The 115,343-nt window shown below is 38.3% G+C and carries 106 protein-coding genes, 5 tRNA genes, 1 other RNA gene and 2 pseudogenes (2 of these 114 cut by a window edge); 70 read left to right on the forward strand and 44 right to left on the reverse strand.

Features of this window, described 5'->3' with window-relative positions; genetic code table 11:
* The 5 genes from CVS84_RS05715 to CVS84_RS09445 form a co-directional block, all read left to right on the forward strand.
* Window positions 1-567: the 3' portion of a DUF4198 domain-containing protein gene (locus tag CVS84_RS05715; RefSeq protein WP_107691531.1), read on the forward strand. It extends 180 nt beyond the left edge of the window; the window shows 567 of its 747 coding nt (coding positions 181-747); its start codon lies off the left edge, out of view; the stop codon is at window positions 565-567.
* A gap of 52 nt (window positions 568-619) precedes the next feature.
* Window positions 620-847 (forward strand): FeoA family protein, encoded by a 228-nt coding sequence (locus CVS84_RS05720; RefSeq protein WP_107691532.1) that lies wholly within the window; start codon window positions 620-622, stop codon window positions 845-847.
* On the forward strand, window positions 838-3,342 hold the full coding sequence (gene feoB / locus CVS84_RS05725; protein WP_107691533.1) for a ferrous iron transport protein B: 2,505 nt from the start codon (window positions 838-840) through the stop codon (window positions 3,340-3,342). Before CVS84_RS05720 ends, feoB begins: the two co-directional genes overlap by 10 nt.
* Before the next feature lie 25 nt (window positions 3,343-3,367).
* On the forward strand, window positions 3,368-3,676 hold the full coding sequence (locus CVS84_RS05730) for a hypothetical protein (protein ID WP_107691534.1): 309 nt from the start codon (window positions 3,368-3,370) through the stop codon (window positions 3,674-3,676).
* 63 nt (window positions 3,677-3,739) lie between these two features.
* Window positions 3,740-3,880, forward strand: coding sequence for a hypothetical protein (locus CVS84_RS09445; RefSeq protein WP_159070072.1), 141 nt, complete (start codon window positions 3,740-3,742; stop codon window positions 3,878-3,880).
* Window positions 3,881-3,963: 83 nt separating this feature from the next.
* On the opposite strand, the gene CVS84_RS05735 is transcribed toward CVS84_RS09445, so the two are convergent.
* Window positions 3,964-5,130 (reverse strand): Fic family protein, encoded by a 1,167-nt coding sequence (locus CVS84_RS05735; protein WP_107691535.1) that lies wholly within the window; start codon window positions 5,128-5,130, stop codon window positions 3,964-3,966.
* A gap of 169 nt (window positions 5,131-5,299) precedes the next feature.
* A pseudogene (locus tag CVS84_RS05740) lies at window positions 5,300-5,932 on the reverse strand (autotransporter outer membrane beta-barrel domain-containing protein); the annotation flags it as partial.
* A gap of 257 nt (window positions 5,933-6,189) precedes the next feature.
* Between CVS84_RS05740 and CVS84_RS05745 the strand changes: the two are divergent.
* Both CVS84_RS05745 and CVS84_RS05750 read left to right on the forward strand, forming a co-directional pair.
* The gene (locus CVS84_RS05745; protein WP_107691537.1) at window positions 6,190-7,452 is read left to right on the forward strand and encodes a DNA repair protein; all 1,263 of its coding nucleotides are present in this window, start codon (window positions 6,190-6,192) and stop codon (window positions 7,450-7,452) included.
* Window positions 7,442-7,750, forward strand: coding sequence for a YolD-like family protein (locus CVS84_RS05750; protein WP_234411908.1), 309 nt, complete (start codon window positions 7,442-7,444; stop codon window positions 7,748-7,750). Before CVS84_RS05745 ends, CVS84_RS05750 begins: the two co-directional genes overlap by 11 nt.
* A gap of 31 nt (window positions 7,751-7,781) precedes the next feature.
* Here CVS84_RS05750 and CVS84_RS05755 read toward each other — a convergent pair whose 3' ends face one another.
* From CVS84_RS05755 to typA, 6 genes are all read right to left on the reverse strand, one after another.
* A complete protein-coding gene (locus CVS84_RS05755; protein WP_107691538.1) occupies window positions 7,782-10,223 on the reverse strand; it encodes a molybdopterin-dependent oxidoreductase in 2,442 nt (813 codons plus the stop codon).
* Window positions 10,224-10,243: 20 nt separating this feature from the next.
* Window positions 10,244-10,813 (reverse strand): hypothetical protein, encoded by a 570-nt coding sequence (locus CVS84_RS05760; RefSeq protein ID WP_103576662.1) that lies wholly within the window; start codon window positions 10,811-10,813, stop codon window positions 10,244-10,246.
* A 427-nt stretch (window positions 10,814-11,240) separates the two neighbouring features.
* Entirely contained in the window at window positions 11,241-11,930 is a 690-nt protein-coding gene (locus CVS84_RS05765) for a tetratricopeptide repeat protein (protein WP_107691539.1), read from the reverse strand.
* Between the two features lie 19 nt (window positions 11,931-11,949).
* Window positions 11,950-12,849 (reverse strand): pyrroline-5-carboxylate reductase, encoded by a 900-nt coding sequence (gene proC, locus CVS84_RS05770; RefSeq protein WP_107691540.1) that lies wholly within the window; start codon window positions 12,847-12,849, stop codon window positions 11,950-11,952.
* Window positions 12,846-13,475, reverse strand: a complete 630-nt coding sequence (locus tag CVS84_RS05775; protein WP_107691541.1) for a hypothetical protein — start codon at window positions 13,473-13,475, stop codon at window positions 12,846-12,848. Before CVS84_RS05775 ends, proC begins: the two co-directional genes overlap by 4 nt.
* A 259-nt stretch (window positions 13,476-13,734) precedes the next feature.
* Window positions 13,735-15,537 carry a translational GTPase TypA gene (typA, locus tag CVS84_RS05780; RefSeq protein WP_072595308.1) on the reverse strand — a complete coding sequence of 601 codons (1,803 nt, stop codon included), beginning with the start codon at window positions 15,535-15,537 and terminating at the stop codon, window positions 13,735-13,737.
* A gap of 161 nt (window positions 15,538-15,698) precedes the next feature.
* Between typA and CVS84_RS05785 the strand changes: the two genes are divergently transcribed.
* Genes CVS84_RS05785 through CVS84_RS05795 form a run of 3 tightly spaced genes read left to right on the forward strand, consistent with a single transcriptional unit; the run spans window position 15,699 to window position 19,422 of the window.
* Window positions 15,699-17,099, forward strand: a complete 1,401-nt coding sequence (locus CVS84_RS05785; RefSeq protein ID WP_107691542.1) for a flagellar hook-length control protein FliK — start codon at window positions 15,699-15,701, stop codon at window positions 17,097-17,099.
* A gap of 8 nt (window positions 17,100-17,107) precedes the next feature.
* Window positions 17,108-17,815: a flagellar basal body rod modification protein gene (locus CVS84_RS05790; protein WP_021090228.1), complete on the forward strand. Its 708-nt coding sequence runs from the start codon at window positions 17,108-17,110 to the stop codon at window positions 17,813-17,815.
* Between the two features lie 5 nt (window positions 17,816-17,820).
* Complete coding sequence (locus tag CVS84_RS05795; protein ID WP_199906116.1) at window positions 17,821-19,422, forward strand: flagellar hook protein FlgE; 1,602 nt, start codon at window positions 17,821-17,823, stop codon at window positions 19,420-19,422.
* Between the two features lie 45 nt (window positions 19,423-19,467).
* Here CVS84_RS05795 and CVS84_RS05800 read toward each other — a convergent pair whose 3' ends face one another.
* A complete protein-coding gene (locus tag CVS84_RS05800) occupies window positions 19,468-19,893 on the reverse strand; it encodes a hypothetical protein (RefSeq protein ID WP_107691543.1) in 426 nt (141 codons plus the stop codon).
* 113 nt (window positions 19,894-20,006) lie between these two features.
* Here CVS84_RS05800 and ffs point away from each other — a divergent pair.
* Window positions 20,007-20,104, forward strand: an RNA gene (ffs, locus tag CVS84_RS05805) — signal recognition particle sRNA small type.
* Here the strand turns inward: ffs and CVS84_RS05810 are convergent.
* The 5 genes from CVS84_RS05810 to dnaA all read right to left on the reverse strand — a co-directional run bounded on the left by CVS84_RS05810 (window position 20,091) and on the right by dnaA (window position 26,895).
* Complete coding sequence (locus tag CVS84_RS05810) at window positions 20,091-21,326, reverse strand: HD domain-containing protein (RefSeq protein WP_107691544.1); 1,236 nt, start codon at window positions 21,324-21,326, stop codon at window positions 20,091-20,093. The genes ffs and CVS84_RS05810 overlap by 14 nt on opposite strands.
* Window positions 21,326-21,985 carry a preQ(1) synthase gene (gene queF / locus CVS84_RS05815; protein ID WP_234411909.1) on the reverse strand — a complete coding sequence of 220 codons (660 nt, stop codon included), beginning with the start codon at window positions 21,983-21,985 and terminating at the stop codon, window positions 21,326-21,328. The genes CVS84_RS05810 and queF overlap by 1 nt, the downstream gene beginning before the upstream one ends.
* Before the next feature lie 52 nt (window positions 21,986-22,037).
* A complete protein-coding gene (gene gyrB, locus CVS84_RS05820; protein WP_107691545.1) occupies window positions 22,038-24,347 on the reverse strand; it encodes a DNA topoisomerase (ATP-hydrolyzing) subunit B in 2,310 nt (769 codons plus the stop codon).
* Between the two features lie 15 nt (window positions 24,348-24,362).
* Window positions 24,363-25,430, reverse strand: coding sequence for a DNA polymerase III subunit beta (gene dnaN, locus CVS84_RS05825; protein ID WP_107691546.1), 1,068 nt, complete (start codon window positions 25,428-25,430; stop codon window positions 24,363-24,365).
* A 154-nt stretch (window positions 25,431-25,584) separates the two neighbouring features.
* Window positions 25,585-26,895 carry a chromosomal replication initiator protein DnaA gene (gene dnaA, locus CVS84_RS05830; protein WP_054195855.1) on the reverse strand — a complete coding sequence of 437 codons (1,311 nt, stop codon included), beginning with the start codon at window positions 26,893-26,895 and terminating at the stop codon, window positions 25,585-25,587.
* Between the two features lie 122 nt (window positions 26,896-27,017).
* Here dnaA and ruvC point away from each other — a divergent pair, with 122 nt between their 5' ends.
* The 4 genes from ruvC (at window position 27,018) to CVS84_RS05850 (ending at window position 29,961) form a co-directional block, all read left to right on the forward strand.
* The gene (ruvC, locus tag CVS84_RS05835) at window positions 27,018-27,497 is read left to right on the forward strand and encodes a crossover junction endodeoxyribonuclease RuvC (RefSeq protein ID WP_178140253.1); all 480 of its coding nucleotides are present in this window, start codon (window positions 27,018-27,020) and stop codon (window positions 27,495-27,497) included.
* 17 nt (window positions 27,498-27,514) lie between these two features.
* Window positions 27,515-28,204, forward strand: coding sequence for an MOSC domain-containing protein (locus CVS84_RS05840; RefSeq protein ID WP_107691547.1), 690 nt, complete (start codon window positions 27,515-27,517; stop codon window positions 28,202-28,204).
* 133 nt (window positions 28,205-28,337) lie between these two features.
* Window positions 28,338-28,853 carry an S-ribosylhomocysteine lyase gene (gene luxS / locus CVS84_RS05845; RefSeq protein ID WP_107691548.1) on the forward strand — a complete coding sequence of 172 codons (516 nt, stop codon included), beginning with the start codon at window positions 28,338-28,340 and terminating at the stop codon, window positions 28,851-28,853.
* Between the two features lies 1 nt (window position 28,854).
* The gene (locus CVS84_RS05850; protein WP_107691549.1) at window positions 28,855-29,961 is read left to right on the forward strand and encodes a DNA adenine methylase; all 1,107 of its coding nucleotides are present in this window, start codon (window positions 28,855-28,857) and stop codon (window positions 29,959-29,961) included.
* Window positions 29,962-30,012: 51 nt separating this feature from the next.
* Here the strand turns inward: CVS84_RS05850 and thyX are convergent, their stop codons facing one another.
* From thyX to CVS84_RS05865, 3 genes are all read right to left on the reverse strand, one after another.
* Window positions 30,013-30,642 carry an FAD-dependent thymidylate synthase gene (thyX, locus tag CVS84_RS05855; protein WP_107691550.1) on the reverse strand — a complete coding sequence of 210 codons (630 nt, stop codon included), beginning with the start codon at window positions 30,640-30,642 and terminating at the stop codon, window positions 30,013-30,015.
* A 118-nt stretch (window positions 30,643-30,760) separates the two neighbouring features.
* Window positions 30,761-33,205 carry a flagellar hook protein FlgE gene (flgE, locus tag CVS84_RS05860; protein WP_107691551.1) on the reverse strand — a complete coding sequence of 815 codons (2,445 nt, stop codon included), beginning with the start codon at window positions 33,203-33,205 and terminating at the stop codon, window positions 30,761-30,763.
* 120 nt (window positions 33,206-33,325) lie between these two features.
* A complete protein-coding gene (locus CVS84_RS05865) occupies window positions 33,326-34,693 on the reverse strand; it encodes a Na+/H+ antiporter NhaC family protein (protein WP_087578090.1) in 1,368 nt (455 codons plus the stop codon).
* Window positions 34,694-34,812: 119 nt separating this feature from the next.
* Here CVS84_RS05865 and pyrE point away from each other — a divergent pair, with 119 nt between their 5' ends.
* The 15 genes from pyrE to CVS84_RS05940 all read left to right on the forward strand — a co-directional run bounded on the left by pyrE (window position 34,813) and on the right by CVS84_RS05940 (window position 50,463).
* Window positions 34,813-35,421: an orotate phosphoribosyltransferase gene (pyrE, locus tag CVS84_RS05870; RefSeq protein WP_084041979.1), complete on the forward strand. Its 609-nt coding sequence runs from the start codon at window positions 34,813-34,815 to the stop codon at window positions 35,419-35,421.
* A gap of 244 nt (window positions 35,422-35,665) precedes the next feature.
* Complete coding sequence (locus tag CVS84_RS05875) at window positions 35,666-36,355, forward strand: response regulator transcription factor (protein ID WP_107691552.1); 690 nt, start codon at window positions 35,666-35,668, stop codon at window positions 36,353-36,355.
* Window positions 36,345-37,772 (forward strand): DUF3365 domain-containing protein, encoded by a 1,428-nt coding sequence (locus CVS84_RS05880; RefSeq protein ID WP_107691553.1) that lies wholly within the window; start codon window positions 36,345-36,347, stop codon window positions 37,770-37,772. Before CVS84_RS05875 ends, CVS84_RS05880 begins: the two co-directional genes overlap by 11 nt.
* Before the next feature lie 96 nt (window positions 37,773-37,868).
* A complete protein-coding gene (locus CVS84_RS05885; protein ID WP_021090404.1) occupies window positions 37,869-39,935 on the forward strand; it encodes a multiheme c-type cytochrome in 2,067 nt (688 codons plus the stop codon).
* 44 nt (window positions 39,936-39,979) lie between these two features.
* Window positions 39,980-40,738, forward strand: coding sequence for an FKBP-type peptidyl-prolyl cis-trans isomerase (locus CVS84_RS05890; RefSeq protein WP_072595292.1), 759 nt, complete (start codon window positions 39,980-39,982; stop codon window positions 40,736-40,738).
* Between the two features lie 21 nt (window positions 40,739-40,759).
* Window positions 40,760-41,431: a 4Fe-4S dicluster domain-containing protein gene (locus CVS84_RS05895; RefSeq protein ID WP_107691554.1), complete on the forward strand. Its 672-nt coding sequence runs from the start codon at window positions 40,760-40,762 to the stop codon at window positions 41,429-41,431.
* A gap of 1 nt (window position 41,432) precedes the next feature.
* Entirely contained in the window at window positions 41,433-42,398 is a 966-nt protein-coding gene (nrfD, locus tag CVS84_RS05900; RefSeq protein WP_087584878.1) for an NrfD/PsrC family molybdoenzyme membrane anchor subunit, read from the forward strand.
* Between the two features lie 14 nt (window positions 42,399-42,412).
* Complete coding sequence (ccsA, locus tag CVS84_RS05905; protein WP_107691555.1) at window positions 42,413-45,028, forward strand: cytochrome c biogenesis protein; 2,616 nt, start codon at window positions 42,413-42,415, stop codon at window positions 45,026-45,028.
* Between the two features lie 8 nt (window positions 45,029-45,036).
* Entirely contained in the window at window positions 45,037-45,861 is an 825-nt protein-coding gene (locus CVS84_RS05910; protein WP_107691556.1) for an SEL1-like repeat protein, read from the forward strand.
* A 73-nt stretch (window positions 45,862-45,934) separates the two neighbouring features.
* Complete coding sequence (locus CVS84_RS05915; RefSeq protein ID WP_107691557.1) at window positions 45,935-47,056, forward strand: nitrous oxide reductase accessory protein NosL; 1,122 nt, start codon at window positions 45,935-45,937, stop codon at window positions 47,054-47,056.
* A gap of 1 nt (window position 47,057) precedes the next feature.
* Window positions 47,058-47,243 carry a hypothetical protein gene (locus CVS84_RS05920; RefSeq protein WP_054197437.1) on the forward strand — a complete coding sequence of 62 codons (186 nt, stop codon included), beginning with the start codon at window positions 47,058-47,060 and terminating at the stop codon, window positions 47,241-47,243.
* Window positions 47,233-48,342: an ABC transporter permease gene (locus CVS84_RS05925; protein WP_107691558.1), complete on the forward strand. Its 1,110-nt coding sequence runs from the start codon at window positions 47,233-47,235 to the stop codon at window positions 48,340-48,342. Before CVS84_RS05920 ends, CVS84_RS05925 begins: the two co-directional genes overlap by 11 nt.
* The gene (locus CVS84_RS05930; RefSeq protein WP_107691559.1) at window positions 48,339-49,007 is read left to right on the forward strand and encodes an ABC transporter ATP-binding protein; all 669 of its coding nucleotides are present in this window, start codon (window positions 48,339-48,341) and stop codon (window positions 49,005-49,007) included. The genes CVS84_RS05925 and CVS84_RS05930 overlap by 4 nt, the downstream gene beginning before the upstream one ends.
* Complete coding sequence (locus CVS84_RS05935) at window positions 49,004-49,957, forward strand: hypothetical protein (protein ID WP_107691560.1); 954 nt, start codon at window positions 49,004-49,006, stop codon at window positions 49,955-49,957. Before CVS84_RS05930 ends, CVS84_RS05935 begins: the two co-directional genes overlap by 4 nt.
* Complete coding sequence (locus tag CVS84_RS05940; RefSeq protein ID WP_107691561.1) at window positions 49,954-50,463, forward strand: hypothetical protein; 510 nt, start codon at window positions 49,954-49,956, stop codon at window positions 50,461-50,463. The genes CVS84_RS05935 and CVS84_RS05940 overlap by 4 nt, the downstream gene beginning before the upstream one ends.
* 31 nt (window positions 50,464-50,494) lie before the next feature.
* Here CVS84_RS05940 and CVS84_RS05945 read toward each other — a convergent pair whose 3' ends face one another.
* The 5 genes from CVS84_RS05945 to rsmA form a co-directional block, all read right to left on the reverse strand.
* On the reverse strand, window positions 50,495-51,010 hold the full coding sequence (locus CVS84_RS05945) for a tetratricopeptide repeat protein (protein WP_107691562.1): 516 nt from the start codon (window positions 51,008-51,010) through the stop codon (window positions 50,495-50,497).
* Between the two features lie 194 nt (window positions 51,011-51,204).
* Window positions 51,205-51,978, reverse strand: a complete 774-nt coding sequence (locus CVS84_RS05950; RefSeq protein WP_107691563.1) for a pseudouridine synthase — start codon at window positions 51,976-51,978, stop codon at window positions 51,205-51,207.
* Window position 51,979: 1 nt separating this feature from the next.
* On the reverse strand, window positions 51,980-52,933 hold the full coding sequence (locus CVS84_RS05955; protein ID WP_107691564.1) for a KpsF/GutQ family sugar-phosphate isomerase: 954 nt from the start codon (window positions 52,931-52,933) through the stop codon (window positions 51,980-51,982).
* Window positions 52,934-52,942: 9 nt separating this feature from the next.
* Window positions 52,943-55,072 (reverse strand): ribonuclease J, encoded by a 2,130-nt coding sequence (locus CVS84_RS05960; RefSeq protein WP_199906117.1) that lies wholly within the window; start codon window positions 55,070-55,072, stop codon window positions 52,943-52,945.
* Complete coding sequence (gene rsmA / locus CVS84_RS05965; RefSeq protein ID WP_107691648.1) at window positions 55,038-55,880, reverse strand: 16S rRNA (adenine(1518)-N(6)/adenine(1519)-N(6))-dimethyltransferase RsmA; 843 nt, start codon at window positions 55,878-55,880, stop codon at window positions 55,038-55,040. The genes CVS84_RS05960 and rsmA overlap by 35 nt, the downstream gene beginning before the upstream one ends.
* Window positions 55,881-55,986: 106 nt before the next feature.
* On the opposite strand from rsmA, the gene CVS84_RS05970 reads away from it, so the two are divergent.
* The 4 genes from CVS84_RS05970 to rlmN are packed head-to-tail and all read left to right on the forward strand — an operon-like array spanning window position 55,987 to window position 61,836.
* Complete coding sequence (locus CVS84_RS05970) at window positions 55,987-59,265, forward strand: DEAD/DEAH box helicase (protein ID WP_107691565.1); 3,279 nt, start codon at window positions 55,987-55,989, stop codon at window positions 59,263-59,265.
* Window positions 59,266-59,267: 2 nt separating this feature from the next.
* Entirely contained in the window at window positions 59,268-60,023 is a 756-nt protein-coding gene (gene hisF, locus CVS84_RS05975; RefSeq protein ID WP_107691566.1) for an imidazole glycerol phosphate synthase subunit HisF, read from the forward strand.
* Window positions 60,023-60,703: a purine-nucleoside phosphorylase gene (locus tag CVS84_RS05980; protein ID WP_107691567.1), complete on the forward strand. Its 681-nt coding sequence runs from the start codon at window positions 60,023-60,025 to the stop codon at window positions 60,701-60,703. The genes hisF and CVS84_RS05980 overlap by 1 nt, the downstream gene beginning before the upstream one ends.
* Window positions 60,700-61,836: a 23S rRNA (adenine(2503)-C(2))-methyltransferase RlmN gene (gene rlmN, locus CVS84_RS05985; RefSeq protein WP_107691568.1), complete on the forward strand. Its 1,137-nt coding sequence runs from the start codon at window positions 60,700-60,702 to the stop codon at window positions 61,834-61,836. The genes CVS84_RS05980 and rlmN overlap by 4 nt, the downstream gene beginning before the upstream one ends.
* Window positions 61,837-62,097: 261 nt before the next feature.
* Here rlmN and CVS84_RS05990 read toward each other — a convergent pair whose 3' ends face one another.
* On the reverse strand, window positions 62,098-63,012 hold the full coding sequence (locus CVS84_RS05990; RefSeq protein ID WP_107691569.1) for a pseudouridine synthase family protein: 915 nt from the start codon (window positions 63,010-63,012) through the stop codon (window positions 62,098-62,100).
* Window positions 63,013-63,196: 184 nt separating this feature from the next.
* Between CVS84_RS05990 and purB the strand changes: the two genes are divergently transcribed.
* From purB to CVS84_RS06070, 17 genes and pseudogenes are all read left to right on the forward strand, one after another.
* Complete coding sequence (gene purB, locus CVS84_RS05995; RefSeq protein ID WP_107691570.1) at window positions 63,197-64,528, forward strand: adenylosuccinate lyase; 1,332 nt, start codon at window positions 63,197-63,199, stop codon at window positions 64,526-64,528.
* A gap of 219 nt (window positions 64,529-64,747) precedes the next feature.
* Window positions 64,748-67,123, forward strand: coding sequence for a ribonucleoside-diphosphate reductase subunit alpha (locus tag CVS84_RS06000; RefSeq protein WP_107691571.1), 2,376 nt, complete (start codon window positions 64,748-64,750; stop codon window positions 67,121-67,123).
* A 77-nt stretch (window positions 67,124-67,200) separates the two neighbouring features.
* A complete protein-coding gene (locus CVS84_RS06005) occupies window positions 67,201-68,040 on the forward strand; it encodes a hypothetical protein (protein WP_107691572.1) in 840 nt (279 codons plus the stop codon).
* A gap of 236 nt (window positions 68,041-68,276) precedes the next feature.
* Window positions 68,277-70,559 (forward strand): annotated as a pseudogene (locus CVS84_RS06010) (ribonucleoside triphosphate reductase).
* A gap of 84 nt (window positions 70,560-70,643) precedes the next feature.
* Window positions 70,644-71,318, forward strand: a complete 675-nt coding sequence (locus tag CVS84_RS06020) for an anaerobic ribonucleoside-triphosphate reductase activating protein (RefSeq protein ID WP_107691573.1) — start codon at window positions 70,644-70,646, stop codon at window positions 71,316-71,318.
* A 74-nt stretch (window positions 71,319-71,392) separates the two neighbouring features.
* Window positions 71,393-72,538, forward strand: a complete 1,146-nt coding sequence (locus CVS84_RS06025) for an iron-containing alcohol dehydrogenase (protein WP_107691574.1) — start codon at window positions 71,393-71,395, stop codon at window positions 72,536-72,538.
* Between the two features lie 29 nt (window positions 72,539-72,567).
* A complete protein-coding gene (locus CVS84_RS06030) occupies window positions 72,568-73,209 on the forward strand; it encodes an NAD(P)H-binding protein (protein ID WP_107691575.1) in 642 nt (213 codons plus the stop codon).
* The gene (locus CVS84_RS06035) at window positions 73,206-73,976 is read left to right on the forward strand and encodes an SDR family NAD(P)-dependent oxidoreductase (RefSeq protein ID WP_107691576.1); all 771 of its coding nucleotides are present in this window, start codon (window positions 73,206-73,208) and stop codon (window positions 73,974-73,976) included. The genes CVS84_RS06030 and CVS84_RS06035 overlap by 4 nt, the downstream gene beginning before the upstream one ends.
* 70 nt (window positions 73,977-74,046) lie before the next feature.
* Window positions 74,047-75,483, forward strand: coding sequence for a subtype B tannase (locus CVS84_RS06040; protein ID WP_107691577.1), 1,437 nt, complete (start codon window positions 74,047-74,049; stop codon window positions 75,481-75,483).
* 15 nt (window positions 75,484-75,498) lie between these two features.
* Entirely contained in the window at window positions 75,499-75,717 is a 219-nt protein-coding gene (locus tag CVS84_RS09640; RefSeq protein WP_234411910.1) for a hypothetical protein, read from the forward strand.
* On the forward strand, window positions 75,710-75,796 hold the full coding sequence (locus CVS84_RS09645; protein ID WP_234411913.1) for an antibiotic biosynthesis monooxygenase: 87 nt from the start codon (window positions 75,710-75,712) through the stop codon (window positions 75,794-75,796). Before CVS84_RS09640 ends, CVS84_RS09645 begins: the two co-directional genes overlap by 8 nt.
* A gap of 144 nt (window positions 75,797-75,940) precedes the next feature.
* Window positions 75,941-76,180 (forward strand): putative quinol monooxygenase, encoded by a 240-nt coding sequence (locus CVS84_RS09650; RefSeq protein WP_234411914.1) that lies wholly within the window; start codon window positions 75,941-75,943, stop codon window positions 76,178-76,180.
* 8 nt (window positions 76,181-76,188) lie between these two features.
* Complete coding sequence (locus CVS84_RS06050; protein WP_107691578.1) at window positions 76,189-77,760, forward strand: tannase/feruloyl esterase family alpha/beta hydrolase; 1,572 nt, start codon at window positions 76,189-76,191, stop codon at window positions 77,758-77,760.
* 15 nt (window positions 77,761-77,775) lie between these two features.
* Window positions 77,776-78,336, forward strand: a complete 561-nt coding sequence (locus CVS84_RS06055; RefSeq protein WP_107691579.1) for an NAD(P)H-dependent oxidoreductase — start codon at window positions 77,776-77,778, stop codon at window positions 78,334-78,336.
* Window positions 78,333-78,557, forward strand: a complete 225-nt coding sequence (locus tag CVS84_RS06060) for a DUF2798 domain-containing protein (protein ID WP_107691580.1) — start codon at window positions 78,333-78,335, stop codon at window positions 78,555-78,557. Before CVS84_RS06055 ends, CVS84_RS06060 begins: the two co-directional genes overlap by 4 nt.
* Before the next feature lie 93 nt (window positions 78,558-78,650).
* Window positions 78,651-79,295, forward strand: coding sequence for a ferritin family protein (locus CVS84_RS06065; protein ID WP_021091887.1), 645 nt, complete (start codon window positions 78,651-78,653; stop codon window positions 79,293-79,295).
* A gap of 99 nt (window positions 79,296-79,394) precedes the next feature.
* A complete protein-coding gene (locus CVS84_RS06070) occupies window positions 79,395-79,685 on the forward strand; it encodes a DUF5339 domain-containing protein (RefSeq protein WP_107691581.1) in 291 nt (96 codons plus the stop codon).
* Window positions 79,686-79,715: 30 nt separating this feature from the next.
* On the opposite strand, the gene rmuC is transcribed toward CVS84_RS06070, so the two are convergent.
* Together rmuC and ilvD are read right to left on the reverse strand one after the other, a co-directional pair.
* A complete protein-coding gene (rmuC, locus tag CVS84_RS06075; protein WP_107691582.1) occupies window positions 79,716-81,284 on the reverse strand; it encodes a DNA recombination protein RmuC in 1,569 nt (522 codons plus the stop codon).
* A gap of 77 nt (window positions 81,285-81,361) precedes the next feature.
* Complete coding sequence (ilvD, locus tag CVS84_RS06080) at window positions 81,362-83,035, reverse strand: dihydroxy-acid dehydratase (RefSeq protein ID WP_107691583.1); 1,674 nt, start codon at window positions 83,033-83,035, stop codon at window positions 81,362-81,364.
* A 243-nt stretch (window positions 83,036-83,278) separates the two neighbouring features.
* On the opposite strand from ilvD, the gene CVS84_RS09450 reads away from it, so the two are divergent.
* On the forward strand, window positions 83,279-83,482 hold the full coding sequence (locus CVS84_RS09450; protein WP_159070073.1) for a hypothetical protein: 204 nt from the start codon (window positions 83,279-83,281) through the stop codon (window positions 83,480-83,482).
* 75 nt (window positions 83,483-83,557) lie between these two features.
* Window positions 83,558-83,908, forward strand: coding sequence for a hypothetical protein (locus CVS84_RS06085; RefSeq protein WP_107691584.1), 351 nt, complete (start codon window positions 83,558-83,560; stop codon window positions 83,906-83,908).
* A gap of 35 nt (window positions 83,909-83,943) precedes the next feature.
* Here CVS84_RS06085 and CVS84_RS06090 read toward each other — a convergent pair whose 3' ends face one another.
* From CVS84_RS06090 to CVS84_RS06105, 4 genes are all read right to left on the reverse strand, one after another.
* A complete protein-coding gene (locus CVS84_RS06090) occupies window positions 83,944-85,713 on the reverse strand; it encodes an aryl-sulfate sulfotransferase (RefSeq protein WP_107691585.1) in 1,770 nt (589 codons plus the stop codon).
* 265 nt (window positions 85,714-85,978) lie between these two features.
* Window positions 85,979-87,106, reverse strand: a complete 1,128-nt coding sequence (locus CVS84_RS06095) for a cytochrome d ubiquinol oxidase subunit II (RefSeq protein ID WP_234411915.1) — start codon at window positions 87,104-87,106, stop codon at window positions 85,979-85,981.
* Entirely contained in the window at window positions 87,096-88,631 is a 1,536-nt protein-coding gene (locus CVS84_RS06100; protein WP_107691587.1) for a cytochrome ubiquinol oxidase subunit I, read from the reverse strand. Before CVS84_RS06100 ends, CVS84_RS06095 begins: the two co-directional genes overlap by 11 nt.
* Before the next feature lies 1 nt (window position 88,632).
* On the reverse strand, window positions 88,633-88,848 hold the full coding sequence (locus CVS84_RS06105; protein WP_072595258.1) for a DUF4492 domain-containing protein: 216 nt from the start codon (window positions 88,846-88,848) through the stop codon (window positions 88,633-88,635).
* A 125-nt stretch (window positions 88,849-88,973) separates the two neighbouring features.
* Between CVS84_RS06105 and CVS84_RS06110 the strand changes: the two genes are divergently transcribed.
* The 6 genes from CVS84_RS06110 (at window position 88,974) to CVS84_RS06130 (ending at window position 96,254) form a co-directional block, all read left to right on the forward strand.
* A complete protein-coding gene (locus CVS84_RS06110; protein ID WP_087578046.1) occupies window positions 88,974-90,608 on the forward strand; it encodes a CTP synthase in 1,635 nt (544 codons plus the stop codon).
* Window positions 90,609-90,713: 105 nt separating this feature from the next.
* Entirely contained in the window at window positions 90,714-91,265 is a 552-nt protein-coding gene (locus CVS84_RS06115; protein WP_107691588.1) for an NAD(P)H-dependent oxidoreductase, read from the forward strand.
* A 240-nt stretch (window positions 91,266-91,505) separates the two neighbouring features.
* Window positions 91,506-91,628 (forward strand): hypothetical protein, encoded by a 123-nt coding sequence (locus tag CVS84_RS09725; RefSeq protein ID WP_257638069.1) that lies wholly within the window; start codon window positions 91,506-91,508, stop codon window positions 91,626-91,628.
* Entirely contained in the window at window positions 91,618-93,192 is a 1,575-nt protein-coding gene (recJ, locus tag CVS84_RS06120) for a single-stranded-DNA-specific exonuclease RecJ (RefSeq protein WP_103582183.1), read from the forward strand. The genes CVS84_RS09725 and recJ overlap by 11 nt, the downstream gene beginning before the upstream one ends.
* 226 nt (window positions 93,193-93,418) lie before the next feature.
* Window positions 93,419-95,416, forward strand: coding sequence for a TonB-dependent receptor domain-containing protein (locus CVS84_RS06125; RefSeq protein WP_107691589.1), 1,998 nt, complete (start codon window positions 93,419-93,421; stop codon window positions 95,414-95,416).
* Window positions 95,417-95,669: 253 nt separating this feature from the next.
* Window positions 95,670-96,254, forward strand: a complete 585-nt coding sequence (locus tag CVS84_RS06130) for a hypothetical protein (protein WP_107691590.1) — start codon at window positions 95,670-95,672, stop codon at window positions 96,252-96,254.
* Window positions 96,255-96,290: 36 nt separating this feature from the next.
* On the opposite strand, the gene CVS84_RS06135 is transcribed toward CVS84_RS06130, so the two are convergent.
* The 6 genes from CVS84_RS06135 to CVS84_RS06160 all read right to left on the reverse strand — a co-directional run bounded on the left by CVS84_RS06135 (window position 96,291) and on the right by CVS84_RS06160 (window position 100,740).
* A complete protein-coding gene (locus CVS84_RS06135; RefSeq protein WP_107691591.1) occupies window positions 96,291-96,923 on the reverse strand; it encodes a protein-L-isoaspartate(D-aspartate) O-methyltransferase in 633 nt (210 codons plus the stop codon).
* A 60-nt stretch (window positions 96,924-96,983) separates the two neighbouring features.
* Window positions 96,984-97,751, reverse strand: a complete 768-nt coding sequence (locus CVS84_RS06140) for a carbon-nitrogen hydrolase family protein (protein WP_107691592.1) — start codon at window positions 97,749-97,751, stop codon at window positions 96,984-96,986.
* On the reverse strand, window positions 97,752-98,240 hold the full coding sequence (locus CVS84_RS06145; RefSeq protein WP_107691593.1) for a hypothetical protein: 489 nt from the start codon (window positions 98,238-98,240) through the stop codon (window positions 97,752-97,754).
* Window positions 98,230-99,252, reverse strand: a complete 1,023-nt coding sequence (locus tag CVS84_RS06150; RefSeq protein ID WP_009494790.1) for a ribonucleotide-diphosphate reductase subunit beta — start codon at window positions 99,250-99,252, stop codon at window positions 98,230-98,232. The genes CVS84_RS06145 and CVS84_RS06150 overlap by 11 nt, the downstream gene beginning before the upstream one ends.
* A gap of 71 nt (window positions 99,253-99,323) precedes the next feature.
* On the reverse strand, window positions 99,324-100,448 hold the full coding sequence (locus CVS84_RS06155; protein ID WP_107691594.1) for a PepSY-associated TM helix domain-containing protein: 1,125 nt from the start codon (window positions 100,446-100,448) through the stop codon (window positions 99,324-99,326).
* A gap of 216 nt (window positions 100,449-100,664) precedes the next feature.
* Window positions 100,665-100,740 (reverse strand) — tRNA-Ala (locus CVS84_RS06160).
* A gap of 106 nt (window positions 100,741-100,846) precedes the next feature.
* Between CVS84_RS06160 and CVS84_RS06165 the strand changes: the two genes are divergently transcribed.
* The 5 genes from CVS84_RS06165 (at window position 100,847) to CVS84_RS06180 (ending at window position 101,434) form a co-directional block, all read left to right on the forward strand.
* Window positions 100,847-100,921, forward strand: a tRNA-Gly gene (locus tag CVS84_RS06165).
* An 8-nt stretch (window positions 100,922-100,929) separates the two neighbouring features.
* A tRNA-Leu gene (locus CVS84_RS06170) sits at window positions 100,930-101,016 on the forward strand.
* Between the two features lie 6 nt (window positions 101,017-101,022).
* A tRNA-Cys gene (locus CVS84_RS06175) sits at window positions 101,023-101,096 on the forward strand.
* Between the two features lie 33 nt (window positions 101,097-101,129).
* Window positions 101,130-101,285, forward strand: a complete 156-nt coding sequence (locus CVS84_RS09530) for a hypothetical protein (protein WP_021091097.1) — start codon at window positions 101,130-101,132, stop codon at window positions 101,283-101,285.
* A gap of 59 nt (window positions 101,286-101,344) precedes the next feature.
* Window positions 101,345-101,434, forward strand: a tRNA-Ser gene (locus CVS84_RS06180).
* A gap of 521 nt (window positions 101,435-101,955) precedes the next feature.
* Here CVS84_RS06180 and frr read toward each other — a convergent pair.
* From frr to CVS84_RS06205, 5 genes are all read right to left on the reverse strand, one after another.
* Window positions 101,956-102,513, reverse strand: a complete 558-nt coding sequence (frr, locus tag CVS84_RS06185; RefSeq protein WP_072595202.1) for a ribosome recycling factor — start codon at window positions 102,511-102,513, stop codon at window positions 101,956-101,958.
* Window positions 102,503-103,462: a polysaccharide deacetylase family protein gene (locus CVS84_RS06190; protein WP_107691595.1), complete on the reverse strand. Its 960-nt coding sequence runs from the start codon at window positions 103,460-103,462 to the stop codon at window positions 102,503-102,505. Before CVS84_RS06190 ends, frr begins: the two co-directional genes overlap by 11 nt.
* A 2-nt stretch (window positions 103,463-103,464) precedes the next feature.
* On the reverse strand, window positions 103,465-103,794 hold the full coding sequence (secG, locus tag CVS84_RS06195) for a preprotein translocase subunit SecG (protein ID WP_087586668.1): 330 nt from the start codon (window positions 103,792-103,794) through the stop codon (window positions 103,465-103,467).
* Window positions 103,795-103,860: 66 nt separating this feature from the next.
* Window positions 103,861-104,244 (reverse strand): thiamine-phosphate pyrophosphorylase, encoded by a 384-nt coding sequence (locus tag CVS84_RS06200; protein ID WP_107691596.1) that lies wholly within the window; start codon window positions 104,242-104,244, stop codon window positions 103,861-103,863.
* Window positions 104,237-104,935, reverse strand: a complete 699-nt coding sequence (locus tag CVS84_RS06205; protein ID WP_107691597.1) for a Bax inhibitor-1/YccA family protein — start codon at window positions 104,933-104,935, stop codon at window positions 104,237-104,239. The genes CVS84_RS06200 and CVS84_RS06205 overlap by 8 nt, the downstream gene beginning before the upstream one ends.
* 170 nt (window positions 104,936-105,105) lie before the next feature.
* Between CVS84_RS06205 and CVS84_RS06210 the strand changes: the two genes are divergently transcribed.
* From CVS84_RS06210 to CVS84_RS06225, 5 genes are read left to right on the forward strand one after another with little or no spacing between them, the layout of a single operon-like run.
* Window positions 105,106-105,750 (forward strand): carbonic anhydrase, encoded by a 645-nt coding sequence (locus CVS84_RS06210; protein ID WP_072595207.1) that lies wholly within the window; start codon window positions 105,106-105,108, stop codon window positions 105,748-105,750.
* Window positions 105,743-107,587: a mechanosensitive ion channel family protein gene (locus tag CVS84_RS06215; RefSeq protein ID WP_107691598.1), complete on the forward strand. Its 1,845-nt coding sequence runs from the start codon at window positions 105,743-105,745 to the stop codon at window positions 107,585-107,587. The genes CVS84_RS06210 and CVS84_RS06215 overlap by 8 nt, the downstream gene beginning before the upstream one ends.
* A gap of 10 nt (window positions 107,588-107,597) precedes the next feature.
* Window positions 107,598-107,756 (forward strand): hypothetical protein, encoded by a 159-nt coding sequence (locus CVS84_RS09535; RefSeq protein WP_021091126.1) that lies wholly within the window; start codon window positions 107,598-107,600, stop codon window positions 107,754-107,756.
* Window positions 107,757-107,802: 46 nt separating this feature from the next.
* Window positions 107,803-108,882, forward strand: a complete 1,080-nt coding sequence (locus CVS84_RS06220; protein WP_234411911.1) for a GGDEF domain-containing protein — start codon at window positions 107,803-107,805, stop codon at window positions 108,880-108,882.
* Window positions 108,875-109,927 carry a GGDEF domain-containing protein gene (locus tag CVS84_RS06225; protein WP_107691599.1) on the forward strand — a complete coding sequence of 351 codons (1,053 nt, stop codon included), beginning with the start codon at window positions 108,875-108,877 and terminating at the stop codon, window positions 109,925-109,927. Before CVS84_RS06220 ends, CVS84_RS06225 begins: the two co-directional genes overlap by 8 nt.
* A 25-nt stretch (window positions 109,928-109,952) precedes the next feature.
* Here the strand turns inward: CVS84_RS06225 and CVS84_RS06230 are convergent, their stop codons facing one another.
* The 3 genes from CVS84_RS06230 to CVS84_RS06240 are packed head-to-tail and all read right to left on the reverse strand — an operon-like array spanning window position 109,953 to window position 112,782.
* Window positions 109,953-111,236, reverse strand: coding sequence for a TRAP transporter large permease (locus CVS84_RS06230; protein ID WP_107691600.1), 1,284 nt, complete (start codon window positions 111,234-111,236; stop codon window positions 109,953-109,955).
* A gap of 11 nt (window positions 111,237-111,247) precedes the next feature.
* Entirely contained in the window at window positions 111,248-111,790 is a 543-nt protein-coding gene (locus CVS84_RS06235; RefSeq protein WP_107691601.1) for a TRAP transporter small permease, read from the reverse strand.
* Window positions 111,790-112,782, reverse strand: a complete 993-nt coding sequence (locus tag CVS84_RS06240) for a DctP family TRAP transporter solute-binding subunit (protein WP_107691602.1) — start codon at window positions 112,780-112,782, stop codon at window positions 111,790-111,792. The genes CVS84_RS06235 and CVS84_RS06240 overlap by 1 nt, the downstream gene beginning before the upstream one ends.
* Before the next feature lie 439 nt (window positions 112,783-113,221).
* Here CVS84_RS06240 and sodB point away from each other — a divergent pair, with 439 nt between their 5' ends.
* Entirely contained in the window at window positions 113,222-113,839 is a 618-nt protein-coding gene (gene sodB, locus CVS84_RS06245; RefSeq protein WP_107691603.1) for a superoxide dismutase [Fe], read from the forward strand.
* A 498-nt stretch (window positions 113,840-114,337) separates the two neighbouring features.
* Here sodB and CVS84_RS06250 read toward each other — a convergent pair whose 3' ends face one another.
* On the reverse strand, window positions 114,338-115,343 hold the 3' portion of the coding sequence (locus CVS84_RS06250) for a MalY/PatB family protein (protein ID WP_107691604.1). 161 nt of this gene lie beyond the right edge of the window; 1,006 of the gene's 1,167 nt are visible here — the last part of the coding sequence; its start codon lies beyond the right edge, outside the window; the stop codon is at window positions 114,338-114,340.

Genomic DNA, 115,343 nt, shown 5'->3' on the forward strand with positions numbered 1-115,343 from the left:
ATCCTTGGCAAAGAGGGCAAAATCGCACTAAAGCAAAGTGGAGAGAACTATCACTACGAGGGTGTGAAGCTAAAAGAGGGCACCTACGCGATTACCGGCGAATACAAGCCTACATTTTGGACGGAAGATACCGATGGCAAATGGCACATGGGCGGTACTAAAGAAACGATAAAAAATGCTAAATTTTGCCGCCGCGCTACCATGAGCGCAAAAAGCGTCATAAATGTCGGCGCAGAAGATGACTTTATAACCAAATCTACAGGACAACGCCTGGAAATCGTGCCTCTAGCAAATCCTGCAAAATTTAAAGTCGGTGAGCCGTTTAAAGTGAAAGTATTGTTTGAGGGTAAACCGTTAAAAATTGCGACTATTGACGGCACATTTGATGGATTTTTGAAAGACAAAAGCGCATTTCATGCAACTACCGATCTAAAAGGAGAAACCGAGGTTTTAGCGCTTAGACCAGGAAAATGGGTGCTAAAAGTAGTGCATAAATTCCCTTACGCAGACGCTAAAAAATGCGACGAAGAGACGGCAATCGCCTCTTTTACGTTTGAAGTAAAATAAATTACGATTTGACCGCTTGAATGCTCGGGCGGTCAAATTTTAAGGATTTTAGATGAATCTTAGCGATGCAAAGATCGGAAATTTATACGAGATAAAGGGGCTAAAAGCAGACGGTAAATTGCTTTTAAAGTTGCTTGATATGGGCTTTATAAACGGAGCCGTCGTCGAGGCGGTAAGACTCGCTCCGCTTCTTGATCCCATAGAGCTTAAAATCCAAGGCTGTCTTATTTCGCTCAGAAAAAGCGAAGCGGCGTTAGTGGAGGTTGAAATTTGCAAATAAAAGTAGCTCTTGCGGGGCAGCCAAACTGCGGCAAATCCACCGTATTTAATATGATAAGCGGCATACGTCAGCATATCGCAAACTACCCAGGCGTTACCGTTGATAAAAAATCGGGATTTTTTAGCATCGCAGACGTGGACGTCGAGATGGTCGATCTGCCGGGTACTTATTCGTTTAGTTCGTATTCGCTTGAAGAAAAAGTCGCGAAAGAATTTATCGTAAACGAAAAGCCAGACGTCATTTTAAACATCATCGACGCTTCAAATTTAAAGCGAAATTTATACCTAACCTTTCAGCTGCTTGAAATCGGCGTTCCCGTCGTCATCGTCTTAAATATGCTAGACGTAGCAAAAAGACGCGGCATAATTATAGACTCCGGCAAAATAGCTAAAATTTTAAAATGTCCCATAATCTGTGCTAGTGCGTCAAAGGGCGAGGGCAAGGCTGAAATTTTAGACGTTTTAAGAAACGCTAAAAATCTAAAACAAAACTATGAAGAATTTAAGGTAAATTACGAAGAGTTGGAGCCTTTTGTTTTAGAGCTACAAAATAGCGTATCTTTAGATAAAGGCATAAGTACAAGATGGCTTTGCGTAAAAGCCCTTGAAAACGACGCTGCAGCCTTAAATTTGCTAAAAAACTCTAACACCGAGATAGAAAATTTGACGGTGGAGCAAAGGGCTAAATTTAACGAAAAGACCAGCAAAAGTATTGAGGGATATTTGGCTGCACTTAGATACGAAAACGCTAGCATAGTCTTTAGCGAGTGCGTAAAAGAGACCAAGAAAAATCAAGCCACGCTAACAGACAAGATAGATAAAATAATCCTAAATCGCTGGCTTAGTTTTCCGATCCTTTTTGCCATTATTTTTGCGATTTACGAGAGTAGTATAGTTTTTGGTTATAAGCTCACGAACTACACTTGGCCACTGCTTGCGGCTATTAAAAACTTTGTGGTAGATATTACGCCTGCGGCAGATATTGCTAAAGTACCGCTCATAACGGACGCCGCTATATGGCTGGTAAATTCTGCCGTCGCGCTTTTAAACTACTTACCGATATTTTTTATACTTTTTGCAATGATCGCGATTCTAGAGGATGTAGGATATATGCCAAGGATGGCGTTTGTCTTAGATAAAATTTTTAAAAAATTCGGCCTACACGGACAAAGCACCTTGCCGCTGGTACTTGGCGGGGCATTTGTAGGAGGCTGTGCGGTGCCGGGCGTCATGTCTACCAAGGGTATCGCCGACGATAGGGCGAGAATGGCGACTATTCTCACTGTTCCTTTGATGAACTGCCTAGCCAAGGTGCCTTTTTACACGCTGCTTTTGGGTGCATTTTATACGACTACGATCGTGGCGGCAGACGGGAGCAAAAGCATAGATGCTTCGCAAATGAGCGTAATGATGTTTTATATCTCGACTGTTACGATCCTGGCTGCGCTTTTGATAGCTAAATTTTTAACCTCGACGATTTTAAAGACGAGAGAGACCGCACCCTTTGTGATGGAGCTACCGCCTTATCACCTGCCGACGTTTAAGGGCGTCGTGATAAGAGCCTGCGAGCGCGTGTGGCTGTATATTAAAAAAGTCTGCACCATCGTCATTGCAGTAGCCGTGATACTCTTTGCGCTTTTACAGTTTCCAGGACTTTCAAACGAAAAGCAGGAGCATTATGCAAACGAAGAGGCTAAGGCTCTAGCGAATTTTGAAGCGGCTGCAAGAAAATCAAGCTATTATGCGAGTGTAGACAGCAGAGAAAAGGTTGCGCAATTACTAAATTTCTACGACGGATACAAAGCTAAAAAGATGGGCGGAGGCAAAGGCGTAGACGAAAAATATGAGGCCGAGAACCCAGAGTTTTACAAATTTGTAATGCCAAAAACCGATCAAGACGCAAAAGCGATAAATTTAGCACTTAGAAAACTCTCGACACAAAGAAAAACGATTTTAAGAGAGCAAAAAAACGACAAGATAGAAAGCTCACTCCTTGGTATGGCTGGACGTGCGCTTGAGCCTATATCAAAATTTGCAGGGTTTGACTGGAGGATAAATGTAGCGTTTTTAAGCTCATTTGCCGCCAGGGAGTCCGCAGTTGCGACGCTTGGTAGTATATACGAAAGCGGTAGAGCCACCGAGGCAAGTAGCGGTGAAGAGATGAGGCCTGAGGAAGCAATGAGGCAAAGTAGCGGCTATACTCCGCTTCATGCGGCCTCAATCATCGTTTTCATGCTGCTTACGCCGCCATGTATCGCTACGATGATCGTAGTAAAAATGCAGACGAACAGCTACGCGTGGATGGCGTTTGGGATATTTTTCCCTTTTACTCTAGCGCTCGTAGTTTCGTCGCTATTCTTTACTCTTGCAAATAGCTTTGGCGTAGGCGGTCTAACGGCCATGGGGATATATTATTTTATACTTTTGTTTTTTGTAATCATTTTAGGATTTATGCCGCAAAAACGCCAAAACTGGAGCGGCGGCGTCAAAAAGTAAATTTAACTTTATCAAAGGAGAAAAAATGAAGAAAATTTTATTTTCATCTGTTTTAGCGGCTCTTGTGAGCTTGCCTGCGTTTGCGCATACGGCGCTTATGAGCTGCATAGATAACGGCGACGATACCGTTACTTGCGAGGCGGGATTTAGCGACGGTAGCAGTGCTAGTGGCGTGGAGTTTAAGGTTTTGCAAAATGGCAAGGTTATTATCGAGGGCAAATTTGACAAGGACAGTATGTATACGTTTAAAAAACCGCAAGGCGAATACAAGGCTAGGATGTTTGCGGGCGAAGGCCACGAGGTCATCGTAGAGTCAAAAGATATTTCAAAATAAATTAATAAACTCGCCGCGAAATGTTTAAATTTGACGCGGCGAAACGTCTTTAAAAGGAAAAATATGGCTTGGTATGAAGCTGCGATTTTGATTGTAATGGCAGTCGGTGCGGGATATTTCGTTTACGCAAAAGAGTTTAGGCAAAAAGACTGTGGTTGCGGTAGCGGTAAAAACTGTCACTCTGGTGGAAAAAAGTATAAGTAATATTCTTTAGAGATAATGCCTGATCTTAAGAAATACCTTTTTGGCTTTTTATAATAGCTATTTAGGTAGGACTCTAAAAGCCCTTAAATATTATTATTTAAAAAATCAGAGACAAAACCACTATCTTTTAATACATGCATAATGCTACGCAAAAGATAATTATTTACAAAATAGATAGTGTAAATTCTTCCACCATCAGTTATGGATCTAACCATTTTTTTATCTTTCAGTTTTGCCATAATGTTTGATTTTTCTTTTGATTTTCGTATACCAAATTTATCAAGTTCTTCGGCTTTCATACACATATCATCTTTTTTAACAATATACGTCAATATATCAAATTCTTGTTTTGTTATATGTTCTCTATCTAGTGCTATTTTAAGCATTGGTAGAAGTATAATTTTTTCTACATATTCTTTTTTTAAAAGATAGTCTATTTTTTCGATCTCATTTTTTAATCCTATTAAAAAATATTCACACCAAGCTAACAAATCTCTAGGCTCTAAAGTATCGGCACGTGATAACATATCGTAATACTGATCTCTATTTGCGTAAAAAACAGAAGACGGATTTATAAGTCTATCTTGCTTAACTTTAAATCCGAGCTTAATTAAAAAAGCATAATTTAAAAGTCTACCCATTCTACCATTTCCATTGTCAAATGGATGAATAAACTCAAACCTATGATGCGCAATAGCAACCATTAAAAGCTGGTACTGCTCCTTATGTTTTTCGTTGATAAATTCTATAAACTTATTAAAATAATCTGGCAATATAAAGTGCTTTGGTGGAATATGTCCTGATTTTTTTATACTTACGTCATGTCGCCTTAATTCTCCAGGATAGTTAGATCCTTCACCTTTTGGCGGCGGTGTTAAGCCTTTTGTAATAATTTTATGGATTTCTGAAATATAGGCACGATCAAATATGGTTTTTTCATCTGTATTATCTTCTATAAAAGCTATAGCATTTTCTAAGCTTTTTATCTCATCGTCGCTTTCATCTGTCAAATTTTTGTCTATAATCTTCTCAACATATTCAGATAATGTTGTATTATTTCCTTCGATTCTAGCTGATCCTAAAGTTTCTAAAATCTGAAAAATATTTTTAAGCTGAAAAAATATATACAGAGGTACATCACCGTCAAGCCTTTTGGTTCTTATCTTTTCCAAATCTAAAATAACATTAGTCAAATTACTTCCAAAAGATGGCTCTGGTATTATTATATTACTACTTACTTCTTCTTTCATTTTTTAATACTTCCTTTTTAGTATAATGAAAGTACGATTATAACGTATTCTTTTATAAAAGATATAATTATATTACTTCTGGTTATACTTATATACTACTTCCAAATAAATATGTAAATTTACAATCTATAAAATGAGTAAGATTTAGTGGCCTAAAAGCCACTAAATTTTAGAATCTATAAGCAAACTGAAGTTTTGCGCTGCTTTGATCTTTTTTACCAAAAGATTGTACTATGCCAAAATTTATGAGTGTTGCATAAGTTGGCGTATATCTTAGACCGACCTCAACCTCTGAGCTTGTGCCTTTTTGAGTTAGGCTGATCTCCTCGTCTTCTTGGATCACTGCTATTTTTGACTTGGTGTTAAATTTATACTCAGCGCTAATTTTTCCATAAGGATTAAATTTACCAGCATCATAGGCCATTTTTGAGTAAATTTTAGCTCTACTTGATGTAACGCTGCTAAATTTTAATGTGCTTTGTCCGATATCTGTCTCATCGCTACCGACATAAGAGAGTGCGTAGTTTAGCCCACCATCAAGTATAAAACTATCAAATTTTATCTTTTTGCCTACGCCAAAGCTAGCATTGTAATATGGCATTGAGATTTTATAATCAACATTTTTCGCATCAACCTTGGTTTGACTCTTACCAGCTTTTGCCATGAGATCGATATAAAAATCACGTGGTAAATTTAGTCTTGAAAAAATACCAAGTCCATAGTTTCTAACTCTGCCATCTATTTTGGCATCTTCATCGCTATTATCAAATATTGGCATAGCAAAAGCCCCAAGCATAGACTCGCCATTTTTATTTTTACTTTGCTAGAATTTACATCACCTCTATCTGTTAAACCAATATAAACACCTGATTGTCTACTTTTTTTCGATAGTAGAACCAATTATATTAACTTCGTTGTGCGTTGCATTTGCTCTGGCTCCACTAGTAAAATTTATCCATTTTACTTATTTTGTTTCTAAAAAATTTTTATTAGAAATTTTAGCCTTAAGATCGATTTTTCAAAAACGAACTTTTACTAATTTTCATCTATAATCACTCCATGAAAAACGAAGTGCAAAAATTTTATGCCGTCATTGATCTAAAGTCATTTTACGCCTCAGTTGAGTGTGTGGAGCGAGGACTTGATCCGTTTAAAGCCGATCTAGTCGTAGCTGACGATAGTCGCGGCAACGGAAGTGTTTGCCTAGCCGTTAGCCCAGCCCTTAGAGCCAAAGGTGTGAAAAATAGATGCAGGCTTTTTGAAATACCAAAGGCTATAAAATTTATCATCGCACCGCCTAGAATGCAGTTTTACATCGACTATGCGGCCAAAATTTATGAGATATACCTAAAATATGTTTCAAAAGATGATATCTATGTTTATTCTATCGATGAGGCCTTTATCGATCTTACTTCTTATGTTAAATTTTATAATACCGATGCAAAATCCATAGCCAAAAAGATAATGGATGAAATTTTAAAAACTACTGGCGTGACAGCCACTTGTGGCATGGGTACAAATTTATACCTCGCAAAAATCGCCCTTGATATCCTGGCTAAGCACAGTGATGATGGGATTGCATTTTTAGACGAGCAGCTTTATAAAGAACGTCTTTGGACACATCAACCGCTAGATGACTTTTGGCGTATCGGTAAGCAAACTAGGCTAAAGCTGGAAAAACATGGAATTTTTTGTATGAAAGATATAGCAAATGCTCCGCGAAGCCTACTTGAGAAATTTTTTGGAGTTGATGCCTATATAACGATAGATCACGCAAATGGCATAGAGCCAACGACAATAGCTGACATAAAAGCATATAAACCAAGCACAAAATCCTACTTTAGCTCTGAAATTTTACCAAGAGATTATGAGCGTTGCGAGGCGGTAGTCGTACTAAAAGAGATGGCTGATAGGCTAGCGCTTAGGATGATCAACAAAGAAGTAATGGCAAGTGGAATAACGATAAATATAAAATTTGCCGATAAGCTTGAGCCACTACAACGTGCAAGCGTTCGGTTTAAGACACCAACAAATGTCTCAAGTGTGCTGATGAGTTTGGTCGAAGAGCTACTTTTAAACAAGATAAAAAATGTTGGGCTGATTAGGCAAATTAGCATCAGTGCAAACGACGTAGTAAAAGAGAACCTAACTCACCAAAGTCTTTTTGAGGATGATACTAAAGAAAAGGCGGTTTTAAAGTCCCTAAATCTCATAAAAGAAAAATTTGGTAAAAACTCGGTTTTAAGAGCTATCGATCTACTACCAGAAGCCACTGGGCAAGACCGAAATAAAAAGATCGGAGGGCACAAAAGTGGCGAGTAAAGATAGAGCAAAAATTTTTAGCTCGTTTAATCCCCTATCAACCCTAGAGCGAGCCCTGCAACAAAAAGAGCGAGAAAAATGCGAAAAACTTGAACTTGATGAGAGCAAGGTTGATGAAATTTTAAAAAAGATAAGCGAGCTAAGGCTGGCTGATGAAGTATATGTGAGCTATCATGACGGCTACACCTATACAAGTGCTAGCGGACTAATCTCTGACGTAAATTTCAAAAATAAAACTCTTATGGTTGTAAAAACTAGGATCAAATTTGAAGATATAAATGACCTAAAAATAATTTAGCCCCCAAACGAGGGCTAAATTTATATAAATTCTACAAAGATTGTAAAATTTTTGGTTTAGAAAATGCGGTGATCGGCTTGATCTCGCCTTTATATTTTTCAAGATCAGCTAGTATCGTATGTCCGCAGTTACTTTGAGCGATGCTAGATGTGCCTTTGTCACGAGTAAGGACATTTATGCAACCGTGCTTGCAAAGGCTTCTTTCACCAAGCACTTCAGGGTCATACCATGCACCTTCGCAAATAGCGATAACATGCTCTGGGATGATGTCAGTGACAAGCGCTCCTACTAAAATTTCACCTCTATCGTTAAAAACTCTCACCACATCACCAGTTGCGATGCCTTTTTTCTTAGCGTCATTTATGTTTATTAACATTGGCTCTCTTGCGCTCACTTCAGCGTAGTTTCTGATTATTGAGTTATTTAGCTGAGAGTGCAAGCGGTATCTTGAGTGTGGGGTTGTGATGCTAAATGGATATTTCTTAGCTTTTTCACTGCCAAGCCACTCAAACGGCTCGATCCAAGCAAAGTGTGGAGCAAAGTCTTTGTAGCCAAATTTAGCAATAGTTGGAGAGTATATCTCTATCTTGCCTGATGGCGTGCCAAGGCGATTTTTGTGTGGATTTTCTCTAAATGCACTAAGCCTTGTGTAGTATTTTGTCTCTTCATTGTCTTTGTCAAATTTGACATAGCCCTCTTTCCAAAACTCATCAAAGCTTGGCATTTTAAGATCTAGTGCTTTGGCTTGTTCCACCGCATCTGCGTAAAATTCTTTTGCCCAGCCAAGCTCATCTTTACCCTCAGTAAAGACCTCTTCTCTACCCCAGCGTTTGCAAATTTGTGAGCATATCCAGTAGTCGCTTCTACTTTCGCCCATTGGCTCAACTACTGGTTTGTATGCCACGATGTATTCGCTTGATGGGACACTTTGGTTGATGTCATTTCTCTCGACTTCTAGTGCCACTGGTAAGACGATATCACTTAATTTAGCTGTACTTGTCCAAAATGGCTCAGCTGTGATAACAGTATCAAATTTACGCCATGCTTTTACGGCATTATTTACGTCCTGATGCCTTGTAAACATCGATCCAGACGCCATGTAAGCCACTCTCATGTGTGGAAGTTTGATCTTAGAGCCATCATAATCTATCTCTTTGCCAGGATTTTGCAAAGCTTCGATTGATCTTGAAGATGGGATGGTTACGTTTTTAAATTTCTTCCATGGAGCACCATCTACGTTTTCATATTTCTCGCTTATCCTAGTGCTGATACCTTTTAGAGCAGGTGCTATCTTATCAGTGCTGCCGTTTCCGTAGTAGAGGTTAAACTCAAATCCAAGACCCTCTTTACCGATGTGGCCAAGCATCGCACTAAGAGTTACGATACCCCAAAAGCCCATCTCGCCGTGATCTTGTCTTTGAAGAGATCTGCCAGCGATAATAGTGCTTGGCTCTTTTGCAAGCACTGTTGCAAATTTAGCGATATCTTCAGCTTTTACACCGCAAATTTTACTAGCCCAGTTGATATCTTTTACCACTTTGTCGGTTGTACCAAGCAGATAGTCTTTAAATTTATTAAAACCAACTGTGTATTTTTTTATAAATTCCTCATCATAAAGCTTGTTTTCATATAGGTAGTGGCACATGCCAAGCATCATTGCTACGTCAGTGTTTGGACGAACGATGATAGCTTCAGAGCCAAGGTATCTTGTGGTGTCGTTTTTAAAGACGCAAACGCTATAAGTTTTTATGCCTGCCTCTTTTATCTTTTTGATGCCAAGATAGCCATCGTGTGTTGGTGGCTGCCATGAAATTTGACCAGTTACAAGCGGATCAGTACCCCAAAATACAATGTTTTTAGCATTTTTAACCATAGCTTCCCATTTTGTAGGAGCGTCATAAACCGCACTATTTCCAAGAACATGAGGCATGATGACAAGGCCAGCTCCAGTTGAGTAGTCGCCGCTCTCTTCGACGTATCCGCCAAGCACTTTTAGCATCCTGTGACCAACAGTTCTGCCCCAGCTGATCTTACCACTACCGCCCCACCAGTAGCACTCGCCGTAGATGCTCTCAGGGCCATATTTGTCAAAATTTTCTTTTAAGGCTCTTGCAGCAAGGTCAAGTGCTGTATCCCAGCTAACACGTACAAATTCTTCTTTGCCACGAAGCTCACTTTTTGCTGCGCCTTTTGCCTTTAAGTAGCTTTTTCTTACGTACGGATAGAGTACGCGACTTTCATTTTGGATGAGATCTGGCAAGCTATTATTCATTGTATTTGGAAATTTATCGCCCTCAAATGGATCAACGGAGACGATTTGATTTGAGTTGGTATTTGCCCAAAATAGACCAAATCTATTTGCTCCAAAAGTTTTGTTTTGGTCAAAAATAGTTTTTGTCACGCCCTCTATCTTGTTTGCCTGCGCTGCAGTGGCTGCAAGTGCAGAAAATTTTATGAAATCTCGTCTTTTCATATTTTCTCCCTTATGAAAATTTATTTTACTTTTTTGGCATTGTGTTGTAAGTATTTGAGCACTAAATTTAGGTCAGTTTCATCTAGTGCTACAAATTTCGCATCGACCATTCCAGCTAAATTTGCTGGCCACTGAGCCGCTGTAAAGCTATTTGGCTCATGAAGTCTATGACACGCAGAGCAGGTCTCTTCATAAATTTGTTGTGCTTTTACGTAAAGCTTTTTTGTGTCGCCACCAAGTGCGTCATTTGGCACTTCGTAAACACCCTCTGCTTGGTACCAAACCTCGCCGTAGTCGTCTTCAAGGTCTTTTACTTTTTTGAAATTTGCCTCACTCTCGTCATTAAAAGCTACAAAAACTTCAGGATCTTCTACGCTTCTTTGAAGCTGGGCTAAGTAGTTTGCCGATACGACGCCACTAACCTTGATCTTACTCGTTTTATCACCTTTTTCGACGACTTCAACTGGTGTTAAAACCTCGATCTTTCCTATCATCTTGCCATCTAGCGTTATATTGGCATCTTTTGCGATGACATCGGCACTAAAAGCAAGACTACATGCTAAGACAGGGGCTAAAAATAGCATTTTCATGTTGCAATCCTTAAAAATAAAATTTAAAAAAATCTTATAACCTAATGGCTTAAAATTACATTGTTATATTTAGCTTTATTTAAGAAAGTTAATATTCATTTTTATTAAAAATAAGATTTGGCAGAAAATTTATCAATGAGTTTTATTGGATGGCTTAATTGCTGAAGGTATAAGTAAAATTTTTCTAGCTTACAAGCTCTGTAAAAATTTTAATTATGGATCTAGTGAAGTAAAAATTTAACCTTACTTCACTAGCTACTATAAAAAAGTATGGCAAAGCTTTTATAAACTTAAAAACATAAATTAGTAAACTTCTTACAGAATTCAAAAACATACTAAAAGTTACTACTCTACATTGCTAGCTATGTTAAGACTTTCTAGAGTTTTATCGTTTTAAAATTTTTTATCAAAACGCCTTATTATCAATTTAACAGCTTTGCTTATCGCCTAGCTCGCACGCCTTTTTTCGCATTTGCCTTGCCTTTTTCGCGTCTTTTTTTACTTGCTCGTATCTGTTTTCGTTGAAATTTCCCTCGTACAGCCACGCCGCTCGCGCACAGCCGCCTACGTAGCCTAGCTTACACGAGCGCTCGTAATACTCCATCATCTCGCCTATATCGCCTCCCGTTCGCTCTATCATCCAGCCCACGTTGTAGCATCCGGGAGCGTATTTTTTGTTACATAGGGTATTGTTTATCGCAAACGACTGCACCTCGTCGCCCAGCTCTTCTTGCATAAAATTTGCCAGCGCCAAGCAACCCGGCAAATACTCGTAAAGGACGCAGCTAGCCTTGTAATACGCGCTAATCTTGGTCTCGCGCTCGCTCTTGTCCGCAGCTTTTGCTAGATTATTTTTATAAAGTTCGCCAAGGTAAAAGCAGCCCTCGCCGTCTCCTTTGGCGCAAGCTAGGCTAAATAGCCCCTCCGCCGCGCCGTAGTCTTGCTTTAAGTTAGCCGCTACCATGCCTGCTTGCACGCACTCTTTGGTGGCGTTTAGGTCGGGATTTTTGCATTTTTTGAGCTTTTCTAGCGTATCTGCGGCTAGCAATGGCGAAAGACCAGGCTCGCTAGCGAATAAATTTATCGCCGCAAATAGCGCAAACAATAAATTTTTCATTTTTATCCTTTAAATTTACCTAACCCCGCGCTTTGGCGATGCAAGCGGCGACGGCATCCATCAAGGCGCCGCGAAATCCGCCCTTTTCAAGCGCGGCAAGTCCCTCGATTGTGGTTCCCGCGGGCGAGCAGACCTCGTCTTTTAGCGCGGCCGGGTGCTTGCCGCTTTGGATCAGACGCGCCGTCCCTTCTACGGCTGCCGCAACGGCGTCGTAGCAAAGCTGTCTAGGCAGTCCGCCCCGCACGCCGGCATCGGCCGCAGCCTCGATAAAGGCGCACGCATACGCGGGCAGGCTTCCCGCGACGCCCGTAAATGCGGCAAAACCGGTCTCGTCTATCTCGTAAATTTTACCGATTTTAGCGATTATCTCGCGCACGGTCTTGCGCGCTTCATCGCTAAAACCCGCATCAAAGCAAAGAGCCGTGGCCGACGCTCCGATGCTAGCTGCGACGTTTGGCATCGCGCGAGCGATATAAACGCCCTCGCCAGCGATTTGCCTAGCGCGCTTTATGTCAAAACCCGGCGCCAAAAGAAGCAAAATTTTGCCCGCAAGCTCGGGCGCGATCAGGCGCAAGATAGCCTCGTAGCTAGCGGGTTTAGTAGCCAGCACGACCGCATCCGCTTCGCGCGCTAGATCCGTTTCGTTCGCGGCTATTTTTATGCCAAATCTTTGCCGCAAGGCTTCGTTTTTGCTTCTAGCACAGGCTATGATTTCAAATTTCGCCTCTTTTTCATATTCGCGCTGACTCGCGTTTTTATCCGTTTGCGCTAAATTTTCCGCCCTTTGCATCTCGCTGCCGCCTAATTTTTGCTCGTCCTCGGCCGAGCTTGCCCCGTCGGGTTGCGCGCGCCAAAGCGCCTCTATCATCGCGCCGCCCATATTTCCGCCGCCGATGAAGCCTATTTTTACGTTTTTCATTTCGCCGTCTTTTTTAGAGTGCCGATTTTGACCGCCTTGCCGGCAAGCGCCTCGCGCATCGCCGCACTATCCGCCCAAATAGCGCCCGTAACCTGCCCGGGCATCAAGGTATAAACGCCGCCCGTCTGCACCTCGTCGCTAGCCTTAAAGTCGTTGCCCACGACCAGCTCATAGACGTCCTTCGTGTCGTTTTCAAATTTGATCGCCGCTTTTAGCGTCGGCGCTTCGCCCTGTTTTGCCGCGCCCGCATACTGCTCGAGCATGTTTTTGCTAAGCTTGCCGTAGACGCCACCGTCTGGGCTTAGATATATCCGCACGGCGCGCTTGTCCGAGTTTTTGCCGCCCTTTTCGCCCTTGCCGGCGCTAACGCTCATCTCGTAGGCGGTTTCTCCCGTCGGAAAATCCTTAAATTTAGCGTCCGGGACGAAAATGCGAACGTTGTCCGTTACCGTCTTCGTTTCGTGCGTCTGCGGCGTTATGCCAGTTAGCACGATCGTGGATTTCACGTCCGCGCTCTTGTCCAAAACAAGCGCCGAGATCGGCATGCGCGTGAGCAAGGTCGTCTCATAGCAACCGCTAAAAATAAACGCCGCGGCAAGAGCTAAGATAAATTTTAGTTTTTTCATCGGTTTCCTTTAAATTTTCGCCGATTCTAGCATAAACTAAGCATTTTTGTATTGATTATATTAAAAGTAAAAATAGAAAAGTAAGTATGGTATTTTAAAGCATAAATAGTTTTAAGATTGATAAATTTTAATCGTCTTAAACAAAGCCAACTTAAATAAATAATGCAAAAAAATATGAGAAATTTATAGAAATTTATTTGCTATTTTTAGAGTTCAATTATTAGCCCCTTTACAAAGGGGCTAAAATGATAAAATTTGATTAAAGTTTTGCTTTTCTTTTACGCTCTGTTGGGTCTAAATAGCGCTTGCGAACGCGGATATTTATAGGCGTAACCTCGACTAGCTCGTCATCTTCTATCCACTCTAGCGCGCGCTCAAGGCTTAGCTTTCTAGGTGGCACTAGCTTGATCGCATCGTCGCTACCGCTTGCACGCACGTTTGTTAGGTTTTTGCCCTTGATAGGATTTACGTCAAGGTCGTTTGGACGGCTGTGCTCGCCGATGATCATACCCACATAGACTTTTGCTTGCGGATCAAGGAAAAGCACACCACGATCTTGCAAGTTAAATAGCGAATAAGCAAGCGTTACGCCGTTTTCCATCGAAACTAAAGCACCATTTGTTCTATGCTCGACGGTACCGCTAAGTGGTCTAAACTCCAAAAAGCTGTGGTTCATAACGCCCTCGCCCTTTGTGTCAGTTAAAAACTGACTTCTAAAGCCGATAAGTCCGCGCGCTGGAATCTCAAACTCGATCCTTGTTTGGCCATCGCCTGTTGGGTTCATAGAGACCATTTCAGCCTTTCTTTTGCCTAGTTTTTCTATGACTGTGCCTGTCGTATCATCAGGTGCATCGATTACCAAAAGCTCATATGGCTCGCATTTTACGCCGTTTATCTCTTTTACGATGACCTCAGGTCTGCCAAGTAAAAACTCATAACCCTCTCGGCGCATATTTTCAGCCAAAATAGTAATCTGAAGCTCACCACGGCCACTTACTTTAAATTTGCCCTCGCCGATGTTTTCGTATTTCATCGCGATATTTGTCTTCATCTCGTTTGCAAGGCGCTCATCGATCTTGTTTGATGTGACGTGTTTGCCTTCAGTGCCTGCTAGTGGGCCGTCATTTACAGAAAATACAACGCTAAGTGTTGGTTCTTCGATGTGGAGAGGATCTAGTGGATGAGGGTTGTTTGGATCAACAACGCTATCACCAACGTCAAGCGCATCAAAGCCAGCGATCGCTACGATGTCGCCAGTACCAGCTTCGTTAATATCGGTTCTTTCAAGACCCATAAAACCAATTAACTTTGAAATTCTACCAGTTGTCTTTGTGCCATCAGCCTTTGCAAGCATGACATTTTGGTTTTTAGATATCTTGCCGTTAAAAATTCTCGCAATACCGATCTTACCGACGTAATTATCATAATCAAGCGTGAAAACTTGAAGCTGAAGTGGGTTTTCATCACTACCGCTTGGAGCTGGCACATGAGCCAAGATAGTCTCAAAAAGTGGCTGCATATCTTTGTTTTCATCGCTTAGTTTTAGCTTTGCGTAGCCATTTTTAGCAGCGGCATAAACGACTGGAAATTCTAGCTGCTCGTCATTTGCGTCAAGTGCGACAAAAAGGTCAAAAATTTCATTTATAACGCGGTCTGGATCACCTGCTGGTTTATCTATCTTATTTACAACGACGATTGGACGAAGCCCTAGTGAGAGTGCCTTTTTGACGACGAATTTAGTTTGTGGCATAACGCCCTCTTGCGCATCAACAAGTAGTAAAACGCCATCAACCATCTTAAGAACACGCTCAACCTCACCACCAAAGTCGGCGTGGCCTGGGGTGTCAATGATGTTGATCTTTGTATCTTTGTAACGAATGGCGGTGTTTTTAGAAAGAATCGTGATGCCACGCTCTCTTTCGATGTCGTTACTATCCATTACACGCTCGCCAAGGTTTTGATGCTCGTTAAATGTTCCTGACTGTTTCAAAAGCTCATCAACCATTGTTGTTTTACCGTGGTCGACGTGTGCGATAACGGCTATATTTCGTATCTTTTCCAAATTTTTCTCCGTTTATTAGTTTGCTATTTTTCGTTTGTCAGTTTTAAAATAGGGGCAGATTATAGCCAAATTTTTATAAATTTTAAGCTGATATCAAGAAATTAATTTTTGGAATAGATTTTGCATGTTTGGCATTAAGTTTAAAAATTTGAAAGGTTTAAATGCAAGCTTATACAGCGAAAAACAACGTAGATTTGCTGGCTCCTGCTGGGAATAAAAAACCGTCTGTTTCTAAAAAATCTCAAAACAACGGCGAATTTTTGTCGATGGTTTTAGATGCAGCTGCGAGCAAGGCAAATAGCGGCCAAAAAATCACTGAAAAAGATGTCAAAGAGATAGTAAAAACGGTTACCACTCAAAAAGAGACACTGCAAAAAGCACAAAGCGAAAGCGCGGCAAAAATTTCAACCGCACTTGAAGAAAATTTGGACGAAAACACAAAAAATGAGCTTTATGAAAATGCAAATTTCATGCAGCTTTTGCAAGTTTTAGAAATTCTAAACGGCAATGAAAAAGTAAGTAAATTTCCAAATTTCAGCGACAAAATAGCGAATTTTTTAAGTGTGCCTGAAAACGTTGAAGAGCTTAGCAATGTTAAAAGCGTTAGCGATCTTATCGACCTTGCTAAGAAATTTGACCTCGGCCTTGAAAATATAGAAATTTCAAACGAAGATGTGCCAAAACTAAATGAGATGTTTAAAAATTTAGGCAAGAAAGAATTTTTCACACCGATAAAGACCGAAGAGAAGCCTTTTTACCTAAAAGAGCTAAAAAATGAGGTCGAGCAAACCATCATTAAAAATGAGCCAAAAGAGGTCGTAAAGCTTGATACTTTGTTAAAAGAGGTAGTGGTAAATCCAACTAATGAAGTTAAAAATTTAGTAAAAGAAGAGCCTAAAAAGCTAGATAGCGAAGTAAAGCTTGATGATGAGATAGTGGATGTTGAGCCAGAGGAGCAGCCAAAAGAGCCAAAAGTAAAGGTAAATTTACAAGAGCAAAAGGCGCAAAAAACTCCAACTCTCGAGTCACTACTCTTCCCTGAAAGAGAACAACAAAAAAATGAGAATTTAGAGAGCAAAGAGACATTTAATAGCGATAATAAATCAGAACTAAATCAAATGGTAAAAGATATCGCTAGTAGTGCTAAACACCAGCTTCAAACAAAGGCTGAGATAAAAGAGACGCTTAGTAACTTCTCTTCTACGCTAAAAGAGCAGGTGCAAAATTACAAAGCTCCGATCACTCGTTTTAACATAACGCTTAATCCACTAAATTTAGGCGAGGTTGAGATCACGATGGTAAATCGTGGCAATAACTTACATGTAAATTTTAACTCAACCACGGCTACTATGAATTTATTTTTACAAAATCAAGCCGAGTTTAAAAATAGCCTTGTAAATATGGGATTTACCGAGCTTGAGATGAATTTCTCAGATCAAAATCAAAGACAAGATAAAAAAGAACAAGCAAAGAATAAATACAGTTCAAATCAAAGCGATGAGAGCGAAAACACTCAAGCGGAACAAAGCTTACTTGAGCTAGTAATACCAAGATATATTTAGGAGAGATCATGGCTTCAGTTTCAGATATAACTACACAAACAACACAACAAAAAAATGCCGAGAAAAAGGCAAAAGCAAAGCAAGATGCGGCAGCTGGTACAGGAACTAATCCAAATGCACAGCTAGATAAAGATGCATTTATGAAGTTACTTTTAACAGAGCTTCAGTATCAAGACCCAACAAGTCCTATGGATACTGAAAAGATGCTCACACAAACTAGCCAACTAGCATCACTAGAGATGCAACAAAATACAAACTCAGCTATGAAAGAGCTTGTAAATCAATTAAAATCAAATGCAAATGCCTACGCTATATCAGCTCTTGGCAAAATGGTCTCAACTGGTTCAAACTCAGTTTTACTAACAGATGAGCAAAAAACTGTAAATTTTGCACTTTATTTTAAATCAGATCTTGCAAATGGTAAGCTTGAAATTAAAAATGCAAATGGAGAGGTCGTTCGTTCAATCGATATAAAAGATCTAAAATCAGGAGTTCGCAGAATATCTTGGGATGGCAAAGATGATTCTGGAAAACAATTACCAAACGGCGCATATACAGTATCTGTTAATTACACTGGAAAAGATGGTAATTCATACAAGACTCAAGTAGGTAGCTATCCAGTCGAAGCAGTAAAATTTGTAGATGGCAAAGCCATGATAAAAATCGCAGGCGAATATGTCCCAATGGATAAAATATCTGAATTTTACGAAGGATAAAAGCCATGATGAGAGGTTTTTACAACGGAATTAGTGGCATTAAAACACAAAGCTTTGGCATGGATGTTTGGGCAAATAATATTTCAAATATCAACAACGTAGGTTTTAAAGCTTCAATCCCTGAGTTTAAAAATTTAATCAATCAACATATGGCTTCTGCTGGAAGTGGTCCAACTAACAATCAAGTAGGTCTTGGAGCTACAAAACAAACAACAGCTTTAAAGATGACAAATGGTAGTTTTCAAAATACCGATAATAACTTTGACCTAGCCATAGGCGGTAAAGGCTTTTTTGGTGTCGTTGATAAAAACGGCAAAAACTACTATACAAGAACAGGTAGCTTTGATATAGACGCGGCTGGAAATTTAGTAGACAATAAAGGTAACCTGCTTCTTGGTACATTAACAAGTTTTACTCCAGTCACCCCAAGTGCTAATGCTCTTAGAAAATATGGTCAAACAAAAGGTACCACGCAGGCATTTACTGCAAAAGAAGAGGATCTAAAACTAGGCGATACTGGCTCACAAAAAGGCATAAATTTACCTCATTTTTTATTTATGCCAGCCAAGCAAACAAAAAATATAGATTTTAAAGGCAATCTAAACTCAAGTCTAATAACAAATAGACAAACAACAGCCATTGATGCGGCAAATTTTAATTATACGCTTGATAATACAAATAAAACTATCTCGCTAAATGGACAAATCCCACTAAGCCAGACAAACTTTGGTGCAAAAGCAGGCGATAGCGTAGTGGTAAAAGTAAAAGACGGCGATGGTAAATTTAGTGAGTTTTCAACCACACTAGAGAGCGATGGCAGCTGGCATATAAACAATAAAAGCCTAAAATTTATGGATTTTGCTAATTTAGATGTAAAGGCTGAAATTACGTCACTAGTTGAAGTGGCCAACAAAGAAAAACTAAGTTCAGAGATATATAACAGTGATGGTACAAAGAGCTTAGTAACTATAAATTTTACAAAGCAAATCCCTCAAGGTGGCAACCAAACTACATGGAATGCTACAGCTACGATAACTGATGCTAATGGTGTTGTACAAAATACAGCTATGGGAACACTTACTTTTGATGGTAGCGGCAGGCTTGTTACAAATACATTAACAAGCGTTGGAAACGTGGCTTTAAATTTTCTTGGCGATGGGGATGCAAATGTCTATAATGGCATAACAAGCTCGGCTAATTCAAAAAAAGACTTTGTCATAAAAGCAGATGGCTACGCCGAAGGAAATCTCTCAAAATATAGCGTCGATGATCGTGGAAATATTATGGCAAATTTTGACAATTCTCGCTCATTTATAGTTGCAAAAATAGCTCTATATCACTTCCAAAATGAGCAAGGCGTATCAAAAGTGGGTGACAATCTCTATGAAGCAACTCCAAATTCAGGTGAAGCATTTTTTTATAAAAATAAAGCTGGTGAGACCATTTATGGCTCACAAATTCTTGCAAATAAACTTGAAATGAGTAATGTCGATCTTGGTCAAGCGCTAAGTGAGGTTATCGTTACGCAAAAGGCTTATGAGGCTAGTGCAAAAAGTATCACAACAAGCGACGAGATGATTCAGACTGCTATTCAGATGAAGAAATAATTTTTATGCTAGTTGATGATTAAAAATTTAAAATGAATGATAATTTTAAGAATAGAGTTTAACTTCGTTTATTAAAAACTCATAAACTCTTTGTTGCACTAAAATTTCTTCCTCACAGCCACTCATCAAGCGACGAAGATGAGAAAAATCTATTTTTTTGGCGTATCTTTTGTGATCTTTTAGGTCTTTATCAATGCTTAAAAGTAGTGCATCAAGTGTGATTCTATCGTTTCTTTTAACTCTTACTACATACTCTTTAACAGTTTGGATCAAAAAGTCTTTTCTTGTTTGGTCATTTTCATAAATTTCACTTACGATGTCGTTTAAAACGTAAAAATCATCTTCGTCTGGGTCAAATTTAGCTGAAATCATAGCAGCAAAAATTTTTGCACGAAACTCTAAAGACTTGTGGTGATAAATGAAAAAATCCCTAAAAGCCGATAAAAAACGAAGTTTGATTTTTCCTGGCATTGCCCTACTTTTCGTGAAATTTATGTGAGATTATATACTCTTAAAGCTAAATTTTTAAAAATGTAACTATAAAACAAAATTTAAGTATAGTTTCTGTATGATTGCGAAGCTCCTTCTTAGACCTGTGCAATGCTTTTTATGAGCACCGCTTCAGGGTGGGAACACAGCAGAGCACTTATATTAAGTGTGTGCCGCAGTTATCTGAGAGGGGGTCTTTCTAAACCAAAATGCTCATTAAAATCATCGCAAATTTCTAAAAAATCTACTCCGTCAATCTTAGGTTTTTCACTAAAAAATTTATACATATTATTAAAGCCATCAGTTAGCTCTTTTGACTTGACGCCGTAGCTTATAGAAATTCCGGCTTCTATGTAAGCTGAGAGCTTGTCGCAGTATTTTAGCGCTTTGCCGTCTATTGGGTTAAATTTATCCTCATTTACATTTTCCATTGTACCTTCATGGCAGATGATCTTGCACTCATATGTTCTATTTTCAAACTCATCTTTTATAAATTTCTCGCCATCTTTTCTGATGCCAAGGATGTAGCTAAACTCATCTTTGATCTTTTCAGGCACAAATGGCAAAATCCTCTCATCGATAAGCCTCATCTCATACTCGCTGATGATCTCATTTAGCCCCTTTACGCCGTACTTTACAGGGCTAATGATGTCGCGTGTGAGGCTCTCTGGTAGGTCGTGAAATAGTGCGCAAAAGAAGTTATTTTCTAGGCGTTTTTTGCAAGCTTTTGCTTTTAGCGAATAAAAATAGCTAAGTATCGCAACTACTAGCATATGTCCTAAGACCGCAGTTTCAGGGATGCGAGGCGTTTGCGCCCAGCGCTTTTGAAACCTTAGCCTACCGCTTAGATCAACTAAGCGGGCTAATTTTTGATTCATAGCGATCTTTCTAACACCAATTAGCTCATAATAATCCTCCATCTCCTCTTCAACCTTCGCCTTAAGCTCGTCGATATCGCTTAAAAATTGGCTCGTTTGATAGACGATAGAAAATTCCCACCTCGTGGCAAGATAGCTCGCTGCTTTTAGTATAAGGCGCTCTTTTTCGTGAGTTTTATCATTTTTAAAGTGGTTTTTAAATCTCTCTAAAAATTTGCCATCTTCGATTTCTGAAATCAGCCCCTCTAGGTTGCTTAAGACCCAGCTATTTATCTGTTCTTTTTTTGTCTTTTGTATGTGATGAAAGACATCTGGTCGTATGTCTGTGACTACAACCCTACTTAAAAACTCAAAAATTCCAGCCTCAATGATATAGTTCATATCGGCGTCTTGCTCTTGTTTTGCAATGAAATAAGCGATGATAAATTTATGAGCCTGCTTGTCAAGCTCAACTAAATTTGCCATCTTTGGATAGTCGTTCCAACGTGATATAGATGCTGCTTTAAAGATATGTTCTATAAGCTTAGCACTTATCATTATTTATCCTTTTTGACTACTTTTGGCTTCTTATCATCTGCGTAGCTTATCTTTCTAAAGCCCTCTTTGTTTGAGCTTCTTCTTGGTTTGTCATCTTTTTGAAATTTATCATCTCTGCCACCTCTGCTGCCACCAGCTCTACTGCTGCCCCTGCTACTGCCACGATCACTCGTACTACGTCTTTCACGTGGCTTATCACCAAAGCTACTTCTCTCTCTAGTTCTTGGAGTAAATTCTTTCTCCTCAACTGGCTTTTTCACCACTAGATCAGAGCTGATCTCGATAACTGTATGGACATTTCCACGTGGGTTAAAGTCACCAACTATCTTCATAAATTTAGGCTCAAGTTTTTTCTCTAAAACAGAGTAAATTTCATTTATACTATCTTCGTGGCTGATGTTGCGGTTCATAAAGCTATTTATATAAAGCTTTATCGCTTTTAGCTCAACAACAAGCTTGTTTGGTATATACTCAAGATATATCGTCGCAAAGTCAGGATAACCAGAGCGAGGGCAAAGGCAACAAAATTCAGGCAGAGTGATCTTTATGACATAGTCCCTTGTTTGCTTATTTTCCCAGACCTCAAGGTCACTCTCCACGTCAAATTCTTTCAAAATTTTCTCGCCGTATTTCATCTCTATCTCTAGCTCTTCGCTCATTCTTTATCCTTTATTTTTTGCTAATTAGGTCAAATTTAAATTTGATCACCTTTTATATATCTAAGTGTTTAACGTCTTTTGCGTGGTCTTGGATGTAATTTCTCCTTGGTTCGACCTCATCGCCCATGAAGAGATTAAACGTGTCAGAAGCACTTATAGCGTCGTTTATATCAATCTTTAAAAGTCTTCTATTTTCAGGGTTCATAGTTGTCTCCCAAAGCTGCTCAGGGTTCATCTCACCAAGACCTTTATAGCGCTGGATATATGCACCTTTTTTCGCATTTTTCTCTACTTCATCAAGCACATCTATAACGTCACTATGCAAGTCTAAGCCGCGCTCTTTTATCTTTTGGCTAATGTAAAGTGCCTCTTCATAAAGTGGGTTTGTGAATAAATTTTCATTTACCACAAGCTCTTCTAGGCCACTTTCAGTTTGCACATAAATTCTAATCTCATCTTCGCTAACATAGTGGTTTAGGATATTGTGACCCTCAGCTTTTAAGAAATTCTTTAAAATTTCAAAAATTTCATTGTAGCTTTTTGAGACGATGTCTGGATTTTCTATCATATAGCGGATCGCTGAAAGGACGTTAAAGCGTTTTTCAAGCTCTTTTAAGACGCTTCTATAAGCTGCAACGATCTTTAAAAAGTCAATCAAATCCGTACTACCGATACCCTCTATATCAACGCCTTCGATACCAGTTTCGATAAGAAATTCATTTAATGCCTTTTCATCTTTTAGATAAATTTCTTTCTTGCCTTTTTTATAGCGATAAAGTGGTGGCTGAGCTAGGTAGATGTGGCCGTTTTCTACAACTTTATTTAAAAATCTAAAGAAGAAAGTTAAAAGCAGTGTCTGGATGTGACTACCATCGACGTCGGCATCGGTCATGATGATGATCTTATGATATCTAAGCTTCTCAGCGTCAAATTCATCTCCGATACCGCAGCCTAGCGCTGTTATCATATTTTTTATCTCATCAGACTTTAAAATTTTATCTAGTCTTGCCTTTTCAACGTTTAGAATTTTACCCTTAAGCGGCAATATCGCTTGAAAAACCCTATCACGCCCCTGCTTTGCTGAACCGCCCGCAGAGTCGCCCTCCACTAGGTATAGCTCGCTAATTACTGGGTCTTTGCTCTGGCAGTCAGCTAGTTTGCCAGGGAGCGTACCTACACTCATACTCTCTTTTTTGCGAGTTAAATCCCTAGCTTTTTTAGCGGCTTCTCTACCACGAGCTGCCATTAGAGCTTTATCCATTATCGCTCTTGCTTCGATAGGGTTTTCTTCAAAATACTTTGTAAGCACGTCAAAAACCATCTTTTGAACGATAGGTTTTACGTAGCTTGAGCCTAGTTTACCCTTTGTTTGTCCCTCAAACTGAGGCTCTGGCACTTTTACGCTCACAACAGCAATAAGTCCCTCGCGGATATCTTCGCCAGTTATCTTTGTATCTTTTTCACGTGCAGCAGCGTTTGCTTGAACATAGTTTGTGATGACTCTTGTAAGGCCCGCTCTAAAGCCTGCCTCGTGCGTACCACCATCTGGAGTTTTGATGTTATTTACAAAGCTTAGTAAATTTTCACTATAAGTGTCGTTGTAAAGAAGGGCAAAATCAACCATAACATCATCTTCGCCGCCGCTAAATGATACTGCTTTACTAACAGCATTTGCCTTATTCATATCAGTTACAAAGCTCTCTAACCCGCCCTCAAAATGAAAGCTCTCGCTTCTGCCATTTCTTTGATCTTTAAAATTTATAGTTATCTTTGGGTTTAGATATGCTAGCTCGCGAAATCTCTTAACTAAAATTTCATCGTCAAATTCAGTCACTTCAAATATGCTATCATCTGGCCAAAACTCAACTTGCGTACCTGTGCGGTTTGTAGTTTTTATAACTTCAAGATCGCTTTGAGGAATACCTTTTGCAAATTCTTGTCTGTGAAGTTTTCCATCACGTTTGATATTTACGACTAGCTTTTTAGAAAGTGCATTTACGACAGATACACCAACGCCGTGAAGACCGCCTGAGACTTTATAAGTATCCTTGTCAAATTTACCACCAGCGTGAAGAACAGTTAAAACAACAGTCGCAGCTGAAATTTTCTCAGTTGGGTGCATATCTACTGGGATACCACGGCCATTATCGCTAATGATCGCTGAGCCCTCACGTGTAAGCTCAACATCTATCGTATCGCAGTATCCTGCCATCGCTTCGTCGATAGAGTTATCAACTACTTCATAGATCATGTGGTGAAGACCGCTTATGTTAGTATCACCTATATACATGCCTGGGCGTTTTCTAACTGCCTCAAGTCCTTTTAGTACTTTAATATTTTCTGCGCCGTAATTATTTTCCATAACCTAGACCTTATTTTATAAATTTATTGGCATTATCACTGTTGTTAGTTCCTTTGAACTTACAACAAATGCCAACGAGCTTTCATTAAATCCAAGCTCAAAATTTTCATCTTCGATACTAGTTAAGAAATCAAGCAAGTATCTATTTTTTATGCCTATAAAGAATTCATCTTCTAAGCCAGTTTGATAATCAATCATAGTTTTTGCTTCAGAGTTATCTTCTATAACACTTTCAAATGTTATATTGTCTTTTGAAAAAGTTATTTTCATTGTATCACTTAGCATTGAGATAGTTTTTATACCCTCTATCATCTTATCTCTACTTAGCTGAAGTCTTTTTCTTACCTCTTTTGGTATTACACGCTCGTAATCTGGGAATTTACCATTTATAAGTTTTGTGAAAAATTCAAAATTTTGACTTTGAGCGATTAAGATATTTTCATCATAGTAAATTTCTATCTTGTCAAAAAATAGTTTTTGTATTTCATTGATAGCTTTTTTAGGGATTATTAGTGAAAATTCTTTTTCAGTTGGTGTTTGAAATCTAAATACACTAAGCCTTCTTGTATCAGTACCAACGATATTTATAAAGTCTTTTTTAATATCAAGAAAAGCTCCGTTTAGTTCAAATTTTGGGTTATTACTATCAATACTTGGTAAAATTTTCTTTAAACTTCTTCCTAACATAACAGCATCAACATCAAATTTTGATTTGCCCTCAATCGTTGGAAATTCTGGAAAATCTTCAAATTTATACATTGGAAGTTTGTATTTTGAGTTTTTTTGTTTTATATAAAGATAGTTATTTACAGTTTCTAACATAACTTCTTCGTCTTTTAGACTTTTTATAATGTCAAGTAGTTTTTTACCATTTGCAGTTGCATAACCTTGATCAACGATTTTTACATTACTTAGCTTATATGCTAGTCCTATCTCATGATCAGTTGCTTTTATATTTAAAACTCCATCTTTTGCTGAGATATAAATATGAGAAGTTATAGCACTAAGATCTCTTTTTTCAAGATATGGATTTGTATTTGTTACTATGCTTTCAAGCATATTTTTGTTTATTAAAACTTTCATTAAAAACTTCCTTCTATTTTTAAATTTAATTTTTTTGTTTTAGTAGGTGATGTTAAAAAGTGAAAAGTACTTTTAAACATCGAAATACAGCTATTTAAAATGTGAAAGATTATATTTTCTTTTTCACATTTATTCACAAATTTCATATTGTATTTTATCCTTTTGTCAAAATTTTGTTTTTTAATTCAGTAACTTTTAGACTAAAAATTTCATTAGTTTGTATTAGCTCATTTATCTTTTTAATATTATGACTAACGGCACTGTGATCTTTCATACCAAAATAGTTTGCGATTTGTGGCATTGAGTTTGTTGTAAGCATCTTTGCAAGATATATGATGATTCGTCTTGCTTCTACGATATTTGTAACTCTTGATTTGCTTTTTATATCACTTTGTTTGATATTTAGTTCTTTGCTAACTATTTCAACGATAGTATCGAAATTTATATTTTCACGTTTTTCTTTGATCAAATCTTTTAATATACTTTTTGCAAGATCAAGTGTGATCTCTTCTTTCATAAGAGTTTTAAATACGTTTAAATTTATGATAGCTCCCTCGATCTCACGGATATTATCTCCCATGTTTGTAGCTATGTAGTTTATGACCTCTTTATTTAGATCGATTTTATCAAATTCACATTTTTTGATGATGATGGCTATTTTTGTATCAAGTTCAGGCGGCGTAATATCAGCCATAAAAGCCTTATCAAATCTTGAAATCATCCTATCTTCAAAGCCTTTTAGTGTCTTTGGAGGTCGATCTGAAGTCATAACTATTTGACCATTTTTTGCTAAAAGTTCATTATATGTGTTGAAAAATTCCTCTTGGATTTTATCAGTTTTACCAAGAAACTGCACATCGTCTATTAGTAAAACATCGCAGTTTCTATATTTTTCACGAAATTTTGGCATTGAGTGGTTATTTATGTGACTGGTAAAATCTATCATAAATTGTTCGCTAGTTACGCAAATAACGGTTTTTCCTTTATTTAGGCAGTGATTTCCGACTGACTGGAGTAAGTGAGTCTTGCCAAGTCCCGTCGTGCCATATATAAAAAGTGGATTATAAAGTACGCCAGGTTTTTCAGCGGCTGCTTTTGCGCTTAAAAATGCGTATTGATTTGACGCTCCACAGACAAAATTTTCAAATGTGTAGCTTGGATTTAAAATGCTGCTTTGTGTTTTTATCTGCTTAACATTTATTTGATTTTGTTTTGATACCTTGCTACTTTTAGTAGATGAAATTTCTATATTTGGTTTTATGCCTGTTCTAACTTCATATAGATGAGCGATTTTATCAGCATATCTTGTATTTATAAATTTAGCCATCAACTCATTTGGTGCAGTAAATACGATAATATGATCGTCTGAAGCCTTTTCGTTAAATTTTAATTGTTTGATATAACTTTGGTATTCTTCAGGTGAAATTTGTGTTGAAAGATTTTCTAAAATTTCGTCTGCTATCAAATTTTTATGCCTTAAATTTCGAGAATTTTTATAGTGATACTATCTTAATTTTAATAAAACCTTTGTTAAACTCTGACAAACTTTTTCACATCGTGAAAAAGTCGTGAAAAAGTATTGAAAAGATAGTGATGAAAATTTTAGGAATCGATCCAGGTACGAAGAATTGCGGTTACGCGATACTTGAAAAAAATAAATTTAAAACTACTCTTCTTGAAGCAGGACTCATAAAAATAAAACCAAACACACTTCAATATCAAATCACCGAGCTTTGCGAGGGGCTTGATCTCATCTTTAAAAATCATAAATTTGACGAGGTTGCGATCGAAGATATATTTTTTGCTTACAACCCAAAAACGGTTTTAAAGCTCGCTCAGTTTCGAGGAGCACTTAGCCTTAAAATTTTACAGCTTCATGGTGATTTTGCCGAGTATACGCCGCTTCAGGTAAAAAAAACTGTCACTGGCAAGGCCAAAGCTGATAAAGAGCAAGTGGCGTTTATGGTGAAGAAAATTTTAGGTATAAACAAAGAGATAAAACCACTTGATATCACCGATGCGATTGCGATCGCGCTAACTCATGCAAATAATTTAAGAATAAGCTAAATTTTGATAGGAAAAAGATGGCAATAGTAAAAGCATTATTAATCGGCGAGGTGAAAAATTATGGCTCGCAAAGTGCGACTGATAAGCTAAATTTACCTTGGAGCTCAGCTATATTTAAAGTATCTCAAAATGGTGAAATTTTTGCAAATGAACTTGGCTTTGTGGGCGATAGCGTCGCTGATACAAAGCACCATGGAGGCCCAGAAAAAGCTATATTTGCAAATTCGTTTACAAATTACGCTGATTGGGAAAGTTTTTTAGGATTAAAAAATATGGCTTATGGTGCGATGGGAGAGAATTTATGCATTGATGGACTTGATGAGAGCTGCGTATATGTGGGCGATATCCATAAGGTGGGCTCGCTTGTGCTTCAAGTCTCGCAGCCTAGAAAGCCATGCTTTAAGCTCTCAAGAAGATGGGGCAATGAAAATATGGCTACTCATATCTTTGAAACCGGCTTAACTGGCTGGTACTACCGCGTCATCACACCAGGATCGTGCAAGGCAGGCGACGTGATAGAAGTTATAGAAAAAGATCCAGTTCATATGAGCATTTTAGAAGTAAATAGACTTTTTTGCGCTCCAAATAAAAATTTAAATTTACTAGAGAAATTTAACTCTCTCACCACTCTTCCAAAAAGTTGGTATAGTGACATGGAAAGACGTATTCAAGGTATTTATAGTACGGAATATATGAGAAATTTATAATAGTAAGTAAAATTTTTATTATTTTAATACCCACAAATACTCAAATATTATTAGGCTCGTGTAAATTTACATGGGCCTTTAAAATTTTAAACATTTTTTTCGCTAGAATTACCAAAAATTTAAAGGAGAAGATATGCCATTACTTGATAGTTTTTGTGTAGATCATGTAAAAATGCAAGCCCCAGGAGTAAGACTAGCAAAAAGTATGAAAACGCCAAAGGGCGATGATATCAGCGTTTTTGACTTGAGATTTTGCAAGCCAAATGAGGAAATTTTGCCAGAAAAAGGCACTCACACTTTAGAGCACCTATTTGCTGGTTTTATGAGAAACCACATAAATGGCAACGGCGTGGAGATCATAGATATTTCACCGATGGGTTGCAGGACTGGCTTTTATATGAGTGTGATCGGCACACCTAGCGAAGAAGCTGTAAAAAAGGCATGGCTAGCTTCGATGAAAGATATCTTAGAAGTCAAAGATCAAGATAAGATCCCAGAGCTAAATAAATTTCAATGTGGCACCTACAAGATGCACTCACTTGAAGAGGCACACGCCATAGCAAACAAAATTTTAGCCCAAGGTTTAGTCATCATAAATAACGAAGAGATCAAGCTTAACGTTGATTCTATGGGACTAAAAAAGCACTAATTTGAAGCCAGTAAAACAAGAAAATCAAGCCTATCTAAAAGAGCAAATTTTAACCTATCTTGGTAACAAACGCTCTCTTTTAGGCTTTATAGATCTAGGCGTAAAATACGCAAAAGACGAGCTTAAAAAAGAAAAGCTTAGCTGCTGTGATCTCTTTAGTGGAAGTGGCGTGGTGGCTAGATTTTTAAAGCAAAATAGCGAATTTCTAGTCGCAAACGACTTGGAGCTTTACAGCTTCATCACAAACTCATGCTATTTGCAAAACGCCACAAACGAGCTAAAAAATGAGATAAATTTCTGGCAAAAAAAGCTTGAAAAAGAGATAAAAAATAACCTTTCTGAGGGCTTTATAACAAGGCTTTACGCCCCACAAGATGATAAAAATATTACCGAGGGTGAGAGGGTTTTTTATACTAGAAAAAATGCCATTTTTATTGACACAGCAAGAAGGCTCATAGATGAGTTAGTGCCAGCTGAAATGAAAAATTTCTTCATAGCTCCACTTCTTTATAATGCAAGCGTACATGCAAATACAAGTGGAATTTTTAAAGGGTTTCATAAAAATAAAGAGGGTATCGGTCAGTTTGGTGGACGAGGACAAAATGCCATCTCAAGGATCACTTCTGATATAAATTTGACTAAGCCTATCTTTTCAAATTTTAATGTACCATTTGAGGTCTATCAAAAGGACGCAAATTTGCTCGCAAAAGAGCTTGATGGGCTTGATCTAGTCTATCTTGATCCACCTTATAACCAGCACCCATACGGCTCAAACTATTTCATGCTAAATCTCATCGCAAGCAACACTGAGCCAAGTAAAATTTCAAAAATTTCTGGTATCGCAAAGGACTGGAACAGATCAGTTTTTAATAAAAAGTCATCAGCAAGCGAGTCATTTTTCGAGTTGATAAAAAATTTAAAGGCGAAATTTATTCTAATTTCGTTTAACTCAGAAGGCTTTATCAACCAAGATGAATTTGATAAAAATTTAAACAAAATGGGCAAGGTTCATCTTCTTCGTAAAAAATACAACGCATACCGTGGTAGCAGAAATTTAAAAGCTAGAAATATCTACGTAGACGAGCTACTTTACATTTTACAAAAGTAAATTTACTGACATTTCATCACTTCTAAATCACAAACCACGCTAACGTAAATGTTAGTTTTGCTCATCATCTGGCAAGCATTTTTCAAAGATAAATTTATGTTCTTCAGGTAAGACATCGTAGATGGCATTTGCTAAATTTCTTATCTCCCAAAGGGCTGATTTTGAGCTTCTTAGAGAGATGAAATTTTGCAAGCTTCTAGCATTTATGCTCCATGTAAGCTCAGTTTTATAGCACTCTGGCAAGCAGTATTTGACGATGTCAAGGCTTTTTGTGGTTGAGGCTAAAATTTCGCGCAAATTTTCAAGCGCTTTTATGCTTGCATTATCGACTAACTCGTCATTTGTTAGCACGATAAATTTAGCCGCACGCTCAAACTGCCCTACTTCAAATTTTTCCTCTTTTTTTAGCTCTTTTAGTGTGTAGCGAGTTGATTTGACGCTTAGACTTGCTATGCGGTGGCGGGCTAGCTCTTGAAGTAGTGCGCGAGAGATGCCTTGGATGTAGAAGTTATAATATAGGTGCTCTAGCGTTGAAGCGTGTTTAAATTTATTGCCTACTCTATCTATTAGCTCAACATCTTTTTCTCCACCGTTGTCGCCTTTTTCAAAGCTTTGCCAGCATGTGCGGATCGCGTGAGAGCAGATATTTAGTGGAGTGTGATTTAGTAGTGTTACTTGCATTTTTTCTCTTTTGTAAAATTTTTTAGCATTTTACAAAAAGAAGGCTGATTTTATTTGTAAATTTAAAGCATAAATTTCAAAGGGAGACAAACGCTCCCTTTTGTAAAAGTATTAGTTATTATTGTTTTAATTGAAGAAGTGTATTTAGCATCTCATCACTTGTTGTGATCGTTTTTGAGTTTGCTTGGAAACCTCTTTGAATAACGATAAGATCTGTTAGCGCACGGCTTAGATCGACGTTACTAGCTTCAAGTTTTGAAGCTGCGATCGTTCCCTTATCGCCTGTGCCAGCTGCACCGATAACTGCTTCACCTGAGTTTGCGGTTTGTGAAAATACGTTTCCGCCCTCACTTTGAAGACCTTCGTTATTTGTAAAGGTAGCAAGTGCTACTTTAGCTAGGCCAAAGCTTTGACCATTTGAAAATGAGCCTATTATCGTTCCGGTCTCATCTATTTTTATGCCGTTTAATGTGCCGCCTGTGTAGCCATCTTGTGAGATTGACTCAGTTGATGAGTCTTTATCAAAGCTTGTTAAGCCGTTAAAGTCAGTTCCAAGACCAAAATTTAGACTAATGTTTTGGCCACTTTGTGAGCCGTTGTTAGCTGAAAATGTTATCGTTGCTGGGTGAAAACTTGCAAGTGAGCCATTTGCGTTAAATCTAGCTGTTCCAGTTATAACGTTATCTGGACCTTCACCTGTGTAGTTTATCTTAGCTGGCTCTGGTACTTGTATAACCATGCTCCACTCAGTTCCGCCATCTGTTGTAGTACCTGTCTTTGTCCATTTGATACTAACTGTGTGTTTTGAGCCAAGTGAGTCAAAAATTTCTGCCGTTGAGCCGTGGCTTGACATCATCATCTTTCCACTTGCTCTTAGAGCTTGGCCTGGGCTTAGTGCGCCATCAAGTGCTTTCATAATAGTTGTAAGTCTAACATTTTCATTTATAGCTGAGTTGTTTGTACCTTGAGCCGGCTTTGTAAGACCAGTTGTTGTCATATAAAGTGCATGATCTGCTACTTCATTTGATGGGTTTTCTAGTTGAAATTGACCTAGTTTATTTACAGTGATCTTTACGCCATCGTTTGTGTCATCGCCTGCAAGTGCTTGAAGTGCTGCGATACCAGCTGCGTGCTTTTGATCTGGAGTACCAGTAGCAGCGGCATATGCTGTATTATAAGCTGTTTGATATGCAGTGTTAGTTATGGCTGCTCCACCAGTTCCAGGTGCTATTCTATGTGCTGCGGTTGCTAGTTTTGCCGCATCAAGTGCATCTGAGTTCGCGTTTATTTGGCCATCGCCGTTGTAGTCAACGTGGTTTCTAGCATCTTCTTGCATAGCAGCACGAAGATCTTCTGTTGTTGTTACTTGTCTTGCGATTTTATCGTTATTTGGATGAACAGCTGTTGTTTGAGAACTCGTATAGACATATTGATAAGCTGTGATGATATCTTTATCAGCTAAACCAGTAACCGTATTTCCGCCATTTACTTTTAAATGGATATTTTTTGTCTCTTCAGTAGTGCCTGAGTTGTTTCTATTTATAAGTGTTAATTTATTGCCTTCTGAAATTTCAGCTCTAACGCCAGTTTTATTGTATTGAGCGTTGATCGCAGCTGCAACATCACTGATACTTGTTATTGTGTTAGCTTGAGATTTGATGTTTGTGCCATTGATTGTGATATCAAGTGTTGCTGCTGGGTTTATCTGTCCGATACTTTGTGGCAATCCACTTCCTACTGTAAATTTTTCGGTTTTAGCATTTGCATAGCTTACCCAGATACCTTGTCCATCTCTTAAAGCAAGGCCATTTCCAAGCTCATCAAATGTAACACCAAGATCGACACCACGCTCTGTTAAGCTTTGTTCTTTTCTTGAGTTCGTATAAAACTCATCGTTATTTGTATCATTTTCGTTGTGGACTTCATTTGCATTTAAAATTCCGTCATTGTTATAGTCACGTCCGCCAGCAACAGAGTCTAGTGAATAAATAGGAGTGCTTCTTTGTCCTATGGTGTTGCCTGAGTCAAGGTTGCCTTTTATCTTTACTTCTGTTGTGGCTCTTGCTGGAGTAGTAAGACCCTCTTTTATCACGATATTTTTTATAGGACCTGTTGAGTCAATAGTGCCAGTTTCTTCATCTCTTGTCCAGCCTTGAACGATATAACCACTATTGTTTACAAAATTTCCAGCTTTATCACGGACAAAGTCACCATTTCTTGTATAGTATCTTGTTGTTCCGCCATCTGGAGATACGACGAAGAAACCATTTCCTTGAAGTGCAAGGTCTGTTTGCTTATCAGTAGATGTTAGTGTACCTTGTGAGAAAATTCTTGTAGTTGAGTTTATAGTCGTTCCTAGACCTATTTGCATAGCATTTTGACCGCCTAGCTGACCTTGTGGAGCGGTAGCTACTCTTGGAGTTTGGCTTAGTATATCAGCAAAATTTGCACGGTTGTATTTATAACCATAAGTATTGACGTTTGCGATATTATTGCCTTCTACGTCCATGGCTATCTGGTGGGCTTGTAGGCCTGAAACACCAGACCAAAGTGATCTCATCATTGACTTATCCTTTTTGCATTTTAAATTTTTATATTTTCAAAAGCAAAAGATGTTCCAAAAATTTATATTGATAAAAAGGAGAAAAATAAAAAAGAAATTTGGCGTTAATTACGCCAAATTTTATCCAAGTATCATTGCACCTACGATACCACCGATGATAAGTGGGATATTGAAAAATACAAATGTAGGCACGCAAGTATCATATATGTGATTGTGTTCGCCATCAGCATTTAGACCGCTTGTCGGCCCAAGTGTGCTATCGCTTGCTGGGCTTCCAGCATCTCCTAGAGCTGCAGCTATGCCAACTAACAAGATGATGGCTGGTACGCCAAAACCAAGGCTAACGCATAGTGGCACATAGATAGAAGCTAAGATAGGGATCGTACCAAAGCTAGTGCCTATGCCCATCGTAACGAGAAGTCCGATAAGAAGCATCAAAAATGCTCCGCCTATCTTGCCGCCAGATACCAAGCTAGCGTATTTTACAAGCTCATCGATACCGCCACTCTCTCTTAAGATAGTGCCATAACCTGCAGCAACTAGCATGATAAATGCGATAAATCCCATCATAGCAAGGCCGTTATCCATGATCTTATCTACTTTTTTGTATTCGATACCGCCAAAAACGACCATAACCAAAAGTCCAAGTAGTGCGCCAAGAGGTAGCAGCTCAGTATAAATTTGCACACCAAAAGCCACAACTGCACCAGCTAAAACCGCCCACTCTTTTTTAGTCATCTCAAGGCTTTTTGCGCGCTCGATCTCATCAAGCTCTTCTTTTTCAAATTTTGAAGTTTTATAAGCTCTTTTTTTACCATAAAAAAGTATGGCAAGGATAAGTCCAATAAGCATCGAAGCACCACCTATCCACATAACAGAAGAGATATCAGAAATAGATGTAGTTATGCCGTTATTTGCTAGCTCTTTTTTTAAGATATTGTGAAAAAGCAGACCAAAGCCAACGCTAAGGCTTACATAAGGTGCTTGAAGACCAAATGTCAAAGCACAAGCCACCGCGCGTCTATCTATTCCCATTTTGTTCATAATAGCAAGAAGTGGCGGGATCAAAATAGGTATAAAAGCTATGTGAACTGGGATTAAATTTTGAGATAAGCACGCTATAAATGCGATAGTTAGTATAAAAATCACTTTATTTGAGCTAAGGAATTTACTCAAAGCATTTATCAAGATAGCAGTTAAATTTGTATTTGCGATGGCGGCTGCTAAAGCACCAAGTAAAATATAACTAAGCGATGTTTCAAGATTGCCTTGCATACCGCTTATGAGGCTTTGTGTAGTCTCTTTTAGGGCTGTAAATAGGCTATCGATTCCACCTGCAATGCCACTTTCAAATCCACTAAATCCATGCTTATACATTACTCCCGCAACAAGAGCAGAGATAAGGATAGAAAGCAAGATGTTAAAACGCAATAGACAAAGTATCGTCATTACCAAAATGCTAAAAACAACAGGGTTAAATATAAGCATGAGCGTCCTTTTTGTGAGTGTTGAGAGATTATACAAATGTGTGGCTTATTAAATTTTAAAAAGAGTGGCTTAAGTGGGCTTGTGTTAAGATTTTGAGTAAATTTTAAAAGGAAAAAACGATGGATTTAGAGAAAATTTATAAAGAGGCTGGGGCATATTTAGAGGGACATTTTTTACTAAGCAGTGGCAATCACTCGCAGTTTTATCTACAAAGTGCAAAGGTGCTTGAAGATCCAGCTTTGGCTGGAAAGCTAGCTGACGAGCTTGCCTGTGTGATAGAGAAATTTGGTATTAAATTTGATAGTGTTTGCTCGCCTGCGCTTGGAGGAATTTTAGCTGGTTATGAGCTCGCACGTGCGGCAAAGAAACGATTTATCTTTACAGAGCGAGTCGAAAAGGTAATGAGTCTTAGACGTGGTTTTGAGGTGAAAAAGGGTGAGAAATTTATCGTTTGTGAGGATATCATCACGACCGGCGGCTCAGCACTTGAAGCAGCGCACGTGATAGAGAGCCTTGGCGGCGAGGTAGTTGGCTTTGCAGCGCTTGCAAACCGTGGCTTTTGTAAGGTTACAAATTTAGACAATGAAGCTAAGCCAAATGCTAAACTACCAAGCGATAAGCCATTTTTTGCTTTAGGAAATTTTGAGTTTGAAATTTATGAGCCTGAGCATTGCCCACTTTGTAAAAATGGAAGCAAAGCGATCAAACCTGGAAGCAGAGGCAACTAAAATTTATACTATAAATATAGCTATCTTTCTTTTTTAAATTGATCGATAGCTAAAATTTTTAGAAAAATCCAAAAATAGTACTTATAGAAAAATTTTAATCAAGACTTCAAATCATTTCAACAAAAATTTATAGTTTAATTTTTAAAAGTAATCTGTCTTTTATATTGGTATGAATTATTTTTTAGATAATCTTATTTTTTAAGCTACCAAGTGATAATATCTGCTCAAAAAGCGAGATGAAGCTATGCAAGAATATGATATTTTAGACGTTTTATCAAATAAAAAGGTCCTTTGCCTTGAGGATGAAGAGGCGATTTTAAAAAACATTTGTACTTCGTTGGAGCTCTTTTTTGGAGAGGTAACAGGTGTGCAAGACGGCTGTGAAGCACTTGAGCTAGCTCTGAGTGATGCTTACGATGTTTTGGTACTTGATATAAGCGTGCCAAATATCGATGGCCTAGAGATCGCCAAAAAAGTAAGAGCGATCAATCAAAAAATTCCCATTGTGATTTTATCAAGCCACGTCGAGCAAGAGTATTTGTGGAGAGCAGTTGAGTTAAAGATCACAAGATATCTTGCAAAGCCATATGATAAAAAGTCATTTATAAAAGCCCTAGAAGACGTTGCTTTAGAGCTTGTTGGACGCAAGCCGACTCTTAGGCTAAATGATGAATTAGAATACGATTTTGGTAAAAAAGTACTTTATATAAATGGTGAAATTTCTCATCTAAGTAAGAGCGAAAGTAGGCTTTTAGAGTATTTTTTAAACAACAAAAATCAAACTATAACTTATGAACAAATTTTTGATTACATTTGGGAGTATGAGCAGCCAAGCAAAGAGGCGATAAAGACGATCGTAAAAGAGCTTAGAAGGAAGCTTGGCAAAGATGTGATTAAAAATTTATATGGTGTAGGTTATCTTTGTGAAATATAAATTTCAGCTAATCGTTAGTGTTTTTATCTTTGTTTATCTCTTAATATCCGCACTTGTTTTAAATTTTTATAATAATCTTGCAATGAAAGATGCCAAAAAAGAGGCGTATTATGTGCTTGAGAGTATAAATTCTGTAAGAGAGTACATTGCAGGCGTTCAGCGTCCGCTAATAGAGCAGCTAAAGCATGATGGCATTATAAAAGAGGATTTTTTTGACGAGAGATTGCTTTCATCTTCATATATAAGCCGTGAAATTTATAATATCCAAAAGAAAAAATACAATCTTGACTTTGACTACAAACTAGTAGCCATGGCACCTTTAAATAAAGCTCATGAGCCAAATGAATTTGAAGCGCAGGTGTTAAGAGGCTTTAAAGAGAATAAATTTAGTGAGTTTTCAAAGATTATAAAAGATGAAAATGGCTCACAATTTTTTGTAGGACTTCCTATAAAAAGTCAAAATACATCTTGCTTAGCCTGTCACAATAGCGAAAGTGCTCCAAAACAGATGTTGGATCGTTATGAAATTTCAAATGGAAAAATTTCTGAAGCAAGTGAGATGATGGCAATGCTATCTTTTAAAATCCCACTACGTGCCATTTTCTCTTACCATCTAAAAGAGGTTATCATCATAATGAGTGCGATAGCCTTTGTATTTGGGATATTTTTGCTACTTGTTTATAAGATGCATAGGCGTGGCGAAGAGAGTAAAAGGCAGACTGAGCAGCTAATGATACATCAAAGCCGCCTAGCCTCAATGGGCGAGATGATAGGCAATATCTCGCATCAGTGGAAGCAGCCTTTAGCTCAAATCAGCTCAGCTTTAATAAATTTAGAACTCTATCAGGAGCGAAAAAAGCTCGATGAAGCAAAAATTTATGAGTTTATAGAAGAGACTAGCAAGCAGATAAATTTCATGTCTGAAACGGTTGATGATTTTAAAAACTTTTTTAAGCCAAATACTTTAAAAAGGGAGTTTAGCGTAGAGGAAGTGATAAATCAGACTATAAAAATTCTAAACGCCTCACTTAAGAAATATCAAATAGAAATAGAGATCGATATAAGAGAAAATTTTACGATTTTTGCAAATTTTAATGAAATAATCCAAATTTTAATAAATATTATAAATAACGCAAAAGATGCATTTAAACAAAGCTATGTAAAGCCAAGAGTAATAAAAATTTATACTTTTGTAAAAGATAATCGTAAAAATTTATGCGTGCAAAATAATGCGGGAGCGATAAAGACTTCGTTTTTAAAGGTTATCTTTGAGCCACACTTTAGCACAAAAGAGTCTGGCAGTGGGCTTGGCCTATATATGAGCCGGCTAATCGCTAACAAAAATAACGCGCTAATCTTTGCTAGAAATGTAGATGAAAATAGTATTACATTTACAATTAGTTTCGAAAATTTATAATTTATTAAAATTCCCCCTTTTCTACCCTTTTTTGGTGTTAGTATTATCAGTATGAAATCATTTTGATTTTAGGATAAAAAATTTAAAGGAGGGCACATGAGAAATCTACAAAAAGCCTTAGCTGGTTTGCTCATGGGTGTTAGCATCTTCGCTTCACAAGCCTGTTGCGAAGAGCATAATATGCAGATGTCCGATAAAGCACGTGATGTTATCGCAAATCCTAAAGGCACACTGCAAAGTAGAGGTGTTATCTCCTTGCAAGACTACGTTGTAGAAGAGCAAGAGATGTATAACTGGTTATTTAAAAACCACCCTATTTTTACAAAATATGGTGGTAAAACCGTCGGTAAAATGGTTGTTCACGACCGTGGCTTAGAGTGGCTTGCCGAGGGACATGGCTTTGATATGTCAAAGCTTAGTAAAAGAGATGGCGGTAAGGGCTATAGCTCTATGATGTATAGAATTCCAGCCACTTCATCGCTTCAGTTTCCTAACAAATTTGTAGGACCAGAAAAGTGCGGTGAGTGTCACCCAGCTCAGTATGAAGTGTGGAGCAGATCTCGCCACGCAACTACTATGCGTTTCCCTGGCGAGCACCCAGAGGTTAATAACAACCTAACTGAGCCAGTATTTGACAAAGATACCGCTTCTATCCTTCCAAAAGGTATCACTCCAGATGTTATCTACGCAACTGTTGGTCACTTAAGAACCAAAATGGGCTATGTTGATGCATGGCTACTTCGTGGTACTTACTACGTTGAGGGCGGTTTGCTAAGAGATGGTACAGGTCAGATCGTAGCTGGTGGTAACCAATGGCAAAGAACATGGGCGTTAAATTTAGACGACGCTACTGTTAAAAAGATAAAAGAGCTTGTCCCAGAATTTCCTGGCACTCTTGAAGAGTACGGCGATAATGGCGGATATGTTAGAGGTCTAGCTTCATATGCCGCAAAACATAAAAAGTCGATGTTTTTCCAAGCAAACTCATCATATTGTGAAGTTTGTCACCCAGTTAAATTCGACTTTAAATCAAAAGCAGAATTTTACGCAGCACTTGGTAATGCTAAAGAGCTTCAAAAACACACTATCTCAAAAGGCGTAAGCTGTGAGGAGTGCCACGGAGCTGGCGGTCACCTTGATGGGGCTACAAATTTTAGAACATCAAACTGCGAACGCTGCCACCAAAGATTTAACTTTAGCCCAGATCTAGCTCGTGCTAATCCGCTTAATAACGGTAAGCTTGATCTCTCACTTAGCTCTAAATTTAAATCAATGGGACCAGGATGTGGTTCTGAAGGTTCACAATCATACTTTACAGCTCACTATGACAAAGGTATGAGATGTGTTACTTGCCACGATCCACACGACAATACAGGTCCAGTTGTAGGTGATAAGAGTGTAACAGGTATGAACTATAACTCAGAACAAGGTTATCTAAGCTCATTCTATACTAAACCAAAGATTAGAAAAGAGTGTAAAGATTGCCACGAAACTCAAGCATATATCGCATCTAAAGCAGATACTCACAAAGACAACACTTGTGCATCTTGCCACATGCCATTTATGATGAGTTGTGAGAATTTCTACGCTGTTCAGTTCCAAGACAACGCTGGCTTTGATACTCAAAGAAGATCTCACATCTGGAAGATCATGGTTGATCCAAAAGAGAAATCTCTAGTACCAGGCGATGCTGCTAAAGGTCCAAGAGATGCTAAAGATTGGCACTTTGAGAGAGATAAAAATGGCCATAACTACGTTGACTTGATGTGGGCGTGCGCTAGAACATCTTGGGCTGATAAAGATATGAAAGATACCAAAGGCTGCCACAGCCCAGTACTATCTGAGCTAAAACCAACACTTCACTTCAAAAACCAAAAACAAGTTTATGATGAAGTTATGGGATGGCAAACTCCAGTTAAGAATGAATTCTCTGAAGTTAAGATTGGTATTGAAGGACTTTACTCACTACTTGAGACTAAAAAACTTGATGCAAGTGATAAAGTAAGAGTTTATGAGCTTATCCAAAATGCTCAAGAGATCATCGATATGGTTGAAAAAGATGGTTCGTGGGGTATGCACGGATTTAAATTTACTAAACAAAAACTCGATGCATCAAAAGAGTATATAAAAGAAGCTCAAAGAATTTTGAATAAAAATTTATAGCATTTAGGGGCTAGTCTTAGCCCCTTTAATCTTAAGGGTTTGATATGAAAAATAAGGTTTTAAAATTTACGCTACTTCTTAGCTTAAGTGCTTCTGGCTTGCTTGCAAATGTAGATTCAAATGAGTCTTACGCTATGGGAGCGACAAGTGGTGGATATGTTTTAAAAGGGTTACTTGAACAAAAACAAATAGGCATTAGCTACGATGCTGAGGCTGTTATCAAAGGTTTTAGTGATGCACTAAAAGGAGAGCTAAAACTAAGCGATGATGAGATAGCAAAGCTACTAAACAAAAGAGCTGAAAATTTAGACAAGATAGTAAAAGAAAAAGAAGCCGCCATACTTAAAGAGAATTTAAAGCAAGGTAAGGCTTTTATGGATAAAAATGCAAAAAATAAAAATGTAAAAACGACAAAATCAAAATTGCAATATGAAATTTTAAAATCAAGCAAAAAGGGAGCGACTCCAAAACAAGAGAGTATCATCATAGCAAACTACAAAGCTAGCTTTATCGATGGTAAGGTCTTTGATGAGACAAAAGAGGCTCCAGCTCATCTTTCTATGCTAAATTTGATCCCAGGTCTTGAAGAGGGCTTAATGCTCATGAAAGAGGGCGATAAGTTTAAATTTGTTATCCCGCCAGAACTTGCGTACGGCGATAGCGGCATGGAGGGCATACCTGGAGGCGAGACTATCGTTTTTGAGATAGAGCTTGTTAAGGTCTTAAAGCCAGGTGAGTTAGCCGAGGCTGCAAAGAAAATTCACGAAAAAGAACTAAATGAGGGCATTAAAAAGCCTCATTAAGATATAAAAATGGAGTTAAAAATGCAAAATCAAAAAAACAGAAGAGCCTTTTTAAAAAGCATGGTAGTTGCGGCTGCTGGTGCTGGTGCGGCAAGTAGTGGTTTTGCTTTTAAGAGTGAAGAAAGTGTAAAAAAACCACACTTTGGTATGATATTTGACCAAAATAAATGTGTTGGCTGTACGGACTGCGAGATAGCTTGCAGAAAGGTAAATTTAGTCCCAAAAGGACAGATGAGACTTTTTATAGAAGATAAGACTAATCCTAAAAATTTACTCGATAAAAGATTTGTAAGAGTATCTTGTCAGCAGTGCGTCGATGCGCCTTGTGTAGCTGTTTGTCCGACCAAGGCTTGTCATAAAGACAAAAAAACTGGCATACAAACTACAAATATAGATGATTGTATCGCCTGTAAATATTGCATCGTAGCCTGTCCATATGATGTGAGATATATCGATAAGGTTACGCACTCAGCTCAAAGCTGTAACTTTTGTGTAGATACAAATTTAAAGGACGAAAAAGAGCCAGCTTGTGTAGAAGCTTGTAGATATGAGGCGATCGTCTTTGGTGATCTTAACGATGAAAATTCGCACATCAGTAAGCTACTAGCCGTAAAAGATAGCATAAGGCTAAGAGCAGAGCTTGGCACAAAACCAAGCCTTAGATATATTCCTAAAGTAAAAATGGGGGTGTAAGATGGATGGTGCATTAAATTTTACTGCAACATTTTCGCATGGAGTAGAGTGGGGCTGGCCGATTGCTGTTTATCTTTTGCTAGCTGGTATGAGTGGTGGAGCGCTAATTGCTGCTATACTTTTAAAACACTATAAAAAGCAAGAGAGCTTTAGTCCATTTTTTAAGGCTGCTTCGCTTTTAGCATTCGTTAGCATCATGCTTGGTATGGTTTGCTTGATAGCTGATCTTGAAAAGCCGCTTTTATTTTGGAAAATTTTGATTAATTATAATTTCACATCAGTTATGTCTATCGGTGTTGCTGGACTTTGTGTATTTATACCGCTTAGCTTTTTGATGTGCCTTTATGCATTTAATGATGAGATTTCAAATTTCTTAGCCAAAAGCTTAAAATCCTTTAGCACTCTTTTTGCGCTAATAATGAAAATTTTAATACCGCTTTATCCATTTTTAAGTCGTATTTGTCTTATTTTTGCTGTAATAATTTGTGCTTATACTGGATTTTTGATCTCAGTTTTGATTAGATTTCCACTCTTAAACACAGCTGTGCTTCCAGCTTTATTTATAGCTTCAGGACTAAGTGCTGGCATAAGTGGCAGTAGCTTAGTCGCAGCAGCTTTATTTAAAGAAGATCCACATTCAAGCGACCTTCATTCGCTTCATAGCGTAGAATTTAGCGTTTTGGGAGCTGAAATTTTACTCATTTTAATGCTTTTTGTATCGCTTTTACTTGGTTCAAGTTATCAGCAAAATGCAGCTGTTGCTTTTTATAGTGGCGTTTGGGCAAATTTCTTTTGGCTTGGTGTTGTGCTAGTTGGCTTTATTGTGCCTTTTGTTTTAAATTTTGCATTTGGCAAAAAAGTAGCTAGCCTAAAATTTAGCTTTTATATCAGTTCATTAGCGGCTGTTATTGGTGTTTTACTGCTTAGGGTGTTTATACTTTATGCGGGACAAACTTATAGCATTTAAAGCAGAGGCGAGCGATGAGAATTTTAAATATCTACCGCTTGTCTTTGATATTATTATTTATTCTTGCTTTTGGTGCAGGACTCGCGACTTTTTTAGAAAATTTTTATGACACACAAACGGCCAAAGTGCTTGTTTATGAAGCGCTTTGGTACGAGTGCGTCATGGCTGCTTGTGCTATTTGCTTAGCTATTAGCATCGTAAAAACCAAGATGTATAAAAAATTTGGCGCATTTTTGATACATCTTGCTTTTATCGTTATCTTCATCGGAGCTGCGCTTACAAGGTATTTTGGCGAAGAGGGCGTTATGCATCTTAGAACCTTGCAAAGCTCAAATGTAATGCAAAGCGTTAAGCCTTATCTTAGAGTCGAAATGCTTGGAGAAAATTTTAGTTATCCATTAAAATTAAGCTTATTTGGTAAAAACGACTTTGAGTTTAAAAATTTTATAGATGGCAAGGAATTTATAATTAACTTGCTTGGGTATAAAAAAGATGAGAAAAATGCTCCGGCTACGCTTAGTTTAGAGATAAGTTTTAACGGCGAAAAAAAGAGTGTTAAACTAAAAGGCGGAGCCGGATATGAGCTAGAGCCTAGTGTGCTAAGTTTTGGTGGGCAAGAGGTGAAATTTTACTTTAGCTCAAAGGCTTTAAATTTACCATTTTCATTAAAGCTTGACGAGTTTATTTTAGAGCGATATGCGGGGCTAAATAGTCCATCATCTTATACAAGTAAAGTAAGTATCGCTGGCGGCAAGTACGACATCTCGCTAAATAATCCACTAACGATTGATGGCTATAAAATTTTTCAGTCTTCATACGATCCTGACGAGCTTGGAAGTGCTTTTGAGATCAGTCGTGATCCTGGCAAAATCCCAACTTACATAGGATATTTTTTGCTTTGCCTTGGCTTTGTGGCAAATTTATTTAGTAAAAAGAGTAGATTTTTTAGGCTGCTAAATTTTATAAAAGGTTCGCAAATCGTATTTTTGGCTATTTTACTTTTAAATGCTACTCCAAATTTTGCCAATGAAAATAATAAAAATTTAGAGGCACATGCGGGCAAATTTGCCAAAATTTTGACTCAAGCTGATAGTAGAATCGCTCCAACTGGCTCTTACTCAAGAGCTGTGATAAGTAAAATTTCAACCAAAACTACGCTATTTGGGCTTAGTAGCGAGGAGTTAATGCTATCTTTTGCTATCTCGCCAAAAGAGTGGATGGATAAAAGGATAGTAAAGATCACAAGCGAGCGTGTGGGCGAGCTTTTGGGAGTTAATGAGAAATTTGCTAGTTTTAACGATGTCTTTAACGAAAATGGCGAGTATAAGCTGGCTAAATTTGTAGAAGCTGCCAATGAAAAATCCGCCTCAACAAGAGATAAATTTGACAACGACGTTATCAAATTTGACGAGAGACTAAATGTCTTATATCTTGCATTAAAGGGAGAAATTTTAAAATTTATACCAGCTAAAAATGGCGATAAATTAACGTGGCTAGGTGTAAATGAAGCCTTTGGCTCAAGCGAAATTTCAAGCGAGCTTAAAAGCGTTTTAGGCGCTTATATAGAAAATTTAAGCCTTTGCGTAAAAAGTGGCGAGTGCAAAGAGGCTGATAGGAGTTTGGAGAAAATTTCAAGCTATCAAAGAAGCACTCTAGGCTCTCTTGCGCCAAGCGAGGCAAAGGTGGAGCTTGAGGTGCTTTATAACCAAATGGAAATTTTTAAATTTCTTATATATTTTTACATGATCCTTGGGCTAGTTTCGCTCGCTCTTGGCTTTTATAGGCTATTTTCTGGAAAGAAATTTAGATTTGAAAGTGCATTAAGCCTTGCATTTTATTTTGGCTTTGTGGTACATTTGTTAAATTTAGCTCTTCGTGCTTATATCTCAGGGCATGCACCTTGGAGTGATGCCTATGAGAGCTTAGTGTATATCTCGCTTGCAAGTGTACTAGCTGGAGTTTTATTTTTTAAACATCAAAGCTTTGCTCTTGGAGCTGCTTCACTTTTTGCAAGCGTGAGCTTGCTGGTCGCTCATCTAAATTTTATAAATCCACAAATAACAAATCTAGTCCCAGTTTTAAAGTCATTTTGGCTTAGCGTGCATGTAAGTGTTATCACGGCAAGCTACGGCTTTTTGGGCTTTAGCTTTGTGCTCGGGCTTCTTGGGCTTCTTTTAATGGCTATAAAAAATCAAAAAAATGAGCAAAAGCTTAGTGAACAGATAAGATACCTCGCTGTAACTGATGAGCTAAGCCTCATCATAGGACTTAGCTTGCTAACTATTGGAAATTTTCTTGGCGGCGTCTGGGCAAATGAGAGCTGGGGTAGATACTGGGGCTGGGACAGCAAAGAGAGCTGGTCGTACATTACGATAATTATTTATGCCATTGTGCTTCATTTAAGATTTATCCCAAGATTAAAAAATATTTTTACCTTTTTAGTAGCTAGTGTACTCTCTTTTGGTTCAGTTATTTTTACCTATTTTGGTGTAAATTTCTATCTAAGCGGACTTCACTCATACGCAAATGGCGATGGATTTAGCGTTTCAAATTTGCTTTATTTGCTTTTAATGCTCTTGGCTTTGCTAATCGCCTTTGCTTATAGAGGTAAGGATATAAAAGAGATTTAGGAGATATGATGAAAAAGAGTTTGATTTTATTGTTTGCTTGTTTGGGACTATTAAATGCTGGCTATATCAAAGAGGCTTTAAGCGCAAAAGACGATCACAATAAGCTAGCACAAATTTATGAAGATGCTTGTGATAAAGAGAAAAAGGCATCAGGCTGCTACAATCTAGCTGTGCTTTACAGCAGGGGCGACGGCAATGTCAAAAAGGACGAAGCAAAGGCAGCAATGCTTTATGAAAAGGCTTGTGATCAAAACTTCTCTATGGCTTGCAGCAACCTTGGCTACGTCTATGAAAAAGGCAAAGGCGTAGAAAAAGACCTAGCAAAAGCAGTTAAATTTTATGAAAAGGCTTGTAAGGATAATGAGGGTTGCACGGAGCTTGGCTTACTTTATGCAAATGGCACCGGCGTGACAAAGGATATTAAAAAGGCAAAAGAGCTTTACGAAAAGGCTTGCAAAGCAGGGGACGGCATAGGATGTAGTAACCTTGGCTATCTATATGCACAAGGCGAAGGTGTAGAGAAAGACTATGCAAAAGCCAAAGCAAACTACGAAATGGCTTGCGCAAACGAAGCTGGCATAGGGTGTGATAATCTTGGCTTTTTATATGTTTATGCACAAGGCGTTGATCAAAACCTCACAAAAGCCACAAAACTTTATGAGCAAGCGTGTATATATGGATATGAAAAGGGCTGCAATAATTACGCTATCATGCTAGCTGAAGGTAAAGGCGTAAAAGAAGACATGGAGAAAGCACATGAAATTTTTACTAGAAGCTGCAAAAATGGCTTAAAAGAAGCGTGCGAGAATTTAGAAATTTTAGGAAAGCATTGATGCTTGATAAAGTTAGCCCAGTGGCATTTAAAGCTTATAAATATAAAAATAAAAAATACTAAAGGAGATAATTATGATTTTACGTTCTATCTTGAGTTCAGCGCTACTAGCAACCATACTTTTTAGTGCTTCTACAAATGAACAAGCCGTCAAAATGAAACCGATGTTTCAAAGCGTGGATCCTAGCAAGGCTACACTAGTAGGAAGCGGCGAGGATAAAGAGTACTGTGCCGTTTGCGGCATGAATTTGGTTAAATTTTATAAAACTAATCACGTCTACAACGGCAAGCAAGTAGCATCACTTCACTGCTTATACGAGCTAACAGAAGGCAAGATCCCAAGTGACGCACAAGTTGTAGATACTAAAAATCTAAATTTAATCGATGTAAATAAAGCCTTTTATGTCGTTGGTAGTAGTGTCAAGGGCACAATGACTAGAAATAGCAAATACGCTTTCTCAACTGAGGCTGACGCAAAAGAATTTCAAGCAGAAAATGGCGGCGAGATAATGAACTTTGCCAAAGCTTACGAGATCGCTGGACAGGATTTCGAGGGTGATAATAAAATGATAAAAGCTAAACGTGAGGACGGCGTTTATGCACATGGTAAAGAATTTTATGAAGCAAACTGCGAAAAAACAGATCCAAAAAGCTTTAAAGCTATCTCTGAGCTAAAAGCTCATCTTAAACAAGTATGTGACTCAAAAGAGGCTAGCAAAGCTCCTGAATACGACAAACACCTACAAGCTGCCGCTTTGTATCTATGGGATGCTCCAGCAAATTTAGGTACTAGCAACCAAGCTTCAAAACCTAAACAAGAAATAAAAAAACCTGAGAGAATAGTCGTACCAAAAGGTGCGAGATGTGCGGTATGTGGCATGATCGTCAAAAATTCTCCATGGGCGACACTCATCAAAGTAGATGGCAAGGATTATTATTTCGATGGTGTAAAAGATATGGCACAATTTTATTTTGCGGATGGTAAAATGAAAGATGCTTATGTGAGCGATTATTACACGCTAGAAAAGCTTAATGCAAAAGATGCGTTTTATGTTCATGGTTCAAACGTTTATGGACCAATGGGCGATGAGTTTATCCCATTTAAAGACGAAGCAAAGGCAGAGAGCTTTTTAAAAGATCATGCTGGCAAAGGTGTCATAAGATTTGACGAGATAAAGAATTTTATCGGTAAATAGTGTGAAATTTCTAGTTTTTTTGGCGTTATTTTTTGGACTTTCTTATACACTTTTAGCGGCACACTATCTTAGCTTTGATCATAAAGCAAAGCAAGATGAGCTAAGAGAAATTTCTAAGATAACAAGAGCAAATGCTGCTTTTAGTTTTAACCAAAAGGGGCAAAAAGGCTTTGTCTATGATAGGTAAAAATTTTATAAACTATGCTGTGGTTCTGCTTTTTAAAGATAGAAAGGACCATCTTTTTAGCTTTTGCCTCTTTGCACTCATTATATTTGTGCTAAGCTCGGTACTTTTCATCTCTGGATCGATCCAACATGATCTTATAAATTTAGTAAAAGATAGATCAAGCATTGTAGTGAGCGCATTTCGTGCTGGCAAAGGCGATCTAATGCACCCTGGCTATATCTACGACATCTCAAAGATTGATGGCGTGGCAGACGTGAGAGGCGTAGTTGATGGAGAGTACTACTTCGTTCAAAAGCGTGTTTGGTTTCATCTATATGAAGATGATAGCTTAAAAGAGGATGAGATGATCGTCGGAGATGGTGTAAAAGCGGCTATGAATGAGCTTTACTACGATGAGAGCTTTAATTTTCTAACTGAAGAGCGCATGATACCAGTAAAGATATTAAAGACTATGCCGGCACAAAGTGGTTTAATCTCAAATAACGCTATATTTTTGCATCCAAATACACTAAGGGCTATCTTAAATTTAAAAGATGAAGAGTATACAAAGCTCTACGTTGAGGTGCCAAATACCGATGAGATCAGTGAAGTAGCTTTAAAGATAGAGAATTTATATCCAAATTCTTTCGCTCTTAGCATAGAAGATGAGGTGGCTAAGGTTAGGCACCTTTACTATTATAAGGGTGGAATTTTTATGAGCATTTATGTTAGCGTTATGCTTATATTCTTTGTCTTGCTTAAAAACCAAATTTCACTCGCCTATGGTAGTAAAAAGCGTGAAATAGCTATTTTAAGAAGTATTGGCTTTTGTATAAAAGACATAATCTTTTTAAAATTTATACAAAATTTCATTGTTAGTGTTAGTGCTTTTTTGCTCGGTGTTATGCTGGCTTATCTCTTTGTTTTTGTATTTAACGCTCCACTTCTAAAAGGGATATTTTTAGGTGATGAGCTTTTAAATTTTACAAATTTCACGCCTATTTTAGAGTTTGATAAGCTCTTTTTGATCTTTGTTTTTGGCGTGATACCATTTTTAGCGTTTGTACTCATACCTTCATGGAGAGTAGCAAGTAGTGACATAAATGAGGGGCTAAAATGATAAATATAAGAGGTGTTAGCCTGGTTTATAACCAAAACAAACAAAATGAGTTTTGTGCTTTAAAAAATATAAATTTAGATATTAATGACGGCGAGCTAGTGATACTAAAAGGCATTAGTGGAAGCGGTAAAAGCACCCTACTTTCTCTTATTGCCCTACTTCAAAAGCCAACTAGTGGAGAAATTTTGATAGATGGCACTAACATCGCAAAACTGCCTGATGTCTTTTGCTCTGAGCTTAGACACAAAAGGCTTGGATTAGTTTTTCAAAATTTTAACCTTATCGAGGGTCTAAGTGTATATGAAAATTTACTAGCTCCATTTGCTTTAACAAATTTCAAGGCAAATGTGCGAGATGAGATGATAAAAAAGGCTCTAAGCCTAGCAAATATCGCTCATAAAAAAGATGAGAATGTATCAAATTTAAGTGGTGGTGAGCGTCAAAGATGCGCGGTAGCTAGGGCTTTATCTATGGATGCTAACATCATCTTGGCTGATGAGCCAACGGCAAATTTAGACAGACAAAATGCACGTGCGTTTTTAGGCTTGCTAGAGTCTTTTAAAGCTCTAAAAAAGAGTGTTATTGTCGCTACTCACGATAGCATTTTTGATGAGCTAAGTGCAACAGATAGGGTTGTCAGCTTGCAAAATGGAGAGATAGTATGAGTGTCTTTTTATCAAACGCCGTTATTGCCTTTTTGTTAGCGGAGTTTGTACTTTTAGTTTTGATGAGTATTTCGCTCTTTTATGTCGTTAGGATCGTGAGGTCGTGGGACTATAACGCACTAACATCGCTTCAATACTCACTTGAAAAGCAAAACTATCTTGTAAATACGATTTTGCTTTTTTGCGTCTGTATCAAGATCGTATTGTTTATATTCTTTGCACTTTGCCTAAATGAACTCTCTGATATTGTACCCGGTGCTATGTGTTCAGCTGGCGTGATTGGCTCAAATAAATTTGGTGGTATATTGATGCTCACTAAAATTTTGCTGATCTTTGGGCTTGGCATTTGGCTAGTTATAAATAAGCTTGACTTGCAGGCTCTAAATTTCCCTTATCTAAAGAAAAAATATGCCATTTTTATCTGCATTTTTGTTATGATACTACTTGAGCTTGGTATAGAAATTTCGTTTTTTTACAATATCCCACTAAAAGTACCGGTCTTTTGCTGTTCCGTTACTTTTCAAGCTCCAAAGCTACCATTTGGCTATACAAATTTTGGTTTAGTGAGTGCATTTTATGTGCTCTTTTTTGTCATTTTGGTGCTAAATTTCTTAAAGCAAAGTATGGCGAGCTTTGTGGCAAATTTGTTGTTTTTGGTGCTTAGCTACTATGCCATCACCTACTTTTTTGGCCTTTATGTTTACGAGCAGCCAAACCATAAATGCCCATACTGCATGCTAAAAGGTGACTATTTTTATGTTGGTTACCTCATCTGGGGCAGTTTGTTTTTCGGTGTATTTTACGGCCTTATGCCATATCTTGTTGAGATTATCACAAAGACAAACTACTCACACAAGCTTAAATTTTCATCCATCTGGCTAAGTGTTTGCGTACTGATCTGTGCACTTTATGTCCTAAAATATTATTTGTTAAGAGGATTTTTATTTTGATAAAACAAATTTTTTCTTTGTGTTTGTTAGCTCTAGTCTTAGCCGTACTTGCCTATAACGCCGATATAAGCGATGATAAAATTTTGGTTTTAAATAATGGCAAATCAGAGCCGATCGAAGAGCTTACACCAAATAAATTTATATGTTATGAGAGCAGGACGCTTATCGCGGACAATAACGATACAGCCCAAGCCATCATGCCAAATGGCAATATCTACTTCTTTAACGATATTACAAATTCTTTTATCTGGTATATGGCAGAAAAAGAGAAAGAAAAGATAAAGCTATATGTATACACAAAGGATACAAACCGCTATATCCTAGCACAAGACGCTTGGTACTCAAGGGTCGACATCACACCGATGGGATATGGCATAGGGGCATATGAGTTTCACTTATATGGCATATGTGATAACTATTTTAAAGAGGTCTTGCTATACGCAGCACGTGGTGAGACGCTACTAAATCCATACATAAACATCTTGCTTTCAGAAAATAAGATATAAATTTATTAGAGCTACTGAGTTGTTTTTGGTATTAAAAACCTTTTTTGTTTAGTTCTTTGTAAAAATCACACCCTTTTTGATCTCCTAAATCACACGCTTTGCCAAAATATTCCTTTGCGGCGTGATAGTCTCGGCTTAATCCTAGCCCTTGTATATACAAACTTCCTAAAATACTACAACTTTGAACATTTTCTCCATTACAAGCTTCTTTGAATAGTTTGGTTGCCTCATGGTAGTCTTGTTTTACTCCTTGACCGTTTGCATATAATGCTCCTAAAACACCACAACTAAAAATTTTTCCTCCATCACAAGCTTTTTTAAGTAGTTTTGCTGCCTTATGGTAGTCTTGCTTTACCCCCAAGCCATCCATATATAAGTATCCTAAATTTAAACATCCATCAATAACTTCATTGTCGCAAGCCCTAGAAAATATCTTAGCCGCTTTATTGTAGTCACCTTTATCGTAAGCATCAAATCCAAGGTCTACAAGATCCTGAGAAAATCCAATAGTTAATAAAAACATAGATAAAAACACAATCTTTTTCATTTTTACTCCATTTTTACAAATTTCTTAAACGATATTTTGTCCTTTTAAAACTTAGATTATTGTTAATTATCTATTTATCTTTTAGTAGATACGCAAGGCAAATTTATACGTCGTTTAATAAATTTTTGTGATTTTGGTGTGTATTTGCAGAAATATGTTTGGCTTGTCTCTTTATTAGAGAAACAAGCCTAATGTTAGTATCTAACGTTATTAACCTTTAAAAAGTCTCTTAGGTCTTCGTATTCGCTGTTTTCAAAGTAGCGCCATTTGCCAGGCTTTAGCATATCAAGGCTAACACGTCCAAAGCTAACACGTTTTAGGTCCATCACTTCAAGGTCAAAGTATCCAAAGAATCGGCGAAGCTCTCTGTTTTGACCCTCATTGATGATGACTTTTAGTTTTGTATAACCGCCGCTTGAGCCAAAAACTTTATAGGCTAGAAAAGGCTTAAATTCCATTGATTTTATAGTGGTTTTTGCGTGCGCACCTTTGGTAGCGTCCTTGGCAAAAAAGCCATTTGTCATCGCCTCGATGACCTCTTTTGAAATTTCGCCCTTTACCTTTAGATAATATTCTCTTTCAATATCGCTATTCATTAGTGCTGTGGCGATAGCTGGGGCGTCGGTTAGTAAAAGTAGCCCCTCACTTGCATAGTCTAAGCGCCCCACACTAACAAATTTAGCAAATTTCTTATCTAACGTGTCATAGATCGTCTTTCTTCCGCGGTCATCTTTCTTGCTAACTAGCTCACCCTTTTGTTTGTGGTAAACGATAACAGTAAATTCCTTCTTTAGCTTTATCAAACGGCCGTTTATGCGCACTTTGTCATCTTCATCGACGCTCGTTGTAAGATCGCTAACCACACGTCCTGCTATGCTAACCTTGCCAGCTTTTATCAGCTCATCTGCCTCACGGCGTGAGTAGTTTGTGTTGTGTGAGATAAATTTATTAAGTCTTGTTTTTTCCATTTTATAGTCCTAAATTTGCAAGGTCATGAATATGTAAAACGCCCACAGGTACGCCATTTTCTACGACGGCTAGAAGCTGAATCTTATACTTTTCTATCAAAGCTAACGCATCTACAGCTAACATCTCTTTGTTATCTATCTCTTTTGGATGCAGTGTTGCAAATTTCATTGCCGGCTCTTCTAAGTCAAAGTCTTCCCTCATAAGCGCACGCCTAAGATCGCCGTCACTTAAAAGAGCGTCTAGCACACCGTCTTTATCAACTATGAGAACCGTGCCAAGCTTGCCATGCGTCATCGTGTCGATCGCACTTTTTAGGGGTGCATTCCAGCGAACTATCGGTAAATTTTCGCTTCTCATCACATCTTTGACCTTTAAAAATAGCCTCTTACCAAGGCTACCACCTGGGTGAAAATTTGCAAAGTCCTCTTTTTTAAAGCCTCTCTTTTGCATCAAACAAACAGCTAGCGCATCGCCAAGAGCTAACGTTAGCGTAGTTGATGCTGTTGGAGCAGCATTTAGCGGGCAGGCCTCTTTCTCTACGTTAATGCTAATAAATGCATCACTAAATTTACCAAGCGAGCTTGTCTTGCTCCTTGCCATGGCGACGATTTTTACGCCAAAGCGTTTTACGTGAGGCAAAATTTTGATAAGCTCATCGCTCTCGCCACTAAAACTAATGGCTAACAAAACATCATCCTTTTCTATCATGCCAAGGTCGCCGTGCATAGCCTCTGTTGGGTGTAAGAAAAAGCTTGGCGTGCCAGTGCTTGCAAGCGTGGCAGCGATCTTTGCACCTATGTGACCACTCTTGCCAACGCCTGTGACTATAACCTTGCCCTTTGCGTTAAATATCAAATTTACAGCATCTTCTATGGCTAAATTTTTAGCATGCCTTAAAAGCTCGTTTGCTTCTATCTCTAAAACTTCTGATGCGATTTGGTTAATTGTTTGCATAAATTTCCCTTACATTAGATAGATAATAGGCACGATAGTCGGGTATTTTTTGACTTTTCTAAAGATATGTTTTCGGATGACCTGACGCACCTGCCCCTCGAGCATCCTGCCGTCTTTCAAAAGCTCCTCTTTAACGTTGCTTAGGTATTGCTCCAGCACGCCCTCCATCTCTTTTCTAAACTCGCCATCTTGCTTATCGCCCACAAGACCGTAGCTAATGACGCGAGGCTTATTGATGAGTTTTGCGCCGTGACGTGAAATTTGAGCGATTATCATGACGACCCCGGCTTCTGCTAAGTTTTGTCTATCGATGACGACATCATCTGAAATTTGTTTATTTATTTGATTGTCAATAAATACCTTGCCTGTTTTTACTGTTTTTACACGCTTTAGATACTTTTGGCATATCTCCATCTGGTCACCGTCACTCATTAGATAAATATTTCTTTCATCTACACCGCAAGCTATGGCTGTTTCTTTGTGTTTTGCGATGTGATTATACTCGCCATGTACTGGCAAGAAAAATTTTGGTTTTATAAGACGTAGCATCAGCTTTTGCTCTTCTTGTGCCGCGTGACCGCTGACGTGGATCTCGCTAAAGTCTTGATAAGCGACGCTTGCACCTGATTTTATTAGGAAATTTAATACAGTCGAGATACTGCTTTCATTGCCTGGGATCGCTTTTGAGCTGATTATGATCTGATCGGTTGGCTTTATTTTGATGTATTTGTGTTCATCAGTAGCCATTCGGTACAGCGCGCTCATAGTCTCACCCTGAGAGCCTGTGGTAACGATCAGAACCTCGTTATCTTTAAATTTGCCAACCTCGTTTGCATCGATAAAAATTTTCTTATCAAGCTTGATATAGCCAAGCTCCATTGCAGTATACAAATTTCTCTCCATTGATCTACCGATGACACAGACTTTGCGGTTGTATTTTAGCCCCCACTCGATTGCTTGATAGACGCGGTGGATGTTTGAGCTAAAAGTGCTCATTATCACGCGACCCTTGGCCTTTGAGAAAATCGTGTCAAAGGTCTTACCCACGCTGCTTTCACTTTTAGTAAATCCTTCTCGGTAGCTATTCGTGCTATCGCTCATTAGACATAATACACCTCTTTCGCCGTAGTATGCAAGTCTGCCAAGGTCAGTTGGATAGCCGTCGATCGGAGTATGGTCGATCTTAAAGTCACCCGTATGGATGATGGTGCCCGCCTTTGTCGTGATAGCAAGTGCTGAAGCATCGATTATAGAGTGAGTTATATGTATCCACTCAACCTCAAAGTCGCCTATTAGATATGGCTTTCTTTTCTCGACCGAACGGAAAAGTGAGCGCTCTTGTTTTAGGCCATGCTCTTCAAATTTATTATTTATCATGCCAAGTGGTAAAGGTGTGGCATAAATCGGAAATTTAAACTCTTTGTAAAAATATGGTACTGCGCCGATGTGATCTTCGTGCGCGTGAGTGATGATGACGCCTTTTATCTTGTCTTTTATTTTTCTAACATAGTCAAAGTCAGGGATTAGTATATCCACGCCGTGCATGCTCTCGCTCGGAAAACTCATGCCGATATCAACGATGATGGCGCTAGTTTCGGTTTCAAAGATAGTCATGTTTCCGCCGATCTCGCCAAGACCACCAAGTGGAGTTATGCGAATTTTATGTTCACTTGAGTTTAGATATTTCATCGGCTCCAGACGAAGCTCGTGAACGACCTTGTTTGCTACCATTGCGCTTGCAATATCTTGCTGCCATTGCTCATTGCCGTTTAGCTTAGCTGGTAAATTTTTCTTTGGTTTTTTGGCTTTTTTTGGCTTTTCTTTTTGTTCTTGTGTTTTGGTTTTTGTTTCTTGTGATTCTTGTTTTTGCTCTTTTGGCTTATTGTTTTCGCCATTTTTGTTTTGATTTTTGTTATTTCTTGGCTTTTTTGGGCGAGAATTTTGGCTCTTTGGCTCGGCGTGCGTTTCAGTTTCAGCTTGCTCTGCTGCAAAGAAGTTATCTATTACGCTTTTGCTTGCTAGTGAAGTTTGCTCGGTAGTTTCGCCCTCTTGTTTTAGTTTATTTTTTGGTCTAAATCTTCGTCTTTTGTTGTTTTTACTTTGGTTAGTTACAACTTTCTCTTCGTTTTTGTCGTTCATTATCTTCCTTTAATCTTTCAAATACTTTTAGATAAGAATCGACATCTAGCTCGTGTGGACGTAAATTTTGAGCTAAGCCTAGGTCTTCAAAAATTTCTTCTAACGCCTTTTTGTCAAAATTTGTGGATAAATTTTTCAAAAGCGTCTTTCTTGGTGAAGCAAACGCAGCTCTTAAAAATGCTTTAAAAGCCTCGTATTGTTTTGCATCTTTGAAAATCCCGTCTTTGCCAAAAATCTTTTTTGTTTTTTGTAGTTTGATGACTGAGGATGTGACCTTTGGAGGTGGATTAAAAAGCTTTGCATCCACGTCAAACAAAAGCTCACACCTGCCTTGGAGTGAGGCGAGGATCGATAAAGCGCTAAATTCTTTATCCTTGCTCTTTGCACCAAATTTAAGAGCAACCTCTTTTTGTATCATCACGATAAGCCCAAGGCATTTTTCGTCATCTATCGCATTTAGTATCATCTTCGTAGCAACGTAATAGGGTAAATTTGCGACCAAAAAGTAGTTTTCGCTACTTAGTCCGCCCTCTTGTTGCCACTGCTCTAATGCATCTTTACAAAAAAGTTTTAATTGTCCATTTTGTATCTCATTTGCAAATTTAGCCTTTAAAATTTGAAACAGCTCACAATCTATTTCAAAACAGGTCGTCTTGTAAATTTGCAAAAGTCTAAATGTCAAATCACCTAAGCCAGGCCCAATCTCAACGACGTTTACTACGTCATTGGGTATCGCTTGGATGATCTTATCTAGTGTCGCTTTGTCCTGTAAAAAATTCTGTCCAAAGTGCTTTTTTGCCTTTATCATAGCCGCGATATTAGCCAAAAATTACTTATACAATGATTACAAGTTTAGTTTAATCATATATAAAATGGACTATAATCACTAAATAACAACAAAATAAGGCGCAAATTTGAGTAGGGCAAATACCTTAAAATACTTTTTATTATCACAATATTTAGAGCCAAAAACCTTAGACGAGCCAAAAAAGACAAATACTAAATTTAAAAAATCAATAGACCTTGAGATCACAAATTTTGATGAGAAATTTCTACAAATTTTAAGGGCATTTGATAGCTCGCTTTTAAAAAATGGTATAGAAATTTCTATTTATGGCGGTATTTTTGAGACTGACTTGCTTGCCATTTATATCTCAAAGCTAGCAAATTCAAAATTTGAAAAAGAGCAAATTTTGGATGAGCTGCGATCTGAGCAAACGAGCTTTGATAAGGCATTTTGCTATAAATTTAAGCTTACTGGTGATTTGGTATTTTGTAAAGATGATCAAAATTTTGCTTTAAAAGATATAAATTTAGATGATGATTTAACTCCGTTTTTTACACCAAACTCGTCTGATGATCTTTTCATCTCAACAGCTCCTTGGGCAATGGTTCGCCTAGATCATCTAAAAGAGATAAGTCAAAGTGACTTTAGCAAAGAGTGTGAGCGTATAAAAGACAAGCTATCTATCCATAAAGAAAAAATGGAATTTGGCAAATATATAAAGCTTATAAACGATGAGCTAAAAAGTGCACTTAAAACACCATTTTGTAATGATTTCTTAAGGCTTGAAATAAAGATCATAAATCCAAATTTTAAAGAAAATGATAGCCTTTTAAATAGCTTTTTTATAGATGATATAAATTTACTCATCAAATTTTATGAGTCAGGTAGGACGCACAAGCTAACGGATCAGTTGTTAGACGAGGGCAGTGAGAATAAATTTGAAAGACTTGATGTAAGAGATGAGCAAAATAAAAGGCTTGTTAGAGATTTTTTTAAAGCAGAAGAGTATCCAAGATCGGCCTTTGCTAGCGACTTTGCTTTAAATTTCTCACAGCAAATTGCTGTTAATAACATCATTAAAAAATTTAAAGAAAGAAGTGGTGGAATTTATAGCGTAAATGGCGCTCCAGGAACTGGTAAAACAACGCTTTTAAAAGACGTAATGGCTGAAGTCGTTACGCTTAGAGCGATGAAACTCGCGCAAATGAGCAGACATGATATCTTTGCACCAGTTCGAGATAGTAGTGATAAGGTGCTCTATTTTACTCTAAATAAAGAACTTCAGGGCTATGAGATGGTTGTTAGCTCTTGTAATAACGGTGCGGTTGAAATTTTAAGTAAAGAGCTTAGCCAACTAAAAAGCATCGGTAGTTACGCAGGCGAGATTGATTATTTTAAATTTATAGCCACAAGGCTTCTCTCGGCCGATGAAAAGATAAATTTTGGAGAAAAATCTTTTATCTCAAAACCTGCATGGGGACTTTTTTGCATACCTCTTGGCTCAAAGCAAAATAAGTCAAATTTTGTTTTTAACGCGATTAATGGCGTAAAGATCGAAAAAACGCATAGTCAGTTTGAAGATATTTCAAAAGAATTTAAAGAATTTATAGAACAAGATGGTTTTTTGATGGGGCTTGGTAAGTATTTGGCTACTGGCGAAGGAATTGATGATTACGACGAGGCAAAGGAGAAATTTAATCAAGCCCTACACGAAGTAAATCTACTTTTTAGTGAGATCAGGATCAAAGAAGAGGAGCTAAAAAGTATAAATAGCGAGCTTATAAATATCGATAAAAGACTTGATAACTATAATTCAGCAAAGCAAATAGACGAGCTTTTAAAGCCACTAATAGATGAGCTAGATTTGAGCAAAAATGAGCTAGAGCAAAAGGCTACGGAAGCTAACGAGCTAATAAAGCTTATTGGTCAAAATGAAATTTTACAAGAGTATCTCAGCGCGCCTATAAAGCCATCTTTTTTTATTTTCCAGCAAATTTTAAGGACGCAAGCTTTTGAAAAATATAACAATGAAGCGCAAAAAGTTAGTGAGATAAATCGCCAAATAGCTGAGCAAAATTTGAAAGCAAGTAAGCAAAATAGTGAAAATAAAGAGAAGAATGAAGCGAAATTAAACGAACTAAAAGCTCAAATAACTCAGCTTGAAGAGAAAATTTTAGAACTTAACACCAAGATAGACCATCTAAACAAGCTTAATGATGACTTTATTAGACGTCAAAAATTAATTGGCAGAAGTGAAGAGCTTGATAACTTTTTAAATGGTAGTTTTAATCAGAGTAATGAAGAAACACAAAAGAGTATGCCATTTATGATGGAACGTGATCTTGATGAGAAATCCCACAAGACGAAGCTTTTTAAGGCAAGAATCAAGCTTTTTAAAGAAGCGCTTAATCTGCATAAAGCCACTATCTTTGCTTGCAAAGAAGCTGTTAGAACAAATTTACGAGCTCTTAGCGTTATATTTAATGATGAAAAAATGGCTGAAAAAAACGGACTTGAAGCTAAAGATAGACGTGAAGTAATAAAAGGATTGTTTCTGCTAACGCCAGTTGTTAGTTCTACTTTCGCATCTTTTAATAATAGCTTTAAAGAGCTACTAAATGGCGATATAGGTTTGCTCTTAATAGATGAAGCAGGGCAGGCAAATTTAACTAACGCATTAGGCGCGCTACTTCGTTCAAACATGGCTGTTGTAGTTGGTGATCCACTTCAACTTGAGCCTGTTGTAACATTGCCACCGGCTTTAAATAACGCTATTTTACGCTACTGCGATGCAAAGGATGAGTTTAATCTACTAAAATCATCAGTTCAACTTCGAGCCGATAAAGTACAAAATATTGGTACATATATAAAAGGAAAGGGTAAGTCCATTTGGGTTGGTTCGCCACTTATCGTTCATAGAAGGTGCGCCAACCCTATGTTTAAAATTTCAAATGAAACAACATATGATGATATGATGATACTTGGCAGAAACAGTGAAAGTAAACTTAGTGATCCTAATATCAAAACAGAATGGATTGATGTTAGTAGTGATGAATGGATAGGTAATTATAATAAAGCTGAAGGCATGATCGTTAAAGAGCTTTTAGATGGTAAGTTAGCCAAGCTAAAAGATAGTGTTAAAATAATAACACCTTTTAAAGATGTTTGTAAAAATTTAAAAGGGGCTGGTACCATTCACACCATGCAAGGCAAAGAAGCTGATGTTGTTATCTTTGTTCTTGGTGGTGCCACAAAAGGTGCTAGAGCATGGGCTGCTAGTACACCAAATTTACTAAATGTAGCACTAACAAGAGCAAAAGAGGTTGTTTATATAGTTGGCAACCGAGAAAATTGGTCTAATCTGCCATATTTTGAGGTAGCTGCTAGAAAAATAGATAAAGGATAGATTTGAATCATTTTGCAAAACGTATAATCCCATGCCTTGACGTAAAAGATGGCAGAGTCGTAAAGGGTGTAAATTTCGTAGGGCTTGTTGATGCTGGAGATCCTGTCGAGATAGCTCAAAGATACAATGACGAGGGCGCTGATGAACTTTGCTTTTTGGATATCACTGCCTCTCATCTTGGGCGTGATACGATAGTTGATGTCGTAAAAAAGGTCGCAAGTAAGCTTTTTATCCCACTAACAGTTGGCGGAGGTATACGCACGATCGATGATATCTCTCGCCTTTTAAATGCTGGTTGCGATAAAGTAAGCTTAAATTCATCAGCTATACAAGATCCAAATTTGATTGATGAGGCAGCTAAGAAATTTGGCTCGCAATGTGTTGTAGTAGCGATCGATGCTAAAAAGATTGAAAATGGTTATAGCATTTTTATAAATGGTGGCAGGATCGATACCAAAAAAGATGCCTTTTCTTGGGCAAAAGAGGTCGAGTCGCGAGGAGCAGGTGAGATATTGTTAACCTCTATGGACAATGACGGTGTCAAACAAGGCTTTAATCTTGAGCTAACAAAGATATTTAGTACGCTTTCTATACCGACTATTGCAAGCGGCGGAGCTGGTAAGATGGAGCACTTTAAAGAGGCTTTTGAAGCTGGGGCTGATGCGTGTTTAGCTGCTTCGATATTTCACTTTGGCGAAATTGAGATAAAAAAGCTAAAAGAGTATCTCAAGGCAAATGGTATTGAGGTTAGGCTCTGATGTTAGTTATCTCTGCTGGAAAAAATGAAATTTTTGACTTTGCTTTGCCAATGGGTGTGGGGCTAGTTGATATGGCGATAAATTTGACAAAATTTTTGCAGAAACGAGCATGTATTGGAGCGGATGAAAAGGGTATAAAATTAAAAAATATCGATCCGCACTATCTTGCAAAAATTGAAGCTAAATTTGCAAACTCATCAAATTCAGAGCTACAAAATCTAAGCCAAAATTTGTCAAAAAATCCTGAACGAAATTTGTATCAGATGCCAGAAAAAATAGTTTTCGTTGGCTCGGCAGGTCTTTATAAAGATGGTGAAATTTTACAAATTTATGAAAGTTCGGTTGGGGCAAATATTGAAATTTCTAGCGTAGAAAATAGATCTTATTCACCGATTGAGTGTGAAATTTCTTCTATCGTTTCACGTGGAACTATCAAAACAAATTCATCAAATTTCATAACGACAGACAAAAATTTGGCTCATAAGATATTTGAAAAAGGCTATTTTTTAGAAAATATGGAGTTTTTTTCTGTTCTAAAAGTAGCTCAAATTTTTAAAATTCCAGCTTATGGAATTTTCGTAGCGACAAATTTTTGTAATAAAGATGCACATGCTGATTTTGTAAAAAATCACGCAGAGGCCAAGAAAATTCTAACAAAATATATAAAGGAAAATATGTGATAAATTTGCTTGATCTTAGTATTGATGAGCTAAAAGAGTTAGTTTCTCCACCATTTAGAGCAACACAAATCTACGAGTGGATATATAAGAAAAATGCAACCGATTTTAGCCAAATGCTAAATTTGCCTAAAGATATGCGTCAAGATCTGGCTGAAAAATTTTATATCGATCCTTTAAAATGTGTAAAATTTGAGCAAAGTAGCGACGGCTCTATCAAGTATCTTTTTGAGCTAAAAGATGGGCTAAAGATAGAGAGCGTTTTGCTACCGATGAAAGAGGAGATTAGTGATGAGAATGGAAAGGTTAGTCGCCATGCTCGTTATACGGTTTGTGTTAGTTCACAGGTTGGCTGTAAAATGGGATGTGCTTTTTGTCTAACAGCAAAAGGCGGGCTTGTCAGAAATTTGACTGCAGGCGAGATCGTAGGGCAAATTTTATGGATAAAAAGAGAGAATAACATACCATACGAGAGGCGTATAAATGTCGTTTATATGGGTATGGGTGAGCCACTTGATAATCTTACTAATGTTAGTAAAGCTATCAAAATTTTAGCTCTTAACGAGGGTCTAGCCATATCGCCACGTCGTCAAACCGTTTCAACTAGTGGCCTTGGCAGCCAGATAAAAAAGCTTGGTGAGATGGATCTTGGCGTGTTATTGGCCATATCGCTTCATGCTGTTACTAATGAGCTTAGAAGCCGTCTAATGCCGATAAATAAGGCGTATAATATCGAGGCTGTTATGGATGCTGTTAGGGGATTTCCTATCGATATGCGAAAGCGTGTAATGTTTGAATACCTTGTTATCAAGGATTTAAACGATAGCGTGAGAGATGCTAAAAAGCTGGTAAAACTGCTGCATGGTATCAAGGCAAAGGTAAATTTGATCTATTTTAATCCGCATGAAGGCAGTGAATTTGGACGGCCTGAGCTTGCTAACATGCTAAAATTTCAAGAATATCTAAGAGATCACGGCGTTACTTGCACGATCAGACAGAGCAAAGGACTTGATATAAGTGCAGCTTGTGGACAGTTAAAACAACGCAATGAAAATGCAAAATTTAAAGCTATTGCCAGTGATAAAAATTTAAAAACACAGTCGCTTGAAGATAATAGTAAAGCCAGTGTGAGTTAGAATGAGTGTACTTGATATAGCCGAAATAGTCTTTGTTGCTATTGTGGTTTTACTCGGATTAGGGCTTATTTTAAAAGTTTTAAAAGATGAAAAATATAGGCATAAATTCTAAGTCTTAACATCAATATAAAGCCTGACTCTCATAAAGAAATAAAATGGAGCATTAATTGCATAAACTACAAAATTATCATTGTGGTATTTAAAAGCGATGAACTTTGGCAAAACGTAGGTAAAGATTTATTAAAAAAAGAAAATTTTAGACTAAAGTAAACTCTCTTTTGCATACCTATAAAATTCGCTTTCAGCATCAAATTTACTTTTTATGTTATAAAAAATCTCATCAAATTTAAAAGAAATTTCATCTGAGTGGAGTAGGAGCCTTTTTGCTCCAGTTAAATTTATCCGTTCACGCTCGCTCATCTCTTTATCTAAAATTTTCTCGATCTGCGGACGTGATAAACCATAAAGTGGTTCGCCAAGTATCTTGTGTTTCACATGAAACAAATGTAATCGAATTTGATGCTGTCTACCAGTGAGAGGAATAGCTCGAACCAAAGTCGTATCGATATCATCAAAATATCTGATCGGCAAAATTTTAGTCACAGCACTCTTGCCATTTTCACAAATTTGCATCCGCATTTTTACATCGTCATAGTTGTTTGCTAGATCCATTTTTGCATCGATCGTAAATTCTCGCTCGATCTTGCCTTGCACCATCGCGACGTAGCTTTTAGAAACCTCTCTGTTTTCAAAAATTTTCTTTAGTTTAATAGTAGAATTTCTATCTTTTCCTACGACTATCACGCCACTCGTTTCAAAGTCCAGCCTATGTGCCACGCTCGCATCTCGCCCAAAAAGTGTGTAAATTTCATCGTTTAGCGAGTATTCGCAGTGTCTGCCATTTGGGTGGCTCAGTACCCCGCTTGGCTTGTCAAATACAGCAAAGCTCTCGCATTCAAAGATCGGCTTAAGTCCCTTTGGCTCCACCTCATAGTCGATCAAAAAGACCTCTCCACGCAATATGGTATTTTTCTCGCTCACGACATTGCCATCGCAGATCAGCCTGCCTTTATCTATGAGGCGCTGGGTTTGGCTCATGTTAAAACCACTTCGCAACAAAATTTCATACGCTTTTTGTTTGTTTGCAGTGGCAATAAATTTATTTACATATGGCAAGGTAATCCTTTTAAAAACGAGTGAGCTATCTTAAGCACAAATTTATAAGCGTATAACCGACATTTCAGCACGGATTTTATATAATCCAAACTTAAATTTTATAAAATTACACGATGTAAATTTTAGCTTTCAAGGCTAAAATTTACTTTTATGATAAAGAAAACTAATACAAAAAGGTTCAACAATGGTCGAAAGATACTCGCGCAAAGAGATGGCTGATAAGTGGAGCATGCAAGCAAAATACGACGCTTGGCTCAAGGTAGAAAAAGCTGCTATTAAAGCTTGGAATAAGCTTGGCTTCATAAGCGACAGCGACTGCGAGAAAATTTGCAAAAATGCTAAATTTGAAGTGGCTCGCATCGACGAGATAGAAAAGACGACAAAGCACGACGTCATCGCATTTTTAACAAGCGTCAGCGAGAGCCTTGGCGAGGAGAGCAGGTTTGTGCATTATGGCATGACCTCAAGCGACTGCATTGACACAGCCGTTGCGCTTCAGATGAAAGAGAGCCTAGAGCTCATCATCAGCGACGTAGAGGAGTTTATGCAGGCAGTCAAAAATAGAGCAAACGAGCACAAGCACACGCTCATGGTTGGTAGAAGCCACGGCATCCACGGTGAGCCGATAACTTTTGGCCTCGTGCTTGCCATCTGGTACGACGAGATCGCAAGGGCGCTAAAGCTCATCAAAGACGCAAAAGATACGATCAGCTACGGCAAACTCTCAGGTGCTATGGGAAATTTAGCCCACGCCCCGATGGAATTTGAAGAGCTAACATGCGAGGAGCTAGGCCTTAAGGCTGCTCCAGCCTCTAACCAAGTGATCCAGCGCGACCGCTACGCACATGTGGTAAGCGCCATCGCAGTTCTAGCCTCTACTTGCGAGAAGATCGCAGTCGCCATTAGACACTACCAAAGGACAGAAGTTTACGAGGCGGAGGAGTACTTTAGTCCAGGACAAAAAGGCTCAAGCGCTATGCCACACAAACGCAACCCAGTCCTTAGCGAAAACATCACCGGCCTTTGCAGAATGCTACGCTCATACATCACGCCAGCGCTTGAAAACGTCGCCCTTTGGCACGAGCGCGACATCAGCCACAGCTCGGTTGAGAGATTTATCCTGCCAGATATGTTTATCACGGCTGATTTTATGCTGGTTCGTATCAAAAATTTGATAGCAAATTTAGTCGTCTATCCAGAAAATATGATGAAAAATTTAAATTTAACAGGCGGACTAGTCTTTTCGCAACGCGTGCTTTTACAGCTGCCGCAGCGTGGAATTTCCAGAGAAGATGCCTACAAGATCGTTCAGCGCAACGCCATGAAAGTCTGGGCAGACTTGCAAGAGGGCAAAAAAGCGATCGACGAGCAAGGTCACAGCCTATTTTTACAAAATTTGCTAAACGACGAGGACTTAACTAAGAGCCTTAGCAAAGATGAGATCAAAGAGTGCTTTGACTACAACTACTACACCAAAAACGTAGATAGAATTTTTGCCAGAGTCTTTGGCAAGTAAATTTAAATGCAAGAGGCAAATTTATGCTTCTTGCTTCAAGACATCGCTTCAAAAATTTTTACAATCATTTTAAAATAAGATCAAATTTTTTAATTTTTTAAAAATAAAATATTATTTTTTGAGTCAAATTTTATATTTAAAAGCACTTTTTTAACAAAGAGAGTTTTTATCTCCTTTTGGATAAAATCCCAAATTAAAATTTAACACGGAGAGATATTTTTGAAAGTTATAAAACGTAATGGCAGAACAGAAGAGCTTGATATAAGTAAGATCAAAAAATACACAAACGAAGCCGTTTTTGGCCTTAGCAATGTAAGCCTTAGTGAACTTGAAGTAGACGCAAAAATCCAGTTTAGAGATATGATAACGACTGAGGAAATTCAGCAGACTCTTATAAAAACAGCAGTTGACAAGATCGACATTGACCGCCCAAACTGGACATTTGTTGCTGCGAGGCTATTTTTGTTTGACCTTTATCACAAAGTGACCGGCTTTAATGGCTACAACCACCTAAAAGACTATCTTGCAAAGGGCGAAAAGGTAGGCCGCATCATCCCTGGACTAAAAGAGAAGTACGATCTTGAGGATCTAAACGCCTACATCAAACCAGAGCGCGACCTTCAGTTTGCATACCTTGGTATCAAGACGCTTTATGATCGCTATCTTATAAAAGATAAGAATGGCATGCCAATCGAGCTGCCACAGCACATGTTTATGGCGATCGCGATGTTTCTTGCGCAAAACGAGCTAGATAGCCAAGGCTGGGCTAAAAAATTTTACGACCTCATCTCTAAATTTGAAGTGATGCTAGCCACACCAACGCTCTCAAACGCAAGGACTACACGCCACCAGCTAAGCAGCTGTTACGTAGGCAGCACGCCTGATAATATCGAGGGTATTTTTGATAGCTACAAAGAGATGGCGCTACTTTCAAAATTTGGCGGTGGTATCGGCTGGGACTGGAGCAAGGTGCGTGCGATGGGCGGCAGTATCGACGGACACAAAAACGCAGCTGGCGGTATCATACCATTTTTAAAAGTGACAAACGACATCGCAGTAGCGGTCGATCAGCTAGGCACTAGAAAGGGCGCGATCGCTGTTTATATCGAGCCTTGGCACATGGATGTGAGCGATTTTCTTGATCTTCGTAAAAACTCGGGCGAAGAGCGCCGCAGAGCGCACGAGCTATTCCCTGCGCTTTGGATAAACGACCTTTTTATGAAACGCGTCAAAGAAAACGCACGCTGGAGCCTATTTGACCCGGCAGAGGTCGCCGATCTGTGCGATCTATACGGCGATGAGTTCGAGGCACGCTACCTAGCATACGAAAACGACGAAAAGATCCAAAAAAACGTCGTCATGGCAAAGGAACTGTGGAAGAAAATTTTAACTAGCTATTTTGAATCAGGCATGCCGTTTTTGTGCTTTAAAGACAACGCAAACAAAGCCAATCCAAACGACCACGACGGCATAATCAGAAGCTCAAATTTATGCACCGAAATTTTCCAAAATACGCAACCAAACTACTACAAGATCAAGATCACGTTTGATAACGGCTCCGAGCGGTTATTTGACGAGGAAGAAGACGTCACCGTCGATAGCGGCATAACCAAAAAAGCCAAAAAACTAAGCGCTCTAGATAGTATCGGCGGTGAGCAAATTTTCATCGTCGAAAAAGAAAGCGTCGAGGGCAAAACCGCCGTATGTAACCTTGCGAGTATAAATTTAAGCAAAATCAACAAAAAAGAGGACATCGAGCGCGTCGTGCCGATAGCTATTAGGATGCTTGATAACGTTATAGACCTAAATTTCTACCCGCACAAAAAGGTCAAACACACCAACCTAGCCTCCCGCTCGATCGGCCTTGGCGTCATGGGCGAGGCACAGATGCTAGCCGAGCGCGGCGTGAAATGGGGCAGCTACGAGCACCTAGCGCTGATCGATAGCGTGATGGAAAACATAAGCTACAACGCCATCTATGCCAGCTCAAATTTGGCGGTAGAAAAGGGCGTTTATCCGCTCTTTGAAGGCTCAAAGTGGAGCAGGGGAGTGATGCCTATCGACACGGCAAACGCAAACGCCAAAGCGCTTCTAAACGATAGAGGCGGGCTATTTGACGAAAATGCCTGCGACTGGAGCAAACTACGCGAAAAGGTCAAAAAAGACGGCATGAGAAACGGCTATCTGATGGCGATCGCCCCAACTAGCTCGATCTCGATCCTTGTTGGCACTACTCAGACCATCGAGCCAGTCTATAAACGCAAGTGGTTTGAGCACAACCTAAGCGGTATGATCCCAAATGTCGTGCCAAATTTAAGCCCTGATACTTGGCAGTTTTACACGCCAGCATACGAGCTTGATCAGAGAATTCTCATAAAAGCAGGTGCTATCCGCCAAAAATGGATTGATCAAGGTCAAAGTCTAAATATCTTTATGAGCCTAGACAAAGCAAGCGGCGGATATCTAAGTGAAATTTATATGCTTGCATGGGAGCTTGGACTAAAATCAACTTATTATCTTCGCTCTGAGTCACCAGACAGTGAAAAACTAAACGACGTGGCCGACCGCTCTATCGAATGCGAGGGTTGTCAGTAAAATTTATTAGATACCTATGGCTATTTTTACCTTAGGTATCTTTTTATATCCATATTAAAAACAAAAAGGTAATTACTTTGTCTAGCTTAACAGATATTGAAAAAAGATATTTAGAAACGCTTTTTGAAATGGATAGTGGCTATGTCTTAGATTTTAGTAATCAAACTTTCTATGAATTTATAAAAAGTATCACCGGTATTGACATACATGATATAAAATATCAAATCTACGGAGGCTCTAAAGCCAAAAAGTTAAGAGTCTTTTGGCAAACTGAAAGTGACTCAGTAAATGGAAGAGTATTAAAAGGTTTATTAGAACGCTATAAATTTAATGTTGATAGCGGAAAAATTAAATTTAACGAAAAAATCTATAATGAATGCGTAAAAATTACAAACAGGCTTCTTGGCATTAAAAATACTATAGATTCAAGGGACGAATTATTAAAGATAAAATTTGACGATATCAATATTAAAGATTTATCTTTAGACCTTGGTTTGGAAAAGGTCTTGGAGCATAGAATGCTGGAGATAGATAAATGTTTGGACATTGGTGCATATATGTCGGCAATTATACTATGCGGAAGCGTCTTAGAATGTCTTTTATTGAGCTATATGCTAAAAAATCCAAAACAATTTAATACATATAACCAATCGCCAAAAGACAAAACTGACAAAGTAAAACCTTTTCAAGATTGGAAACTATCAGAAATGATAGATGTATCTGGCGGTATTGAGTTACTATCTCAAGATACTAAAAAATTTTCACATGAACTAAGAAATTTTAGAAACTATATTCACCCCATGGAGCAGTTGGCTAATAATTTTAAACCCGACGATCAAACAGCTAAAGTTGCTTTCCAAGTCTTAAAAATGGCTATTTTAGATTTAAAAAAACAAAGAGACACAAAACTACAATAGTAGTAGTTTTGTTTTATTATATTATAAAAAATAATTAATATTTTTAATTAATATAAAAAATAATAATATACATTATATATGCTAAATAACGTAAATTTATCCTTTAAGAAAAGTCTTTAAAATTTTATATTTTTTGATAAATATTATTAAACAAAAGAAAATAGTTATCTATCTTTTAAGCTTTCTTGTCCTATACTTTAAAACTCCATATTAAAAACAATCGGAAAGAGTGGGCGATGCGTGAAATTTTAAAACGAGACGGCACAAGACAAGAATTTGTAGCATATAAGATAGTAGATGCGATAAAAAAAGCATTTGCTAGCGAAAATTTAGCTTATGATGAGAAAGTTTTTACAAATGTTGTCCAAGATATCTTTCAAAAGTCAAGCGCAATAACAGTCGAAGACATCCAAGATGCGATCGAAAAAGAGCTATTTAATAGCGGATATTTTGATGTTTTAAAAAGCTTTATGCTCTACCGCCACACACACAAGCTTCAGCGTGAGCAAATTTTAGGCCTAAATGACGATACGACTTACATAAATTCAACTCAAACGATAAATGAGTATATAAACGGCACCGACTGGAGAATTTCTGCAAACTCAAATACAAGCTACTCAAATGCAGGACTTATCAACAACACCGCCGGTAAAGTCATCGCAAACTACTGGCTAGACGCTGTTTATAGCAAAGAAGAGGGCCTTGCTCATAGAAACGGCGACTATCACATACATGACCTTGACTGCCTTACAGGATATTGTGCTGGCTGGAGCTTGCGAGCTTTGTTAAACGAGGGCTTTAACGGCGTTCGTGGCAGAGTTGAGAGCAAAGCGCCAAAACACTTTAGAGAGGCACTTTATCAAATGGCAAATTTCTTAGGAATTTTGCAAAGCGAATGGGCTGGTGCTCAAGCTTTTTCTAGTTTTGATACCTACCTTGCGCCTTATGTTTTTAAAGATGATCTAAGTGACGCTGAGATCAAAAAGGCGATCACTAGCTTTATTTTTAACTTAAATGTGCCTGCACGCTGGGGACAAAGTCCATTTACAAACGTAACAATAGACATCACCTGCCCAAGCGACCTAAGAGATCAGATCCCAACGAGTGATGATATACACCTCTTTACAAATGTAAAAGATGAGAAAATTTTGAAAAAAGCAAACGAGCGTGGCAGAGAAAAACTAATCGATATGACTTATAAGGACTTCGAGCCTGAAATGGCACGCATAGATAAGGCATTTTACGAGGTTTTAACAGCTGGCGATAAGTGCTCACAGCCTTTTACATTTCCGATACCAACGGTAAATATTACAGAGGATTTTGACTGGGATAGTGAAGTGGCGGATGTACTCTTTGAAAATACCGCCAAAATGGGCTCAAGCTACTTTCAAAATTTTATCGGCTCACAATACACTTATGACGAGAATGGCAACAAGATAGAAAACGAAAAAGCCTACAAACCAGGACATGTTCGCTCTATGTGCTGCCGCTTGCAGCTTGATCTAAGAGAGCTTTTAAAACGAGGTGGCGGTCTTTTTGGTAGTGCTGAGATGACAGGCTCGATTGGCGTTGTCACTATAAATTTGGCTCGCCTAGGATACAACTTCAAAGGCGATAAAGTCGCACTTTATAACAGGCTAAGCTATCTTTTAGAGCTTGCTAAATCGACACTTGAAAAGAAGCGTAAATTTATCCAAGAGATGTATGACAGAGGGCTTTATCCTTATACGGCTAGATATCTAAAGCACTTTAACAACCACTTTAGCACGATCGGTATAAATGGCATGAACGAGCTTCTTAGAAATTTCACAAATGATAAGGAGAATATCTCAACAAAATTTGGACGTGATTTTGCTATTGAGATGGTCGAGTTTTTGCGCGACAAGATAAGGACATTTCAAGAAGAGACTGGAAATTTATATAACCTTGAGGCGACTCCAGCTGAGGGCACAACTTACCGCTTTGCTAAAGAGGATAAAAAGCGCTATCCAGACATCATCCAAGCAGGTGGCGGGGAGAATATTTACTACACAAACTCAACCCAGCTTCCAGCAAATTTTACAGACGATGCTTACGAGGCACTTGATTTGCAAGATGATCTTCAGACTTCATACACTGGTGGCACAGTATTTCACCTTTATATGAAAGAAAGGATCAGCTCACCTAAAGCTTGTAAGGAGCTTGTAAAGAGCATAATCTCAAATTATAAGCTTCCATATATCACGATAACGCCTGTGTTTAGTGTTTGTTCAAAACATGGTTACATTGCTGGAGAGCATGAATTTTGTCCGCTTTGTGATGCAGAATTAATAGAAAAAGAGAAAAACAATTCCAAATAAGGAGAGGAAATGACAGAAAAAGAAATTTTAGAAAAAGTACAAGATAAACGCACAAAATGCGTAGTCTATACTCGTGTTATGGGGTATCATCGCCCAGTTGAGAGCTTTAACCTTGGTAAAAAAGGCGAGCATAAAGAGCGTATTAAATTTGATGAATACGCAAGTTGCTGCAAAAGATAATCACCGCAGCCAATAAAAACACAAAAACTCAAATAAAAAAGGCACAATCTTCTGTGCCTTTTAAATCTCAAAAGGTCCATAAATTTGCATAAAGTCTTTAGTATAACGCCATTTACTACGCTTGATTATCCAGACAAAGTGGCTGCAGTAGTTTGGTTTGCAGGCTGTAATATGCGATGTGTGTATTGCTACAATATAGAAGTTGTAAATTCAAATGGCAATATAGAAATGGCTGAGGTTTGTAACTTTTTAGACCGCCGCATAGGTAAGCTAAATGGCATCGTCTTTAGCGGTGGCGAATGCACGGCAAATCCTTTGTTTTTAAAACTTGCAAGAGAGGTTAAGTCAAGAAATTTTTGCCTAAAGGTCGATACAAATGGCTCTCATATTGAGATTTTAAAAGAGGCGATAGGCGAAGGGCTGATTGACTATATCGCACTTGATTTTAAAGCACCAAAAGAGAAATTTGTGGGCGTAACTGGCTCAAATTTATATGAAAAATTTATTAGCGCACTAAAGTATCTGCTTGAGATAAATTTCGATTTTGAAGTAAGAACAACCGTGCATGCAGATTTTTTAGATGAAGCAGATATTTCTTTGATGTCTGAAATTCTTTATGACCTTGGATATAGAGGCAATTATTATTTGCAAAAATTCCTTAGCACAGGTGAAAATTTTGGAAATTTGGTTGATGCTAAAAGTAGCTTTGATCCGAAAAAAATCATCTCAAAACTTCCTATCAAACTAAGAAACTTTTAAATTTCTACTCATTATTTTTAACAAAAATTTTTGCTTTACAAAACTATAATCATTAAAACTAATAAGGAGAAACTATGCAAAATTTTAGCTTTTTAAACCCTACAAGAATAGAATTTGGCAAAGACAAAGAGCAAAATATCGGCAGATATATGAAAGAATTTGGCGTTAAAAAGACGCTTATCATCTATGGCAGCGATAGGATCATAAAAAATGGCCTTTTTGATGTGGCAGCAAAGAGCCTAAGTGCAAATGGCATTGAGTTTTGCAAGATCGGTGGTGTGAAGTCAAACCCAGTTCTAAGCAAGGTAAATGAGGCTATAAATTTAGCAAAAAAGCAAGGTGTCGATAGCGTGCTAGCCATAGGCGGTGGCTCTGTACTTGACACGGCAAAGGCCGTGGCTGCTGGAGTTAAATATAACGGCGACGTTTGGGACTTTTTTACCGGCAAAGATCCAAGTGAAGCGCTTATGATCTTTGACATCATAACGCTTGCAGCAACTGGCTCAGAGATGAACGGCGGCTCGGTCGTCACAAACGAAGCCACAAAACAGAAATTTGCTATGCACGGAGCATGTCTTTACCCAAAAGTATCGGTGATAAATCCACTTCTTCAAGCAAGTGTGAGCAAAGAGTATTTGGTCTATTCGGCTTCCGACATTATCGCTCATAGCATCGAGGGCTACTTTACAGCGAGTGTTCAGCCTGAGATCATAAATTTATACATCGAAGCAAACATCAAAACGGTCATGAAAACGACAGAAATTTTACTAAAAGAGTCATGTAATTACGATGCTAGAGGCGAGTTTGCCTGGGCTGCTACGATGGCACTAAATGGCTTAACTTACGTTGGCACAGCTGGCTACTCATATCCAAATCACATGATCGAGCATGCCATAGGTGCGGTAGTAGACTGTGCACACGGAGCTGGACTAAGTGTGGTTATGCCAGCTTGGATGAAGTGGTATAAGAGTAGAAATTTAGAGGCATTTAAGCGCTTTGGCAAAGAAATTTTTGGCGTGGATGACGCAGACGCAGGCATAGAGAAGCTAAAAGAGTGGTTTAGCAAGATTGGCACGCCAACGAGTCTTATTGAAATCGGCGTTGATGAGACAAATTTAGACGAGATCATGGCGTTAGTTTATGACTACGCCAAGGGCAGGGGACTAGAGCAAATTTATACAAAAGAGGCCATAAGTGAAATTTTTGCCTTAGCGAGATAGAATTTATCTAAATTTTACAAAGGAAAGATATGAAAAAGATCGCCCTTATAGCTGGAGCTAGCGGTGCTTTGGGAAGTGAGATTTTAAAAAATTTATGCGAGAGTGAGCATTATAGTAAGGTTATCGCCCTTGCTAGGCATGAACTAGAATTTACTCACGAAAAGCTTGAAGTAAAGATAGTAAATTTTGACGAGCTAAAAGATGAGGTGCCATTTATCGCTGATGATGTATTTTGCGCGCTTGGCACGACGATGAAGGTGGCAAAGCACAAGGAGCAGTTTTACAAAGTCGATGTGACCTATCCGCTAAATTTTGCCAAATTTGGCTTGGAGTGCGGCGCAAAACGCTTTGTTTTACTCTCAGCTGCAGGTGCTAGCAGAAAGTCAGGCTCATTTTACCTAAAGGCAAAAGGCCAAGCAGAAGCAAAGATAAAAGAGCTTGGATATAGCTCATTTCACGTCGTTAGGCTGCCACTTATCGAGGCTGAGAGAAAGGACTTTAGACTTGGCGAGTATCTGGCGATAAAGGCGTTTAAATTTATCCCAAAAGGCTTTTTTGACGAGTATCGTCCAATGAGGGCGGCTGATATCGCTAAAGTGATCGTGCAAGTAGCGCAAGATGACCACAGCGAAGGTGTCAAAATTTATAGCCCGATGGAGTACGCGAAGTGAAAAGATACATCGCCATCACTGGAGCAAGCTCAGGTATAGGAGCGGCCGCGGCAAAGGTATTTGCAAGGCGCGGGGAGAATTTGATCCTTATTGCAAGACGTGGTGAGCTTTTAGAACAGCTAAAAAGCGAGATAGCTAAATTTTCGGATGTTGATGTTGTCATAGAGATTTGTGATCTATCAAAACAAGAAAATGCCCTCTCTCTTTGGCAAAATTTAGAAAAATATGAGCTAAAAGCGCTTATAAACAATGCTGGCTTTGGTGACTATAACAAGGTCGGCGAGCAAAATTTAGAAAAAATCACGCAGATGATAAATTTAAACATCATCTCACTTGTCACGCTCTCAACGCTCTTTACTAAAAAATACAAAGACAAAGATACACAGCTCATCAATATCTCTTCAATAGGTGGCTACAAGATCGTACCAAATGCCGTCACATACTGCGCTAGCAAATTTTTCGTAAGCGCCTTTAGCGAGGGGCTTTACCACGAGCTAGCACAGGACAAGCAGGCAAAAATGCAGGCTAAAGTGCTAGCTCCAGCTGCCACAAAGACAGAATTTGGCATGGTGGCAACTAGCAAAAAGAGCTACGACTACGACAAAGCGTTTAAAAAGTATCACACGAGCGAGCAGATGGCGGAGTTTTTGCTTCGCCTTTATGATAGCCATTACTGCGTTGGCGCGGTCGATAGAGATAGCTTTGAGTTTAGTTTAAGCAAGCCAAAATTTGACTACGCGATCAAATACGAGCCAAAAGATAACTAGGCGCTAAAGCCCTGGCAGCCTACGCCAAGGCTGGTAAAGCAAAAAGTAGGACAAAATAAAAAGGCAGATCATGAAAGGCGTTAGAGTTGCTATTTTAGGGGTTTGTTTAGTAGGTGCGTGCTTTGGAAATGAACTTAAATTTGATGAAAAGAAATTTGAGCTAAAAAGCGTGCAAGTTGGCGAGAAGACGCTTAAATTTAGAGCTTATGAGGGCATAGTCTATGTGGCAAAGCCAGTTAGTGACTATCAGGTCTTAAATTTTTATGTGCCAGAGGATAAATTTAGCGACCAAAAGAGCGCTATCCTTATGCCAAACGCGATCGGCGGCTATATGAGCGCAATGCCTTCAAAGCCAGAAATCCAAAACGAAAAACCAAATGCCACCCTCGAAGCGCTTCTTAGAGGCTATGTCGTGGCGAGCGTTGGCGCTAGGGGTAGGACACTAAAAGATGGCGAGAAATTTATCGGTAAAGCACCAGCTGCGATAGTCGATCTAAAAGCGGCCGTTAGATATCTTAAATTTAACGACAAATTTATGCCAGGCGACGCAAATAAGATCATCTCAAACGGCACTAGTGCAGGAGGCGCGATGTCTGCACTTCTTGGCATTAGTGCAGGGGCAAAAGAGTATGAGCCATATCTTAAAGAGCTAGGCGCTGCAAAGGCGGATGATCAAATTTACGCCGCTTCAGCCTACTGCCCTGTGACAAATTTAGAGCATGAGGACGAGGCATATGAGTGGATGTTTGGGGATTTGGATAAATTTGAAAGGATTGATTTTACAAGTCTTGACGCGGCTAGCTTTAACGACAGGAGCAAAAAGCCAAAGATGATCACAGGTGAGCTAAACGCCACGCAAAAAGAGCTCTCACGTGAGCTAAAGAGTAAATTTCCAGCCTATCTAAACTCGCTAAATTTAAAAGACGCCAAAGGCCACGCGCTAAGCCTTGATGAAAACGGCGAGGGCAGTTTCAAAGAGTATATAAACGCCCTTATCTCAAGAGCATTTACCGCTACAAAAAGTAGCGACAAAAGCACACTAACGCCTAAATTTATCACGCTTGACACGCAGGGCTGCTCGCTTGGATATACATTTAAGCTTGAAGACTTCATCGCCTCGCTAAAACGCGCCAAAGCACCAGTCGCATTTGACGGTCTTGCACTAGAAAATCCTGAAAACGATCTCTTTGGCGATAGCAAAACGCCTGCAAAGCACTTTACTAAATTTGCAAAAGAGCGAAGTGGTGGCCAGATGGCAGAGGCTAGCGTCATAAAAATGATGAATGCGATGAACTACGCTAAAAACAAAAATGCAGCGAAATTTTACCGCATAAGGCAGGGCACAAACGACACCGACTTAGCGCTTGCCATACCTGCTATGCTTGCACTTTCGCTTAAAAATGCTGGCAAAGAGGTTGATTTTGAAGCGGTCTGGAGACAAGGACATGGCGGCGACTACGACCTTGATGAGCTTTTTGCTTGGATGAAAAGAGTAGAGAATAGATAAATTTAAGGAGTTTTGATGATAAAAAAGCTATTTTTACTAGCGGTTTTGGCGGCTTTTGCCTTTGGGGCGGAGGCAAAAGTGAGCTTATATGAGCTGCTTTCAACGCCAAATAACAAGACTTTGCTAAAGCAGCTTGGCAGAGAAAAAATACTAAGCTCAAAGAGCGAGCCAGGCACACAGGCGATCTTTTTTGTAAACGCAAAGAGCAAGGCCAGAGCTATTTTACGTGCTTGAGTTTTATAAGGATGAGGAGGCTTATAAAAAGCATATTAGCTCGGCGCATTTTAAGAAATTTGTAAGCGCAAGCGCTTAAATTTTAGCTAGCAAAAAGGCTATTGGTGTAAAAAAGAGGGCTGCGTTTTCTAAAAATTTAACGCCGGAGAGGCTAAAAGATGCCTACTTTCACATCACAAACTTAAGCCTAAAGGCAAAAAGCGATGCGAAATTTGAAAAGATCATCAAACAATATATGCAAAAAAGTGTAGATGAGGGCGCTTATGCGCAGTTTGCCTTTAGTAAAAAGGATGCGCCAAACAAGTGGGTGCTGGTTGAAATTTACAAAGACGAAGCTAGCTTTGAGAGCTACTGCCACAGCGAAAACTACAAGGCTTACGCAAAAGAGCGAGCTGGGCTAATAGACGAATTTGACGGCTTTGGTCTCAAAAACGAGACCTCATTTAGCAAGGTAAAATTTTAGGAGATGTTATGAATAAAATTTCACTTTTTTGCGCACCGGCACTCATTGGCAGTACGGCTTTTGCCATTGATAAGGTAGGATGTGAGAGTTTAAAAGATGTGAAAATTTTAAACAACGAGATGATAGATGTGGTGTGGAATGAGAGCGGCGAAGTCTCGGCTGATAGGATGTCTGCACTAACTGGCGGTAGTAAAAATATGATCAAAGCAAAGCCTCACTGCGTGGTGCATGGCAAGCTATATAGGCGCGTAGGCTCGGACGGCAAAGAGTACGCCATAGACTACGAGCTAAGGCTGCCAGAGCAGTGGAATGAGAAGTTTTTATTTCAAGGTGGTGGCGGTATGGACGGCTTTGTAGCGCCTGCTATTGGTGCGGTGCCGATACGAACAAGCACAGCCACGCCAGTGCTTCTTAGAGACTATGCGGTCGTTACTACAAACTCAGGTTACCCAAAGTCAACGGCTGAGTTTGGGCTGGATCAACAAGCAAGGCTAGACTACGCCTATCAAGCGATCGGCAAGGTCATAGACGCAGCTAAGCAAATTTTAGTTGCCGCATACGCCAAAGCCCCAAAACACAGCTATTTTATGGGCTGCTCAAATAGCGGCAGGGCAGCACTCATCGCAGCACAGCGCTATCCGCTAGAATTTGATGGCGTCATCGCTGCAAACCCTGGCTTTAGGCTATCTCGCGCGGCGATCGCTCAGCAGTGGGACAACCAAGCCCTTATGAAGATAGCTCCGAAAAATGAAAAAGGCGAGAAAATATTTGCAAATGCCCTAACGCAGGATGACCTTGATAAGCTAAGCCAAGCCGTGCTTGAAAAATGTGACGGCTTAGACGGGCTAAAAGATGGGATCATCAATGCTTGGGAAACGTGCAAATTTGACCCAAAAAGCTTAAATTTGCCAAAGCAAAAGATAGCAGCGATAGAGAAAATCTTTAACGGAGCTAAAAACAGCAAGGGCGAGCAAATTTATAGTGGCTGGTTTTACGACTCAGGCGTGAGCGCTGAGGGCTGGAGGCAATGGAAACTAGGCGACTCACAAAGCGCCAAGCCAAACGCTAGAAACATCACGCTTTCAAGTGGCTCGGTGAATTACTACTTTTTAACGCCCGCGCAGCCAAATTTTGACACGATAAATTTTGACTTTGACAAAGACACGCCAAAGACTTTCGAGACCGCAGCGAGAAATGACGCCATCTCAACAAGCCTTAGCACATTTAGCGCAAATGGCGGCAAGATAATCATCGTAACTGGCGTCTCAGACCCAGTTTTTTCGGCAAAAGATCAAAGGGATTGGTTTAAAAAGCTAGAGGCTGATAATGAAAATAGCCAAAATTTCGCGGCATTTTTTGCGCTACCTGGGATGAACCACTGCGGTGGCGGAAACGGCATAGATGACGTCGATCCTCTTAGTGCGCTTGAAGCGTGGCACGAAAAGGGCGAAGCGCCAAAGAGCATGCTAGCAAAAAGTAGGACCTACGCTGGCAAGGAATTTTTAGTGTGTGCCTATCCAAAGGTAGCTACATACGTGGGTGGCGATACCAGCAAGGCAAGTAGCTTTGTTTGCAAGTAAATTTAAGGAGAGAAAATGAGTGAAATTTTAGTTGTATCAGGTCACACTGACCTTGAAAATTCCTTTGCAAATAAAATCATCTTGGGCGAGCTAAAAAAGCACGTGCCAGAGGCTAAATTTGACATACTAAGCGAGCTTTATAAAAACTATGTGATCGATGTAAAAGCCGAGCAAGAGAAGCTTGTAAAGGCTGATGTGATTGTGCTTGTTTATCCATTTTTTTGGTACGGCGTGCCATCGCTTTTACAAAAATGGTTTGAGGATGTGCTAGTTCATGGCTTCTCTCATGGCAGCAGCGGAGATAAGCTACGTGGCAAGAAGCTAGTGCTTTCATTTACCTCTGGCGCGCCTGAAGAGCTTTATAAAAAAGAGGCGCTTCAGCGATACGAGATAGAAGAATTTTTGCCACCACTTAAGGCACTAGCGAATACTTGCGGAATGGAGTTTGCAGGATATGTTTATAGCGGAGGGCTATCATATCAGAGCAGACACGATGAGGCAAAGCTTGCTTTGATAAGGCAAAAGGCGCTCGATCATTCAAAAAGACTAGGCGAGCTGATAGGCAAAATTTCATGATGCCAGCAAAATTTTATAAATATATTTTTGCGTTTATAATGTCAGCATTTATGACGTTTTTTATGTCATTTGTGCTGACATATCTAAACCTTGGCTTTGTTGATGGCTTTGTAAAAATTTGGCTAACTGCTTACGTAAAAGCTTTTGTAGTAGCGTATCCTGTGCTTTTGCTAGTCTCTCAATTTGTAACGAAACTCACACAAATTTTATGCAAAAAATAAAATAATAATATACGTTATCAATAAAAATTATTATTTACTTATTTTAATTATTTGGTTATAATCCAATCAAAATTTATCAAAATAGGAGTCAAAATGAGACAGTACGAAACATACAAATGCGAGAAATGCGGCAACGAGATCGAGGTTCAAAAAGTTGGCGGCGGTACACTAACCTGTTGCGGCGAAGAGATGAAATGCGTGACTGAAAATTTAACAGCTGTAAATTTGATGAAGGCATTTGCTGGCGAGTCACAAGCTAGAAATAAATATGAGCTTTACGGCGACCTAGCTAAAGAAGCAGGCTATCACGCGATAGCTAGACACTTTTATGAGGCAGCTGAGAATGAGAAATGGCATGCAAGAGCTGAGTTTAAAAAATATCACGAGCTAATGAACGATCCGATCGATAAGATGGATAAAAATTTACTTGACGCTGCAGCTGGCGAAAACTACGAGCATACGACGATGTATCCAGACTTTGCAAAGATCGCAAAAGAAGAAGAGCTAAGAGATGTTGAGAGGTTATTTAACGCGATCGGCAAGGTCGAGGTTGAGCATGAAAGAGAATATCTAGAGCTTAAAAAGATGCTTGATGAAGAGGGCTTTTTTGAGAGCGATGAAGAAGATATCTGGGTTTGCGAGGTGTGCGGACACGTTCATAGAGGCAAAAAAGCTCCAGGCGCTTGCCCGCTTTGCAAAGCTCCAAAAGAGTATTTTAAGCGCGAATTTCTAGGCTAAAAGCCAAAATAGTCAAGGTGTTTGCCTTGGCTATTAATTTAAGTCATAAAATATTATAAAAATGATACAATCCTTTCAAATTTTCACAAGGAGAAAGAGATGAAAAAATCACTTTTAGTTTTAGCTACTCTTGGCTTTGCACTAAGCCTAAACGCTGCAGATCTTACAGATACTTGCAAATCATACTTCTCAGACATCGATAAGATGGTTGAAGCTTACAAAAAAGCTGGACAAGAGCAACAAGTAAAAATTTATGAAGATCAAAAGAAACAATCAATGGACCAACTAGCTTCTTTACCAAAAGAGCAACAAGATGCTACTTGCAAACAAGCTAAAGAGATGTTTGCTCAAGTAATGGAACAAATGAAAAAACAAGGTCTTTTAAAATAAATTTTTATGGCTAGTTTTTCTAGCCATATCCTAATCCTCTTTTTCTAATTCGTTATTTACGCCGATCTCTTTTACTTCTATATCTTTTTGATCGTCTGGAGACAAGCGTTTAAAATTTTCAAGTCTACTAACAAGACCATCTCTGCCACTAAAACTTGATGCAAGGGCGTTAAAATGTTTGTTTGCAGTATTTAGTGTATTGCTAAGTCTATTCATATGCTCGGCCACATTGCGGACTTTATCATAAATTTTAATCGCACTCTTTACGATATTTTTGGCCTCTTCATTGCCACGTTCTATGCGCCATAAATTTGCCACTGTGCGAAGAATAGGCATAAGTGTAGTGTGAGATACTAGTATTACGCGCTTTTGAAATGCATAGTCAAAAAGAGAACTATCAAATTTCATAGCCTCGATATATGCTGGCTCAATTGGTATAAACATCAATACAAAATCAGGACTATCAGGTACGATCTCTCCGTAATTTTTACTATTTAAGCCATCTATGTGGTTTTTCATAGAAGCAATATGCTCTTTCAATGCTAAATTTAGCTCCTCTTCGTTGCTAGCTGTGATAGCCTTTTCGTAAGCTACAAGTGAGACTTTAGAATCAACTATTAGGTGCTTACCATCTGGTATCTTTACTATAAAATCAGGAATAAGACGTTTGCCTTCTTCGTTCTTGAAATTTTGTTGTGTCAAGTAGTGCTCATCTTTTACAAGTCCAGAAGCCTCAAATGTGCGTTCAAGCTGTATTTCACCCCAGTTTCCAAGTGTTTTATTGCTACCTTTTAGTGCAGTGGCTAGTGAGTTTGCCTCTTTTGACATTGAGATACCAACCTCACTTATGTGCTTAATCTGCGTTCCTAGCGCGCTCATGCCTTTAACTGATTCGTCGTGGACTGCATTTACGCGCTCTTGAAAGGTTGAAATTTGCTCCTTTAGAGGCTTTAGTAAAAGATCTAAAGAATTTTGGCTATTTTGTGTGAAATTTGCACTTTTTTCTTCAAATATTTTATTTGCAAGATTAGAAAATTCCAAATTTAACTCATTTTTTACTTTTAATAAATTTGCCTCTTGCTCTTTTAGGCTATTTTCTTTTGCTTCTATTTCATTTCTAAGCACAGCCATATCACGTTTTAATCTATTTTCTCTCTCACTTGCTTCAGCTAAAGCACTTTTATTTTGATTTAGCTCGGCTAGAGTTGCAGTGAAATTTGCCTCGTTATTCTTGGCCCTTTCATTTGCTGTACCGATACTCTCTTTAAGCTCGTTTATCACGCGCTCCATTGCATCTTCGGCTTCGTCTTTTTGTGCTATTTTGGTTTTTAGCGCATCGATCTCACTGATGAGCTCGTCTATTCGCTCGTGATTTGACATAAGCCTTGCTTTTTGCTCGCTAATTAGCTGTAGATTTTCACTATTTTTAGATACTAAATTTGTTAGATTTGATGAAATTTCAAAATTTTCTTGCTCTTTTTGTGCCAAATTTCTCTTTAGCTCGAGTTTGTCTCTATTAAATGAATAGATGACAAATATCGCAATCAAAAATAGTACTCCTAAAAATATAGCAGCATAAAAATAGAAATCTTGTTGCATTTAGTATCCTTAAAAAATGAAGAAATTTTTATATTTTTACAAAAGCAAAGAGATTACTCCTTGCTTTATAGTAAATTTTATGCTTCTAGAACTGCTCCGTTGCTTGCGTTTGTGACTAGTTTGCGGTATTGCCTTAGCCAGCGAGAGGTTAGCGCTTTATCAACTGGCTTAAATTCCGCTCTTCTCTTTGCGATCTCGGCTTCGCTTAGGCGAACGTTTATCTCGTATTTATCGACGTCTATATCGATTATATCGCCATCTTTTAGCAGGCCTATCATGCCACCTTCAGCCGCTTCTGGGCTTACGTGGCCGATGCTTAGACCCCTTGTCGCCCCGCTAAAGCGACCATCTGTGATGAGTGCTACGTCTGCACCAAGGCCTCGTCCCATGATGAGTGAGGTAGGGCTTAGCATCTCTTGCATGCCAGGGCCTCCGCGTGGGCCTTCGTAGCGGATGACGACGACATCGCCTTTATCTACTTTACCGCTTGAGATACCAGCTATGGCTTCATCTTGTGAGTTAAAGCAGACCGCTTTGCCGCTAAATTTACGCTCGCCAACGATGCCAGCTGTCTTGATTACACAGCCTTGCTCGGCTAAATTTCCAAATAAAATGGCAAGTCCGCCAACTTGTGAATAGGCGTTTTCTACTTTGTGAATGATGCTTTCATCTTTGATGTCACTTACCTTGACACGCTCTCCTAGAGTTTCGCCACTAACTGTGAGATTGTCCAAATTTAGCATGCCATTATCTCTGCGTGAAATTTCTTTTATCACCGCATTCATACCGCCAGCTCTACCGATATCCTCCATATGCACGTTTGGCAAGCTTGGGCTGATCTTAGCGATGTGAGCGATATTTTGGCTGATCTTATTTAGCTCTTTGATATCTAAATTTACGCCAGCCTCTCTTGAGATGGCTAGCATGTGAAGGACGGTGTTACTACTGCCGCCCATCGCCATATCAACGACAAGTGCGTTGCGGATCGCCTTTTCATTTAGTATGTTTCTTATCTTAAATTTCTCATCAAGGGCGATCTGGCAAATTCTACGAGCAGCTTGCCTGATGAGCTCCTCACGCTCTGGAGTTAGCGCCAGGATGGTGCCGTTGCCAGGGAGCGCTATACCCATCGCTTCACAAAGCGTGTTCATAGAATTTGCTGTAAACATACCGCTACAGCTGCCACCGCTTGGACATGCATTGCACTCGATATCTTTTAGCTCGGCCTCATCTATCTCTTTGGTCTCAAATTTACCAACCGCCTCAAACGCAGTCGCAAGATCGATTGGCTTGCCATCTTTTGTGTAGCCCTTTTTCATTGGGCCACCGCTTACAAACACGGTTGGGACATTGACCCTTAAAGCACCCATAACCATGCCAGGGACGATCTTGTCGCAGTTTGGCATACAAACAAGTGCGTCAAGTGCATGAGCGTTCATCACGGTCTCTATCGAGTTTGCGATGATCTCACGGCTAGGCAAGCTATATAGCATGCCACCATGCCCCATCGCGATGCCATCATCCACGCCGATACAGTTAAACTCAAATGGAATACAGCCATTTTTGCGAATCTCATCTTTTAAAATTTGCGCATATTTATTTAAGAAAAAGTGGCCTGGAATGATCTCTATAAAGCTGTTTGCAACGCCGATAAATGGTTTATTAAAGTCATCATCTTTTAACCCAGTCGCACGTAAAAGTGAGCGGTGTGGGGCTCTTGTGTAGCCTTTTTTGATTATATCGCTTCTCAAATTTGATCCTTTTTTAAAATTTGAGAGGATTTTATCACATATAAAGTATCAAAGATTTTAAAAAAATTTTGCAAATTTAAAAATTTTTTTATTACATAAATAACACATTAAATTTGTAAAATTTATACAAAAAGGATGAGCTAAATAGCTACGAAATTTCGGCAATTTTAATCAAAGCAGTATGCAAAATAATAACGTAAAAATATTATCAATGTGTTATAAATATTGATTCATAGGGCTTTATTGTACCCTGGTACAATTTACAAGGCCTATGAAAATTTATACAATGCGATAAAATTTTTTAACAAGGATGAGAAAATGATCGCAAAAATAGAGGGCATAAAAGTGATGCCAATGCAAACTAAAATTTTAAATTCTGGCGTAAACTTTTATGAAAATAACTTCACAAATACAACTTTAATTTTTCCTTTTTACGCGAAGAAGTAAAACAACTTCTAATCTCCAAAACAAGAGCGATTTAGCTTTTATTTTAAATTTAATTTATAGTTAAGAGAGTTTTATATGCAAAGTGAAAAAATAGAAATTTTACTTGATGAAGTGAATGAAACAATAGATTCGATATTTAGAACCTGTAATAAAAATGGTGGAACAAAGAAAGCTTTGGAAAATAGAAAGCTAAATAAAGAAATTTTGAAAGATAAATTTGCATCGATCTTTTTAAAATTTGACCAGATAGATGATGATAATTTTAAAAGCATAGCCCTTGCAAGTGATGAGACAAAAGAGCTAAGTGAGATGGTAAAAGCTTTTGAAGCGGATAAAGATATAGACTTGCCAGAACTAGAGCGAGCGATAAATTTTAACCTTACTAGAATCAAAGAAGCAATCTATAAATTTCAAAACAACAACTAAAAGCTGGTGAGAGAAAAATCTCACACCAGATACTGCTAATAACTAAATACCTCCGGATCAATAACCATTGCCCTATAAGCAACATCATCTCTTGAAGCAGAGTCTACATCCATCTCAAATTTGATCTCATTTGTCTTTGGATCGATCTCAACTAAGACCATTTTGATAGTCTTGTCAGGACGGAGTAAATTTACATTTGAGCTTGAGATGAAGTAGGTATTTTTATCCTTTTGCCACTCGACGTTGCTAGTAACTGCGCTATAAAAGTTAAAGCCACGCTCCTTGCCAAACTGCCAAGTCTGCTCAACCGTGCCCTTTTTCTCATCTATCTTGTACTCAACCGCGCGGGAGTATTTATCCTCTTTAAAGGCTGGCTGCTCCATGCCTCTTGCATCGCCATTGTCAAAGACGCTTAGATGTTTTATACTGCCTTTGTTGTCATATCTTGGCGTTAGCCATGCGGTGTGTTGAGTCCATGACCAGTCAAATTCGCCCTCGCATTTTGAGTTTTCGCATTTTATCTCATTGCCTTTGCTATCGACTGGAGTTAGCACTTTGGCTTTAAATTCTTCACTCCAGCCCTCAGGCGAAGCTAGTATCCATTTTACTTTTTTATCTCGGCCGATTTTAACGATACCTTGGTGGCGAAGTGAGAGGATAATGCTATCGTCGCTCTCATCATATGAGATAGAGTTTACGTGAGCCCAGTTTCTGCCTGTGCCAGTAGAGGTGATGTCGCCAAATGGCTGATCATCGCTTATCTTGATTTCTTTTGCCTCCATGTCGATATTTAGGCAAACAGCTCTAGCATCAAGTGCTTTTATGAGGTTGCTGCGGTAGACGTTGTTGCCAAAAATTTCGTTTAGATCCCACTCTTCGACCACTTTGCCAGTGCTATCGACCTCGATGATGTGGTCTCTTATAGTGTGAGAAATTTTGCCATCTTTGTGGTGGTAGTTGTATTTGCCAACTCTAAGAAGTGAGTGGTCGCCCTTTAACGGCATAACTTCGTGGCTTAGATCGATGTAGCCTCTTGGAAGCGGGCGATTATAAATTTCTTTTCCCATAAGGTCGTATCTTAGATATCTTTGAGCCATGCCAAAGCTGATATCGCCGTTTTTTAGCTGATGAAAGCCCATCATCATGCCTCCATCCATTACTCTGCGCTCGCTGCGGTCGTAAAATTTTTGATAGTCAAGATACCATCTAACCTCACCTTTGGTGTCTACGATGTAGTTTTCGGTAAAGTCATTCCAGCTAGCAGCTCCGCCATTTTTCCAATCAAGCGGTTTATAGACGCTTGTGATCGTGTTATTTATGAGATAGAGCCTGTTTTTAAAGGCAGGATCGACCTTTTTCACGCGAGTCTTTTGCATGTGTGAGAACCTATAATCACGGCTATATGTGACGATAGGCTGGGCGTAAATTTTATATATTTCTACCTTTTTAGCTCCGTTAAATGTGTAGCTAACGACAACTTCATTTAGATAGTCAGGGTAAAGTCCCCAAATAGGCACACCATCATGCGTAAGCAGGGCATGCTCTGAGACGTTGTAGTCGATGTCGATACCGCCATCTGGCTTGCCTTTTACTTTGACGTGGATATCTTTGATGTCCTTGCCAGCTCTATCGATGATAGCAGTTAGAGGCGATACGTCATAAGGATTTATAAAGACCGATCCAAGCTCACCTTGAACCTTTACGTGATGAGCCAGGACTCCAGCCTCTAGTGGCGTGATGCCTATACTAAGACCACTAACCAAAACAGCCGCAAGGGTAACAGAACCTAAGAAATTCTTGCTCATTTTCGCTCCTTTAATAAAATTTAATGATATCTTACTACCCAAATTTCACGCAAAACTAACGCTTATATGAAAAGTGGCTTAAATAAATTTATAAAGAAGTCGTTTTAAAGAGTAAAAATAAAAAGAAGAATTTAGGAGCAAACGCCCCTAAATTTTAGTTATTTGTGTCAAATTTCTTAAGAGAAAAAAGAACAAATTTATAGCTAGCAAATAGCGTCACTGGCCAAAGTATCAAAAAAATTCCTGCTTCTAACATTTATAATCCTTAGTATGCGTGATGATCATTTTTGATCTCGTCTTGCGTGATCTTCTTGCTGTCTATTGCTCTCCAAACGACGATGATATAAGCAAGCACTACTGGCACTAGCAAACTAACATAGGCCATAACGCCAAGTGTATAGTGGCTAGAGCTTGCGTTTTTGATAGTTAGCGAGCTAGAAAGGTCACTAAATGACGGATAAAATGCAGTGCCATTTAGGCCTGTTATCAAAAATAGTGCGGTCACAGCCAGTGTCACACCAACACCGTAAGCAAAAATTCCACGTATACTTTTTGTAAATGCTCCTTGGAAAATTCCAACAAGTACCAAAACAACGCCAACAAGAAGCAATATACCGACGATAGGCATCTCGATCAAATTTATAGCGTATTTGTAAGGCATAAGGCTAACTACGCCATTTGCGTCGTATGCAAAGCCATCTTTTGTAAGCACCCAAGCAAGAAATCCTAGAAAAAATGGCAAAAATAGCACGGTGTTGATAATTAGCTGTTTTCTAGCGTTTTGTATAAATTCGCCATCAGCGATGTTGTTTATAAGATATAAGCAGCCGCCTACGCGAGATAGGAAAAACATCGCTATGCCAAGCAAGTATAAGTAAGGATTTGCCAAAGCTTCAAGACCGCGAAAAGGAGTCTTCCACTCGACAAAATTGTGTTCATTTAGCACAAAATCGCTTCCGCTAAAAAATGTACTAACCGCCATGCCAATAAGGATAACGCCAAGTGAGCCATTTATGAAAAGGAAAATTTCATAAGTTCTAGCGCCTAAAAAGTTATTAGGCTTTTTGCGGTACTCGTAGCTTACAGCTTGGATGATAAAGCAAAATAAAATAGCCAGCCAAACCCAGTAAGCGCCACCAAAGCTAGTAGCGTAAAATAGCGGGAATGCCGCAAAGCACGCGCCACCAAACATAACAAGCGTCGTAAATGTAAGCTCCCATTTTCTACCGATAGAATTTATGAGCATATCTTTTTTAAGCTCGTCCTTGCCAAGGCTAAAGATGAGCGACTGGCCGCCTTGAACAAACATCATAAATACCAAAAGTCCGCCAAGAAGGCTAACTATAAACCACCAATAAATTTGTAAATTTTCTAAGCTTAAACTATGCATGATCGTTAAATCCTATCTTTATTTGCTTAAGCATGATCTTGATCTCGGCTATCAGCAAGACCGTAAATAAAACAGCAAATAATGTAAATGAAATTTTGACATTTGAGTCAGATAAATTTGTAGCTCCGACGCCAACGGTCATGAGATCTTGTATCGCCCATGGCTGACGGCCGACTTCTGTTACTATCCAGCCAGCCTCAGCTGCGATGTAGCCAAGCGGTATGGTAAAGAGGCAGACCCACAAAAATACTCTTATGTTTTCAAATTTATATTTTTTTGAAAGATTTAGATAGAGCGTAATAGCAAAAAGAGCTATGAAGTAAGTGCCAAGTGCGACCATGATGTGGAAGCTATAAAATGTAAGTGCAACTGGTGGCACAGCATCTTTTGCGTCCTTAAGATAGCCATATCCTAAGAAATTTAGGTTGCTCTCTAAATTTGAAAGCGAGCTTTTCATCAAGCTCTCGTCATTTGCTTTTTTAGCCTCTTTGTAGTTTTTAAGAGCTTCGATAGCTACTTTGCCCTTTGCCATCTTCTCTTCTACGCTTATTAGATTGTGCTCGCTGTTGCCATAAAGTAGGTCGTTTATGCCTGGTGTAAATGAGTCAAGCTCTCTGTTTGCCATGATGCCAAGTGCGTAAGGTACTTTTATCTCAAGTAAAAAGGCATCGCTCTCATCGCCAAGCTTTTTAGCTGGGTTTAAAATGCCAGCGGCAACTAAACCAGCGTTAGTTTCGCCATTATAAAGTCCCTCCATCGCAGCAAGCTTCATAGGCTGTTTCTGAGCTGCAAGATATGCGCTCTCATCGCCGCTAAGTAGCAAAAATGCCGATGTGATAAGTCCAAATGCGCTAGCAACGACGATACTTTTTTTAGCTAGTAAGATGTGGCGTTTTTTGATTAAAAACCAAGCAGAAATTCCTATCACAAAAATAGCTGAGATAGTGTAGCCACTAGTTACTGTGTGTAAAAATTTAGTGATACCAAGTGGATTTAGTGCGACTTCGAAGAAATTTTGCATCTCCATTCTAGCGGTATCTGGGTTAAATTTCATACCGATAGGATATTGCATCCAGCCGTTTGCGATTAAGATCCAAAGTGCGCTTAAATTTGAACCGATCGCAACAAGCCATGTTGAAAGTAGGTGAAATTTCTTGCTAACCTTATCCCAGCCAAAAAACATAATGGCAAAAAATGTACTCTCCATGAAAAATGCGAGTAAGCCCTCGATCGCAAGTGGAGCGCCGAAAATATCGCCGACAAACCAGCTGTAGTTCGCCCAGTTTGTACCAAACTCAAATTCCATGATGATGCCAGTAGCCACACCGATAGCGAAATTTATACCAAAGAGCTTTAGCCAAAATTTCGTTATCTCAAGCCATGCTTTATCGCCAGTTTTGACATATATCGTCTCCATGATAGCGATGATAAAACTTAGCCCCAAAGTAAGTGGGACAAACAAAAAGTGGTAAATGGCAGTCAGCGCAAACTGAGCCCTAGACCAATCAACAAAATCCATCTCAGACATTTTATTCCTTTATTAAATTACGAATTACAAATTCGCTTTTTTCTTCGTCGGTTTGAAATTTGGTATTTAGAGTCTCGTCAAATATGAAGACTTTTAAAATTCCAAACATGATGATAAGCTTTATTATTATGAGAAGCCATAATTTTTTGCCTATTTTCATGTTTTTAAAGCCCTCTATATATAAAGAGGCAATGATGTTTAGGTAGTTTTTTATCATAGTTTTTGAAGTCTATAACAAAAAGACTTAAAGAATAATTTTTAAAATTTATACGATTAATGCCTTACTAAATATTTAAGGGGTATAATCCGCAATTAAAAAATAAATAAATTTAAGGAAAATTAATGGCAAAAGAGACGAAGTACATTTTTATCACGGGTGGCGTTTTAAGCTCACTTGGAAAAGGCATCGCAGCTGCGTCTATCGCGACTCTTTTAAAAAATTCCGGACTAAAAGTAAGTGTTTTAAAAGCTGATCCATATATCAACGTAGATCCTGGCACGATGAGCCCATTAGAGCACGGAGAGGTTTTTGTTACAGATGATGGCGCGGAGACAGACCTAGATCTTGGCCACTATGAGAGATTTTTAGATGAGAGCCTAAGTCAAGATAATAACTTCACGACTGGCAGGGTTTATAGCTCGGTTATCGAAAAAGAGCGACGTGGTGACTATCTTGGAAAAACAATACAAGTGATCCCTCACATCGTTGGTGAGATAGTTGACCGCATAAAAAAAGCAGGTGAGGGCAAAGATGTGCTCATAGTTGAGATCGGTGGAACTGTTGGCGATATCGAGGGACTACCATTTTTAGAGGCGATAAGAGCGCTAAGGGTGGAAGTTGGCAAAAAAAGAGCACTAAATATCCACCTAACGCTTGTACCATTTATCAAAGTAGCTGGCGAGCTAAAGACAAAGCCAACCCAGCATAGCGTAGGTGAGTTAAGACGTATAGGCATAACACCAGATATCATCATCTGCAGATCTGAAATGCCACTAAACCGCGAGCTAAAAGATAAGATCGCAGCAAGCTGTGGTGTTGAGAAAAATTGTGTCATAGAGAGCTTAGACAGCGCAAGTATCTATCAAATTCCACTTTCATTTTTAAAGCAAGATATATTAACGCCGATCGCTGAAAATTTAGGCTTTAATGAGCTTAAACCAGATATGGCAAAGTGGGATAGCCTAGTAAAAAGGATAATCGCTCCAACAAATGAAACTACAATAGCATTTGTGGGTAAATACATCGATCTAAAAGAGAGCTATAAGAGCCTAACTGAGGGTATCATCCACGCTGGAGCAAATTTAGACGCTAGGGTAAATTTGCGCTGGATAGATAGCGAAAAGATAGAAGAGAACAATGTAAATGAGCTTTTAAAAGATGTTGATGGCATCTTAGTAGCTGGCGGCTTTGGCGAAAGAGGCGTTTTAGGCAAGATGCAGGCTATAAAATTTGCTCGTGAAAATAAGATCCCATATCTTGGAATTTGCCTTGGTATGCAGTTAGCACTAATTGAGTTTGCAAGAGATGTTTTGGGCTTAGAAGACGCAAATTCTATGGAATTTGACAAAGAGTGCAAAAATCCTATCATCTATCTAATCGATAGCTTTATCGACGCTCACGGCAAAAAACAGATAAGAACGCACACAAGCCCACTTGGCGGCACGATGAGGCTTGGAGCATATAACTGCGACATCAAACCAAAGACGCTTCTAGCTGAAATTTATGGCAATGCAAAGAGTGTAAAAGAGCGTCACCGCCACCGCTACGAGGCAAATCCAAAATATAAAGAAATTTTTGAGAAAAATGGTCTTTTGGTAAGCGGTGAGAGTGATGGACTGATAGAGGCTATCGAGCTTAAAGGCCATCCATGGTTTGTGGGTGTGCAGTGCCATCCTGAATTTACTAGCCGTCTAACTAAACCAAATCCTGTGATATTAGGCTTTATAAAGGCAAGTTTAGAAAATGTCAAATCTTAAATTTAGAGCAATCTGGCTCTAAAAATTCTTTTAAAATTTTGCTGTTTTTATTCAGTTATTTGCCAAATAAATCCCACTTCTTTCTATAAATTTTTAAGGAAAAAAATGAAAACTCTAATCATCTTAGCACATCCTGATATCCAAAACTCGGTCATAAACAAGCGCCTGCTGCAAGAGGCCCTCAAAGAGCCGCAGCGCTTTAGCATTCATGATTTGACGCAGGTTTACGGGGGCGACAACATCGACGCCGCGCGCGAGCAAGAGCTCATCAGAGCCTACGACGCCCTCGTTTTGCAGTTTCCGCTTCACAACTTCTCCTGCCCTCCGATTTTAAAATCATGGATCGACGCGGTGATGACGCACGGCTTTGCCTACGGACGCGTCTCAGACGGCATAGCGGGGCGCAAGGTAGCGCTAGCCGTGACCGCAGGCATCAAAAAGAGCGACTACAGCCCGCAAGGACGCTATCATTTTAGCTTACGCGAGGTTCTTACGCCGTTTGAGCTTGCGTTTAAATACTATTTTCACGCCGATTACCGCGACTTTTTCGCATTTTACGGCGCCGAGGAGACTCCAGGCGTGGACTACGTATCGAGCGACAGCGAAATAGAACGCGGCGCCAGAGAATATGCGGAGTTTTTGAGAAATTTGGAGTAAATTTTTATAAAAATGGTTTAAATTTTCTGGTATAAACTATTTAAAATTTATAAATTTAATTGTATAAATTTTTGCTAATGCTTAACTATTTTTGGCGGGTTAAATTTGTAAAGACTATCAATTTAGCAAAGCTTTTAAGCTTGCCATGAGCCCTAAAATCTTACTTTTATTTAAAATTATAAGAAATTAAATTTCAAAAAGATATAATCCAAGCATTCAAAATAAAGACGAAAGATTGCGATGAAAAAGAAGTATTTTTATAGCCAAATTTTTGGCAATATGGGTGTAAATTTAAGTGAACAAGTGGCATTAAATAAAGTTGGTAAGTTCTTCAAAAATTCTTGCCAAAACCATGCTAAATAAAGAGGATATAAGGAATTTACTAGCGCATAGATTTTGTAACGACATACATAAAAAAATTAGTGAAATTCCGACACCAAGTGCCTTAAAAGATATCTATAAAGGCGCTAATCGCATAAAAGAAGCGATCGAAAAAAACGAGCGCATAGCCATTGTGGGCGATTATGATGTTGATGGTGTTGTTTCGAGCGTAATTTTGGCTGAGTTTTTTGATGATCTTGGCGTGAAAGACTACCTAGTAAAAATTCCAAATAGATTTAAAGATGGATATGGGCTAAATCCTGAGATAATAGACGAACTCTCAGCTGATGTAAGCTTGATTATTACCGTTGATAACGGCATCTCTGCAAACGATGCAGCCATTATCTGTAAAGAAAAAGGTATCGATCTTATTATCACTGATCATCACATGCCTCCAGCTGTTCTTCCAGAAGCTTATGCGATCATTAATCCAAAGCAAGAAGACTGCAACTTCCCAAATATCGAAATTTGTGGCGCTGAGGTCGCTTGGTATTTGGTTGGAGCGTTAAAGGATGTTTTTGGGCTAAATTACGATATGAGCAAATTTCTAGAGCTTTTAGCTATTGCGATAATCGCTGATATGATGGAGCTAAGAGATATGAATAGAATGCTTGTTCGTCTTGGCATTTGTAAGCTAAATGCGTCTAAGCGTTCCGCATTTCACGCTATAAAAGAGTTTTATGGTAAGGAAAAATTTGAGTGTGATGATATTAGCTTTCTTATAGCTCCGCTTATAAATTCAGCCGGACGCATGGACGATGCAATGAATTCATTTGACTTTTTACGTGCTAAAAGTATCGAGGAAGCTTACAACTACCTTGATACGATCATTGAATTTAACAACTCCAGAAAAGAAGAAGAGCGCCAACTCTTTGAATGCTCACTAAAGGACGTAAAAGAAGACGATGAAGTCATCATCACTTGGGGTGAGCAGTGGCACGAGGGTGTGATAGGCATCGTAGCTAGCCGCCTTGCAAAGCACTTTGCAAAGCCAGCTATCGTCTTTAGCATCGATAAAGGTCGTGCAAAAGGCAGTGCTAGAAGCATTGGTAAGCTTGATATATTATCTCTCATAGCAAGCCACGAAAATTTACTAACAAGCTACGGCGGTCACAAAGGAGCGGCTGGACTTACACTTGCGCCTGAAAATTTGGTGAAATTTAAAGAAGCGATAAATAAAAGTTGTTCTTGTTTAAATATGCAAGAGTGCAAAAGCTCGGACGAGCTACTTGGCGATATAATGCCAAGCGAGATAGACTTTGAGCTACTTGAAATTTTAGAATTTTATGAGCCATACGGACAGAAAAATCCACGTCCAGTCTTTAAGATAAAAAATGCTCTTGTTAAAAACGAAAGACTTATAGGAAGAGATCAAAATCACCTAAAGCTCATCTTGCAAAAGGATAATAAAACACTTGAGGCTCTATTTTTTAACTTTACGAAACACGCTAGAGTGGGCGAGATGATAGATATTATCTTTTGTATATCAAAAAATTCATTCCGCGGACTTGTTACCCCACAGCTACTCATAAAAGAGATTTTATAAATTTTATCTCGGTTTTATAATGCTAAAATTTTAATGAAACCGAGATTGCTTCGGTTTTAATTCACCAAAATCGTTTCTTTATATATTTAATGCAGTCCAACTAAAATAATACTATTTGAGCCAATTTTCTGTATTGTAAAATTAATGTTATATAAATATTTATACTTTATTTAAGTTTATTTTTGCTTTAATTTTAATTTTAAATATTAATTTCATAGGACTAAACATGAAAATTTCTTACGTTTTAGCATTTGCTTTAATACCAAATTTAATGCTTGGTGCTGAAGAAACGATAGACCTGGCTCCGGTTACCGTTTCTGCAAAGATAGAAAAGTCGGTTCTTGAAGAACCTACAAAGGCTCAAATAGTGGGCAAAGGCGCGATACTGGAAAACAGCGACATCGCCAAATCGCTTTTAAATTTGAGCGGCTTTACGATGGAGCGCAAGGGCGGAGGCGGCAGCGAGGTTTATTACCGCTCGCAGACGGCGGCCAGACTGCCGGTGCTAATCGACGGTAGCACGCTAAATGGTGGCTGCGGCATGCGTATGGATACGCCCATCACCTACATCTCGGCGCAAAACTACAGCTCGGTTCGCATCGTAAAAGGTCCGCAAGACGTCAGATACGGCGCGCTCATTAGCGGCGGTATATTTTTCGATAGAGAGATAGCAAGGCTATCAAAACCGAGCTTCGGAGGAAACATAAGCGTGCTGGGCGGTAGTTTTAGAAGATTTGAAACTGCCGCGGACGTAGCGGCGGGCAACGAGCTGGGCAGTTTAGAAATTTCCGGCGGACACTACCAGAGCGGCGATTATAAAAGCGGCGACGGACAGAAAATGCATACGCACTATAAACGCAACAGCGTCTCGATCGTAGGCACGCTAACGCCCACGGAAACTACGGCCTTACAGTTAAGCGCGGATCTAGGCGATGGCGAAGCGGCGTATGCCGATAGGATGAGGGACGGCATACAGTTTGACCGTAAATCTTTCGGACTCAAATTTGAACAAGACGTCGGCGAGCATAAGATCAGGCTAAGCTCATACTATCATCAAATCGATCACATAATGGACAACTTCACCATGCGTCCGGTGGTGCCGGGCGTTGGACGCGGCAAGGGATACAGCATCAGTCACCCGATACGCGATATGTACGGCTTTAAGCTAGAAGGCGAGTTAAATTTCGATAATCTAACTAGCTTCATCGGCGCAGGATACTCTCAAGATACGTTTAAATGGCGAGGTGCCGGAAGCGGTATGGCGGGCGTATCTAAAGCCGAAATGGACGCCGCCCTATCAAAGCCGCACGTAAAAGAGCGCAAGGTAACGTATAAAACTATATACACTCAAAACGAATACATCCTTGAAAACGACTACGGGCTTTTTGGCGGACTTAGGTTAGATGTCGGCGAGAGAAAGCAACTACTAACGCATAAAAGTAGGAGCGAAAATTTATTCTCCGGCTTTTTTAGATACGAAAAATATCTACAAAATTTAACGCTTTATGCGGGACTAGGTCACGCGCAAAGGTTACCGGATCACTGGGAAACAAATAAAGACGATAATCTCAAGCTAAATAAAGAAAGAAACACTCAACTAGACTTTGGTACCGTGCTAAAAGATAAAAACTACGAGCTAAACGCGAATTTCTTCGTCTCGAAAATGGATGATTACATAATGATAAAATATAGTCCTATGGGCATGTCTTCAAATGTATTTAATACCGATGCTTTACTATACGGTGGCGAGATCGAGGGCGATACGCTACTAGCCGATATATTTAGACTGGGTGCCGGCGTATCCTACGTCTACGGCAAGGTGACTAAAAACGCGGGCGGATTAAAAGACGGTGACGCATTGCCTAAGGTTTCTCCTCTAACGTTTAAACTAAGCGCCGGCCTAGAAAAGTCAGACTGGTTCGTCAAAGCCGACTTCTACGCTAACGCGTCGCAAAAACGCGCGCAAAAAGGCTACGGCGACGTGGGCGGCATGGATCTGGGCAAGAGCGATAGCTTCTGGACGCTAGGACTAAGCGCGGGCTATAAATATAAAAATTATCAATTTTTGCTAGCGGCGGAAAATTTAAACGACGCCAAATACTCCTATCATAACTCAAAAGGCGGCTACGGCGGCGGTATCGCAGGATACGAGACTATCCCGAACGGCACGAGGCTTTATGAGCCGGGCAGAAGCTTTTGGGCGAAATTTAAGGTGCATTTTTAGGGTGTAACTTAATAAATTTGGCATGGCTGTGGGCTTAGGATTTGCCCTAAAGCCGTGCTAAATTTAAGTATTTCTGCTCTTATCTTCTTAATAATACTCACATTTACTATTAGTAATAAATTGGCACTTGGTATAAAATTTCTTATTAAATTTTAAAGCCAAAGGATGATTAAAATGGGGCTTTATTAAATTTAAATTTTATATAGATTAAAAGCTTAGATGTAAAATCTCAGAAATTTTTTAAAGGAGAGGTATGAAAAATTTACTTGTAAAATCAAGCTTGATTCTAGCTTTGGCAAGCTCAGCTGCACTAGCTCAAGGTGCATTTGTTGGTGGTGAGGGTGATTACTCGTTTAACTCAAAAATCAAAACAAAAAACATAGCAAGTAGTGAGAAAAATAACTTCAAAAAAGGTCACTATGGTCTTGGCTTTTATGGCGGTTATGATTTTGACAGCTATAGAGCTTATGGTGGTTATTATTATGACTTTAAAGCCAGGAAAAATGCTGGTGAATCAGATGCAAAATGGAGTAAGCATAAATTTCTAGGCGGTATTGATTATACGCCAAATATCACTGAAAATTTTAAAGCCGTTCTTGGTGGATACACAGGTCTTGGCTACTTGAGCGTTAGAGAGAGATTTAATAACGAAACAAGTAAGAAAAATTTCAAAGGCTTGCTAGTTGGCGCAAAAGCGGGCGGTATTTACTCATTTGACGAACATAACGCGATCGAGTTTGGCTTAAAAGCTGATAAGACTTTTTATAAGAAAAATAGCGGAGCTCAGCTAAGAGATACAACTATAGGAATTTATACAGGCTATACTTATAGATTCTAACATTTAGGCAAGGCTTAGGCTTTGCCTTATTTTAGGCTACTCTCTACCCTCAAGAAGTGGCACAAAAAGGCACTCATCCAAGTACTCTTTTTCTAAATTTCCATCTTTATCTTTTTTAAATTTAGCTATAAATTGCTTGCCATCCTTCTTCATTGGAGCTACTAAAATTCCACCATTTTTCAGCTGCTTAAATAAATTTGGCGAGATCTCATCAGCAGCTGCCGAGAGCAAGATACGATCAAATGGTGCGTAGCTTCGCCAGCCGTTGTTGCCATCGTCATACCTTACATGTACGTTTTTTATTTTTAGTGCCTCGAAGCGTTTTTTTGCATCCATGGCTAGTTTCTCTATTCGCTCGACGCTAAAAATTCTATGTGCAAGTTTGCTTAAAATCGCTGCTTGATAGCCACTACCGCAGCCTATCTCTAGGATGTTGTCCGTATTTTCGCACTCTAGTGCCATTGTCATTTTCGCAACGGTTAGTGGCGAGCTAATCCATTGATTGCCCAGTATGGGCTGAGCGTCAAGCTTATAAGCATGGGCGGTGATGGGTACAAAAATTTCACGCTCAGTTGTTGATATCGCGTCAAATAAAAGTGGGCTTAGCGTGATCTCGTCGGCTATATCGCTAGCTAAATTTTGGCATTTTATCGCTTCTAGTTGGGTCAAAATTTATATCCTAAATAAAAATTAAATCGTTATTATACGATTTAAAGCTTATCTTAAAATTTATAAAAGTCCTAAATTTGTCTTGATCTCTTTTATTAAATTTGCATCAAAAATCGTCTCTTTAACAAGTGTGCCATTTGGTAAAAATACTCCAGCAACTTCTAATGCAAGAGAGCTTGAGATCATGACGTAGCAGTTGTTTGCGATAGCTAGAGCCTTGCAAAGACTAAGATAAGCATCCTCTCTAGCCTTACCCCACATGGCAGGTACCATGATGATGTCACATCCTTTTAGCTTTGCCCAAAGCCTGCTATCGCGTAGTTCAAAACAGATTAGCACGCCAAACTTGAGCCCTCTAAAATTAAAGGCATTTATATCGCTCACCTCGCCAGCAGCAAAGATCTCATGCTCTAAATTTGGCCTAAAAAGCTCAGCCTTAAACTGCGAATGAAAGACGTTATTTGAGTTAAGAAGCAAAAATTCGTTATAAATTTTTGGTTGGTGTGGATTTAGATTTGAAATTTTAGCGAGTCCTGCGCTTTTGTTTAGGCTGCTAAGGTGCGTAAAACCAAGAAATTTATCTGGGCTAAGCGCCTCTTGCAAGCGTTCAAGCAGCATCGCATCAAAGCTACCTATCATGCCACCAAGCATCGCTTTGTTTGCCCCTGCGAAAAAGCCGTCGAAATCATATCCACTTATGCAAAGCTCGCTTGCAAGAATGAGTGAGTTTTCAGGCGCAGCCTCAACTAAATTTGCAAGCTCCTCTAGGCGATCTGTTGCATTTTTTGCCTTTAAAGTTAAGCTTATTAGGTTTAAATTTTCGCTCATTTATTTTCCAAATACAAATGTCATAGGTTTTTCGTCGTGGCAGTCTTTTGGAATTTTGCAGTTTATATCCGTACCACCGATATTTGGTGTGGCTTTTAAAATAACGCTTATAGCTGTGATTTTATCATCGCGCTGGGAGAGCGGGTCATTAAAGACCCAGACCTCAAAGCCAAGACCCCTAGCCTCATCATGTGAAACTACTCTTACCTCTTTTAGGTCTTTTGCTTCAAAGCCACACTGTTTGTTTATGCCAAGCATCACGTCATTTCCTAGCACAGATCCTAGCGGTGCGAAACTTGGTGCAATTTCGCCGTTTGGCATCTCTTGATAGATTTCTGCTTGGCTTGTCTCTTTTACCTTAACAAGCTTGTAGGCGTAGAAATTTTCGAGATTATTTTTATTTGCTTGATCAATTATCCTTTGATTGCTACTCGCACACCCCACAAAAAGCACGCAGGCAAGGGCTAAGAAGCCATTTTTAAAAGTCATCAAAGCTGATACTTCCCTTGCTGTAGTTTGTCACCTTTGCTTCAAAGAAATTTGACTTTTGGTCGTTAAATTTAGCAAAGTCATCGACCCATTTGATCGGATGAGCGACGTTGTATTTGCGTTTTAGACCGATCGCAACTAGGCGCTGGTCGATGAGATAGTGGATGTACTGCTCGATGATATCATCAGTAAAGCCCATTATTTGGTTTTGGGTGATATATTTGCCCCATTTGATCTCTAAATTTCCAGCTTTTTCAAACATATCATAAATTTTTGCCTCAGTCTCAGGCGTGAAAAGATCAGGCCTCTCTTTGCGGACTGAATTTATCATATTTTGAAACAAAAGCAGGTGCGTGATCTCGTCGCGTTGGATGAAGCGTATCATTTGAGCTGAGCCTAGCATCTTGCCAGCACGAGCTAGAGCGTAGATCGCTGTAAAGCCGCTGTAAAAATAGATACCCTCTAAAATTTGGTTGGCAACCATCGCAAGAAGTAGTTTCTCGTCAGTCACTTCGCCTGCAAGCTCCTCATAGACGCTTGAGATGTAGTCGTTTTTCTCGCGTAAGACGTCGTCGTGCTTCTCCATCTCATAGATGAGGTCTGTGTTGTCACAGATCGCTTCGACCATGACAGCGTAAGACTTGCTGTGGTTTGCCTCTTCGTAGGCTTGGCGGCTTAGCACGGCGTTGATCTCTGGTGCGGTGATGTAAGGGTTGATATTGTCAGCTAGGTTATTTGTCTGGAAGCTATCCATCGAAATGAGCTGGCTCCAAACTAGGTCATACATGCGTTTTTCAGCCTCTGTGAGGTTGTAGGCGTAGTCGCGCACGTCGTCTGTGGTGTCGACCTCTTTTGGAAACCATGTGTTTGCCTCCATGAGGTCCCAAAGCTTTAACGCCCACTCGTATTTTGCCTTGGTGAAATTTAAAATGCCGTGCGGGTTGCCGTTAAAGACTCTTCTGTCGGTCAAATTTTCATTTGAACTTGGGTTGTAGATGCGTTTTCTGTTCATAAATTTCTCTCTTGTTTGTGGTAAAAATTTCTCAAAATCTTACCCAAAGCAAGGTAAAAATTTACTTTTATTTAGAGCGCCTTGGTCCTTTTTATGGTCATTAAAAATCCAGTTATGATCAGTAAAACTGCGATCACGCAAGAGATGGCAAAGACGATCTGACCGACCTCACCAAACATCTCTCCAGTGTGTAAGCTAAGTACCTTGCGACCCGCTTTTTTAGCCTCTGGGATGCTCTCAGCCTTGCTAACAAGCTTGTTTTCTTTGATCTTGCCAGCGCTCGCGTCAAGCTTTAGTTTGCCCACTTGGCTCTCGCTAGTTTCGTAGTTTATGGTGTAGGTGCTTTGATTATTTTCAGGTACGTTTATCGTGAGCGATTTTAGCTCTAGCGTGACATTTTCTTTAAAAATTTGCTTCGCAGTCTCGATTTCTTTAAATTTCTCGTCGCTTATTGGAAGTAAATTTGATTGTGGTAGACTTTTTTTCATTGGAGCTGTTTTTAGGTCAAAAAATATACTATTTACGCCACTTCTCACCCAGTCATAAGACCAGTAAAGTCCAGTTAGTGACATCACCACAAGCAAGATCGCCACGTAGGTGCCAAGACTGGTGTGAAGATTGTAGAAGCAGGCGTAGCCCTTTGCTTTTGGTTTAATTTTTAGCGAATTTAAGAAATTTCGCTTGATCGCTGGTGCGTAGAGGATGAGCCCACTGATAGCAAGCAGAGCCATGATGATAGAGCTAATGGCAACTATTTGTTTGCCGATATTGGCTGGTATTTTGCTATCAAGCAAGGTAAGTCCTAAATTTCTATGAAGACTTAAGATAATAATACGAAATTTCTCACCCCAGTCCTCGCTGATCACCTCGCCACTTCTTGGATCTATAAAGAAATTTAATTGCTTTTTATCCTTTGTAATGCTTATACGATAAGCTTCATTTGCTCCACCTATTTGTAAGCTTTCAAGCGTATCAAATTGAATCTCACTTTTTGCTTTAGCTAGGAGTTCATTTAAACTTAAATTTTCTTTTTCGCTAGGAGCTAAGTTTATAAAATTTTTATTTATCGCACTTTTGATCTCTTCTCTATAAGACGCAAATGGTGCTGAAAGAGTCATGAATATTAGCGGAATAGCCGCAATTAGTCCAATTATTAGGTGGATGTTGAAAATGATTTTTTCTCGTTTTAAAAACATTTTTTTCCTTTAAATTTTAATAGCGAATATTATTTTATTTTTTGTTAAAGCAAGATAAAAATTTATAAAATTATTTTTTAGTTATTAACTCTTGCTAATATTGATAGGGGTCTTAATATCAATTATTTATTAAATTTTTACATATTGGCATCTTATTTTTTGGTAAAAAGTTATTTTTGCAAAAGGTATAAATAATGATAGATGTATTTAGATTTATGGTGGAGTTAAGCGGGATCGAACCGCCGACCTCTTGAATGCCATTCAAGCGCTCTCCCAGCTGAGCTATAACCCCAAATAGATTTTGGCATTTTATCTTTTTATGGCTTACAATATTTTGAAATTTACATCTTGCAAAATAAATTTTTAAGCAATTTTTGGATAACATTGCAACTTTTAACGCGGGAATAGCTCAGGGGTAGAGCACAACCTTGCCAAGGTTGGGGTCGCGAGTTCAAATCTCGTTTCCCGCTCCATTAACTTAGCCCGAGTGGCGGAATGGTAGACGCAAGGGACTTAAAATCCCTCGGTAGTTTTTACCGTACCGGTTCAAGTCCGGTCTCGGGCACCACGATATGGCGACATGGCCAAGTGGTAAGGCATGAGCCTGCAAAGCTTTGATCCCCGGTTCGAATCCGGGTGTCGCCTCCAAATTTCAAAAATAACTACTCTAAGGAATAAAAAGTGAGAAATTTACTTTTAGCAGCTTGTATAGCATTTTTTGTAGCTGGTTGTTCAAATACTTGGCATGGTGTAAAAGAAGATACTCATAATGCTAAAGAATGGACTAAAGAAAAGATAAATGATGGAGCTACATATATTAAAGAAAAAACAGAGTAAATTTTAGAGATTATAGTAAATTTTAAGCAAAGTTGGTTATAATCACAAATCTTTTAATTCGGGAGATGGCTGAGCGGTCGAAAGCGGCGGTCTTGAAAACCGTTGAGGTGTGAAAGCCTCCTGGGGTTCGAATCCCTATCTCCCGGCCACCTCTAATTCCTTGTATATTTTATAAAGTATTCCTAGATTTATTATTCATAATGCCTATAAGAAAGTTTTTATAAAAATTTAGTCCAAAATTTACTAGAACTAAAAATATCAGTAAATTTCTTATTTAAAGCAAGACATTGTAAGATAAGGGGAAGTTTAAGAGTTTTTATATTTGATTTTTTGGCTATCTTAAATTCTCAAAATAATATTTGTAGTAGCACATCCAAAATACATAATAGGTCGTAATCCTATGTATAAATATATGTAAAATTAATAATATTGAATAAAGAATTTAAGACGAATCCAAAATAAGAATTTAAATTAAAAATTCATGGAAATAGCTTAAAGACAAAGTGGTAGCTATATTTTATGCAGTCTAGGTTCTATTTATATTTAATAGGTAAAATCACAACAGACAAAAAATTAAACTACTTGCTGATAAATATTTTTTTGAAATATTATTTTGAGAGAATATCTAGCTACATAAAAGTAGCTAGATAAGGAAAAATTTCTAAAAATTTTAGATTTTTAAAAGCTCAGCCTCTTTTTCTTTTACAAGAGTATCGATTTTTGCAGTGTAGGTGTCAGTTATCTTTTGAACTTCGTCTTGTCCCTTTTTGCTCTCGTCCTCAGTTATAGCTTTGTCTTTTTCAAGCTTTTTAACCTCATCGTTTGCATCTTTTCTTACGTTTCTTATACTGACTTTGGCTTTTTCTCCCATTGATTTTGCATGTTTTGCATTTTCTTGGCGTTGCTCAACTGTCATAGGTGGAAAAAATAGCTTGACACTCTCACCATCACTATTTGGATTGACGCCGATATTTGCTGCTTGGATAGCTGAAGAGATCGCTTTTATCATACTCTTTTCCCAAGGCGTGATAGCGATAGTTGAAGCATCGCTTGTAAGCACAGTGGCTACTTGGTTGAGTGGAGTCGGCGAGCCGTAATAATCAACCATTACATGATCTACAATATTAATGTTTACCTTGCCCGTTCTAAGCGTTGTAAAGTCGCGTTTTAATGAAGCTATTGCTTTTTCGCAGCCTTCTTTTTGTGTTTCGTAAATTTTATTTAGCATTGATGTCCTTTATTAGAAGTTTTGTACTTCGTTGATGATCTACTTTTAGTGATATTAAAACTTTGCGTTTATCGAGAGGTGGGTTAAATTTACACTCAAAAACACCATTTGTCATAGGTACCTTTTTAAAGCCATTAAAGCCAGTCATAAAAAAACTACCTTCACTAGCATTTGTATCGGTTTTGATGATTAGCTTGTCGATCGCATTATTTTGCGGATAGCCCTCTGGAAATATCCACTGGGCATTTAGAAATTTACTATTAAATGTTAGTGCTATTTTGGTACCGTTCATTACGGGCGTTCTATAAAGATCGTAAACATCACTTTTGTCTGAAACAGCACCTGAGTTTTGGTTTAAAAGGGCTAAAAAACCAAATTCTTTTGCAAGTTTTACAACTCGACTATCAATCTCACCATAAGGTACTGCAAAAAATTTTGGTTTATAACCCATATGCTTTTCAAATGTTTCTACACCTTTTTGAAAATCTTCTCTTAGTGCCTCATCACTAAGTTTGGTCATCCTTGGGTGCGCGTATGAGTGGTAGCCAATCTCGCCATAAGCCTCAAGTTCTTTAATCTGATCAAAATCCAAATAATCGCCATATTTATTTGCACTGGCTTCCACATAAAGCATTAGCGCAAATGGATAGTTATACTCTTTAAATACACTAAGGGCCTTGTCATAGAAACTTTTATAACCATCATCTACAGTGATGACGATCCAGTTATCAGGTATTTTTTCACCAGCATTTACAGCATCGACTAGCTTTGAGAGTTTAACGACTTCATAGCCATTATTTTTGAAATATTCAAACTGCTCTCTTAAATTTTTAATAGAAATATCAGTGCTTGTATGTCTTGGATCATCAAAGCGATGATAGACTAAAATATGAGCGTCTGCTAAAGCAAATGTTAGCGCCAAGAATGACGCTAAAAGTGTTTTTATCATTGTTATTTTGCTGGAGTTTGTGGTGCGCTAGGAGCTGATGGTACGTCGTTTGATTTTGGTATGACTAGAGATTTACTATCGACGCTATCAACGATAGAGCGCTTTAGATCTTTATTGTAGAAGTATCCAAGTGCAAGTGTATTTAAGATAAATAAAATACCTATAATAAAAGTAAATTTAGCTAAAAATCCAGCTGGTCCTTTTGCTCCAAAAAGACTTTCGTTGCTTCCGCTATATGCCCCAAGTCCGATAGATGAGCTTTTTTGAAGTAAAACAGCGATAGTTATTATGACAGCTAGCGCAAACTGTAAGATCAAAAATATTAAACTCACGAAATTTCCTTTAAATTTTTAAAAATAATTGATTGCGATTATACAAGAAAAGATTTAAATTTTTAGTTAAAGTTCTTTCTCAAGCTCATAAAGCTCGTATCTTATGCCTTTAAAAAGCTCGGCTTGTTCTAAATTTATGAGCTTAAAGCACTCTTCAAGCACACGAGCACTTTCCTGGGCGCGCTTGAAATTTGCAGTGACTATATCGTCTAAATTTTCTCTAGCTTGCTCGCTTTTTGTGCTAGTTTTTAAAACGTCGTTTTGAGAATTTCTAAATTTTAAAAATTCTTTTTGCGGGATCTTTGCCTTGTGACGGAGGGATTTTATCTTATAGGCGAGTTTGGCGTCATCAAAGACATATCTTTTTATATCTTCAACAACGCGAAGCCCTTCTTTTAGCCTATTTAGATTCGCATCTATTACTCGGTAGATGCGCTCATCTTTAGTCATTTCTATTAAAAATTCCTAAAATTTGTAGTAATGATGTAAATAGATTTACAAAATCAAGATACAAAGCAACTGCGCCTTCAACTGGTGTTTCGTAGTTTCCACGGATAATATTTTGCGTATCAAAAAGTATATATGCGCTAAATAAGATCGATGAAATACTTGCGATTACAAGTTGAAACATTGTACTTTTAACGAAAATATTGATAATAGCTGCTGCAACGATAATAATTAAAGTTATGAACAACATTTTACCCATTGTTGTAAAGTCACGTTTTGTATTCATTGCAAAGACACTTAACGCACCAAAAGCAACTGTTGTTAGTCCAAATGCTTGAGCTACAATACCAGCTCCACTTGGCATAGCCAAGATCGCTGAAAGTAGCGGAGTTAGCGTAAGGCCACTTATAAAAGTAAATGCAAATAGAAGTATTAAATTTAATCCCTCTTTACGTTTAGCTGCCATTAAGCCAAAAAGTAGTGCAAACTCGACTATAACAAGTCCCCAAAACAAAAATCTATTTGCTGTAAAAACGCTAGCAATGCTAATGCCTACATAAGCGCCAGCTGTTGCTGAAAGTAGTGATGCTGCAAAAAGTTGATAAGTTTGTTTTATAAAAGTGCTTAGTGAGCTTTGAGAATACGCAAGTTCTTCTTGATTTTGTTTTGCGTAGTTTCTATCATACAGACTCATTTTATCTCCTTATGAATTTTTGAATGAGTTTAGCCTAAAATAATTAAACAATGAATAAAAAGAATTTTAACAAATTATATTAGTTAAAAATTTATATATTAAAGTATTTTTTAGATTAAATAAAAGTTGCTATAATCGCGTAAAAATATAAAAAATGGAGATAAATTTCTATGGATGACTCGCTACTTGAAGGTGCGGTAAAATTTATGGAAGATGGCTTTTTGGAGCATGAAGAGCTTTTTAAAAGTCTACAAAATAGACAAGACCCACATACCCTTTTTATATCCTGTGTCGATTCAAGAGTGGTGCCGAATTTGATAACAAACTGCCTTCCAGGCGAGCTTTTTATGGTGCGAAATATAGCAAACATCGTGCCACCTTATAGAGTGAGCGAGGAATTTTTGGCAACGACTTCGGCTATCGAATATGCATTAGAGCTTTTAAATATCAAAAATATCATTATTTGCGGACACTCTGACTGCGGCGGATGTGCAGCACTTTATATGGATGAAAAAAAGCTCAAAACTACGCCAAATGTTAGAAATTGGATAAAGCTAATAGAACCAATTAAGAGAGAAGTACTTAAATTTACAAGCGACGATCCAGCAAAGATGGCGTGGCTAACTGAGAGATTAAATGTGATAAATTCGATCGAAAATATAATGACTTATCCGAATGTAAAAGAGGAATATGAAAGAGGCAACCTTCAAATTTATGGCTGGCACTACATTATAGAAACTGGTGAAATTTTCAGCTACGATTTAAAAGAGGGCACATTCAAACTTTTAGCAGATAAAAGGGGTGAAAATGCGTAAAATTTTAACCATCGTCTTGCTCTCATTTTTAACTCTTTTTGGTGCCGAAGATAATAAAACGCAAGAAGAAAGCATCATAAGCCTAACAAATCAGATCTTAACTTTAAATAATCAAATCCAGATTATAAAAGCACAGCAAAAAGATACAAACTCTTCAAAAACAGATAATTCAAATTTAGCCAGCCTTCAGAAGAAGAAGAACGATCTTTTGGAAAAAATTCCGCTATATATCATGCAGATTGAAGTGACTCAAAGCGATATTGACAAATTTATTTTGCAAAAAAATAATCTAGAAAAAAAAGTAGCTAGACTAGAAAAACAATCAAATAAAGACGCTTATATCCAAAGTGCCATTGAACTTGAAAAGATGAAAGTCGACTACGCTTACTACTCGGCACTCATCAGCCTTGAAGAGATATTTAAAAAGGGTGCTAAGGCAAATTCTATCAAAGAGGTGATAGATAACGGACTTTTAAATTTACAAACAAATTCTTACGTCAGTATAAAAGAGCTAAAAGATTCTCTAAATGAGACTTCAAGCTCTTACGATAACGCATTTGCCGAGCTTGATTTAAAAAAAGAGACTGATGAGGAAATTTTAATCTATCTTAAAAACAATGCCGATCTTCTAAGCTCAAGCATGATCTTATCAGAGCTAAATTTAGTCGATACGGTCGAATATATAAATAAGCTAACTTCTATAAATTCGGCAAAATTTAATGTTGGTAAGATCGTAGTTATAATCGTAGTATTTTTATTTTTTGTCTCACTTACAAGAATTCTTGCCAAACTCACGTACTGGCTTATGTCACTTATTGCCTCTGGTGAAGGTGTAAAGGAGGCAAAGGATCAGATAGTAGATATCGTTAAAAAGCCTATCTCTGCACTTCTTATCATTTATGCACTAAATATTTGTATCGGTGTTGCCTTTTATCCAGTACCAGTGCCACTAACTCTAGCAAATATATTCTCGATCGTCTATATAGTCGCATTTTCATGGCTTGTTTTAACCATCCTAAATGGTTATGGCATAGTAATAATCGATAAAATCGCTCAAAAAAGCAGACGAAAAGAGGTTGTAAATTTAGTTTTAAAAGTAGTCTATGTAATTGTATTAATAATTGCACTTTTACTAATTCTTCAAAAGCTTGGCTTTGATATATCAGCGCTCATAGCCTCACTTGGTATCGGTGGTCTTGCTGTTGCATTTGCGGCAAAAGACATCATCGCAAACTTCTTTGCCTCTGTTATGATGCTCTTTGATAACTCATTTTCGCAAGGAGACTGGATAGTTTGTGGTGATATAGAGGGTACTGTTGTTGAGGTTGGCTTTAGAAAGACGACTATCAGAAGTTTTGATAATGCTTTAATCTTTGTGCCAAACTCAAAACTGGCAAGTGATCCTGTTAGAAACTGGAGCAGAAGAAAAGTCGGTAGACGTATCAGAATGCTAATTGGTATTGAGTATGGAGCGACAACTGATGAGATTAAAAAATGTGTAGATGATATAAAAACTATGTTGATAAATCATCCAGATATTGCCAAAAGTGAGGATATAACAGCAAAGAAAAAAGGGCTAAAATATAGACAAAGTATAGTTTCAGTTGATGATTATGCTGGATATAAATCAAATTTATTTGTCGTGGTTGATGATTTTGCAGATAGCTCGATAAATATCTTAGTTTATTGTTTTGCAAAGACTATCGTTTGGGGAGAATTTTTAGATGTCAAACAAGATGTAATGCTAAAGATTATGGATATTTTAAAGCAAAATGGTCTAAATTTCGCATTCCCAAGCCAAAGCTTGTATATTGAAAGTGTCAAAGATAAAATTTAAGGAGAAAACAATGAGTGATGATTTTGACTATGAAGAAGTAGAAGAAGACTACTCTGAATTTAATGACGATGAGGACGATAGTAGCGATAGTTATGACTATAATTACGATGAAAATGACTACAACTACGAAGATAGTGACGAGGACGAAGATAGTTACGACTCTTATTAGAATGACTTAATGAAATTTAATGGAATAAATTTACAGGGAGTTTTGTTTGACACACGATTTTGTAGATCAAAGTAGTTATAAAGCGATCGATGATATCTATAAAACGATATTAGACGTTATGATAGCTACGAATGCACTATCTTTGTTGCTTTTTATGATCATAGCTACACCACTACTTTTTATGTGCTTATTATTTATAGCAGCTGGTATATTGCTTAGAATAAAATTCGACATAAAATATAGAGTATTGATATCCCTTGCATTTCACCTAAATATCATATTACTTGTTACTATTATTGTTACTACTATGGGTTGGAATACTGGAATTTGGATAATACTTGTTGGTGTAATTTTTATAAACTACTTCCTAGCGTTTGATTCAAAGAGTCTTACTTATATAATGGCATTTTTAGAATTAATCTTGCTTATACTTCTTTATTTTATTCATAAAGATGAGGCGCCGCTGATTCCATCAGCTATACGAGGAACGATAGTTGTGTGCAGTATTGTTTTTGCTTTTTTTATTGTTTTAAGACTTTCAATGTTTGCAGATGTTATCACGTCTAGTGGATATCAGCAAATAAGAAAAGAGACAGAAGAGCTTGAAAAGGACTCAAAACATGATTTTTTAACGCAGCTTTTAAATAGAAGAACAATAGAAAAAACTTTAAAATACGAGCTAAGTGCTAATAAAGAAAGAAGCGGCAATACAAATTTAGTCATAATGCTAGGCGATATTGATAATTTTAAAAAAATAAACGATACATACGGGCATGACTGCGGTGATGAGGTCTTAAAAGATGTAGCCAGTGCTTTGAAGAAATCATTTAGAGGTAAAGACTATGTTTGCCGCTGGGGTGGAGAAGAATTTTTGATAATCTTGCCCGATACAAAGATAGAATTTATCCACGAAGTGAGCAAAAGACTTAAAAAACAGATAAACAACGCAAAGCTTCCAGATAAAACTCCAGTTACTATGACCTTTGGAATGCTAATATGCGCAAATGGTATTGAGGTGGATTTTGAGCAAGCTATAACTTTAGTAGATAAGCTGCTTTACGAAGGCAAGCAAAATGGCAAAGATCGTATCGAATTAGAAATTTTAAAAAAGGGTTCGGATGCGTAGAATTTCACTCTATACGACCCAAAAACTTATCATATTTTCAATATTATTAACTCACGTCTGTTATTTTTTTATTTTTTTATTTATGAAAGAAGAAATTCTAGCAGTTACGAATATATTTTCAGTAGCAACCTATCTTTTTCTTTTAAGGCTTATTTACGATAGTCCTGAAAATAACAAGATAACAATGGTAATAGTCCAGCTTGAAATTTTATTCCATGCATTGGTTTGTATGCTAATACTTGGATGGGGATACGGTTTTGGGTTGTTGTTTTTAGCGTCGTCTCTAATACTATTTTTTACTTCATTTACCTATAAATTTTTTAACTACATAATAGTTGCGGTGCAAATAATTTTATCCATAGCCTGCTATGTATATTTAGATGGCCAGCCTGTAAAAGATTTTGATGGCTTTAAAGATTTACTTTTTGTTTTTAACTTAAGTATGGTTTGTATATTTTCGGTTGTTGTTTCGTATCTTTTGGAGAGCTCAAATTTATTTATATTTTTAAGCATCTTAGAGGAAAAAGAGATGGCTGAAAATATCTTAAATCACGATCCATTAACAGGACTTTTAAATCGTACTTCGATGCAGAAAATTTTAAGTCAAAACGATCTTTATAAAAATAGGGACTTTGCTATCGTTATGTGCGATATTGATAACTTTAAAAAGATAAATGATACCTATGGACACGGCGCAGGAGATGCTGTTTTAAGAAGCTTATCAGGCATATTTAAAAACACATTTAGAGATAAAGATAGAGTAGCTAGATTTGGTGGAGAAGAATTTTTAGCAGTCGTCTTGGGCGTAAAAAAAGACGCAGCTGTAAGTATCGTAGAGCGTGTGAGAGAGACTTTGAGTAAAAATATAGTTGAGTTTGAAAACATAAAGATCAACGCAACTATGACTTTTGGAGTAGTTGCTCATGATGGTACGGGAGAATTTAGCTTAGAAAAGATGATAAAACAAGCTGATAATCTACTTTATGCTGGTAAGAGAAGTGGTAAAAATATCGTTATGAGTGCGGATTACGACTCAAAAGCATAAATTTAGAGGCCTGAGCCTCTAAATTTTAATGTCCATACATTATGTTTGGCAACCAAAGAGAAATTTGTGGTATATAAGTAACTAAGATAAGGCCAAAGAACAAGGTCAGCGTCCACGGCAAGCATGCCATGATGACCTCTTTTAAGTTCATATTTGTAAGACCGCTTGCGACAAATAAATTTAGTCCAACAGGCGGAGTCACCATGCCTATCTCCATATTTACAACTAAGATAATGCCAAAATGTATCGGATCTATGCCAAGCTGCGTAGCTATCGGAAGCAAGAGTGGAACCATGATCATGATAACGCTTGAAGGCTCCATGAACTGACCCATGATAAAGAGCAAGATATTTACAAATATCAAAAATCCTATCATACCGATATTTGCATCAAGTATCATCGAAGCGATTGCTTGAGGGATCTGCTCGCTAGTTAGCAAATATGCAAAAACAACGGCGTTTGCGATGATGAAAAATATCATAGCTGTTGTAAGAGCCGAGTCTAGGCAGATATCCCAAAGATCTTTTATCTTTATATCTCTATATATAAAAAGTGAGATAAATAACGCATAGACCGCGCTTGCCGCAGCAGCTTCTGTCGGAGTAAAAATGCCTCCATAAATTCCGCCGATGACCACAACGACGATCAAAAGTGCCCAAAATGCTTTGGCAAATTTCTGCACTCTTACTTTAAATGGCTCAGCCTTAGTTGCTTTAAAGCCAAGTTTTTTTGCGCCAACATAAGTTTGAACTAGCATAAAAGCTCCAAGCATGAGACCAGGCACAACGCCTGCCATAAAAAGCTTACCAATACTTACCTCAGCTGTTACACCATAAACTATCATAACAACTGAAGGTGGGATCAAAATTCCAAGCGAGCCAGCTGTAGTTATGCCGCCTACTGCGTACTCTTTTGGATAGCCAGCCTCTTTTATCGCTGCAAACATAATTGAGCCAATAGCTACAACCGTCGCAGGCGAGCTTCCAGAGACCGCTGCAAAGATGATGCAGGCAAATATCGCACTCATAGGCAAGCCACCTGGCAAGTGTCCGACCATAGACTTTGCAAAGTCGATGATACGTCTTGCTGAGCCACCTTTACTTAGTAAATTTCCAGCCAAGATAAACATCGGTATCGCCATTAGCGAAAATTTATTGATACCGTCAAATATGAGCTGCGGGATCGTAGCGACGTCGATATCTGTAAAAAATATCATCGTCAAAACCGTGCTCGTTCCCAGCGAAACCGCCACTGGCACGCCTATTAGCATCAGTGCAAAAAGTAGGATAAATAAAAATGCTATTGTCATCTTTTTTCTCCTTAATCTTTGACTACGCTACCATGAGCTAGCTCATGTGCTTCGTTGCTTACGACATTTTCTGCAGGCGTTAGAGCTACTTTTATGGCTTTTTCAGTCGAGCGGTAACTAGCTGTAACGAAGGCTATTGGAAGTACTATCATAGGGACCCATTGAGGTATGCCAAGGTCTATTATCATCTGCTCGATCTCGTGAAGAATTTGTAGATAATCAATAGAATAAGCTGCGATAAATAACAAAAATACAGTGGTTAGCACATGAGAAAAGATTAAACATGCTTTTGCAAGGGCTGGTGGAAATTTTTCAACCAAAATAGTTACACTGACGTGAATACCCTTATTAAAGCCGTATGCTGCGGCAAAAAACGCTGACCAGATAAAAAGATAGTTTGATAGCTCGCTTGCCCAAGACCAGCTTTTATCGAAAAAATATCTAGCCATAACATTTGCAAAGGCCAGCAATGTTCCACTAGCTAGCCCGACTACTGCGATAGTTTTATTTAGTGAGGCTATCGCTATATCAAGGACATTAAAAAAGCTCTTCATTATTTTGTCCCAAGAGCCTTTTCTATGAGATCTTTACCGATAACATCGTAAAATTTAGGATAGATTGACTGCATAACCTTTTGCCATTCGGCCTTTTGTGTATCATCGATCTTGAAAATTTCTAGCTTTTTGCTAGCGGCAATATATTTTTCAAGTTCAGCTATAACGTGAGCGTCCTCTTTTGCTGTCTCTTCTCTCTCGAAAGCTGTTGCTTCGCTTAGAGCTTGTTTTACATTTGCTTTTAGATCATCTGGTAGCTTGCTCCAAAATTTATCGCTCATAACGACTAAATAGCCTAAATATCCGTGGCTTGAAAGGGTAAGTGAGCTTTGAACTTCGTGAAATTTTGAGTTATAGAAATTTGAAAGTGGGTTTTCTGTCGCATCGACTACGCCTTGTTGAAGTGCAGAGTAAACTTCTGAAAATGGTAGAACTTGTGGGTTACCACCAACTACTTTGATCTGTTCTTCAAGCACTTTTGAGCTTTGGATTCTAAATTTTTGTCCTTTTGCATCTTCTGGCACAAGAACTGGTTTTTTGCTTGAGCTAAAATGCTTAAATCCAGCATCCCAATAATCAAGTGCCACAAAGCCTTTTTTTGTAACAAGGGCTTTTAGCTCCTCGCCAACCTCGCCATCTTGGACCTTATGAAGGTGGTCTGCATCTTTAAAGATGAAAGGCAGGTCAAACAGCTGAAACTGCGGTACTATCGGTGTAAATTTAGAAAAACTAGGAGCTGCCATTTGAACGTTGCCAAGCTTTAGCGCGCCAAAAACTCTATCATCATCAAGTAGCTGAGCTGATGGGAAGACTTGAACTTTTATCTTGCCGCCACTTAGCTCCTCAGCACGCTTTGCAAAAAAGTCAGCCGCCTTGCCCTTTGGCGTAGAAGCTGCGACAACGTGAGCAAATTTGATCGTATAGACCTTATCAGCACCAAATGCTAAGCCACTGATGGCACAAGTAAAAAGTAAAGCTTGTAAGAATTTCATCTTTTATCCTTTGTAATGGTTTTGTTAAACGCATTATAAATTTCAAAAATAAAAATTTAGAAATTTTGTTTCGTAAATTCACAGCTATTTATTTTTGTATGTGTATTTTAGTAACAACTATGCTCTTAAAGGCTAATTTATATTTTTGAAAAATTTTATAGTTTTTTAATAACTAAACTTTTAAAGTATATTTGTTACTTTTTTACACATAAAATTTATTTTATTTTTACTTTTAATAAATTTTTGAATCCATTTAAACAAATGTATGGGATATTTTGCTCTAAATTTTTTTCTATAAGTTTAAAAGCCCGCCAAAAAATGTAAGTTTAGTCTTGCTTAAATTTAGCCTATATTTTGCGGCTAAATTTAAAAGATTTTTGTTTATTAATTTTTTATGGCTATAATATGAAACAACAAATTTTATTATTAAGGAATTATTATGTTTGAACTTAGAAAACTTCCATTTGATGCAAATAGCAATGCAGTAGTTAGCGCAAAAACCTGTGAATACCACTACGGCAAGCATCATGCAACTTACGTAGCAAATTTAAACAATCTTATAAAAGATACAAAATTTGCCAATGCATCTTTTTATGAAATTCTAACAAATAGCGAAGGTGGGCTTTACAACAATGTCGCTCAAGTTTACAACCACGACTTTTACTGGGACTGCATCGCTAAAAAAAGTGAGATGTCAAGCGAGCTAAAAGCTACAATCGAGGCAAATTTTGCAAATTTCAAAGAGGAATTTTTAAAGGCAGCTACAACACTTTTTGGCTCAGGCTGGGCGTGGCTTGTATTTGATCCAAGCAGTAAAAAGCTAGAGATCGTACAAACTAGCAATGCAAAAACTCCAGTGAGTGACGGCAAAGTGCCACTTCTAGTTGTTGATGTTTGGGAGCACGCTTACTACATCGATAACTTCAACGCTCGTCCAAAATATCTAGAGACATTTTATGAGAACATAAACTGGGAATTTGTAAGCAAAGCTTACGAGTGGGCACTAAAAGAGGGCCTTGGCTCAGTTGAGTTTTACACAAAAGAACTTCACAAATAATATCTGGCGGGGCTTTCCCGCCCTTAAATTTCTGCTTTTATCTAAATTTTTAAAGTCATCAAATTTATTAGCAAAAACTACCTTGTTTTAAAAGAAATTGTAACTTCAAAAATGGCTCAAAATTTTGTTTTAGCAAACAATTTCTCTTAAATTTAAAACCAGCATAAGCTATCTTAACTTCAAATTTCTGCTTTGTTAAAAATTTTAAACCACTGCTAAATTTTATAAGCCATGGGTATAGAATTTATCACTTCAAAAAGGTACAAATTGCTCGCTTTAATCTACTATATCGTGATTGAGAGAGGCAATATACTTAAATTTAAGCAAGCAAATAAAAACTAGTGTAGGTCATCTTGCCTTTAAAATTATCAGTACAATTTGATTTGATATTTAAAAATATTGGGGCAATATTTACTGCTTCAAAAATGCCCCGAGCTGTATCAATATTGGGCAGGAGTGGCTTTAAATTTCAAAGCCACTCAGCCAAATTTACTCAATTTATCTTTTTGAAGTGTATAAATTTATACCATTTTGTAAACGTTTTAGCCCCTCAAGCACTCTGGCTCTTTGGGTTGCGATATTCATACGGAGGAAAAATCTATCTCCCCTGTAAGCATTGCCATCATTTAGCCAAAGTCCAGCTTTATCACGCAAGAAATTCATAAAGTCGCTTGAATCCTCGCAAAACGCGCTACAATCAAGCCACAAAAGATAAGTCGCATTTGAAGGCAGAAGTTTTACTGGTAAATTTTGCTCTTTTATAAAATTTATAACGATTTTTTTGTTTTCAAAAAGATACTCCCTAAGCTCATCAAGCCATGTTTGGCTATCGTTAAATGCCGCTATTGTCGCAGTTATCGCAAATGCGTTTGCTTCACCTATCTCATCATAATTTACAGCCGCATTTATTCTGGCGCGTATCTGTTCATTTGGTGTGACGATAGCTGAGCTTTGAAGGCCAGCTATGTTAAAGGCTTTTGTAGGCGAGATGCATGTGATTGAGTTATTTTTACACTCTTCACTAACGCTGATAAATGGTACGTAGCTTAATCCAGGATCTGTTATGTCGCAGTGGATCTCATCGCTGATAACCAAAACATCATGTTTGTAGCAAAGCTCGCCTATTTTTTTAAGCGTCTCTTTGTCCCAAATTTTTCCTATTGGATTGTGTGGATTGCAAAGAAGCATCATAGTTGTTAGTGGTTGAGCTAGCTTTGCTTCAAGGTCTTCAAAATCAATCTCATAAGAGCCATCTTTATAGACAAGGTCATTTGATAAAATTTCACGGCCATTATTTTTGATGCAGTTAAAAAATACGTGATAGACGGGAGCTTGAACTAAAATTTGATCTCCTGGATTGCTAAATCTTCTAATCGCAGTAGAAATTGCTGGTATAACGCCAGTACAAAAGCACATCCACTCGTTTTCAAAGCTAACGTCATGACGCCTTTTCCACCAGCCTTTAATCGCTTCGTTCCACTCTTTTGGGATAAATGAGTAGCCA

Origin of the sequence: Campylobacter concisus, from assembly GCF_003048575.1 — a bacterium.
Taxonomy (GTDB): Bacteria; Campylobacterota; Campylobacteria; order Campylobacterales; family Campylobacteraceae; genus Campylobacter_A; species Campylobacter_A concisus_U.

Bases quoted from the DNA above. Each gene is read 5' to 3' on its own strand.
- CVS84_RS09445 (WP_159070072.1), top strand. From the start codon at position 3,740: ATGGCTTGGTATGAAGCTGCGATTTTGATTGTAATGGCAGTCGGTGCG.
- CVS84_RS05950 (WP_107691563.1), bottom strand. From the start codon at position 51,978: ATGGAAAAAACAAGACTTAATAAATTTATCTCACACAACACAAACTAC.
- CVS84_RS09535 (WP_021091126.1), top strand. From the start codon at position 107,598: ATGAGTGATGATTTTGACTATGAAGAAGTAGAAGAAGACTACTCTGAA.
- CVS84_RS06205 (WP_107691597.1), bottom strand. From the start codon at position 104,935: ATGAGTCTGTATGATAGAAACTACGCAAAACAAAATCAAGAAGAACTT.
- CVS84_RS06050 (WP_107691578.1), top strand. From the start codon at position 76,189: ATGAATAAAATTTCACTTTTTTGCGCACCGGCACTCATTGGCAGTACG.
- CVS84_RS06065 (WP_021091887.1), top strand. From the start codon at position 78,651: ATGAGACAGTACGAAACATACAAATGCGAGAAATGCGGCAACGAGATC.
- CVS84_RS05945 (WP_107691562.1), bottom strand. From the start codon at position 51,010: ATGAAAAAGATTGTGTTTTTATCTATGTTTTTATTAACTATTGGATTT.
- CVS84_RS06085 (WP_107691584.1), top strand. From the start codon at position 83,558: ATGCAAAGTGAAAAAATAGAAATTTTACTTGATGAAGTGAATGAAACA.
- CVS84_RS06115 (WP_107691588.1), top strand. From the start codon at position 90,714: ATGAAAACTCTAATCATCTTAGCACATCCTGATATCCAAAACTCGGTC.
- gyrB (WP_107691545.1), bottom strand. From the start codon at position 24,347: ATGGAAAATAATTACGGCGCAGAAAATATTAAAGTACTAAAAGGACTT.
- CVS84_RS06200 (WP_107691596.1), bottom strand. From the start codon at position 104,244: ATGACTAAAGATGAGCGCATCTACCGAGTAATAGATGCGAATCTAAAT.
- CVS84_RS06150 (WP_009494790.1), bottom strand. From the start codon at position 99,252: ATGAACAGAAAACGCATCTACAACCCAAGTTCAAATGAAAATTTGACC.
- CVS84_RS05865 (WP_087578090.1), bottom strand. From the start codon at position 34,693: ATGCTTATATTTAACCCTGTTGTTTTTAGCATTTTGGTAATGACGATA.
- flgE (WP_107691551.1), bottom strand. From the start codon at position 33,205: ATGATGAGATCACTTTGGTCTGGTGTTTCAGGCCTACAAGCCCACCAG.
- CVS84_RS06025 (WP_107691574.1), top strand. From the start codon at position 71,393: ATGCAAAATTTTAGCTTTTTAAACCCTACAAGAATAGAATTTGGCAAA.
- CVS84_RS05960 (WP_199906117.1), bottom strand. From the start codon at position 55,072: ATGAACGACAAAAACGAAGAGAAAGTTGTAACTAACCAAAGTAAAAAC.
- CVS84_RS06105 (WP_072595258.1), bottom strand. From the start codon at position 88,848: ATGATAAAAAACTACCTAAACATCATTGCCTCTTTATATATAGAGGGC.
- CVS84_RS06140 (WP_107691592.1), bottom strand. From the start codon at position 97,751: ATGAGCGAAAATTTAAACCTAATAAGCTTAACTTTAAAGGCAAAAAAT.
- CVS84_RS05735 (WP_107691535.1), bottom strand. From the start codon at position 5,130: ATGAAAGAAGAAGTAAGTAGTAATATAATAATACCAGAGCCATCTTTT.
- CVS84_RS05875 (WP_107691552.1), top strand. From the start codon at position 35,666: ATGCAAGAATATGATATTTTAGACGTTTTATCAAATAAAAAGGTCCTT.
- CVS84_RS06100 (WP_107691587.1), bottom strand. From the start codon at position 88,631: ATGTCTGAGATGGATTTTGTTGATTGGTCTAGGGCTCAGTTTGCGCTG.
- CVS84_RS05980 (WP_107691567.1), top strand. From the start codon at position 60,023: ATGTTAGTTATCTCTGCTGGAAAAAATGAAATTTTTGACTTTGCTTTG.
- thyX (WP_107691550.1), bottom strand. From the start codon at position 30,642: ATGCAAGTAACACTACTAAATCACACTCCACTAAATATCTGCTCTCAC.
- purB (WP_107691570.1), top strand. From the start codon at position 63,197: ATGGTCGAAAGATACTCGCGCAAAGAGATGGCTGATAAGTGGAGCATG.
- dnaN (WP_107691546.1), bottom strand. From the start codon at position 25,430: ATGAAAGTTTTAATAAACAAAAATATGCTTGAAAGCATAGTAACAAAT.
- CVS84_RS06110 (WP_087578046.1), top strand. From the start codon at position 88,974: ATGGCAAAAGAGACGAAGTACATTTTTATCACGGGTGGCGTTTTAAGC.
- CVS84_RS05775 (WP_107691541.1), bottom strand. From the start codon at position 13,475: ATGAAAAAACTAAAATTTATCTTAGCTCTTGCCGCGGCGTTTATTTTT.
- CVS84_RS06130 (WP_107691590.1), top strand. From the start codon at position 95,670: ATGAAAAATTTACTTGTAAAATCAAGCTTGATTCTAGCTTTGGCAAGC.
- CVS84_RS05925 (WP_107691558.1), top strand. From the start codon at position 47,233: ATGATAGGTAAAAATTTTATAAACTATGCTGTGGTTCTGCTTTTTAAA.
- CVS84_RS05915 (WP_107691557.1), top strand. From the start codon at position 45,935: ATGATTTTACGTTCTATCTTGAGTTCAGCGCTACTAGCAACCATACTT.
- CVS84_RS06225 (WP_107691599.1), top strand. From the start codon at position 108,875: ATGCGTAGAATTTCACTCTATACGACCCAAAAACTTATCATATTTTCA.
- CVS84_RS09640 (WP_234411910.1), top strand. From the start codon at position 75,499: ATGATAAAAAAGCTATTTTTACTAGCGGTTTTGGCGGCTTTTGCCTTT.
- CVS84_RS06030 (WP_107691575.1), top strand. From the start codon at position 72,568: ATGAAAAAGATCGCCCTTATAGCTGGAGCTAGCGGTGCTTTGGGAAGT.
- CVS84_RS06190 (WP_107691595.1), bottom strand. From the start codon at position 103,462: ATGATAAAAACACTTTTAGCGTCATTCTTGGCGCTAACATTTGCTTTA.
- CVS84_RS06235 (WP_107691601.1), bottom strand. From the start codon at position 111,790: ATGAAGAGCTTTTTTAATGTCCTTGATATAGCGATAGCCTCACTAAAT.
- CVS84_RS05765 (WP_107691539.1), bottom strand. From the start codon at position 11,930: ATGAAAAATTTATTGTTTGCGCTATTTGCGGCGATAAATTTATTCGCT.
- CVS84_RS05885 (WP_021090404.1), top strand. From the start codon at position 37,869: ATGAGAAATCTACAAAAAGCCTTAGCTGGTTTGCTCATGGGTGTTAGC.
- CVS84_RS05760 (WP_103576662.1), bottom strand. From the start codon at position 10,813: ATGAAAATGCTATTTTTAGCCCCTGTCTTAGCATGTAGTCTTGCTTTT.
- CVS84_RS09725 (WP_257638069.1), top strand. From the start codon at position 91,506: ATGAAAAAGAAGTATTTTTATAGCCAAATTTTTGGCAATATGGGTGTA.
- CVS84_RS05755 (WP_107691538.1), bottom strand. From the start codon at position 10,223: ATGAAAAGACGAGATTTCATAAAATTTTCTGCACTTGCAGCCACTGCA.
- nrfD (WP_087584878.1), top strand. From the start codon at position 41,433: ATGGATGGTGCATTAAATTTTACTGCAACATTTTCGCATGGAGTAGAG.
- CVS84_RS06040 (WP_107691577.1), top strand. From the start codon at position 74,047: ATGAAAGGCGTTAGAGTTGCTATTTTAGGGGTTTGTTTAGTAGGTGCG.
- pyrE (WP_084041979.1), top strand. From the start codon at position 34,813: ATGGATTTAGAGAAAATTTATAAAGAGGCTGGGGCATATTTAGAGGGA.
- rsmA (WP_107691648.1), bottom strand. From the start codon at position 55,880: ATGATAAAGGCAAAAAAGCACTTTGGACAGAATTTTTTACAGGACAAA.
- CVS84_RS05785 (WP_107691542.1), top strand. From the start codon at position 15,699: ATGCAAGCTTATACAGCGAAAAACAACGTAGATTTGCTGGCTCCTGCT.
- CVS84_RS05730 (WP_107691534.1), top strand. From the start codon at position 3,368: ATGAAGAAAATTTTATTTTCATCTGTTTTAGCGGCTCTTGTGAGCTTG.
- CVS84_RS06125 (WP_107691589.1), top strand. From the start codon at position 93,419: ATGAAAATTTCTTACGTTTTAGCATTTGCTTTAATACCAAATTTAATG.
- sodB (WP_107691603.1), top strand. From the start codon at position 113,222: ATGTTTGAACTTAGAAAACTTCCATTTGATGCAAATAGCAATGCAGTA.
- CVS84_RS06230 (WP_107691600.1), bottom strand. From the start codon at position 111,236: ATGACAATAGCATTTTTATTTATCCTACTTTTTGCACTGATGCTAATA.
- rmuC (WP_107691582.1), bottom strand. From the start codon at position 81,284: ATGCAACAAGATTTCTATTTTTATGCTGCTATATTTTTAGGAGTACTA.
- CVS84_RS05745 (WP_107691537.1), top strand. From the start codon at position 6,190: ATGAAAAACGAAGTGCAAAAATTTTATGCCGTCATTGATCTAAAGTCA.
- CVS84_RS05795 (WP_199906116.1), top strand. From the start codon at position 17,821: ATGATGAGAGGTTTTTACAACGGAATTAGTGGCATTAAAACACAAAGC.
- CVS84_RS05720 (WP_107691532.1), top strand. From the start codon at position 620: ATGAATCTTAGCGATGCAAAGATCGGAAATTTATACGAGATAAAGGGG.
- CVS84_RS05810 (WP_107691544.1), bottom strand. From the start codon at position 21,326: ATGATAAGTGCTAAGCTTATAGAACATATCTTTAAAGCAGCATCTATA.
- CVS84_RS05800 (WP_107691543.1), bottom strand. From the start codon at position 19,893: ATGCCAGGAAAAATCAAACTTCGTTTTTTATCGGCTTTTAGGGATTTT.
- recJ (WP_103582183.1), top strand. From the start codon at position 91,618: ATGCTAAATAAAGAGGATATAAGGAATTTACTAGCGCATAGATTTTGT.
- CVS84_RS06155 (WP_107691594.1), bottom strand. From the start codon at position 100,448: ATGTTTTTAAAACGAGAAAAAATCATTTTCAACATCCACCTAATAATT.
- CVS84_RS06090 (WP_107691585.1), bottom strand. From the start codon at position 85,713: ATGAGCAAGAATTTCTTAGGTTCTGTTACCCTTGCGGCTGTTTTGGTT.
- proC (WP_107691540.1), bottom strand. From the start codon at position 12,849: ATGAAAAACGTAAAAATAGGCTTCATCGGCGGCGGAAATATGGGCGGC.
- CVS84_RS05895 (WP_107691554.1), top strand. From the start codon at position 40,760: ATGCAAAATCAAAAAAACAGAAGAGCCTTTTTAAAAAGCATGGTAGTT.
- luxS (WP_107691548.1), top strand. From the start codon at position 28,338: ATGCCATTACTTGATAGTTTTTGTGTAGATCATGTAAAAATGCAAGCC.
- ccsA (WP_107691555.1), top strand. From the start codon at position 42,413: ATGAGAATTTTAAATATCTACCGCTTGTCTTTGATATTATTATTTATT.
- CVS84_RS05840 (WP_107691547.1), top strand. From the start codon at position 27,515: ATGGCAATAGTAAAAGCATTATTAATCGGCGAGGTGAAAAATTATGGC.
- CVS84_RS06060 (WP_107691580.1), top strand. From the start codon at position 78,333: ATGATGCCAGCAAAATTTTATAAATATATTTTTGCGTTTATAATGTCA.
- CVS84_RS05955 (WP_107691564.1), bottom strand. From the start codon at position 52,933: ATGCAAACAATTAACCAAATCGCATCAGAAGTTTTAGAGATAGAAGCA.
- frr (WP_072595202.1), bottom strand. From the start codon at position 102,513: ATGCTAAATAAAATTTACGAAACACAAAAAGAAGGCTGCGAAAAAGCA.
- CVS84_RS05910 (WP_107691556.1), top strand. From the start codon at position 45,037: ATGAAAAAGAGTTTGATTTTATTGTTTGCTTGTTTGGGACTATTAAAT.
- CVS84_RS06210 (WP_072595207.1), top strand. From the start codon at position 105,106: ATGGATGACTCGCTACTTGAAGGTGCGGTAAAATTTATGGAAGATGGC.
- CVS84_RS05890 (WP_072595292.1), top strand. From the start codon at position 39,980: ATGAAAAATAAGGTTTTAAAATTTACGCTACTTCTTAGCTTAAGTGCT.
- CVS84_RS05930 (WP_107691559.1), top strand. From the start codon at position 48,339: ATGATAAATATAAGAGGTGTTAGCCTGGTTTATAACCAAAACAAACAA.
- CVS84_RS06145 (WP_107691593.1), bottom strand. From the start codon at position 98,240: ATGACTTTTAAAAATGGCTTCTTAGCCCTTGCCTGCGTGCTTTTTGTG.
- CVS84_RS05935 (WP_107691560.1), top strand. From the start codon at position 49,004: ATGAGTGTCTTTTTATCAAACGCCGTTATTGCCTTTTTGTTAGCGGAG.
- CVS84_RS06215 (WP_107691598.1), top strand. From the start codon at position 105,743: ATGCGTAAAATTTTAACCATCGTCTTGCTCTCATTTTTAACTCTTTTT.
- CVS84_RS06055 (WP_107691579.1), top strand. From the start codon at position 77,776: ATGAGTGAAATTTTAGTTGTATCAGGTCACACTGACCTTGAAAATTCC.
- CVS84_RS05790 (WP_021090228.1), top strand. From the start codon at position 17,108: ATGGCTTCAGTTTCAGATATAACTACACAAACAACACAACAAAAAAAT.
- queF (WP_234411909.1), bottom strand. From the start codon at position 21,985: ATGAGCGAAGAGCTAGAGATAGAGATGAAATACGGCGAGAAAATTTTG.
- CVS84_RS06240 (WP_107691602.1), bottom strand. From the start codon at position 112,782: ATGAAATTCTTACAAGCTTTACTTTTTACTTGTGCCATCAGTGGCTTA.
- CVS84_RS06070 (WP_107691581.1), top strand. From the start codon at position 79,395: ATGAAAAAATCACTTTTAGTTTTAGCTACTCTTGGCTTTGCACTAAGC.